This window comes from Burkholderia multivorans ATCC BAA-247, assembly GCF_000959525.1.
GTDB lineage: Bacteria > Pseudomonadota > Gammaproteobacteria > Burkholderiales > Burkholderiaceae > Burkholderia > Burkholderia multivorans.
Genome location: NZ_CP009832.1, coordinates 3,299,731 through 3,411,255 on the forward strand (window position 1 = coordinate 3,299,731; position 111,525 = coordinate 3,411,255).

Below are 111,525 nucleotides of genomic sequence, written 5' to 3' on the forward strand. Positions count from 1 at the left end.
GATCCGCTCGCGGAACACGATCGCGCCGAGCGCGACCAGCATGAACGGCTGCGTGTTGTAGACGGCCGTCGCCATCGAGATCGACGCACGCGAGTACGCGGCGAACAGCAGCAGCCAGTTGGCGACGATCGCGATGCTGCCGAGCGCCGTGAGGATGAGCATGCGCGGCGAAAACAGCGCGCGGCGCAACAGGCCGAGCGCCGCGCACACGATCGCGAGCGTCGCGGCGCCGAACACGCAGCGAAAGAACACGACGTTGGCGAGCGGCTGCTGCGACGACATCACGAGCCAGCCGATCGAGCCGGACATCACCATCGCGACGACCATCTCGGCGGCGCCGCGGCGGATTTCATTCGAGACCATCGTGATACTCCGTTAAGCGGAATCGGATGACTTCGATTCTAGGAACTTGCAATCGCGCCGGCCACGACTAAACTGAAGCGAATCCAACGATTCACCTTAGAAAGCAAAGCGATCATGCCGAAACGCCTTTCCCCTCCGGCCGTCGCGTCGCTCGACGCGATCGACCGCGCGATCGTTGCGGCGCTCGCCGACGACGCGCGCATCGCGACGAGCGAGCTCGCGCGCCAGATCGGGCTATCGGCCCCGGCCACGGCCGATCGCGTGCGGCGCCTCGAGGCACAGGGCGTGATCGCCGGCTTCACCGTCGAGCTCGATCCGCGCGCGCTCGGCTACACGCTGCAGGCGATCGTCCGCGTGAAGCCGCTGCCGGGCCAGCTGCATCTCGTCGAGGAACTGCTGCGGCGCATTCCCGAATTCGTCGAATGCGACAAGGTGACCGGCGACGACTGCTTCATCTGCCGCCTCTATCTGCGCACGATCGAGCACCTCGACGGCATTCTGTCGAAGGTCACCGAGCGTGCGGAGACGAGCACGGCGATCGTGAAGTCGACGCCCGTGCCGCGCCGTCTGCCGCCGCTCGTCGAAGAAGAGGAGTCGCACCGCTGACGTGCGGCGCGCGCCGCGCGGAAGCGAGCAGAACCGGCGCCTTAGACGGCCGGTTCGCGCGCCTCGAAGAACGCGAGCATCTCGTCGATCAGCGCGACGGGCGCTTCTTCCGGGATGTAGTGCCCGCAGTCGAGCGCGCGGCCGCTGACGTCGCGCGCGACGCGCCGCCATTCGTCGAGCGGCTCGAAGCAGCGCGCGACGACACCATTCGCGCCCCACAGCACACGCAGCGGGCACGCGATCTTGTTGCCGCGTTCGAGATCGGCACGGTCGTGCTCGAGATCGATCGTCGCCGAGGCGCGATAGTCCTCGCACATCGCGTGCACGGCGCCCGGCTGCGCGAGCGCCGTGCGGTACGCGTCGAGCGCATGCGGCGCGAACGGCGCGAGCCCGGCCGACCGGTTGCCCATCACACGCTCGATGTAGGCGTCGGTATGGCCTTCGATCAGCGTTTCGGGCAGCGGCTCGGGCTGGATCAGGAAAAACCAGTGGAAATACGCGGTCGCGAACGCGCGGTCGGTCTGCTCGTACATCGCGAGCGTCGGCGCGATGTCGAGCAGCATCATCCGCTCGACGGCGGACGGATGATCGAGCGCGAGCCGATGCGCGACACGCGCGCCGCGGTCGTGCGCGCAGACATGAAATTGCGTGAAGCCGAAATGGCGCATCACGGCGACCTGATCGGCGGCCATCGCGCGTTTCGAATACGGCGCATGCCGGGCGTCGCTCGGCGGCTTGCCGGACGCGCCGTAACCGCGCAGATCGGTGGCGATCACCGTAAAGTGATTCGCGAGCGTCGCGGCGACGCGATGCCAGATCACGTGAGTCTGCGGGTGACCGTGCAGCAGCAGAAGCGGCGGCCCCGCGCCTCCTTTGACACCGAAGATCTCGGTGTCCTGCACCGTCACGCGAAACGGTGCGAACGCGTCGAACGACATGGTCTGTTTCTCGTAGGTTCGTTATGGCGGCTATTGTAGGAGCGCCGGCCACCGCGAAGAGCGGCGCAGCAGCCAAAACACATAGAGACAGAGCACTCGTTCGAGCGCAGGCGCGTCGCACGTTTCGCCAAGCTGGCGTAAAATCGCACGACCGTTCGTATTACTCGCTGCGTACGGTGCCGTTCGCGATTACACTCGGAGCGCCGGCCACCATGCCTCACGCGCACGCCGACGCGCCGCCGGGTCGATATTGGAGACTTCCTATGGCATTGCCTGCCGTCCTGCAGAACCTGACGCTGCCCGTCATCGCGTCGCCGATGTTCATCGTCAGCTATCCCGAACTCGTGCTCGCGCAATGCAAGGCGGGCATCGTCGGTTCGTTTCCCGCACTGAACGCGCGCCCCGCCGAACTGCTCGACGAGTGGCTCACGCAGATCCAGTCGGAGCTCGCCGCGTACAAGTCGAGCCATCCCGACGCCGTCATCGGGCCGATCGCGGTCAACCAGATCGTGCATCAGTCGAACGTGCGGCTCGAGCACGACGTGCGCGTGTGCGTCGACCACAAGGTGCCGATCTTCATCACGAGCCTGCGCGCGCCGGCGCGCGAGATCGTCGACGCGGTGCACAGCTACGGCGGTATCGTGCTGCACGACGTGATCAATCTCCGCCATGCGCAAAAGGCGCTGGAAGCGGGCGTCGACGGGCTGATCCTCGTCGCGGCAGGTGCGGGCGGCCATGCGGGCACGACCTCGCCGTTCGCGCTGGTCGGCGAAGTGCGCAGGATCTTCGACGGCCCGATCGTGCTGTCGGGCGCGATCGCGAACGGCGGCTCGATTCTCGCCGCGCAGGCGATGGGCGCCGATCTCGCCTACATGGGCACGCGCTTCATCGCGACGCAGGAAGCGCATGCGGTCGAAGACTACAAGCGCGCGATCCTGAACGCGAAATCGTCGGACATCATCTACACGAACCTGTTTACCGGCGTGCACGGCAACTACATTCGCGAAAGCATCGAGAAGGCCGGACTCGATCCGGAGGCGCTGCCCGAATCCGACAAATCGAAGATGAATTTCGGCGGCGACAAAGCGAAGGCGTGGAAGGACATCTGGGGCGCCGGTCAGGGCGTCGGGCTGATGGACGACCTGCCGAGCGTCGGCGCGCTCGTCGAGCGGCTCAAGACCGAATACGACGCCGCGAAGGCGCGGCTCGGCGTGACGCGCTGACGTCGCTATCGCTGCTGAAGCGGCATGTGACGTTGCCGATCCGCGAATCGGTCGGACAAAAAAATCGCGGACCGTCTGCTGCACAGTCCGCGATTTTTTTATGTCGATGCGCAGCGGCGCGTTCAGCCCGTGCGCTTCATCCGCGACATCGGCAGCACGTGCGAGCGCGATTCGATCGACGGACACAGCGACTGCCCTTCGAAGCGCGCAGCAAGAAAATCGACGAACGAGCGCACCTTCGCCGATACGTGGCGACGGCTCGCATACACCGCATAGATCGGCAGCTCGCGCGGCGGTACCGCATCGACAAGCACGGGCATGAGCCGCCCCGCCTCGATGTCGTCGCCGACCACTTCGGTGCCGAGCAGCGCAATGCCGGCGCCGGCCAGCACGGCCGCGCGCAGGCCTTCGAGATGGTTGACGATCAGATTGCCGTTCAGCGCCACGCGCGACGCGGCGGCCGCGTCGTTCAGCATCGCGTCGAGCGTCGACGCGTTCGAGTCGCGCCGCAGGTAGTTGTGCCGCGCGAGATCCGCGAGCGTCTCGGGCGTCCCGTGCTTTTTCAGATACTCGGGCGACGCGACGAGCAGAATGTGCGCGGTCGCGATCTGGCGCGCCACGAGCGACGACGACTTCAGTCCGCTCGGCGCCGCGCGCACGGCGACGTCGTAGCCCTCGTCGATCAGTTCGACGACTCGATCGGACAACGTAATCTCGACCGTCACGTCCGGAAAGCGCTCCGCATAATCGGTGACGGCCTGCATCACGTGACGCAGGCCGAATGCGGACAGCGACGTCACGCGCAGCCGCCCTTGCGGCACCACGCTCGCGGCGCCGACGGCCTGTCCCGCTTCGTCGAGTTCGGACAGCGCCTGCACGAGGCGCTCGTAATATTCGCGTCCCGCCTCGGTGGGCGCGACGCGTCGCGTCGTACGATGCAGCAGCCGTGCGCCGAGCTGCTGCTCCAGGTGCATCACGTGCTTGCTCGCCATCGCCGCCGACATTTGCATGCGCTCCGCCGCGCCGACGAAGCTGCCCACTTCGACGACGTAGCGAAACACATTCATGCTGACGAGGGTATCCATCTAACTAGCTCGCAATTCCAGGTGATGATGCTATTGCGAGATAGGGTAACAAAGGCACGCGAAGCGAAAGGTCAAGAATGGCAAAACGGCGCCGCGATATCGCGGCGCCGTTTCGTGTCGGGCGCAAAGCGTGCGCGGCACGAGCGCCGCGCGCGACAGAGGGTCAGAACTTCGCGCGGATGCCGGCGCCGAACGTGTTGCCCGTCGACAGTCCGCTGATGTGATCGTTCATGTAGGCCGCGTAAATGTCCGTGCGCTTCGACAGCGGATAGTCGTAGCCGACCGCCCAGGTCTGACGCGTCTGGTCGAGCCCGCCGCCGTCGCGCGAATAAGCGTAGGACGCCATCGCGTTGCCGACGCCGATCGGCACCGACACGCCGCCTTGCGCGGTGTTCACGTGCCAGCTGCCCGCGACCTGGTCATTCTTCGTATACATGTACTGGCCGAACAGCTTGACGTACTTCAGATCGTAGGTCGCGCCGACGAGCGCGATGCCCTGGCTCTTCATGCCGGCGACGAGCGCGCTCAGGTCGCGCGGGCCGTTGTTGAAGTTCACGTACTGATAGACGGCCGTCGCCGCGAACGGGCCGTTCGCATAGTTGAACTGCGCGCTCCACTTCTTCGAGCCGTTGTCGCCGGCCTGATTGCCGAGCGCGTACATCGCGCCGAAATTCAGTCCACCGAACGACGGCGACGTGTACGACACCGCGTTGTTCCAGCCCGAATCGCCGACCGCGCCCTGATCGCTCGGATAGGTCGGGAACGTGCCGAGGCCGAGGAACACGTGGTACACCATCGGCGAGAACGTGTACGAGTCGTAGAACGGGTTGAACAGGATCGTCGAGAGGAACAGGTGCGTGGTCAGGCGACCGGCCGTCACCGTGCCGTACGGCGAACTGATGCCGACGTACGCGTTGCGCGCGAAGAACGTGTCGCCGGTGAAGCGGCCGTACTGGCCGTTCTGCGCGCGGAAGAAGCTTTCGAGCGTGAAGATCGCCTTGTAGCCGCCGCCGAGATCCTCGGCGCCGTGCATCCCCCAGTACGACGTCGACATCCCGCCGCCGCTCACGTTCCATGCGCGGTCGCCGCCGGGGAACTTCGTCGCACCGATCCATTCGTCGACCTGACCGTAGAGCGACACGCTCGATTGCGCATGGGCGGGCGCGGCAGCGGCCACACAGGCGGCCGCTGCAATCAGCTTGACGGACGTGCGCGACGCACGGCGGGCGAATGCTTTCATGGGATCTCCAGGTTTTGTCGATGTATCGATAAGTGGCGCGAGCGTTGTTATCGGAGCCGATGCTTGCGTCGTGTGGGGCGCAGCCATCTTTACGGATCATTTGTCCGGTCAAAATTGCGCGCACTTATTGCGGGTATAGCGGCGTGATTAACTTCGCGAAGGCGATACGTGGCCGGCGCTCGCGGCGCGGCCCCGCGCGGGGCGCGCGCACGACGGGACGGCGGCGCTTCGCGCGCGTGCCGGGCGCGAAAGATAGCGCAATGCGACGGGAAAATCAGCGGAAATGTGCGCGCGACTGTGGCGAATTCGCATCAGCCGGCTTCGGAGGGCCGAACGCGGGCGCGTTCAGTTGCGGTAGAACGGCGAGAAAAACGGCGAGTGTGCGGGTTCTTCCTGCGACCGCGGCGGCGGCATCGGGCGGCCGCCGCGCTCCTCGTTGTAGCGCGCGACGTCGGCGCGGATCGAGCCCGCGCGCAGCGGCATGTTGCCGGCGCCGGACGGACGCGTCATCTGGCGCACCTCGGCGCTGATCGGCCGATACGGGCTTTGCGCCGCGTAATGGCCGTACGACGGCGTCGGACGCAAGCCCCAACGCGAACCGCCCGCGCGGACGCCGGGGCCCGGCGCACGCGCGAGCGGCGTCGCACGACGCCACACCGGCGCGCCGCCGGCCGGCTGGCCGTACGCGTGCATGTCGCCGCCGCCGAAGCCGTGGCTGCCGTGCGGCGGCTGCGCGAGCGCGAGCGGCATCAGCAGCGCGCCCAGCGCGCCGGCCACCCATCGTGCGATGTTGCGTTTCAACCGTTCCGTCATCGTTCAGTGCCTGTTCACGCTCGCCGCCGTTGGTTGCGCGGCCGACGCGAGCCTTTCAGCAGTAATTTATGAGCCGGCGAAAAACGTGTCGAGCCAAAAAGTGTTAGGCCCCGGGCATCGGTGTAACACCATGTTACTGCTAGGTTTTTTCGCGCCGGAGCACATCGCCGACGATGCTTTTGGACGACGTTTCGCCGCGCCGCCGAGCGTGCTCTGTCAATGCCTACGATTCATCAATCGATTCACACAATGAATTTGTGTATTGAATCGACTATCGCGAAAATATCGCCAGTCGCGCGCAGCGCGCGGCCGCCCTGCGCTGCCCGTTCGCCGCGCATCCGCCGTTTCAGATCGAGATTCCGATGGCCCGTCACCGTTTTCTTCCCGACAACTTCACGCTCGCGCTCATCGGCACCGTCGTGCTCGCGAGCCTGCTGCCGTGCCGCGGCCCGGCCGCCCATGCGTTCAACTGGGCGACCAATATCGCGGTCGGCCTGCTGTTCTTCCTGCACGGCGCGAAACTGTCGCGCGAAGCGGTGATCGCCGGTGCGACGCACTGGCGGCTGCACGCGGTCGTGCTGCTCAGCACGTTCGCGCTGTTTCCGCTGCTCGGCCTCGCGCTGAAGCCCGTGCTGCAGCCGCTCGTCACGCCGACGCTGTATGCGGGCGTGCTGTTTCTCTGCACGCTGCCGTCGACGGTGCAATCGTCGATCGCGTTCACGTCGATCGCGAAGGGCAACGTGCCGGCGGCGGTGTGCGCGGCGTCCGCGTCGAGCCTGCTCGGCATTTTCGTGACGCCCGCGCTGGTCGGGCTGATGATCACGTCGCAATCGGCGGCGGCGGCTTCGCCGTGGAGTACGGTCGGCAGCATCGTGATGCAGCTGCTCGTGCCCTTCATCGCCGGCCAGCTGCTACGGCCCGTGATCGGCGGCTGGATCGATCGCAACCGCGGCGTGCTGCGCTTCGTCGACCAGGGCTCGATCCTGCTCGTCGTCTACGTCGCGTTCAGCGAGGCCGTGAATCAGGGGCTCTGGCACCAGATTCCGGCGCACGCGCTCGCCGGCCTCGTCGCGGTGAACCTCGTGTTGCTCGCGATCGCGCTGCTGCTGACGGCGTTCGTCAGCAAGCGGCTCGGGTTCAATCGCGCCGATCAGATCACGATCATCTTCTGCGGATCGAAGAAGAGCCTCGCGGCCGGCGTGCCGATGGCGAAGGTGATCTTCTCGGCGCAGGCGGTCGGCGCGATCGTGCTGCCGCTGATGCTGTTCCACCAGATTCAGCTGATGGCGTGTGCGGCGCTCGCGCAGCGCTGGGGCGCGCGCGACATGAGCGGCGAGCGCGACGAGGGCGACGCGAGCGCTGCGCCCCGCACGCTGAGCGCGGGCAAGCGCTGACGCGACTGGTGCCGCTCATGAGGTGCGCGACCTGAGGCCCACGGCCGGCGCGCGGCACGATGCACCAACATCGCGCATCGCGTCACACAATCTTCATTCAATTCTGCGCGCGCGCTGCCGTTAAGTCGTGGGTCCCGTCGCTTCGGCCGCCACGCTCATGCCCGCGCCCCCTCCCGCTCCCGCTGCCGCCGGCAGCACCTCGCGCCTGATCGCGGATCGCGCGCTCGCCGCCGTGTTCCAGCCGATCGTCGACCTCGGGTCCGGAACCGTCATCGGCTACGAGGGGCTGATCCGCGGGCCGCACGGCACCGAGCTCGAGCCGCCTGCCGCGTTGTTCGCGCAGGCCGCGCGCGAGGGCGAGACGCTCGCGCTCGAACAGGCGGCCGCGCTCACCTGCCTCGACGCGTTCGCGGCGCTCGGCTGCGACGGCAAGCTGTTCCTCAATTTCAGCGCCGGCACGATCCTGCAACTCGCGCGCGAACGCGAGCGTGCCCGCATGCTGCTCGGGCGCGCGCGGGTCGGCGCCGAGCGCATCGTGATCGAGTTGACCGAGCAGAACGCGACGACCGACGTCGCGCATATCGTGCCGGCGATCGCGTCGCTGCGCGATGCGGGCATCCAGCTCGCACTCGACGACTACGGCACCGCGAACGCGAGCATGAACCTCTGGCTGCGCCTGCACCCGGACGTCGTGAAGATCGACCGCTTCTTCATCCACGACATCGCGCGCGACCCGCTCAAGTTCGAAGCCGTGAAGGCGATGCAGCATTTCGCGCATGCGAGCGGCGCGAAACTGATCGCGGAAGGCATCGAGAACGAATGCGACCTGATCGTCGTGCGCGACATGGGCATCTGCTGCGTGCAGGGCTTCCTGCTCGGCCGCCCGAATGCGCGGCCTTCGCGCGTCGTCGCGCCCGCCGCGCGCGACGCGATCCGCACGCCGCACATCGCCGTGTTCCCCGGTGCGACACGCATCGCGCGGCCGGCCGGCACGATCGCCTCGAAGATGCTCGTGCCGGCGCCGGCGCTGCCGCGCGACGCGACCAGCAACGACGTGCTGGACTTGTTCAACCGGATGCCCGACCTGCACGCGGTCGCGCTCGTCGAGCGCGGGCGGCCCGTCGCGCTGGTCAACCGCCGCGGCTTCATCGACCGCTTCGCGCTGCCGTACCACCGCGAGGTGTTCGGCAAGAAGCCGTGCCTGCAGTTCGCGAACGACGCGCCGCTGATGATCGAGAACTCGACGACCTTCGAGCAGCTCGCGATGCTGCTCGCGAGCCATGACCAGCGCTATCTGGCGGACGGCTTCGTGATCACCGAGCACGGCCGCTACGTCGGGCTCGGCACCGGCGAAAGCCTCGTGCGCGCGGTGACCGAGATGCGCATCGAGGCCGCACGCTATGCGAACCCGCTGACGTTCCTGCCCGGCAACATCCCGATCAGCGCGCACATCGATCGCCTGCTCGCACGCGACGCCGGCTTTCACGCGTGCTACGTCGACCTGAACCAGTTCAAGCCCTTCAACGACCAGTACGGCTACTGGCAAGGCGACGAGGTGCTGAAGTTCGCCGCGACGGTGCTGGCCGGCGTCTGCGATCCGCAGCGCGACTTTCTCGGGCACGTCGGCGGCGACGATTTCCTCGTGCTGTTTCAGCGCGACGACTGGCGGTCGCGCGCGCTCGCCGCGATCGAGCGCTTCAATCAGGGCGCGCAGCTGTTCTATACGCAGGCCGACCGGCAGGCAGGCGGCCTGCGCGGCGAGGATCGCCACGGCAACCCTGCGTTCTTCGGTTTCGTGACGATGGCGATCGGCGCGGTCAGCGTACCGGCCGGCGCACACGGCGCGAAGCGCTATGGCAGCGACGAAATCGCGTCGGTCGCCGCGCTCGCGAAGCGGCGCGCGAAACAACAGCCGGGCGGACTGGCGGTGGTCGACCTCGATGTGGGCCGCGCGGCGCTGCGGGAGCGCGGCGAGCCGCCCGGCGCGAGCGCGGGCTGAACCGCGCGGGGCGAGGGCTCGGGTACGTGTCGGCCTGGCGCCTGCGGCGTTGCCGGCTTGTCTGGCGGCGCCCCGGATTGCGCGACGCAGGCGACCTTCGGGCCATCGCGCCTTCGCGCGCCGCCAGCCCGCGTCGGCGTGCTCGGGCCCGTTCCAGCCCGCTCTGGGCCATGCTCGCGCCTGCCCCGGCATGCTTCTACCTGCTCAAGGCAGCTCTCGCCTGCTCCGGTCTGCTCCGGTCTGCTCCGGTCTGCTCCGACCTGCTCCGGTCTGCTCCGACCTGCTCTGCCCAGCTGCGGCCCAGTTCAGCCCGCCCCGCTCCCAGCACGCTTCCGGCGCACCACGCCCGCCCGCGGCCCCATCCAGCGTGCCGTCACTCGTTCACCTTGCCTTTTTCGCGCTTTGTTTAGTATTTTTAGTAACGTCGTTTTCACTGATTAGCACGCTAAAAGCTGTTATCTGCGGGTATTCCCCGGTTATCCGACCCGCTTTCACAAACGGGTTTTACTATACAATCGCCGTCAACCTAAACATTCCGGAACCCGAACGATGGGCACCACCATTCGCGACGTGGCGCGGGCGGCAGAGGTTTCGATCGGCACCGTGTCGCGCGCGCTGAAGAACCAGCCGGGCCTGTCCGAAACGACGCGCGCGCGGATCGTCGAGATCGCGCAGCGGCTCGGCTACGACCACGCGCAACTGCGGCCGCGCATCCGCCGGCTCACGTTCCTGCTGCATCGGCAGCACAACCGCTTTCCGGCGAGCCCGTTCTTCTCGCACGTGCTGCACGGCGTCGAGGACGCCTGCCGCGAGCGCGGCATCGTGCCGACGCTGCTGACGGTCGGCCCGAACGACGACGTGCTGCGCCAGATGCGTCCGCACGCGCCCGACGCGATCGCGGTCGCGGGCTTCATCGAACCGGAAACGATCGAGGCGCTCGCCGCGACGGGCCGCCCGCTCGTGCTGATCGACCTGTGGGCGCCGGGCCTGCGTTCGGTGAACATCGACAACGCGACGGGCGCCGCGCTCGCGATGCGCCATCTGCTCGCAACGGGCCGTTCGCGGATCGCCTTCATCGGCGGCTCGCCCGCGCACTACAGCATCGCGCAGCGCGCGATCGGCTATCGCCGCGCATTCTTCGAGGCCGGCCGACTGTTCGATCCCGCGTACGAAGTGACGATCGACGCAGGGCTCGATCCCGACACCGGCGCCACGCGCGCGATGCAGCAACTGCTCGATGCGCCGGGCCCGCGGCCCGACGCGGTGTTCGCGTACAACGACGCGGCCGCGCTGGCCGCCCAGCGCGTGTGCCTCGCCCGCGGCCTGCGGATTCCCGACGACATCGCGATCGTCGGCTTCGACGACATTCCCGCCGCCGCGCACGCGAACCCGCCGCTGACGACGCTCGCGGTCGACAAGGAAGCGCTCGGCCGCCGCGGCGTCGAACTGCTGCTCGCCGAGTCGCCCGAACACACCGAGATCTCGCTGCCCGTCGAGCTGATCGTGCGGGCCAGCAGCCAGTCCGCCGGCTCGCCGGCCCTCGATACCGCCACGGTCACCGAATCATGAACATGCCTCCGGTCCAGTCCTGCCCCACCACGCCGGCCGCCCATGCGCAGCCGGCGCCGTTCGTCGCCAACTTCCGCGATCCGTCGTTCCTGCTGTCGCACGTCGAGGACACGCTGCGCTTCTACGCGCCGAACGTACTCGATCCGACCGGCGGCTTCTACCATTACTTCCGCGACGACGGCAGCGTCTATAACCGCACGTCGCGCCACCTCGTGAGCAGCTGCCGGTTCGTGTTCAACTACGCGATGGCGTACCGGCATTTCGGCGATCCGCGCCATCTCGACTACGCGCGCCACGGGCTGCGCTTCCTGCGCGACGCACACTGGGACGAACAGCTGCAGGGCTACGACTGGGAGCTCGAGTGGCGCGACGGCGCGAAGCGCGCGACGCTCGACGGCACGCGCCACTGCTACGGGCTCGCGTTCGTGCTGCTCGCGGCCGCGCATGCGACGATGGCCGGCATCGAGGAAGCACGCCCGCTGATCGCCGCGACCTACGAGCTCGCCGAGCACCGCTTCTGGGATCCCGCCGCGGGCCTCTATGCCGACGATGCGACGCCGAACTGGATCGTGTCGACGTATCGCGGCCAGAACGCGAACATGCACATGACCGAAGCGCTGCTCGCTGCGTACGAAGCGACCGGCCACCTGACGTATCTCGATCGCGCGGAAAAGGTCGCGACGAACATCACGCAACGCCAGGCCGCGCTCGCCGGCGGGCTCGTCTGGGAGCACTACCACGCGGACTGGTCGGTCGACTGGGACTACAACAAGGAAGACAGCTCGAACATCTTCCGTCCGTGGGGCTTCCAGCCGGGCCACCAGACCGAATGGGCGAAGCTGCTGCTGATCCTCGAACGGCACCGTCCGCTCGACTGGCTCGTGCCGCGCGCGGCCGAACTGTTCGACGCCGCGCTCACGCACGCCTGGGACACCGACCACGGCGGCCTCTGCTACGGCTTCGGCCCCGACTTCACGATCTGCGACCACAACAAGTATTTCTGGGTGCAGGCCGAAACCTTCGCGGCCGCCGCGATGCTCGGCGCGCGCACCGGCGCCGAGCGCTTCTGGGACTGGTACGACGAGATCTGGCGCTACAGCTGGGCGCATTTCGTCGATCACCGCTACGGCGCGTGGTACCGGATCCTCACCTGCGACAACCGCAAGTACAGCGACGAGAAAAGCCCGGCCGGGAAAACCGACTATCACACGATGGGCGCGTGCTACGACGTGCTCGCGACCCTCGCGCGCACGGCGCGCAGCGAGCAAGCGCAATGAGCGGCGGCACGTTTCCGGCTTTCGTGTCGGCAGGCGACATCCTGACCGACATGGTGCGCGCAGGCGACGCGCAATGGACCTCGGTGCCGGGCGGCGCCGGCTGGAACGTCGCGCGCGCGGTCGCGCGGCTCGGCGTGCCGAGTGCGCTCGCGGGCGCGATCGGCGAAGACTGCTTTTCTGACGTGCTGTGGCACACGAGCGAAGCGGCCGGCCTCGATCTGCGCTTCCTGCAGCGCGTCGCGCGGCCGCCGCTGCTCGCGATCGTCCACGAGACGCGGCCGCCCGCGTACTTCTTCATCGGCGAAGCGAGCGCGGATCTCGCGTTCGACCCGGCGCGTCTGCCGGCCGGCTGGGCCGAGCACGTGCAATGGGCGCATTTCGGCTGCATCAGCCTCGTGCGCGAACCGCTCGCGGGCACGCTCGTCGCACTCGCGGCCGATCTCCATGCGCGCGGCGTGAAGATCAGCTTCGATCCGAACGTGCGCAACCTGATGACGGCCGCGTACCGGCCGACGCTCGAGAAAATGGCCGGCCTCGCCGATCTGATCAAGGTGTCCGACGAGGATCTGCGGCATCTGTTCGGCAGCGATGGCGACAACGCGATCGAGGCAGTGCGCGCGCTGAATCCGCGCGCGGCCGTGCTGGTCACGCGCGGCGCGCAGCCCGCGACGCTCTATGCGGACGGCGAACGCTACGACGCGCGGCCGCCGCGCGTCGAGGTCGCGGACACCGTCGGCGCGGGCGACGCGTCGATCGGCGGGATGCTGTTCAGCCTGATGGCGGCGCCGCAGCGGTCGTGGCGCGAACATCTGACCTTCGCGCTCGCTGCCGGTGCGGCCGCGTGCCGGCACACGGGCGCGCATGCGCCGACGCTCGACGAAGTCGTCGCCCTGCTCGAACGCTGAACGCGCGTCGATCGATCGGCCGCCGATACACCGCGCTGGACATGCTGCGCCGCAGTGCTACGATGAAGCGTCCTTTTGCGGGAGAGGCATCATGGACACGAACACGTTCACGAAGGGCATCTACACGGCGAAGGCGCACACGCGCAAGGCGGACGGCGGCCAGTTCGAGGGCTACGTGATCCTCACGCGCGACGAAGGCGATACGCCGGACAACACGGTCTACGAGGTCGGCGCGACGAGCTCGAGCGAGGAAGAGGCGTTCGAGGAAGCGAAGGCGCTCGCTCACCGGATACTCGGCGAGATCGAGCTGTAAGGGCAAGGGCCGCCCGTCGCGGCCCGTCCGACGCGGCGTGCGGCAGCACGCGCGTCCGCTATCGCGTCAAAGCAGACGCGCGAGCGTCGACACGAGCATCGTCACGACCAGCGTCGACATGAACGGGAACGGATAGCGCCGGCCGCCGAGCGTCAGCGTGACGTCGCCGGGCAGGCGGCCGATGCCGAGCTTGCCGAGCCACGGCCAGCAGCGCGTCAGGATCATCACCGCGACGAACGACGCCATCAGCCAGCGCAGCATGCGGCCTCCGTCACAGCGCGTGCGAGCGGTCGCCGCGCACGAATGCGTCGAGCGTGCCGTCGATGCCGCGCGAGAACGCGATCACCTTGAACAGCTCGCCCATCTCCGCCTCCGAAATCAGCTTCTGCACCGCGTTCGCGGCCGGCAAAAACTGCGTGACGTCGGACGGATCGATCGCGGCGAGCGCGTCGGTGATGCCGGCATTCAGCAGAAAGCGCGCCTGGGACGTGTAGCCGAGCAGGTCCGCGCCGGCGGCGATGCCGGCCTCGTAGATGCCGGTGAATTCGACGTGCGCGGTGATGTCCTGCAGCCCCGGATACAGGAACGGATCGTCGTGTGCGTGGTGCCGGTAGTGGCACATCAGCGTGCCGCGGTCGCGCTGCGGATGGTAGTACTCGTGCGCCGGGAACCCGTAGTCGATCAGCAGCACCGCGCCGCGCGCGAGCATCGTGCAGACCGTGCGCGTGAACGCGAGCGCGGCCTCGTGCGTCTCGGTCACGTAGCCGTCGTCGACGTCGAGGCCCGCGAGCGCCGGCGGCACGTCGGCCGGCGCGACCGCGCGATCGTCGAACACGAACGCGTGCTGCGCGTCGAGCGCGACGCCGCGCTCGCGCCAGGCGCCGCCGGCCTTCGCGAACAGCCGCACCGGCATCGCGTCGAGCACTTCGTTGCCGATCACGACGCCCTCGAACCGCTCGGGCAACGCATCGAGCCAGCGGACCTTCGCGGCCAGCGCCGGCGCGGCCGCCGCGATCGTGTCGCGCTGGCGCGCGCGCAGCTCGCCGGACAGGTCGACGATCAGGTACTCGTCCAGTGTCGCGCCGAGCGCATCGAGCGCCGCGAGCAGGCCGGCCGCGAGCTTGCCGGTGCCGGCGCCGAATTCCATCACGCGCGGCGTGCCGCTCGCCGCGAGCGCGTCGGCGACCGGCTGCGCGAGCGTCTGCGCGAACAGCGGCGACAGTTCGGGCGCGGTGACGAAGTCGCTGCCGTCGTCCGCGCGGCGGCCGAACTTGCGCGCGCCGCCGCTGTAATAGCCGAGGCCCGGCGCGTACAGCGCGCGCTCCATGAAGCGGGAGAACGGCAGCCAGCCGCCGGCCGCCGCGATCTCGGCGCGCAGTTGCGCGGCGAGCGTTTCGGACTGCGCGAGCGCATCGGGGCCGGGAGCAGGTAAACTAGCGGGTTCGTGAGCTTTCGGGTTCATCCCGGCATTGTAAATGACCGTTTCAGCCGATACGCCGGCCGCGCGCGTAGCGCTCGTCGCCGGCGCGTTCGACCGCCGCGCCGATCCCGTGCCGCTCGGGCGCGCGCTCGCTGCGGCGTTCGCGCGGCGCGGCTGGGACGTCGCGCTGCAGTGCGGCCCCGGCGCCGCGCGCGCAGACGCCGACGCGGCCGCCGCCGACGCCGCGGCGCTCGGCCGTCGCGCCGCCGTGCTCGACGCCGATCTGGCCCTGGAGGGCGATGCCGCGACGCTGATCGCCGCATGCGGCGCTACGCTCGGCCGGCCCGCATGCGCGGTATTCGTCACCGCGTGCGCCGGTGCGGACGATGCGCAGACGATCGACGGCGCGACGCTCGCCGCCGCGCTCGCGCGCAACGTGACGGCGCCGCTCGCGCTGGCACGCGCGCTCGCCGACGCGACGCCCGACGCCGCGCGCGACGACGAAGCGCTGCGCGCATGCGCGATCCACGTGCTGGATCAGGCACTGTTTCACCCGGCGCCCGCGCAGCTGTCGCATGCGCTGATGCAGGCCGCGCTGAGCCGCGCGACGTCGGCACTCGCGCTCGCGCTCGCGCCGAAGGTGCGCGTCGCGGCGCTGGTGCGCGGCCGCGCGCCGCATGCGGACGACATCGCGGCGGCCGCCTGCTATCTCGCGAACGCGCCCGGCGTGACGGGCGCGACGCTGACCGTCGACGGCGGCGAGCACCTCGTGCCGCCGGCGGACGGCCCGAATGAATGAACCGCGCGGGCGTGCGGCATCGCGCCGCCGCCCGCGCCGCTTTGCGTGTGCGCACGCCAATTTGACTGGGACGACCATGTTTTCCGCTCTCCTGCACCCCCGCCTCGCGGATTGCCGCAGGCTCTACCTGCGCGACTACGAGGTGCACATCAACATCGGGGCCTTCGAACACGAGAAGCGCGGCGAGCAGCGCGTCGTCATCAACGTCGACCTGTTCGTGCCGCTCGCGCGTTCGACGCCGGTGGACGACCGGCTGCACGAAGTCGTCGACTACGACCTGATGAAGCAGAGCGTCGCGCAGTGCGTGGCGCGCGGCCACATCCATCTGCAGGAAACGCTGTGTGACGCGATCGCCGCGCACCTGCTGGCGCACGACGCCGTGCGCGCGGTACGCGTCTGTACCGAGAAACCGGACGCCTATCCGGACTGCGACGCCGTCGGCGTCGAAGTCTTTCGCATCAAGGACGAGGAGCGAGCATGAACGCCCCCCAAACGAACGACACGGCGGCCGACGTCGCCACCATCGAAGCAAGCGCCGCCGAAGTCGGCCGCCGCGCACTGACGCGCCGCGAGCAGAAGGAAGCGTACGAGAACAACAAGCTGTTCAAGCGGATCGTGCGCCAGGTCGGCCAGGCGATCGGCGACTACAACATGATCGAGGACGGCGACAAGGTGATGGTGTGCCTGTCGGGCGGCAAGGACAGCTATGCGATGCTCGACATCCTGCTGCGCCTGCGCGAGCGTGCGCCGATCGACTTCGACATCGTCGCGGTGAACCTCGACCAGAAGCAGCCGGGCTTTCCCGAGCACGTGCTGCCCGAGTACCTGACGCAGATCGGCGTGCCGTTCCATATCGAGAACCAGGATACCTACAGCATCGTCAAGCGGCTCGTGCCGGAAGGCAAGACGACCTGCTCGCTGTGCTCGCGGCTGCGCCGCGGGATCCTGTACCGCGTCGCCGGCGAGCTCGGCGCGACCAAGATCGCGCTCGGCCATCACCGCGACGACATCGTGCAGACGCTGCTGCTCAACATGTTCTACGGCGGCAAGCTGAAGGGGATGCCGCCGAAGCTGCAGTCCGACGACGGCAAGAACGTCGTGATCCGGCCGCTCGCCTACGTGAAGGAAACCGACCTCGAGAAATACGCGGAGCTGCGCGAATTCCCGATCATTCCGTGCAATCTGTGCGGCAGCCAGCCGAACCTGAAGCGCGCGGAAATGAAGGCGCTGATCCGCGAATGGGACAAGCGCTTCCCCGGCCGCGTCGACAACATGTTCAACGCGCTCGCGAACGTCGTGCCGTCGCATCTGATGGATACGACGCTGTTCCCGTTCGCGTCGCTGCGCGCGACCGGCCAGGCCGACCCGCAGGGCGACATCGCGTTCGACGAGGAACCGTGCGCGAGCGGCGACGAGACAGCCGCGCCGGGCGGCGCGAAACCGATCTCGATCGTCCAGTTCGACGACCTCTAAGACAGGGCCGGAACGCCCGCCGGATCAGGGTTCCGCCGCCCCGTTCCGGCCCCGTTCGAACGTGGCGCAACGCCCGGAGCGACGGGGGCCGCATGCTAAAATGGTCGGCTTCAAACTCCTCTGACAAGCTGGCGCCATGAATATCGTGATTTTGGCGGCAGGCACCGGCAAGCGCATGCGTTCCGCGCTGCCGAAGGTGCTCCATCCCGTGGCCGGCAGGCCGCTCCTCTCCCACGTCATCGCGACCGCGCGCACGTTGCAGCCGTCCCGGCTCGTCGTCGTCGTCGGTCACGGCGCCGAGCAGGTCCGTGCCGCCGTCGCGGCGCCCGATATCCAGTTCGCGGTGCAGGCCGAGCAGCTCGGCACCGGTCATGCGGTGCGCCAGGCGCTGCCGCTGCTCGATCCCGCGCAGCCGACGCTCGTGCTCTACGGCGACGTGCCGCTCACGCGCGCATCGACGCTGCAGCGGCTCGTCGACGCCGCACGCGACGGACGCTACGGGATTCTGACCGTCACGCTCGACGATCCGACCGGTTACGGCCGCATCGTGCGCGACGCATCGGGCTTCGTCACGCGCATCGTCGAGCAGAAGGACGCGTCGCCCGACGAACTGAAGATCGCCGAGATCAACACCGGCATCATCGTCACGCCCACCGCGCAGCTCGCGATGTGGCTCGGCGCGCTGAAGAACGAGAACGCGCAGGGCGAGTACTACCTGACCGACGTCGTCGAACTCGCCATCGAGGCCGGCTTCGAGGTCGTCACCGCGCAGCCCGACGAGGAATGGGAAACGCTCGGCGTGAACAGCAAGGCGCAGCTCGCCGAGCTCGAGCGCATCCATCAGCGCAACGTCGCCGATGCGCTGCTCGCCGACGGCGTCACGCTCGCCGATCCCGCACGCATCGACGTGCGCGGCACGCTGCGCTGCGGGCGCGACGTATCGATCGACGTGAACTGCGTGTTCGAAGGCGACGTGACGCTCGCCGACAACGTGACGATCGGCGCGAACTGCGTGATCCGCAATGCGTCGGTCGGCGCCGGCACACGCATCGACGCGTTCACGCATATCGACGGCGCCAAGCTCGGCGCGCACACGGTCATCGGCCCGTACGCGCGGCTGCGCCCCGGCGCGCAACTCGCGGACGAAGCGCACGTCGGCAACTTCGTCGAGGTGAAGAACGCAGTGATCGGCCACGGCTCGAAGGCGAATCACCTCACGTATATCGGCGACGCCGACATCGGCGCGCGCGTCAACATCGGCGCGGGCACGATCACCTGCAACTACGACGGCGCGAACAAGTTCCGCACCGTGATCGAGGACGACGTGTTCGTCGGCTCCGACACGCAGCTCGTCGCGCCGGTGCGCGTCGGCCGCGGCGTGACGATCGCGGCCGGCACGACGGTGTGGAAGGACGTCGCCGACGGCGTGCTCGCGCTGAACGAGAAGACGCAGACCGCGAAGAGCGGCTACGTGCGCCCCGTCAAGAAGAAGAGCTGAACCTTTTGCGGGCGCCGCGCGGCGCCCGCGTCGACTTACAGGATTGACCATTCATGTGCGGCATTGTCGGCGCAGTTGCGCAGCGTAATATCGTTCCGGTGCTGATCGAAGGATTGCGGCGCCTCGAATACCGTGGCTACGATTCGTGCGGCGTCGCCGTGCTCGAAGCGGATGCGCCCAAGCGCGCGCGCAGCGTCGCGCGCGTCGCCGATCTCGACGCGCAGGTTCGCGACTCGCACCTCGAAGGCACGACCGGCATCGCGCATACGCGCTGGGCGACGCACGGCGCGCCCGTCACGCACAACGCGCATCCGATCTTCTCGTCCGGCGCGCTCGCGCTCGTGCACAACGGCATCATCGAAAACTTCGAGCCGCTGCGCGACGCACTGCGCGCGAAGGGCTACGAGTTCGTGTCGCAAACGGACACCGAAGTGATCGCGCACCTCGTGCACAGCCTCTATCGCGGCAATCTGTTCGACGCCGTGCGCGAAGCGGTGCAGCAGCTGCACGGCGCGTATGCGATCGCGGTGATCCACAAGGACCAGCCGCATACGGTCGTCGGCGCGCGTCAGGGCTCGCCGCTCGTGGTCGGCCACGGCGACGGCGAGAACTTCGTCGCGTCCGACGCGCTTGCGCTCGCCGGCAGCACCGACCGCTTCACGTTTCTCGAGGAAGGCGACGTCTGCGAGCTGTCGCTCGACGGCGTGAAGATCGTCGATCGCCACGGCGCGCTCGCGCAGCGCGAGATCCGCGTGGTCAGCGCCTACGGCGGCGCGGTCGAACTCGGCCCGTATCGCCACTTCATGCAGAAGGAAATCTTCGAACAGCCGCGCGCGATCGGCGACACGGTACCGCAGACGGACGCGTTCGACGCGACGCTGTTCGGCGACGCCGCGCCCGCCGCGTTCGCGCAGATCGACAGCCTGCTGATCCTCGCGTGCGGCACGAGCTACTACTCGGGGCTGACCGCGAAGTACTGGCTCGAGTCGATCGCGAAGATCCCGACGCAGGTCGAGATCGCGAGCGAATACCGCTATCGCGACTCGGTGCCGAACCCGCGCCAGCTCGTGCTGGTGATCTCGCAGTCCGGCGAAACGGCCGACACGCTCGCCGCGCTCAAGCACGCGCAGGCGCTCGGCCACACGCACACGCTCGCGATCTGCAACGTCGCAACGAGCGCGATGGTGCGCCTGACCGGCATGCAGTTCCTCACGCACGCGGGCACCGAGATCGGCGTCGCGTCGACGAAGGCATTCACGACGCAGCTCGTCGCGCTGTTCGTGCTCGCCGCGACGCTCGGCAAGCTGCGCGGGCACGTCGACGCCGCGCAGGAAACGGAATATCTGAAGCAGCTTCGCCATCTGCCGGCCGCGCTGAACAGCGTGCTCGCGCTCGAGCCGCAGATCATCGCGTGGGCCGACGAATTCGCGCGCAAGGAAAACGCGCTGTTCCTCGGCCGCGGGCTGCACTACCCGATCGCGCTCGAAGGCGCGCTGAAGCTGAAGGAAATCTCGTACATCCACGCGGAGGCGTACCCGGCCGGCGAGTTGAAGCACGGTCCGCTCGCGCTCGTCACCGAAGCGATGCCGGTGATTACCGTTGCGCCGAACGACACGCTGCTCGAGAAGCTGAAATCGAACATGCAGGAAGTGCGTGCGCGCGGCGGCGAGTTGTACGTGTTCGCCGATGCGGACACGCAGATCGTCAACGGCGACGGCCTGCACGTGATCCGGATGCCCGAGCACTACGGGCAACTGTCGCCGATCCTGCACGTGGTGCCGCTGCAGCTGCTCGCGTATCACACCGCATGCGCGCGCGGCACCGACGTCGACAAGCCGCGGAACCTCGCGAAGTCGGTGACGGTGGAATAAGGCAGTACCGCGCTCGGGAACGCCCCACGGGGCCATCCCGGTCGCGCGCCGGTGCCGGGCCGGCTGCTGTCGGCCGTTCGGCCAGCGCGAGATTTATACCACTAAGTGGTATATAATCCTGTGCTAGCTCGATCGGCCCGTCATGCCTGCTTCCGTACGACGCGTTTTCAAGACCAAGTGGTTTCACAAGGCCGCCCGAAAAGCGGGAATCGTCGGCGCCGAGCTATGCCGCGCAGTGCGCGAGCTGGCGCGCGGTCAGGGCGTCGATCTCGGCGGCAACGTCTGGAAGAAGCGCCTCGACGGCAACCGTCGGCGCGCAATCGTGCTGGGCAGGATCGAGCAGGCGTGGGTGTTCGTGTTCCTGTTCGCGAAATGCGACCGGGACGACATCGACGAACGCGAACTGCGCGTCTTCAGACAGCTTGCGGTCGATTTCGGGCATCGCACCGACGGCGACCTCGCAACGCTGATCGCACTGGATGAGCTTGTGGAGATTTGCAATGGCTAAGAGTCGGTTCAAGAGCGACGCAACGGAGGCGATCCACAGCGCCGCGTCCGGTCTTTATCGCGCCAACCTGATCGACAAGAAGACGATGCGCGAATACGACGCGCTCTGCATCGAGGCCGCGCCGCAGTTCGCGCCGGAGGCGATTGCGCGCATCCGCAAATCGGTCAACGTCAGCCAGAGCGTGTTCGCGCTCTATCTGAACACGACGACGTCGACGATCCGCCAATGGGAACAGGGCGACAAGCGGCCGAGCGGCATCGCAGCGCGCATGCTGCAGATCGTCGAGAAGCACGGGCTCGAGGTGTTCTCCTGAGCACGCCTTTACGCCTCGCAGGCCGCCCTCGCGCGCCGAAAAGAATTTGACGGAGAGACCATGGTAAGACTGTTTGGATGCGGATTGCTGGCACTGACGTTCGCGTCGACGGGCTGGGCAGCCGAGCACTACGTCGAGGTCTGGAACCCGCCCGAGGCGCGCTTGCCCGCGGCTCGTACGCCTTCGCGCACGCCGGGTGCACGCACGGGCGCCGACGCGCATGCGGCCAAAGGCGCGGAGAAGCACGCAAGCGCGCAATCGAAAGCCATCGCGAAGCCGCCGCACAAGCGCCGTGTCGCGCAAGCGCTGAAAGCCGAGCCGCATCGCGCGCCCGCCGCGGTCGACACGCCGGCCGCGCCGCGTCCCGTCGAGCAGCCCGCGCCGGGCCGCCTCACCGTGATGCAGCCGGCCGCGCCCGATGCGCCGCACGCGCTCGACTTCTCCGACATTCCGCGACAGTACACGCCGGACGGCAACGTGCTGCGCGTCGGCACGCGCCACGGCGCGGCCGAGGTGACGCGATGATGGAAGCGGAAAACTATTGCGGCTACCAGATCTGGGGCCACGCGATCCTGCAGCAGGACGAGATCCTGCAGCCGGAGCGCTTCGCGGCGAGCGGCACGATCACGCAGAACAACAAGCTCGTCGAAGCGTCGGGCGTGCTCGGCGTGTTCGATACCGAGGACGAAGCGCGCGAAGCAGGGCTCGAATGGGCGCGCGCGTGGATCGACAATCACCGCTGACCGATTCGCCGGATCGCGCCGGTCGCCGCAGCGGTACGCGTGCGGTTGTCGCCGTGCCAAACGAAAGAAGGGGCGTCCACGACGCCCCTTCTTTCATCTGCGATCCGCAAACGCGCGCTACGCCGCCGAACGCGGCGGCTGCACCGTGCGCTGCTGACGCCCGACGACGCGCGACAGCACGACGATCGCCGCGAGCGTCGCGACGTACGCGGCGATCTGGATGCCGGCCGGCCGCGCGGTATAGCCGATCAGCGTATGCAGCGCCTTGCCGACGAGGCTCGATTCCTTCAGCAGCCAGGACGTATCCCAGATCGTGTCGCCCCACGACGGCACGAGGCCGGCCGCGAGCAGGAAGCCGACGCACTGGCTCGCCATGCCGGCCGCGAGCAGCACGATCAGCCAGTTCGTGACCGAGAACAGACGCTTCAGCGGAATCTGCAGCAGCCCCGCATACATCGCATAGCCGAGCCCCGCACCGCCGAGCACGCCGAGCAGGCCGCCGGCGATCATCTGCGGCGTCTGGCCGGGGTCGCCCGCGGCGATCCCGTACAGGAACAGCACGGCCTCCGAGCCTTCGCGCAGCACCGCGACGCCGACGACGATCGCGAGCCCCGTCAGCGGCTTGCTGCCCGCGGCGACCGCGCGGCCCACCGCGTTCATCTGCATCGCCATTTCGCGGCCGTGGCGGCTCATCCAGATGCTGTGCCACGCGAGCATCAGCGTCGCGACGAACATCACGCCGGCGTTGAAGACTTCCTGCCCCATCCCCGACGCCCACTGCGAGATCACGTCGGCGAACGCCGCGATCAGCCCCGCGCCGATCACGCCGCCGACCAGCCCGCCGCCGACCCACCAGCCGCGCCGCGGCACGCCGCGCGTGGCGGCCATCACGATCGAGACCACGAGCGCGGCCTCGAGCACTTCCCGGAAGACGATCAGCGCAGTGGACAGCATGGCGGCTTACTTGACGGTCAGATGCGTCTTCGACTGCGCTTCGTGGTACTCGTCGTGAAACTCGTACGTGCCGGCCTTCAGCGGCCCGACGAGAATCTCGACCGACTTGCCGGCCGGAACGACCTTCTCGGCCTTGAAGTCGTCGCTTTCGAATTCGGCCGGCGTCGCGTCGAGGTTTTTCACGAGGAACTTCACCTTCTTGCCGGCCGGGATCGTCACGCCGTCCGGCGAGAACTTGTGATCCTTCAGCGTCAGGTTGACGACGTCGTCCGCCGCGAACGCGGGCGTGACGCTGGCGCCGATCAGCGCCAGCGCGAAACCGAAAGCGATACGATTCATGATCGAAGACCGAACAGAGCTTGAGGGGCCTCGATACTAAGAGCGATTCGCATTTTCAATCCGAATGCCCTTGTGAACGCAATGGGGATGCCGCTCCATAGCGCGGGCAGCGCGTGCGGCCCGACAAGGCTCATACGCAAATGCGCCGCCGCGCGTGCGCGGTCAATTCGGCCAAACACCGAGCGGCGCGCGTGCCGCGTCGCGCGCATTCGTCGGACGACCGCCTTACGCGCGGCCGACGCCACGCGATACCGAGCGCATCGATGACGACGCTTGACCTTCCTACCGTGGCAAGCTTCATCATCCGATCGTTCATCGACCGTCAATCAGCCAAGGAGAGAGCACGATGGAATTCGAAGTTCAGGACATGACCTGCGGCGGCTGCGCCAGCGCGATCACGCGCGCGGTGACGGCCGCCGATCCGGCCGCGAAGCTCGATATCGACGTCGCGGCGAAGATCGTCAAGGTCGAATCCGCGCAAGGCGCCGAGCGCGTGCAGGCCGTCATCGAGGCAGCCGGGTTTCATCCGGCGCTGCGCAGCGCGTAACGCGTCGCGCGCATCGTCGCTCGACGATGCGCGCGCATGCACGTCAGCGCAGCCGCACGAGCGTCGACTTCAGCTCCGTGTACTTCTCGAGCGCGTGCAGCGACTTGTCGCGGCCATTGCCCGACTGCTTGTAGCCGCCGAACGGGAAGTTCATGTCGCCGCCCTCGTCGTAGCAGTTCACCCACACGGTGCCCGCGCGCAGCCGGCGCGACACGTCGTGCGCGGTCGTCAGGTTCGACGTCCACACGGCGGCCGCAAGCCCGTATTCGGTGTCGTTCGCGATCCGCACGGCCTCGTCGACATCGTCGAACACGATCAGCGACAGCACCGGCCCGAAAATTTCCTCGCGCGCGATCTTCGCGTCGGGCTTCACCTCGAACACGGTCGGCTCGACGTAGAAGCCGCCCGTCTCTTCCTTCACACGCGCGCCGCCCGTGACGAGCGTGCCCTCCTTGCGGCCCGCGTCGATATAGCCGAGCACGCGCTCGAGCTGGACGCGATCGACGATCGCCCCCATCGACACCGACGGATCGAGCGGATTGCCGGGCACGTACGCGCGCGCGGCCGCGACGAGCTTTTCGACGAACGCGTCCTTGATGTCGCGATGCACGAGCAGGCGCGAGCCGGCCGTGCACATCTCGCCCATGTTGTAGAAGATCGCCCCGGCCGCCGCCTGTGCCGCACGGTCGAGATCCGGGCAATCGGGCAGCACGATGTTCGGCGACTTGCCGCCGAGTTCGAGCCACACGCGCTTCAGGTTCGACTGCGCCGCGTACTGCATGATCAGCTTGCCGACCGCCGTCGAGCCCGTGAACGCGATGCAGTCGACGTCCGGATGCAGCGCGAGCAGCTTGCCCGGTTCGCCCGCGCCCGGCACGACGTTGAACACGCCCGGCGGGATGCCGGCCTCGAACGCGAGCTGCGCGACGCGGATCGCGGTGAGCGGCGACTTCTCCGACGGTTTCAGCACGACGCTGTTGCCGGCCGCGAGCGCGGGGCCGAACTTCCATGCGGCCATCAGGATCGGGAAATTCCACGGCACGACCGCCGCGACGACGCCGACCGGCTCGCGCGTGACGAGCCCGACCAGATGATGATCGGCCGGCGCCACTTCGCCGCCGACCTTGTCGATCGCTTCCGCGAACCACTCGACGCAGTACGCGGCGCCCGGCACGTCGACCGTCGTCGTGTCGCCGATCGGCTTGCCGGCATCGAGCGTTTCGAGCAGCGCGAGCTCGTCGAGATGCGCGCGCATCAGCGCGGCCCAGCGCAGCAGCACGGCCTTGCGCGCACGCGGATTCAGGCCGGCCCAGACGCCCGCGTCGAAGGCGCGCCGCGCGGCCGCGACGGCCGCGTTCACGTCGGCTTCGCCGCCATCGGCGACCTTCGTCAGCACGCGGCCGTCGATCGGGCTCACGCAGTCGAACGTGCGGCCGCCATGCGCATCGCGCAGCGTGCCGTCGATGAATGCGCGCCCTTCGATCGCGAGCGACGCCGCCTTGTCCTGCCAGTCAGCCAAAGTCAACTTGTTCATCAGGATGCCTCAATGTGATGGCATTCGCGGCTCGACGTCCGGTGCGCGCGATGCGCGGCCGCCGCGAATGTGGTGACGCGCGGTCAGAAGGTCGCCGGCGAATTGGCCGACACGACCTCGCAAATCTGGTCCGCGCTGGGATTGCGAAAACGGTGCGGCAAACGGCTCTCGAAGTAGTAGCCGTCTCCGGGGTCGAGCAGCCACGTCGCGCCGTCGACGGTCAGCTCGAGCCGGCCCGACACGACGACGCCGCCCTCGTGCCCCGCATGCGCGAGCATCTCGGGGCCCGTATCGGCGTGCGGCTGATAGATCTCGCGCATGATGCACATGTTGCGATCCTTCACGCCTGCGCCGACGAGATGAAACGCGAGCGACTCGTTGCCGAGGTTCGGCATCTCGTCGCGGCGCGACACGACCGAACGCGACTCGACGAGCTCGAACGTGAAGAACTCCGCGAGGCTCATCGGAATGCATTCGAGCAGCTTCTTCAGCGACCCGACGGAAGGACTGACGCGCCCCTGCTCGATCAGCGAGATCGTGCCGTTGGTGACGCCCGCGCGCTTCGCGAGTTCGCGCTGCGACAGGCCATGCTTGTTGCGCACGAAACGCAGGCGCTCGGCGACTTCGGTGGACATCGATTCGGTTTCGGACACGATAGGCGCGGTGAAAAAGTGAAAACGACGCTGGAGCAGCCGTTGAATATTCTAATCACTTTATGCCGCGCATCAGCGGGGAAAACCCTGAAAGCCGATCGAAATAATGAACACGTCCAAGTTTATTCCTTTGTCGAATATTTTGTTCGGACTGCATCGGGAAAGCCCTGATACGACACCGTCAAAAAACATTTGACGCCGTTTTTGGCTCGTATATGCTGGCTCTCAGGTTAGCGTCATTGGCTTGCATCAACGCCAAAACGGGTTATCGCAGTGCAAAAATCGATACCCGTCGATGTAAATGACGCAAAACCGGCGCCTCGATTATTTTAAACGCCCCGCGCGTTGAAACGATCAGGTGTTCAATACTTTCAACGAACCAGTCGAGTGTAATCGTGAGAGTCCGTGGCCCTCTGGTGAGGTGGGATCGAGGCGATGTGCGAAGTCTGCGCAGCGCCGCTCCCGCTTCCGACGGCAGTTGCGGCTGGCATAGTCCTCGCCTGCTGCATCTGTCCATCTACACCATCCTGTCTCGTCGTTCCGTTCGGCGTCACAACGCCGTGTCCGCACGCGCATTCGTCGCCGTCGATACCGACGAAGTGGCATCGCTGCTGCCGTAGCGCCTCTCCTTTCTGCACGTCGTTCGTTTCGTTAGCCGATTCGTCAGCCGCCGCTCGCGCGCGGCGACGGAATGCATTCGCACGCTCATTGCCGCGGCGCATGCCGCAATGAAACGAACGACGGCCTGACCGTCATGCGCAGCGCCGATCGCGCTGTCGTCCCGCTGCGCGCCCTTGGCAGCGGCCTCGCGTGTTTCGCGAGGCTGCGGGGCCGTTGCACGCCTGCGTTTTTCCCGACGCGGCGATGCGCGTGCAACGATCCTATGGAGCACTGATCGACGTCATGGAAAGGAAACCTCTCGTCGGCATCACCGCCGACTACACGCAGATCGGCGCACACGCGTCGCATACGGTCGGCGACAAGTACGTCGCCGCCATCGTCGACGGCGCGCAGGCGCTCGCGATGCTGCTGCCCGCGCTCGGCGAACGCCAATCGGTCGACGACGTGCTCGACGTCGTCGACGGCCTGCTGTTTACCGGCAGCTATTCGAACATCGAGCCGCACCGATACGGCGGCGAACCGAGCGCACCGGGCACGAAGCACGACCCGGCCCGCGATGCGACGACGCTGCCGCTGATGCGCGCCGCGATCGCGGCCGGCGTGCCCGTGCTTGCGGTATGCCGCGGCTTTCAGGAGCTGAACGTCGTCTGCGGCGGCACGCTGCATCAGCGCGTGCACGAAGTGCCGGGCCTCGCCGATCACCGCGAGGACGACGACGCGCCGCTGAACGTGCAGTACGGCCCCGCGCACACGGTGCGGGTGACGCCGGGCGGCATCCTGCACAAGCTCGCCGGCGGCCGCGACGAAGTGCACGTGAATTCGCTGCACAAGCAAGGCATCGCGCAGCTCGGTTCGAGCCTCGCGATCGAAGCCGTCGCGCCGGACGGGCTGATCGAGGCCGTCAGCGTCGTCGATGCGCGCGCCTTCGCGCTCGCCGTGCAATGGCATCCGGAATGGCGGCACGCGTACGACCCGCTGTCGAGCGCGATCTTCCGCGCGTTCGGCGATGCGTGCCGCGCGCGCCGCGACGCGCGTTCGCATGCCCGGCCCGCCGCTGCGCTCGCCTGAGCGCGCCGACCCACTTACGAGAACGAACATGCAAGACATCGAAGACTTTCTGAAGCAGCACCGGATTACCGAGATCGAAGCGATCATTCCCGACATGGCCGGCATCGCGCGCGGCAAGATCACGCCGCGCAACAAGTTCACGTCCGGCGAATCGATGCGGCTGCCGCAGGCCGTGATGGTGCAGACCGTCACCGGCGACTATCCGGACGACGGGTCGCTCTCCGGCGTCACCGATCCCGACATGGTGTGCGTACCCGACACGTCGACGATCCGGCTGATTCCGTGGGCCGTCGATCCGACCGCGCAGGTGATCCACGACTGCGTGCACTTCGACGGCTCGCCCGTCGAGATCTCGCCGCGCTACGTGCTGCGCCGCGTGCTCGACCTGTACAAGAAGAAGGGCTGGAAGCCGGTCGTCGCGCCCGAACTCGAGTTCTATCTGGTCGACATGAACAAGGACCCCGACCTGCCGCTGCGTCCGCCCGTCGGCCGCACGGGCCGGCCGGAAACGGGCCGCCAGTCGTATTCGATCGAGGCCGTCAACGAGTTCGATCCGCTGTTCGAAGACATCTACGAATACTGCGAGACGCAGGACCTCGACATCGACACGCTGATCCATGAAGTCGGTGCCGCGCAGATGGAAATCAACTTCATGCACGGCGATGCGCTGTCGCTCGCCGATCAGGTGTTCCTGTTCAAGCGCACGGTGCGCGAAGCGGCGTTGCGTCACAACATGTACGCGACCTTCATGGCGAAGCCGATGGAAGGCGAACCGGGCTCGGCAATGCACGTGCATCAGAGCATCGTCGACGAGGAAAGCGGCCAGAACCTGTTCACGTCGCCGGAAACGGGCGGCGCGACGTCGATGTTCTACAACTTCCTCGCCGGCTTGCAGAAGTACACGCCCGCGCTGATGCCGATCTTCGCGCCGTACATCAACTCGTATCGCCGGCTGTCGCGGTTCATGGCCGCGCCGATCAACGTGCAGTGGGGCTACGACAACCGCACGGTCGGCTTTCGCATTCCGCATTCGAGCCCGGCCGCGCGGCGCATCGAGAACCGGATTCCGGGCGTCGACTGCAATCCGTATCTGGCGCTCGCCGCGACGCTGGCGGCCGGCTATCTCGGCATCACGCAGCGGCTCGAGCCGACCGAGCCGCTCGTCAGCGACGGCTACTCGCTGCCGTATCAGCTGCCGCGCAATCTCGAGGACGGGCTCACGCTGATGTCGGCATGCGAGCCGCTCGGCGAGATCCTCGGCCACAAGTTCCTGAAAGCGTATTTCGCGCTGAAGGAGACCGAATACGAAGCGTTCTTCCGCGTGATCAGCTCGTGGGAACGCCGTCATCTGCTGCTGCACGTGTAAGCGCGCACAACCGCAATCCGGAGGAAACATGACCTATCGCAACGAATCCGCGTGGATCCAGCCCGCCGCACCGGCGGCCCGCGCGACGCAGGCGCGCTCGACCGCCGAATACCGCGCGCTCGACGCCGCGCACCACATCCATCCGTTCTCCGACATGGGCGCGCTGAACCGCGCGGGCAGCCGCGTGATCGTGAAGGCCGACGGCGTCTATTTGTGGGACTCCGACGGCAACCAGATCATCGACGGCATGGCCGGGCTCTGGTGCGTGAACGTCGGCTACGGCCGCAAGGAGCTGGCCGACGCCGCTTATCGGCAACTGCAGGAGCTGCCGTTCTACAACACGTTCTTCAAGACCACGCACCCGCCGGTGATCGAACTCTCGGCGATGCTCGCCGAAGTCACGCCGCCCGGCTTCAATCACTTCTTCTATTGCAACAGCGGCTCGGAAGGCAACGACACCGTGCTGCGCGTCGTGCATCAGTACTGGCGCGTGCAGGGCAAGCCGCAGAAGAAGTACGTGATTTCGCGCAAGAACGGCTATCACGGCTCGACGATCGCGGGCGGCACGCTCGGCGGCATGGGCTACATGCACGAGCAGATGCCGTCGAAGGTCGAGCACATCGTCCATATCGACCAGCCGTATTTCTTCGGCGAAGCGCAGCCGGGCGAGACGCCCGAAGCGTTCGGCCTCGCGCGTGCGCAGCAGCTCGAAGCGAAGATTCTCGAGCTCGGCGCGGAGAACGTCGCGGCATTCATCGGCGAGCCGTTCCAGGGTGCCGGCGGCGTGATCTTTCCGCCGTCGACGTACTGGCCGGAAATCCAGCGAATCTGCCGCAAGTACGACATTCTGCTCGTCGCCGACGAAGTGATCGGCGGCTTCGGCCGTACCGGCGAATGGTTCGCGCATCAGCACTTCGGCTTCGAACCCGATCTGATCACGATGGCCAAGGGGCTCACGTCGGGCTACGTGCCGATGGGCGCGGTCGGCATTCACGAGCGCGTCGCGCGGCCGATCATCGACAACGGCGAATTCAATCACGGACTCACGTATTCGGGGCATCCGGTGGCCGCGGCGGTGGCGGTCGCGAACCTCAAGCTGCTGCGCGACGAGGGCATCGTCGAGCGCGTGAAGCGCGACACGGGCCCGTACTTCCAGGCACTGATGCGCGAGACGTTCGCACGTCATCCGATCGTCGGCGAAGTGCACGGCCACGGGCTCGTCGCGAGCCTGCAGCTCGCAGAGGCGCCGGCCGAACGCCGCCGCTTCGCGAACGGCGGCGACGTCGGCACGATCTGCCGCGACTTCTGCTTCAACGGCAACCTCATCATGCGCGCGACCGGCGACCGGATGCTGCTGTCGCCGCCGCTCGTGATCTCGCGGCAGGAAATCGATGAACTCGTGTCGAAGGCGAAGCGGGCCGTCGATGCGACCGCCCAGCAGCTGGGCCTTTCGTAACGGCTTTGCCTACAGGTGTGCGGCGGGCGCCGCACGCCGCCACAACCAGGGGAACTCCACCATGCGTGCTCGCTTTCTTCGTCATGCCTGCTCCGCCGCTGCCCTTGCCGCAGCGGCCGCGTTCACGTCCGTCGCCAGCCGATCGGCACATGCCGACGAGCTGAACGTCTACAACTGGTCCGACTACATCGCGCCGGACACGATTCCGAACTTCCAGAAGCAGACCGGCATCCACGTGAAGTACGACAACTACGACAGCGACGACACGCTGCAGGCCAAGCTGCTCGCCGGCAGCTCGGGCTACGACATCGTCGTGCCGACGTCGAACTACATGGCCAAGCAGATTCAGGCCGGCGTGTACCAGAAGCTCGACAAATCGAAGCTGCCGAATCTCGCGAACCTCGATCCCGTGCTGATGAAGATGATCTCCGACGCCGATCCGGGCAACCAGTACGGCGTGCCCTGGGCATACGGCACCGACGGGATCGGCTACAACGTGCAGGCGGTGAAGAAGGCGCTCGGCGACAAGGCGCCCGTCGACAGCTGGGCGCTCGTGTTCGATCCGACCAACATGGAGAAGCTGAAGAGCTGCGGCGTGTCGATCCTCGATCAGGCCGTCGACGTGTTCGCGGCCACGCTGCAATACATGGGCAAGAACCCGAACAGCACGAATCCGGCCGACTATCAGGCCGCCTTCGACGTGCTGAAGAAAGTCCGCCCGTACATCACGCAGTTCAACTCGTCGGGCTACATCAACGACCTCGCGAACAACGACGTCTGCGTCGCGCTCGGCTGGTCGGGCGACGTCGGCATCGCGCATCGCCGCGCGGCCGAAGCGAAGCGCTCGTACGACATCCGCTTCGCCAATCCGAAGGAAGGCGGACTGCTGTGGTTCGACGTGATGGTGATCCCGAAGGACGCGCCGCATCCCGAGAACGCGCTGAAGTGGATCAACTACGTGTCCGATCCGAAGGTCAACGCGGCCATCACGAACACGGTGTTCTATCCGACCGCGAACAAGGCCGCGCGCCAGTTCGTGACGCCGGCCGTCGCCCAGGACCCGACCGTGTATCCCTCCGAAGAGGTGCTGAAGAAGATGGTGCTGATGAAGCCGATGCCGGCCGAGATCCTGCGGCTGGAAAACCGTCTGTGGGCGCAGCTGAAGACCGGCCACTGACCGCGATGCCGCACGGCGTCGCGCAGGCCGCCCGCCTGCCGCGCGCCTGACATTCGCGGACAGCGTCCGCCCGCGCGCGCCGCGCGCACCTGTTCCATCCGGCCCGAGCCGTTTTCCGCGAGTCGCGTTGCGCGCCTCGTGCGGGAGCGCTCGCGCCTGCAATCCGTGAAGAACGAATGGTGACTCCCATGCAATCGATTCCCTCTTCCGCCGCTGCGCGCCACGTGCAGCCGGCCGCGGCCGTCCGTCCCGCCAACGACGCGTTCGTGCGCATCGAAAACGTCGTGAAGAAGTTCGGCGACAGCACCGCCGTCGACAACGTGAACCTGACGATCGCGAAGAACGAGCTGTTCGCGCTGCTCGGCAGTTCGGGCTGCGGCAAGTCGACGCTGCTGCGCATGCTCGCGGGCCTCGAAACCGCGACGTCCGGCAGGATCTACGTCGACGGCGAAGATCTCGCGTCGCTGCCGCCGTACCGCCGTCCGGTGAACATGATGTTCCAGTCGTACGCGCTGTTTCCGCACATGAGCGTCGAATCGAACGTCGCGTTCGGGCTGAAGCAGGAAGGCACGCCGAAGCACGAGATTCGCGAACGCGTCGCCGATGCGCTCGCGCTCGTGCAGATGAGCAAGTACGCGAAGCGCAAGCCGCACCAGCTGTCGGGCGGCCAGCAGCAGCGCGTCGCGCTCGCGCGCTCGCTCGTCAAGCGTCCGAAGCTGCTGCTGCTCGACGAGCCGATGTCCGCGCTCGACAAGAAGATCCGGCAGAAGACGCAGCTCGAACTCGTCAACATCATCGACAAGGTCGACGTGACCTGCGTGATGGTCACGCACGATCAGGAAGAAGCGATGACGATGGCGAGCCGCCTCGCGGTGATGAGCGAAGGCCGCATCGTGCAGATCGGCACGCCGGGCGAAGTCTACGAGTATCCGAACAGCCGCTTCTCGGCCGAATTCATCGGCTCGACGAACCTGTTCGAGGGCCGCGTCGTCGAGGACGAGCCCGACCACATCTTCGTCGAGAGCGACGATCTCGAAACACGCATGTACGTGAGCCACGGCGTGACGGGGCCGCTCGGGATGCCGGTCGGCATCTCGGTGCGCCCCGAGCGCGTGCACGTGTCGCGCGAGAAGCCGAAGGCACCGCACAACTGGGCGCGCGGCGTCGTCACCGACATCGCCTACATGGGCAGCTACTCGCTGTATCACGTGCGGCTGCCGAGCGGCAAGACGGTCGTGTCGAACCTGTCGAGCTCGCATCTGATGCACGACGGCGCGCCGTCGTGGAACGACGACGTGTTCGTCTCGTGGTCGCCGGCGAGCGGCGTCGTGCTGACGCAGTGAGGAGCCGACGATGAGAACCTCCGCTTCCCCTTCGTCCGCGCCGGTGTCGCCCGGCGCCGTGCCGGCTGCCGCGGCGCCGCGCCGCCGCGCGCGTTTCCCCACGCTGTCTCGCCTGCTGCCGTCCGGGCGCAGCGTCGCGATCGGCGTGCCGTTCCTGTGGCTCGCGGTCTTCTTCGCGCTGCCGTTCGTGCTGGTGCTGAAGATCAGCTTCGCCGATCAGGTGATGGGCATTCCGCCGTACACGTCGCTCGTGCAGGTCAAGGACGGCGTCGTGCACTTCGCGCTGCAGCTGTCGCACTACGCGTTTCTGCTGCAGGACGACCTGTACGTCGCGACCTATCTCAGCTCGCTGAAGATGGCGGCCGTATCGACGGTGTTCTGCCTGCTGATCGGCTATCCGATGGCGTACTACATCGCGCGCTCGGAGCCCGGCACGCGCAACGTGCTGATGATGGCCGTGATGCTGCCGTTCTGGACGTCGTTCCTGATTCGCGTGTACGCGTGGATCGGCATCCTGAAGGACGACGGCCTGCTGAACCACGCGCTGATCGCGCTCGGCATCATCCACACGCCGCTGCGGCTCTATCACAGCGACGCGGGCGTCTACATCGGGATGGTCTATTCGTACCTGCCGTTCATGGTGATGCCGCTGTACGCGCACCTCGTGAAGATGGACCTCACGCTGCTCGAAGCCGCATACGACCTCGGCGCGAAGCCGTGGGTCGCATTCACGCGCATCACGCTGCCGCTGTCGAAAAACGGAATCATCGCGGGCAGCCTGCTCGTGTTCATTCCGGCGGTCGGCGAATACGTGATTCCGGAGCTGCTCGGCGGCGCCGACACGCTGATGATCGGGCGCGTCATGTGGGATGAGTTCTTCAACAACATGGACTGGCCGATGGCGTCCGCGGTCACCGTCGCGATGGTGCTGCTGCTGCTCGTGCCGATGGCGTTGTTCCAGTACTACCAGGTCAAGGAACTGGAGGAAGCGAAATGATCAAGCCGAGCAAACCGCTGTCGACGGGCGTTCTCGCCTTCGGCTTCCTGTTTCTGTACATCCCGATCATCAGCCTCGTCGTGTACTCGTTCAACGAGTCGAAGCTGGTCACCGTGTGGTCCGGCTTCTCGCTGAGGTGGTATGCGGCGCTCTGGCAGGACGACGAGCTGCTGACGGCCGCCTGGCTGTCGCTGAAGATCGGCCTGCTGACCGCGACCGCGTCGGTCGTGATCGGCACCTGGGCCGGCTTCGTGCTCGCGCGCTTCGGGCGCTTCCGCGGCTTCACGCTCTACACGGGGATGATCAACGCGCCGCTCGTGATTCCCGAAGTAATTCAAGGGATCTCGCTGCTGCTGCTGTTCGTCGCGCTCGAGCAGATGTTCGGCTGGCCGAAGGGCCGCGGGATGGTGACGATCTGGATCGGCCACGTGATGCTCTGCGTGTCGTACGTCGCGATCATCGTGCAGTCGCGCGTGAAAGAGATGAACAAGTCGCTCGAGGAGGCGGCGCTCGATCTCGGCGCGACGCCGTTGAAGGTGTTCTTCGTCGTCACGCTGCCGCTGATCTCGCAGGCGCTGCTGTCGGGCTGGCTGCTGTCGTTCACGCTGTCGATCGACGATCTGGTGCTGTCGGCGTTCCTGTCGGGCCCCGGCTCGACGACGCTGCCGCTCGTCGTGTTCTCGCGCGTGCGGCTCGGACTCAATCCGGAGATGAATGCACTCGCGACGCTGTTCATCACCGCCGTGACGATCGGCGTGATCGTCGTGAACCAGATGATGATCGCGCGCGAACGCCGACGCGTGGCCGATTTGAAGCACGCGTTCGCGGCCGCGTAAGCCCGCCCTGCCATCCGTACCGAAAACAACCCGGCGCGTCGCGCTAGGCGGCGCGCCGTTCGACCACGCATTGACGACGCGCACGACAAGGAGAATCCGCAATGAAGAAGAAACTGATCTGTCTGCTGGTGGCCGGCGCACTGCCGGGCATCGCGCTGGCCGACTCGACATCCGCGCAGATCAAGGCGCTGCAGGCGCAGGTGGCGGCGCTGCAGCAGCAGATGAAGGCGATGCAGGCGCAGCTCGCCGCGCGGCCGGGCGCCGCCGCGAATACGTCGGGCGGCACGAAGGCCCCCGTCGCACCGGTCGCGGTGGCCGCCGATCCGGGCTCGCCCGATTACGGCAAGGCGCCGGCCATGCTGACCAACGACGACGTGACCGAGATGAAGCAGCAGATCGCGAGCCAGCAGCTGAAGGTCGACACGCTGACCGACGCGGCGAACACCGGGCCGCTCGCGGGGCTGTCGGTGACCGGCTACATCGACCCGACCTACATCTACAACCGCGCGGCCGGCACGTCGTCGTTCCTGTTCGCGAACCACGAGAACGCGTACAACTACTTCAACAGCACGTTCGGCGACCTCTATCTCGACATCAAGAAGACGTTCGGCGTCGGCCCGATGGCGCCGTCGGCCGAGATCACGCTGATGCCGAACCGCGGCAACGGCATCACGCTGCTGCAGAACTCGCGCGGCTCGATTACCGACAACCTGCTGAACACGGCGGTCGTGAACGTGCCGATCACCGCGACGACGACGCTCGTCGCCGGCCTGATTCCGAGCTTCGGCGGCTACGAGGTCCAGCAGTCGAACCAGATGCTCACGCTCACACACAACCTGCTGTACGACTTCTCCGATCCGGGCAGCTACGTCGGCGCGGGCATGAACTACACGAAGGGCGCCTGGGCGTGGAAGTTCTTCCTCGGCAACGAGCAGTACCGCACCTACGGCTCGGTCACGCAGACCGGCACCAACGCGCTCGGTGATCCGATCACGACCAGCAACAAGGTGCCGACCTTCACCGCACGCGCGGACTACACGTGGTCGAGCGCGCTCGACATCGGCGGGTCGTTCAATATCGGCCGCCAGACCTTGCCGAGCGCGATCGACCCGGCGACCGGCAACGTGTCGTACGGCGTCGGCGGCGCCGCGCCGAGCGCCTACGGCACGTTCTTCTTCGCAGAAGCGGACGCGACCTACACGCTCGCCGACGTGCAATACAACGCCGAACTCGACTACGGCCAGCAGCAGCATGCGGCGTACAACGGCGGGCTCGCGCAGTGGTACGGGCTGTCGCTGCTCGCGCACCGCAAGTTCAACGCGCCGGTGGTCGGCCGCATGGGCGTGACGCTGCGCTACGATGCGCTCGTGAACCGCAAGAACGGCGGCGGCGGCGGCGGCATCGCGCTGAACGGCAACGGGATGGATCCGTACAACGGCTTCGGCGTCGACGCGGACTGCCTCGCGACGTCGAAGGCGAACGGCGGGCTCGGCTTCGACTGCAAGGGCGCGATCCGTCAGGACGTCGCGCTCGACCTGCTGTTCTATCCGACGCAGCAGATCACCGTGAAGGTCGAATACCGGCACGACTGGGCGAACAACAAGGTGTTCCTGCGCAACGACGGCTCGTACGGCAAGTCGAACGATCTGCTCGCGACGCAGTTCATCTATTCGTTCTGATCGCGTTCGCGCGGGCGTGCGGTGCCGCGCGGTGCCGCGCGCCCCGCGCCGTTTCGGCCGGCCGGCGCGCGGCGCCCCACGACCGCCGCCGGTCGCCACTCAGGAGTCCGTTCATGAAGCAGTCTTTTGCCCGCCGCGCCGATGCGCTCGCGCGCGACTCGTACTACGAAGCGTCGGTCGTACGCGCGGCCGACGACCCGCCGCTCGACGGCGCGCTCGATGTCGACGTCTGCGTGATCGGCGCCGGTTTCGCCGGGCTCTCGACGGCGCTCGACTGCCGCGCGCGCGGGCTATCGGTCGCGGTGATCGACGCGCACCGTCCCGGCTGGGGCGCATCCGGCCGCAACGGCGGCCAGGCGATCGCGGGCTTCGCGAAGGACGACGAAATCGAGCGGCAGCTCGGCGCCAACGGCGCGCGCGCCGCGTGGTCGCTGTCGTTCGACGGCCTCGCGCTGATCGCCGAGCGGATCGCGCGCTACGGCATCGACTGCGACTTCACGCGCGGCTATCTGACGGTCGCGACGAAGCCGCGCGGCGTCGACGCCTTGCGCGCGTGGATGGACGCGGCGACGTCGCGCTGGGGCCATCCGTCGCTCGCGTGGCTCGATGCCGATGCGATCCGCACGCGCATCGCCTCGACGCGCTATCTCGCCGGCGTCCACGATCCGCTGTCCGGCCATCTGCATCCGCTGAAGTACTGCCTCGGTCTCGCCGATGCCGCGCGCCGCGAAGGCGTCGCCCTGCACGCGCATACGCCGGCGCTCGACGTCGTGCGCGGGGCACGGCCCGTCGTGCGTACGCCCGGCGGCGAAGTGCGCTGCCGCTTCGTCGTGTCGTGCTGCAACGCGGGGCCGGGCGGCATCCTGCCGGCCGCGACGGCCGCGCGCATCGCGCCGATCGCGTCGTACATCATCGCGACCGAACCGCTCGCGCAGGATCGCGCCGATGCACTGATCGCCCGGCGCGAAGCCGTGTGCGACAACAACTTCTTTCTCGACTATTTCCGGCTGTCGGCCGACAACCGGATGCTGTTCGGCGGCCGCGCGAATTCGGCCGGCGCGTCGCCCGACACGCTTGCCGACGCGATCCGGCAGCGCATGGTGCGCGTCTTCCCGCAGCTCGCGGACGTACGCGTCGCGCACGCGTGGGGCGGCTTCGTCGACGTCACGCGCAACCGCGCACCGGACTTCGGCGCGCTCGATCCGAACTTCTTCTACGTGCAGGGCTTCAGCGGGCACGGCGTCGCGCTGACCGGCATCGCGGGCCGCGCGATCGCCGACGCGATCGCCGGCGACACGCGCACCTTCGACCTGTTCGCGCGCGTGCGCCATCGCCGCTTTCCGGGCGGCGACGCCTGGCGGCAACCGGCGCTCGAACTCGGCATGCTCTATCACCGCGTGCGCGAGCTGTTCTGACTTCCTTCTTCTTCGTCTTTCGACCATGCAGACATTCGCGAACCAGCCGCACACCGCGTCGTACTACGCCGCGACCGCCAACGACGTCACGCGCCACGCGCCGCTCGACGGCGCCACGGACGCCGACGTCTGCGTGATCGGCGCCGGGCTGACGGGGCTGTCGGCGGCGCTGAATCTCGCGGAGCGCGGCCATTCGGTGACCGTGCTCGAGGCGTCGCGCGTCGGCTGGGCGGCGAGCGGCCGCAACGGCGGGCAGTTGATCGGCGGCTTCGCCTGCGACATCGACACGTTCGGCCGCTTCATGCCCGAAGAGGACGTGAAGCGGATCTGGGACATGGGCATCGAAACGCTGTCGCTCGTGAAGTCGCGCATCGCGCAGCACCGCATCGACTGCGCGTTCGTGCCGGGCTACCTGACCGCCGCGAATACCGCACGCGACGTCGATGCGCTGAAGCGCTGGCGCGACGAAGCGGCGACGCGCTTCGGCTACGACCGTTTCCGCTTCGTCGACGGTGCCGATCTGGGCGACTACGTGCAGTCGACACGCTATCGCGGCGGCCTGTACGACCCGGACAGCGGCCACCTGCATCCGCTCAACTACACGCTCGGGCTCGCGCGCGCGGCGACCGAGGCCGGCGTGCGCATTCACGAGGACAGCTGCGCGACGCGCGTGCGCGACATCGCGGGCGGGCACCTGGTCGAGACGGAACGCGGCCACGTGCGCGCGCGCTACGTCGTGCTCGCCTGCAATACCTACGTCGGCACGCTCGCGCCCGCACTATCGAGAAAGATCATGCCGGTCGGCACCTACGTGATCGCGACCGAACCGCTCGGCGACGCGCGCGCGGCCGCGCTGATGCCGGCACGCGCGGCGATCTGCGACAGCCGCTTCGTGCTCGACTATTTCCGGCCGGCGCCCGACACGCGCATCGTGTGGGGCGGCAAGGTCAGCTATTCGACGCTGCCGCCGAGCAATCTCGCGGACGCGATGCGCCGCGACATGCTGAAGACGTTCCCGCAGCTCGCCGACGTGAAGATCGACTACGCATGGGGTGGCTTCGTCGACATCACGATGAACCGCGCGCCGCACTTCGGCCGCATCGCGCCGACGCTGTATTTCGCGCAGGGCTTTTCGGGGCACGGCGTGAACACGACCGCGCTGGCGGGCAAGCTGATCGCGGAAGCGATCGACGGGCAGGCGAGCCGCTTCGACCTGTTCGGCCGGATCCGCCATCGCGACTTTCCGGGCGGCGCCGCGCTGCGCACGCCGGCGCTGGTGCTCGCGATGAGCTGGTACCGGCTGCTCGACGCGTTCGGCGTGCATTGAGCGCGCGGGGCGCGAGCGCACCCACGCACGTTCGCACCCACCCCGCTAGTCGGCCACCTTCTGCCGCATCGTCACGAACTCCTCGGCCGCCGTCGGATGAATGCCGATCGTTTCGTCGAACTGCGCCTTCGTCGCGCCCGCGCGGATCGCGATCGCGATGCCCTGGATGATCTCGCCCGCCTCGCGGCCCACCATGTGCGCGCCGACCACGCGCTGGCTGTCGCGCGCGACGACGAGCTTCATCAGCGTGCGCTCGTCGCGCCCCGACAGCGTATGGCGCAGCGCCTTGAACGACGTGCGATAGATGTCGACCGCACCGTACTGCTCGCGGGCGCGCGCCTCGGTGAGACCGACCGTCGCGACTTCCGGCTGGCTGAACACGGCCGACGGCACCCATTCGTGATCGGTCGCGACACGGCGGCCGCCGAACAGCGTCATCGCGAGCAGCGCGCCGTCGCGCGTCGCGACCGGCGTGAGCTGCGGCCGCGACGTCACGTCGCCGATCGCGTGGATCGAATCGACCGACGTCGCCGAATACGCGTCGACCGCGATCGCACCGCGCGCATCGAGCACGACGCCCGCCGCCTCGAGGCCGAGCCCTTCGACGTTCGGCACGCGGCCCGTCGCGTACAGCACCGCATCGTACGGGCCATGCTTTGCGTCGCCGACACGCAGGCTCAGCGTGCCGTCGTCGGCGCGCTCGATCGCCTCGATCGTCGCGCCCGTATGAATCGCGACGCCCTGCTTCGTCATCTCGTCGGACAGGAACTGTCGCACGTCGTCGTCGAAGCCGCGCAGGATCGTTTCGCCGCGATAGAAAAGGTCGACGCGGCTGCCGAAGCCGTTGAAGATGCCCGCGAACTCCACCGCGATATACCCGCCGCCGACCACCGCGATGCGCGCGGGCAGCGCGTCGAGCGACAGCGCTTCGCGCGACGTGATCGCGTGCTCGATGCCCGGACGCGGCGGCAGCGACGGACGCGAGCCGGTCGCGATCGCGATGTGGCGCGCGCGAATCCGCCGCTCGCCGACGGCGACCGTATGCGCATCGACGATCGTCGCGCGCCCGGCGATCATGTCGACGCCCGATTGCCGCAGCAGGCTCACGTAGATGTCGCTGAGCCGGTTGATCTCGCGATCCTTCGCGGCGATCAGCGCATGCCAGTCGAGCGTGCCGGCGCCGAAGGTCCAGCCGAAGCCCTTCGCGTCCTCGACCTCGTGCGGGTAATGCGAGGCATAGACGAGCAGCTTCTTCGGGATGCAGCCGCGCAGCACGCACGTGCCGCCGATCTGTTCTTGCTCCGCAATGCCGACGCGCGCGCCGTACGACGCGGACATCCGCGCGAGCCTCACGCCGCCCGAGCCGGCGCCGATCACGAACAGGTCGTAGTCGAAGTCCATCGCATGCCCTCATCTCGATCAGGATGACGGCACGATAGCAAGATTCGGGAATTCGTGCGGAACGCCCCGCGGCGGGCGCGCATAAAAAACGGCGAGAGACGTCGCCTCTCGCCGGTCAATCCGACTGCCGGGTCGTCATGCGTCACCGATCGACCGCATGTCCGGCGCGCCGGTCGCGCGGCACCGGTCCGCCGCATTCGCGCACGCTGCGCGAACGGGCCGGACCGGCCGCCATGCTCATGCCTGCGACGTGTCGCTGCCGTCCGTCGCCTGCGTGTCGTCCGCTGCCTGTTCGGTCGCGTCTTCCTTCTTCTCGAGCAGCCCTTCGAGCGCTTCGGCGCCCTTGAAGCCCGCGACGGCCGCGGCCGCCTTCGTCAGCAGCCCCGCATCCGGGTCGAGCTTCTCGGCCGCTTCGACAGCCGCCACGGCACCGGCGATTTCACCTACGGTGTTCAGGATACCCATCGTCAACCCCTTTTCGAGCAATCGTGACGTGCATCGTCACACGAAAAAATCCGGCGCAATGTGTCTGTGATCGCCGGATACACAAGTTACGCACCGGCAAGTACCGGAGCCATGCAGGCAGCGTAGCGGAAAGCGCTCGCGCGCACTGTCAAAGTATGTTCGGCAATACCGACGAACGGCTTACGCCGCGGGCCTCGCGCAATGGAGCATTCGCCGAATAGTCGCGTGCGCATATGAAGGTTGCGCGCGCAAAAAAAGAGGCTCCCGCGGGAGCCTCTTCGAGCTGCGCCGGACTGGCGTCCGGCGTCGGCGATCCGACGTTCGTCAGAAGATATTGCGCAGACCGATCGCAATGCCGGTCTGGTTGCTGCGGCCCGGCAGTTCGACGTTGGCCGCGCCGTTCGTCTTGTTGAAGTCGATCGTGCCGTAGATTTCGGTGCGCTTGCTCAGCGCATATTCGGCGATACCGACGATCGCATAGCGGTTGCCGCTCGCGAGCGTGCCGTTCGCGGTCATCGCGTTGCGCATGTGGTCGTAGTAGAACGCGCCCGTCAGCGTCAGCGGCGTGCTGACCTGCCAGCTCACGCCCGCAAACGGACCGTCGTCGATACGGCCGGTGCCCTTGGCGGTCGGAATCGTCTGCTGCGCGAGCAGGCTGTCGACGAAGCCCGTGTCGTCCTTCGAGCGCAGGTAGCCCGCGTAGATCTTCGCCTTGCTGAACGCGTAGACGACGTTCGCGTGGTAGATCGTCTGCTTGCGTGCCGAGTTGTCGCTGTTCTGCTGCGCGCCGGCCGCGATGCTGAGCGGACCCATCACGTACGACAGCGACACGCCCCACGCATTGCCCTTGCCGAGCGAGCCCGGAATCTGGCCCGAGAAGCCGCCGGCGCCGGTCGATTCGTAGTTCGTGCCCGTCGAGTACATCGCCTTCGCGGTCAGGCCCGCGAACTTGCCCGTGTACTTGATCTGGTTGTCCGCATACAGGCCGCCGCCGAGTGCGACCGGCAGCCACGCGTTTTCGAGGTAGTTGCCGACGGTCAGCGGATCGTAGGTGTCCGACAGCAGGTCGAACAGCGGCGTCTTCTGACGGCCCAGCGTGACCGTGCCGTACGGGCTCTGCAGGCCGACGTACGCAGCGCGGTTGAACAGGCGGCCGCTGTCGGCGAATGCGCCGTTCTGCAGGTTCACGCCGCTTTCGAGATTGAACAGCGCCTTCAGGCCGCCGCCGAGATCTTCCGTACCGTAGATGCCGAAGCGGCTGTTCGTGATCGCGCCGTTGGTCATCTGCAGCAGGCCGTCGTTGTTCGCGTTCGCGTTGGTGAGGTAGCGAACGCTGACGTCCGCGACGCCCCACAGCGTGACCGAGCTTTGTGCCGCCGCGTACTGGCTGGCGAAAGCCAGCGCCGCGCCCCCTGCAAGTGCTGCGAGTCTGGTGGTCTGCTTCATGAGCTTGCCCTTTTGTAGGTGTCTCCGTTCATTGCCGGCCGCGTGCGCAACCGGGTGGCGATCGCGCCACGCTCATGGCGCGCGCGATGTGGGCTGAATCATAAGACCAGGCCGACCGCTGAAAGAAATTGAATCCGCGGCGGCGGCCGGTTTTGTCGCCCTGGCACAACGCTTGGCGCGCCCGGCCTTGCCTGCCGCGCATCCCGCGCCATCGGTTTCGCGCGCGGCCGCGCCCGTGCGACTGTAAGCATCGGCCGCCGCGACGGGCGCAACCGGCGCGCTCAGGCCGCTCGCGCGTCGCCGCCGCCGGTGTCGCCGCGCCCCGCGCGGCGCCGCGCGCGTCGCACGATCTCCGCGAACGCGCCGACCAGCAGCAGCACCGCGCCCCACAGCGCGACGGCCGGCGCGATGCGCGTCGCGAATCCGCCGAGCACCGCGCCGGCCATGAAGCAGAAGCTGATCGTCGCGAGCAGCGCGGAATCGTGCAGCGCGCCGGCGTCGTAGCGCGGAATCAGCCCGACGAACAGCTTCTGCGTCGCGCGTCGCAGGTTGCCGGTCGTCATCACCGACGTGTACGACAGTTCCTCGAGATGCGTGAACGACAGCGTCTGCAGCGTCGCGACGAAGGAAATGCCGGGAATCAGCCACGCGCTCGACGCGCCGACGATGCCGCTCGCGGCGATGCCGAGAAACGCGATCTCGACGATCAGGCTCGCGAACGCGGTGTGCCGTACCCAGCCGCGCTGGGCGGCGAGCCCGAGCAGGTGCGCGACCAGCACCGCGATCACGAAGCCGACGAGCGGCGGCACGTGGTGCAGCGCAGCGCCCCATTCGCCGGCGGACAGGTTGATGCCGAGCAGCGCGACGTTGCCGGTCATCGTGTTCGCGAACACGTGTCCGTGCCCGACGTAGGTGTACGCATCGAGATAGCCGCCCGACAAGGTCAGCAGTGCCGCGACGGTGAGATTGCGACTGGCGCCGTCGAGATCCATCGATCCTCCGTGTAGCGCACCGCGTGCGGTGCGAGGTCGGGCCCGGCCGGCCGTCGCGACGCGCGCGGCGCATCGGCCGGGCCCATATAATGAACGCCTTCGGACGCGCGTCGCGCGTCGTGCGGCGCGGGCCTGCCGCGTCGCTGCAACGGGCGGCGCGCCGAGTATACCGGCCGTGCCGCCGCACGCCGGCGCGCCGCCGCTTCATCGATGCTCCGCATGACACCCGCGAAATTCTTCCTGCGCTACACCGTGATCCCGTTCGTCGCGATCGTGCTGGTGGCCGTCTGGGCCTTCAACCGCGAATCGGGCGAGATCGATGCGCGCCAGTATGCGGCGCTCGCCGCCGCGTATCCGAACTTCACGCCGAAGCTGAAGCGCGAGGTCGCCGATGCGCTGCGCGGCGGCCGGCTCGCGAAGAACGACTACGCGGCGATCATGCGCGATGCGCTCGACGCCGGTTACGTGATCGATTGGCCCGCCGCGGCGAGCGACGTCGGCAGCGAGCGCGGCCGGCTGCTCGGCGCGGTGAACGGCGACGCGCCCGCGTCGCCGTAACCGCGGCGCGCGGTTACTGACCGAAGCCGGTCAGTCCGATCAGCGCGCCGCCCGCGAGCAGCCACAGCGGATGAATCCGCGTGCGGTACGCGAGCACCGCGCAGACCGCGGTGATGCCCCACTGGATCGCCGTGCGGTTCGACGCCTGCGCGATCAGCACCGCGCTCGCCGCGACGAGTCCGGCCGTGACCGGCATCAGCCCCTGCTGCACGTAGCGGCGCCACGGCCGGTCGCGAAAGCGCTCCCACGCGTGCAGCGCGAGCACGGTGACGATCGACGACGGCCCGAACTTCGCCAGCGACGCGACGAGCAGCCCCGGCCAGCCGGCGACGTGCCAGCCCACGAGCGACACGATCATCATGTTCGGGCCGGGCGCCGCCTGCGCGAGCGCGAACAGCGCGGTGAACTCGTGCGCGCTCATCCAGCGATGCACGTCGACGACCTGCCGCTGCATCTCCGGCAGGATCGTGTTGCCGCCGCCGAACGCAAGCAGCGACAGCTGGCTGAAGATCGTCGCGATCGCGATCAGCGTGTCGTTCATCGGCGGCCTCCGTCGCGCGGGTCGGGCGCGGGCGCGCGGGCGGCGGCGCCCGCCGCGGTGTCGCGGCGCCGCGCCGCGAGCCAGATGCTGACGGGCGTCAGCACGAGCATCGTCGTCAGCAGCGGAATGCGCAGCACGGCGATCGCGACGAACGCGAGCGCCGCGATGCCGGCCGCCGCGCGTGCGTGCCGCAGCGGCTTCGCGACCTTCACGGCCATCGCGGCGAGCAGCCCGGCCGCCGCGGCCGCGAGCCCGGCAAACAGATGCTGCACGCGCGGATCGTTCTGCGTCTTCGCGTACAGCACGCCGAGCGCGACGACGACGAGCGTCGGCCCCGCGATCAGCCCGAGAATGCCGGCGAACGCGCCCGGTATCCCGCGAAAGCGCATGCCGACCGCGACCGACAGGTTGATCACGTTGCCGCCGGGCAGGAACTGGCAGAGGCCGAGCAGATCGGTGAATTCGTCGGCGGACAGCCAGCGGCGCTCCTCGACGATCGTGCGCCGCGCGAACGGCAGCGCACCGCCGAACGACATGAGGCCAAGCGACAGAAAACCGGTGAACAGTTCGGCGAGGCCGACCCGTCGCGGCGGCGTGACGGGCGGCGGAGAAGCGGATGGCATGGGGTTCCTCATCGAAAGTAGGCCGAGGTTACCGCCGATCCGCGCGGCGGCAAAACGATTTTATCGACGCGCCTTTGTGATCTAGAATCACAAGCATGCGTCGCGACCTGCCACCCTTCTCCGCGCTTCGGGCCTTTGAAGCCGCGGCCCGCCATGAAAGCTTCAGCGCTGCCGGCGACGAGCTGCATGTGACCCACGGTGCCATCAGCCGGCAAATCGCCGGCTTCGAGGCATGGCTCGGCAAGCCCGTGTTTCACCGCTACGGCAAGCGCGTGAAGCTCACCGACGAAGGCCGCCGCTATCTCGACACCGTGCGCGCCGCGTTCGACAGCATCGCGCTCGCGACCGAGCAGCTGCGCCACACCGGCACCGCGCGCGTGCTGCGCATCAATGCACTGCCGACCTTCGCGATGAAATGGCTGCTGCCGCGGCTGTCGCGGTTCCAGCGCGACGTGCCGAACGTCGAGCTGAAGCTGTCGACGTCGAATGCGCCGCTCGACACGCTCGACGGCTTCGACGTCGCGATCCGGCGCGGCCCCGGCCACTGGCCGGCATGCACGAGCGGCCACTTCCTCGACGAAAGCGTGATTCCGGTCTGCAGCCCGGCGCTGCTCAAGCGCGCGCCGATCGCGCGCGCGGACGATCTCGCGCGGCACGTGCTGCTGCATTCGGATACGCGGCCGGAAGGCTGGCGCGACTGGTTCGCGGCGGCCGGCGTGACGATGAAGGCGCGCAAGCGGCAGTCGTTCGACCACTTCTATCTCGCGCTGCAGGCGGCCGTCGACGGGCTCGGCGTCGCGCTCGGCCCGCTGCCGCTGATCGACGACGAACTCGCGAGCGGCCGCCTCGTGATGCCGCTCGCCGGCCCGCGCATCGCGACGCGCAGCTACTGGTGGATCGCGCCGCGCGCGCCGGCGGACGATCCGCTCGTCGCGCAGTTCTGCGGGTGGCTGGAAGCGCAGTCGAACGTCGGCGCGTAGTACCGCCCGGTTCGACCGGGCAGGCGGCGCGGGCGGCCTTGCACCGCCCGCTGCCGCGCGCATCGCTCAGACCACTGGGCCCGGCTCCTTTTCCTTGCGCAGCAGCGCGTACAGGATGATCGCGCCGAACGTCGCGGTACCGATGCCGCCGAGCCCGAAGCCGCCGATCTTCAGCGAGAAGTCGCCGGCGCCGAGCACGAGCGTGACGGCCGCGACGATCAGGTTGCGGTTGTCCGAGAAATCGACCTTGTTGACGACCCAGATCCGCGCGCCCGTCACGGCGATCAGCCCGAACACGACGATCGACACGCCGCCGAGCACCGCGCCCGGAATGGTCTGGATCACCGCGCCGAACTTCGGCGAGAAGCCGAGCACGATCGCGATCACCGCGGCGACTGCGAACACGAGCGTCGAGTAGATGCGCGTGACGGCCATCACGCCGATGTTCTCCGAATAGGTCGTCACGCCGGTGCCCCCGACGCTGCCCGACACGATCGTCGCGAGCCCGTCGCCGATGAACGCGCGGCCGACGTAGCGGTCGAGGTTCTGCCCCGTCATCGCGCTGACGGCCTTGATGTGGCCGAGGTTCTCGGCGACGAGGATCACCGCGACGGGCGCGAGCATCAGCATCGCGTGCGGATCGAACACCGGCGCGGTGAAGGCCGGCATCCCGAACCACGCGGCGTGCGACACGATCGAGAAGTCGATCGGCTTGCCGAGCCCCATGCCGTTCGTCGCGACCGCATAGATCGCGTACGCGATCACGAGACCGACCAGGATCAGCAGCCGCTGCATCATGCCGCGCGCGAACACCGCGACGCCGCCGACGCAGAGCACGGTGACGAGCGCCATCGTCGAATCGAAGTTCGACGCCGACACGCCCTTGACCGCGATCGGCGCAAGGTTCAGCCCGATCACCGCGACCACCGCGCCGGTCACCACGGGCGGCATCAGCGTCTCGATCCAGCGCGTGCCGATCGCCGACACGAGCGCGCCGAGCGCGACGTACACGACGCCGCACGCGACGATCCCGCCGAGCGCGACGGGGATGTTCGGGTTCGGGCCGCTGCCGCCGTAGCCCGTCACCGCGATCACGAGGCCGATGAACGCGAAGCTCGAGCCGAGATAGCTCGGCACGCGGCCGCCGACCAGCACGAAGAACAGCAGCGTGCCGATGCCCGACATGAAGATGCACAGGTTCGGATCGAAGCCCATCAGCAGCGGCGCGAGCACGGTCGAGCCGAACATCGCGACGACGTGCTGCACGCCCATCGCGACCATCTGCGGCCACGGCAGGCGCTCGTCGGGGCCGACCACGCGCGCGGACGCGCCGGTCGACTGCACCCGCCAGCGCGGGAAGTAGGAATCGGACATGGGAAAAAGGGCTCCTGTCGGTCGCCGGCTGCGACGGTGCGCCGGTCTGGAAACTCGCGCGAGTTTACGGAGCGGAAATGGGGCTGGCAAGCGCGGCCCGCGCGCTTGACGGCGGGCGGCAGTACGAACCGACGGCCGCGCAATTTCGAACCTGTCCGCTTCCCAGCGCGCGGCGCGCTGCCCTACAGTACGCGGACCGCTGCGATACCAGGGCGCAGCGGGTTGTGAGTGGCTCCCTCTCGCCGCCCGCGCGTTGCGCCGGGCGGCTTTTTTATGCGCACGCCGATCGCGCCCGCGGCCCGCTGCCGCGTCGCGCGACGTAAGCGGGCGCTCACATCGCGCAACGCGCGCGGTCCGTCACGGGTTGATGTACTGGAACAGCGACAGGTTCTGCAGCTGCGCGTACGCCTTCTGCGCGCCCGTCAGCGCGTTCTGCATCTGCAGGAACTGGCTGATCGTCGACACCATGTTGGTGCTCGTCAGATCGGCGAGGTTGCTGGTCACCTGCAGCGTATTCGTCTGGTTCACGGCCTGCATCGCCTGGATTTCCTGCTCGCGGCCGCCGACCGACGCCTGCACGGTGAGGATGTTCGTCATCGTGTTGTCGAGCTTCGTCGTGCCGGTCGTCATCGCGTTCGCGAGCTTCGCGGCCGCGACCGTGTCGCTGCCGATCGGCACCTTCAGCGCCGCGATCATCGTGTCGAGCGTCGCGAACACGTCGGTGCCGGCCTGCGGCGCGGGCGTGACCGAGAACGTGTCGTTCGGCGACGGCGTGCCCGACACCGGCACCGACAGGCCGTTGCCGAGCGCGATCGCCGTGCCGTCGGCATACGGTTGCGGCGCCGTGGTCGTCGGCGGCGCGGCCGTCTCGTCGGTCACCGTGTAGGTCGGTGCGGCCGACGTGCCGCCGAACGTGATCGTGAACGTGTGCGTGTTCGTCGCGGCCGACGGATCGGTGATCGTCACCGCGCCGATCGTCGCCGTGCCCTGATTCGCCGCGCCGGCGGCCGGCACCGGCTGGCTGCCGAGCATCGGCACCGACAGGAACACGCTCGCGCCGTCGTCGCCTTGCGCGATCGTGCGCGTGTCGGCGATCTGCACCTGCCGCGCGCCGCGGTCGCCGCTGTAGACCACGCCGCCGCCCGTGCCGTTCGCGAACGGCGCCGTCGTCGACTGGTAGCCCGCGAACAGGTAGTTGCCGGCGCCGTCGGTCGAGTTCGCGAGCGTCAGCAGCTGGTCGCGATAGCCCTGCAGCTGCGTCGCGAGCGCCGACCGGTCGCTGTCCGACAGCGCGCCGTCGCCGGCCCGGATCACGATCGAATGGATGCTGTTGAGCAGGCTGTTCACGCTCGTAAGCGCCTGATCCTCCTTCTGCAGCGACGACAGCGCGACGTTCTGGTTCGTCGCGTACTGCGACAGCGTCGCCGAGGTCATCGACAGCTGCACGGCCTGCGCCGCGCCGAGCGGGTTGTCGGCGGCCGTCGACAGGCTCACGCCGCTCGAAATCTGCTGATACAGCTGCGCGAGCTGCGCCTGCTGGTCGCTCATCTGCGCGACGTTCAGCTGGTAGAACTGGGCTGTGGAAATCCGCATCGCTTCGATCCCCGGAATCAGTTGAACAGGCCGAGCACGGTCTGGAACAGCGTCGCCGCCGTCTGGATCACCTTCGCGTTCGCCTGGTAGAGCTGCTGGTACTGCATCAGGTTCGCCGCTTCCTCGTTCTGGTTCACGCCCGACACCGACTGCTGCGCGGACGTGATCTGGCCGACGAGCGCCGTCTGCGCGGCGCTCGACGACTTGAGCTGGCTCGCCGCGTTGCCGATGTCGTTCACGTAGCTCGCGTACGCACCGGTCAGCGTGACCGTGCCGTTGCCGAACGACTTCGCGGTGACGAGCTTCGAGAGCGCGAGCGCGTTGGTGCCGTCGTTCGTGCCGCCCGCGTACGGACCGATCGTGAACGTATCACCGTCGGCCGGCGCGCCGGACAGCGACACCGTCACGCCGTTCAGCGCGCCCGGTGCGGTGCCCGACATCGTCAGCGTCGCGCCGGCGGCCGGGTCGTACGGCACGGGCGTCGTCGAGCTCGCGATCGTCACCGTCTGCGGCGGCGTGCCGGCGATCGTCACCGTCGTGCCGGCCGGGAAGCCCGACAGCGACTTCGTCGCCGCGTCGTAGGTCAGCGTCGTGGCCGGCACCTGATAGCCGGCGCCCACCGGCCCCTGCGTGATGGTCGCGGTGCCCGCGTTGGTCGACGCGGCCCACGTGACGACCGGCGACGCGGCAGCGATCGCGGAGCCGTTCGAGGTCGCGAGCTTGAAGCCGTCGAGTGCGCCGCGCGTCGGCAGCACGGTGAACTGGTCGCCGGCCTGCATCGTGCCGGACGACACCGAGAAGTCGAGCCCGCCGATCGAGCCGGGCATCGTGTTCGACGTGCCGACCACCGAGCCGGTCGCGCGGTCGGTCAGCGTATATTGCGTGCCGTCGAACGACAGCGTGTAGTCGCCGGTGGTCGGCTGCGACGCGTTCGAAAACGACACCGACAGCGTCGCGTCGCCCTGGTTGCGCGTGTCGGCATAGACGGTCGGCGCGCCGACCGCGAACAAGTTGCTGCCGACGTTGCCCGACAGATCGATGCCGAGCGCGTTCTGCGCGTTGACCTGCGCGGCGAAGCTGGCCGCGATCGCGCCGAGCTTCGCCTGCGCCGGATCGAGCGTCTGGCTGCGGAACGCGAGCAGGCCGCCGAGCGTGCCGCCGGACAGCGACGTGTCGGGCAGGTACTGGTTCGGGCCCGGCGGATTCGCGCCGGCGATGCCCTGCGACACGACGGTCAGCTCGCTCGGGTCGGACGGCGACGTGACGGTCGCGAGCTGATAGCTCTTGTCCGCGACGACGAGCGGCTGGCCGCCCGCGAGGAAGACGCTGTAGCCGTCGCTGTTGCGCACGACCTGCACGCCCGCGAGGCTCGACAGGTTCGACACCGCGAGGTCGCGCTGGTCCATCAGCTGGTTCGGCGGCTGCCCCTGGCTGCTCGCGGCGGCGATCTGCTGGTTCAGCTGCGCGATCTGCGCGGTGTAGGTGTTGATCTGCGACACGGCGCTCGTGAGCTGCGTGTTCACGCTCTGGCGCAGTGCGTCGTACTGCTGGCCGGCGGCCGTGATCTGGTCGGCGAGCGTCTGCGCGTTGCTCATCGCCGTCTGCCGCACCGTCGGGTCGGCCGCGTTGTTCGCGACGTTCTGCAGCCCCGTGAAGTAGTTCGTGATCGCGGTCGAAATGCCGGCGGTCGGGCTGCCGATGTAGTTGTTCAGCTGCGCGACGAGCGAATACCAGGTCGACAGCGCGCCGCTTTGCGTCTGCGCGGTGTTCAGCTGGTCGCTCAGGTACTGGCTGTACTGTCGCTGCACGGTAACGGTGTTCACGCCCTGCGGCAGATAACCGCTGCTCGTGTACTGGCCGCTCGCTTCCGCGTAGACGGGCCGCTCCACCGAATAGCCGGGCGTCGCGGCGTTGCTGATGTTCTGACCGGTCGTCGTGAGGCCCCAGAGCGCGGCGTTGAGGCCGCTGACGCCGAGGTTCATGAGTGTGTTGGACATGCGCGATCCTGATGAGCCGGCCGCGCTGCGGCCGCCGGGTTGCGTGACTCCCGGTATAACGGCCGCGGATCGAAAAAATTGAGAGAAAAATGGCCGCCCGACGCGCATGTCGCGCATCGGCCGCCGGCGCTGCCCGACGCGACACCGGCGAGCCTGCCGCGCGCCGTCGCGCGGCTCCCCGCGTCACGCGCGCGCGAGCGAGCGGCGCTTCATCTCGAGCTGCGTGATCAGCCGCTGCAGCGTGTTTTCGGCGCTGCCCGGCAGCGACAGGAAGCGAAAGCCGAGCTGATAGCGGCGCGCGCCGTTCGGCAGTTGCGTCGCGCGCTGCGACACGAGCTGCAGGTCGAGCGACAGCTTGCCGTGCCCGGTGAGCTCGAGCTCGACGTCCGGCAGCACCGTGCCGAGCGCGAGCGCCTCGACGCGTTCGTCGGCCGTGCGCAGCCCGACGCCGCCGAGCGACAGGTTGTGCACCTCGAACTGGAAGCGCTCGCCGTCCGGCAGCGCGCCGCGGCACAGGAACGGATCGACGACCGGCGCGTCCACACGGAAATACTCGCGGCGCTGGATGCACACGAGCACGTCGGGGAAATCGGCGACGAACGCCGGCAGCCCCTCGTAGCGCGTCTCGCGCGGCGTGCCGGTCGTGAATTCGACGCGCACGCCTTCGGGCGCGGCCGAGAACGCGCAATGCGCCGCGCCGAGAATGCTCGCGTTCTGTTCGGACAGCGCGCCCCAGTCGAACGTGAACGTGCGTGCGCCGACATCGACTTCCAGCAGGCGCGTGACGAGCTGGCCGCCCGGATACTCGACGGTCAGGAAATCGCCGCGGTTCACGAGATTGCGCAACTGGACGCCGATTTCCAGCGGATTGCGGCGGGCGTAGTCGGGGCCGGAGTGGCCCGAGTCCAGGCTCGGGTCCGTCGACGTTTCGATATTCATGGCTAGCCGGTCTTTCTTGTCATGGGCGCACGCGTAACCGGTGCGCGATAAAACCGGGCCAGAATACGGGGCCCGGACGCAGGTCTCTCACACTTAGCGGCAGTGCTGACCGAAAGTTTAGATCGATTTGCCGAATTTTTTTGCGCAAACGTTGAAACCGCGCGCGGCGGGGTGCCGGGCGCGGTTCGTCGGAGGCCAAAGCGTCAGCGATTCGTCAGCCGATCTGCTGCATGATCGAAATCAGCTTTTTCGCGTAGTTCGGGTCCGTCGCATAGCCGGCCTTCTGCATCCCCTGCGCAAAGCCCTCGACGCTGCGGCTCGCGCTCAGCACGCCCGCATAACGCGGATTGTTCTTCAGCAGGTTCGCGTAGTCGGTCATCGCGTGCTCGTACGAGTCGTACGCGCGGAACTTCGCGACGACGCGCCGCGGCGTGCCGTTCACGTATTCGGTCGTCAGCGCCGATACCGTGCGGCCGGTCCAGCCGCGCGTCGCCTTGATGCCGAACACGTTGTAGCTGGTCGAGCCGTCGGCCGCGCGGATCTCGCGCTTGCCCCAGCCCGATTCGAGCGCCGCCTGGCCGACGATGAAGCGCGCCGGAATGCCGGTCGCCGCGCTCGCCGCCTCTGCGGGGCCGGCGAGGCGGTCGACGAACGCGTCCGCGTCCGGCGCACCGGTCGCGCCCTTCAGCGGCGGCGTCAGCGCGCTGCCGGCCGAATAGCCGCGCGCGCGCGACAGGCCGCCGTTGTTCGCCGCCGCGTTCGCATAGGCGTTCGCCATCGCGCTCATCGCGGCGAGGCTGCCTTCGTTGCCGACCGCGCCGAGGCCGGCGCCGAGATCGCCCGCCGCGCCGGCGCCCGCGCCCTGCCCGGCGTTGCGCATCAGCTGCTTCATCAGCGCGTCGGCGACGCCGATCCCGCGCGACGACATCTGCTGCGCGAGCTGCTGGTCGAGCATCGACGTGTACATCTTCGACGTATGCGAGTCGAACAGCCCGCCTTCGGGCGTCGCATCGCGCATGCTCTTCAGCATCATCTGCGTGAACATCGCGTCGAACTGGCCTGCGACCGCCTTCGCGCCGCCCTGCGGCGACTGCTTCGCCTGCGCGCGCAGCGCGTCGAAGCCCTGCACGTCGAGCGCGAAGCGCTGCGTGAGGTCGGTGGTACCGGGGAAATTCGCCATTTAGATGATCTCCAGGTCCGCGCGCAGCGCACCGGCCGCCTTCATCGCCTGCAGGATCGACATCAGGTCGGCCGGCGTCGCGCCGAGCGTGTTCAGCGCCTTCACGACGTCCGCGAGATTCGCGCCGGCCGTCACCATCTTCAGCGCGCCGTTGTCCTGCTTGAGCTGGATCTGCGACTGCTGCGCGACGACCGTCTGCCCGTTCGAGAACGGCCCCGGCTGCGACACGACCGGCTGCGTGTTGACGACCACCGACAGGTTGCCGTGCGCGACCGCGCAGCTTTGCAGCGTGACCATCTGGTTCATCACGATCGAGCCCGTGCGCGCGTTCAGGATCACCTTCGCGGCCGCCTTGTCGGGGCTCACGTCGAGGTTCTGCAGCCGCGCCATGAACGCGACCTGCTGCGCGGGATCGGCCGGCGCGGCGAGCTGGATCGTCCGCCCGTCGAGCGCGGTCGCGACGCCCGGACCGAAGCTCGAATTGACGGCCGCGACGATGCGCTGCGCGGTGCCGTAGTCCATGTCGTTGAGCTGCAGCTGCAGCATCCCGTTCATCTGCGCGAGCGCGTTCGGCACCGAGCGCTCGACGATCGCACCGCCGACGATGCGTCCGGCCGCGAGCTGGTTCACCTGCACACGGCTGCCGTTCGCGCTCGCGCCGGCGCCGCCGACCGCCATGTTGCCCTGCGCGAGCGCGTACACCTGCCCGTCCGCGCCCTTCAGCGGCGTGAGCAGCAGCGTGCCGCCGCGCAGGCTCTTCGCGTTGCCGAGCGACGACACGGTCACGTCGAGCGCCTCGCCCGGCCGCGCGAACGGCGGCAGCGTCGCGGTCACCATCACGGCCGCGACGTTCTTCAGTTGCATGTTGTTCAGCGACGACGTGCCGCCGTTCGCGGAGCCGTTGTTGATCGAGATGCCGAGGTTCGCGAGCATGTTCGCGAGCGTCTGCGTCGTGAACGGCGTCTGCATCGTCTGGTCGCCGGTGCCGTCGAGGCCGACGACGAGCCCGTAGCCGATCAGCGGGTTGTCGCGCACGCCCTGGATCTGCGCAAGGTCCTTCAGCCGCTCCGCATGCGCCGCGGGCGCGCCGAGCGCGCCTGCGACGGCGATCAGCAGGCCGGCGGCCGCGGCCGGCACGCGCGACGAGAGGCGGCGCAATACGGTGTCGTGCATCGTCTTCACCACGGCGCGATGTTCAGGAAGAAGCGCTGCAGCCAGCCCATCGTCTCGGCCTCGTTGATGTAGCCCTTCGCCGAGTATTCGATCCGCGCGTCGGCGACCTGCGTCGAGTACACCGAGTTCGACCCGGAGATCGTGTTCGGATTGACGACGCCCGAGAAGCGCACGAATTCGTTGCCCTGGTTGATCAGCATCTGCTTTTCGCCGCTGACGACGAGGTTGCCGTTCGGCAGCACGTTCGTGACGGTCACCGTGATCGTGCCGTTGAACGTGTTCGCCGCGCTCGCGCCGCCGGTCGCCGCGAACTTGTTGGTGCCGGCCGCCGACAGGTTCGCCTTGCTGAACAGCCCGCCGAGGAAGCCGGCGGTCGGCACGTTGAAGTCGGTGTTGCCTTGCCGGTTCGTGTTCGCGCCCGACGATTTCGTCGCGTTGATGTTCTCCGCGATCACGATCGTCAGGATGTCGCCGATGTTGCGCGGCCGCTGATCCTCGAACAGCGGCCGGCCCGCGTAGCCGGGATTGAAGATCGAACCCGGCGCCTGCATCGATACCGGGAGCGGCGGCTGCGCGGTCATCGGCTGCTGGACGATCGGCTCGCGCGGAATCTGCGCGCAACCGGCGAGCGCCGCCGCCGCGAGCGCGCAGGCGGCGCGGACGGCGGCGGGCGGGAGAAGGCGAACCTGCTTCATGGCAACGACTCGGTCCGGTTAGCTCTTCATCTGCGTGACGGTCTGCAGCATCTGGTCGGACGTCGTCACCGCCTTGCTGTTGATCTCGTACGCACGCTGCGTCTGGATCATGTTCACCAGTTCCTGCACGACGTTCACGTTCGACGCCTCGACGTAGCCCTGATTGAGCGTGCCCGCGCCGTTCAGCCCCGGCTGCGACACGTTCGGCGCGCCCGACGACGTCGTCTCCGCGAACAGGTTCTCGCCCTTCGCCTCGAGGCCGGCCGGGTTGATGAAGGTCGCGATCTGCAGCGAGCCGATCTGCACCGCGTTGCTCGAGCCCGGCTGCGTGACCGACACGACGCCGTCCTTGCCGATCGTCAGCGACGTCGCGTTCTGCGGCACCGTGATCGCCGGCAGGATCTGATAGCCGCTCGACGTGACGAGCTGGCCCTGCGCGTTGGTCTGGAACGAGCCGTCGCGCGTGTACGCGTTCGTGCCGTCCGGCATCAGCACCTGGAAGAAGCCCGCGCCGTTGATCGCGACGTCCTTCGAGTTGCCGGTCTGCGTGAGGCTGCCCTGCGTGTAGAGCCGCTCGGTCGCGACCTGCTGCACGCCGGTGCCGAGCTGCAGCCCGGACGGCAGTTCGGTCTGCTGCGTCGAGTTCGCGCCCGGCTGGCGGATCGTCTGGTACAGCAGATCCTCGAACACCGCGCGCGAGCCCTTGAAGCCGTTGGTGCTGACGTTCGCGAGGTTGTTCGAGATCACGTCCATCTGCGCCTGCTGCGCGTTCATGCCGGTAGCGGCGATATAAAGCGAACGATTCACTTGTCAGGTTCTCCTGCGGGGGGCTGGCGCGGCTCGCTCAGCTGAAGTTGAGCAACTGGTTCGCCGACTGCTCGTTCTGGTCGGCCGTCTGGATCAGCTTCGACTGAAGCTGGAATGCGCGCGCGTTGTCGATCATCGCGACCATCGCGGTGACCGGATTCACGTTGCTGCCTTCGAGCGAATTCGGCACGACCGCGACGTTCGGATCGGCGTCGGCCGGATTGCCGTCGGCGGTGCGGAACAGGCCGTCGTTGCCGCGCACGAGCGCGGCCGGATCGGGATTGACGAGCTTCATCTGATCGACGATCGCGACGGCCGTCGGTGGATCGCCCGGCATCAGCGCGGACACCGTGCCGTCCTTGCCGATCGTCACTTCCGCATTCGGCGGCACCGAGATCGGGCCGCCGTTGCCGACCACCGGCAGGTTGCTCGCGTTCACGAGCTGGCCGTTCTGGTCGACGTGCAGGTTGCCCGCGCGCGTGTACGCCTCGCTGCCGTCCGGCAGCTGCACCGACAGCCAGCCGGGGCCCTGCACCGCGACGTCGAGCGGGTTGCCGGTGCGCGTGATCGGGCCCGGCGCGAAGTCGGCGCCCGGCGTCGACGCGAGCACGTAGGTGCGCGTCGTGTTCGGATCGATCGCGCTGCCGTCGCCGAAATTCATCGGCACCGCGCGGTAGGTCGCGAGCTGTGCGCGAAAGCCCGTCGTCGACGCGTTCGCGAGGTTGTTCGCGACGATCGCCTGCTGGTCGAGCGACTGCGACGCGCCGGTCATCGCCGTATAGATCAGTCGGTCCATGGCTGCCCGTTATCCGCGCGTTACAGATTGATCAGCGTCTGGTCGACGGTCTGCTGCGTCTTGATCGTCTGCGCGTTCGCCTGGTAGTTGCGCTGCGCGGTGATCAGGTTCACGAGCTGCGACGTGAGGTCGACGTTCGAGTTCTCGAGCGCGCTGCCCTGCAGCGTGCCGTGGTTCGTGCTGCCCGGCACCGAGATCTGCGGGACGCCCGACGCGGCCGTCTCGGCGTACTGGTTGCCGCCGATGTTGACGAGCCCGTTCGGGTTGTTGAAGTTCGCGAGCGCGATCTGGCCGAGCACGGCGGTCTGCCCGTTCGAGTAGTTGCCGGTGAGCTTGCCGTCGGTGCCGATCGTAAAGGTCGTCAGCGTGCCGCTCGCGTAGCCGTCCTGCGCGAGATTGTTCACGCCGTCCTTGCCGCCGTACTGCGTGGTGCCGGTCAGGTCGAGCGTCAGCGTCTGCGGCGTCGCGGAGCCGTCGGTGTTCGGCACCGTGAACTGGAACTGGCCGAGCGCCGCGGTCGGCGTGGCGGGCGAGCCCGTCGTCGTGCCCGAGATCGCGCCCGACGAATCGAACTGGATCGTACCGAGATCGTTCGTCGTGCCGCCCTGCACGCCCGCATACGCTTCCCAGGTGCCGGCTGCGGACTTCACGAAGTAGATGTTGACGGCCTGCGAGCCGCCGAGCGAGTCGTACACCTGGATCGACGTCGAATAGTTGTAGGTCGTCGTGTCGGTCGCGTCGAACGGCGTCTTGGTCGGCACCGTGTCCTGCGAGTTCAGGTTGAACTGGCCGGTGATCTTGGTCGTCGCGGTGGGCGCGATGTTGGTCGTCGGCGCCTGCAGCGGCACGGTCTGCGCGGTGTTGATCACGCCGTTCTTGTCGGCCGCGTAACCCATCAGGTTCAGGCCTTGCGAGTTGACGATGTAGCCGTTCTTGTCGCGCTGGAACGTGCCGTCGCGCGTGTACGTGATCGTGCCGTTGTTCGACATCTGGAAGAAGCCGTTGCCGTTGATCGCGACGTCGAGCGACGAGTTCGTCGTGTTGATCGTCCCCTGCCCGAACTGCTGCTGCACCGACGCGAGCGCCGTGCCGATCCCGATCTGCGTGTTGACCGACGTCGCGATCGAGTTCGCGTACATGTCGGAGAACTGCGCGGTGCTCGACTTGAAGCCGACCGTATTCGCGTTCGCGATATTGTTGCCGATCACGTCCAGCGCGTTCGATGCGCCGGCGAGGCCGCTCAGACCCTGTTGATAACCCATTTCGGTCTCCGTTTCGAGGAAGCTGGATCAGTTGGTGGACGCGCTGCCGGACGACGACGAGCCCGTGTTCGGGAAGATCGACGCGACCTGCGTGAGGCCCACCGTCGAACCGTTCGACAGCACGAGCCCCGGCGTGCCGTCCGACTGCTTGATGACGCTCTGCACCTGCGCGGCGGTCAGCACGGTCGGCGCATAGCTCTTGCCGTCGGTGCCCGTGTACTGCGCGCTGATCGTGTACTGGCCGTCCGGCAGCGCGTTGCCGGCCGCGTCGGTCGGCGTCCAGTTGAACGGCACGGTGCCGGCCGACTGGCTGCCCGCGTTGATCGTGTTCACGACCGCGCCCGCCGAGTTCTTCACGGTGATCGTCAGGTTCGACACGTCGGACGTCAGCGACACGCCGAACGGCGACGCGGCGCCGCTCTTCACCGCGACCGTATCGCCCGGCGCGAGCACGTTCGAGCCGATCAGCAGCGCGGCCTGCGTCTGCTGGCCGGCCGCGAGCTGCGTCGACAGCGACGTCAGCGATGTGTTCAGCTGAGCGATGCCGCTCACCGTGTTGATCTGCGCGAGCTGCGACGTCATCTGCGAGCTGTCGACCGGGCTCGTCGGATCCTGGTTCTGCAGCTGCGTGACGAGCAGCTTCAGGAACGTCGCCTGCAGGTCGCTCGCCGACGTGCCGGTCGTCGACACGTTGTTGGTGTTCATCGTGTCGGTCGGCAGCGTCGATACGTTCGCGCCGTTGCTGCCGATCGTCGTGGAGGAGGAGGTCATGCTCGGTGGCCTTGTGTCGAAACTGTCGGGTCGGTCGAATCGGGCGCCGCGCGGCTCACGAGCCGATCGTCAGCGTCTTCAGCATCAGTTGCTTCGCGGTGTTCAGCGTCTCGACGTTGGCCTGATACGAGCGCGACGCCGAGATCATGTTCACCATTTCCTGCACCGGGTCGACGTTCGGCATCTGCACGTAGCCGTTCGCGTCGGCGGCCGGGTTGGCGGGGTCGTAGGTCGACTTCATCGGCGACGGATCGTCGATGACCTTCGTCACGCGCACGCCGCCGACGCCCTGGCCCGAGGCGGTGCGCGCGCCGCCGATCGGATCGGTCGCGAACACGACCTGCTTCGCCTTGTACGGCTTGCCGTCGGGGCCGGTCGCGCTGTCGGCGTTCGCGAGGTTCGATGCGGTGACGTTCAGGCGCTGCGACTGCGCGGACAGCGCCGAGCCGGCGACGCCGAAGATGTTCATCAACGAGGGCATGAAGGCTCCTTGTGCTCGGGTTCGGAAACGGCGCGCGCGCTCACGAGTTCGTCGTGATCGCGGCGATCATCGCCTTGATCTGCTGCGTCATCACGGTCATCCCGGTCTCGTAGTGCAGCGCGTTGTTCGCGAACTGCACGCGCTCGACGTCGAGATCGACCGTGTTGCCGTCGAGCGACGGCTGCAGCGGCATCCGGTACTGCGCGCGCCCGTAGTCGTCGGACGGGCCGCCGGTCGGAATCAGCTTCACGGTGCCCGCCATGTGGCCGGGCGCGGTCGAGGCCATCGTCATCCCGCTCGTCACGCCGGCCGGCTGCGCGAGCGGCAGCTGCGCGGCGTTGCTCGGCGCGAGTCCGCCGTTCGCCTGCTTCAGCGAGCGTGCGAGCGTCGACGCGAAATCGACGTCGCGTGCCCGATAGCCCGGCGTATCCGCGTTCGCGATGTTCGACGACAGCAGTTCCTGCCGATAGGCGCGGACGTCGAGCGCCTGTCGCCCGAACGCGAATTCGGCATCGAGTTTGTCCAGCATCTGTGCGTCCTCCGGATGAAGCGCTGCACGCCTGCCGCGCCGCGCGGGCCCGGAAGGCTTTTTTCCATGACAGCGATGGTAGGCGGCGCGCGCAACCGGCAATCGTGCGAATAACGCGGCAAAGCCCCCCTCTATTCATCGTTTGCGCGCCGGGCGCGCTCCCTAGAATGCGAAGCGGATCAACGGATCGAGGACACGGCGATGACGGGCGGCGCACTTCGCGGAACGGACGAACGGCGGACGCAGCGCCGGCGTGCGCGCGCGCTCGGGCTCGCCGCCGCGCTGTCGGTCGTCGCGGCGGTCGCGCACGCGGACGACGGGATGATCGTGATTCCCGGACGCGGCGACACGGCCGAGCACGCACTCGCGAGCGCGAATGCCGCGAGCGGCGGACGGCTCGGCGCGAACGACGCCGCGCCGATGCGCGACGCAGCGAATGCGGCGGCCGCCGGCACCACGAGCTTCGTGGCGAACGGGCCGGCCGATGCGGCGCCGGGCACGCGCGGCAATGCCGCCGTCGTCACATCGGTAGCCGCCGCGCCGCGTGCGGCCGACCCGAGCGGTATCGTGACGGTCGTTGCAGGCGCGTCGGACGCGGTGCCGAACCTCGTGAAAACGCCGCCGCGCGCGGCGCTCGCGACGCGTGCCGTACCCGCCGTATCGGCAACACGCCCTGCCGCCGTCACCGCGGCCGCGACAGCCGCACCCGCTTCGCCGCCGCCGACGCAATCGGCCGGCGCCCCCGCCCAGCAGGACCCCGACACGATCCGGCGCGCGGCGCTCGCGTTCCTGCAGCAGCAGATCGCGGGGCTGCCCGGCAAGACGAGCGCGACCGTCGCGCCGGCGTTCCCGCGCGGGCTCGCCGCCTGCACGACGCTCGAGCCGTTCCTGCCGACCGGCGCACGGCTCTGGGGCCGCACGACGGTCGGCGTGCGCTGCGCGGGCGAGCGGCCGTGGACCGTCTATCTGCAGGCGAAGGTCACCGTGCACGCGACCTACTACGTCGCCGCGCGGCAGATCGCGCCCGGCGAGCCGCTGAGCGCGGCCGATCTCGTCGCACGCGACGGCGATCTGACGGTGCTGCCGCTCGCGGTGATCACCGACCCCGCGCAGGCGATCGGCGCGACCGCGCTCGCGCGGATCGCAGCCGGGCTGCCGCTGCGCCAGGACATGCTGAAGAGCGCGGCGTCGGTGTCGGCCGGGCAGACGGTGCGCGTCGTCGCGGCCGGGCCCGGCTTCACGATCTCGGCCGAAGGCAGCGCGCTCGCGAATGCGGCGCCCGGCCAGTCGGTCAGGGTCAGGATGGCGGCGGGCCAGATCGTCACCGCGATCGTGAAGGACGCGGGGACGGTGGAGATCCCGCTGTAAGAATGCAAAGGATTGTTTATTCGGAGAATTTCGAGCGCGCGATGCTAAAGTTCGGGCCGCACCTGCCGTTATCTGGGTCAAACCGTACAGGAACGCCATCGTGAAAATCGATACCACTCCGAACCCGAGCCCCGTCGCGCCGGCCAGCACCGGCAACGGCGCCGCTCGCCCGCAATCCGGCGCGGCCGCGTCGACCGCGCCGCAGGCGTCCGACGCCGGGTCCGCCGGCGGCGACGCGACCGTGAACCTGTCCGGTCTGTCGGGCCAGTTGCGCGCGCAGTCGGCCTCCGGCGGCGCGGACATCGACATGGGCCTCGTCCAGTCGATCAAGGACGCATTGAAGGACGGCACGCTGACGATCGACGCGAACAAGATCGCCGACGGCGTGCTGAACACCGCGCGCGAACTGCTGCAGCAGCAGCGGCCGCGCGGCAACTGAGCCGGCCTCCGGTTTGCCGGCGCCCGGCGCGACGAGCATCACGCGATGAGAGAAGAACTGCTGGCCACGGTCAACGACGAGCACGCGACGGTCGAAGCGTTCGCGTCGCTGCTCGCGTATGAGGAAAAGGCGCTGACGACGGCCGAGCCGCTCGCGATGCTGCCCGACATCGTCGAGAAGAAGACCGCGCTGCTCGACCGGCTCGCGCAGCTCGAGCGCACGCGCGACACGCAGCTCGCGGCGCTCGGCTTTCCGGCCGGCAAGAAGGGCATGGATCTCGCGGCCGAGCGCGACACGCGCCTCGCGGGCTGCTGGACGCTGCTCCAGCAGGCCGCCGAACGCGCGCGCCGCGCGAACGCGAACAACGGGATGCTGATCCGGATCCGGATGGACTACAACGAGCGCGCGCTCGCCGTGCTGCGCTCGGCGCCCGCGCCGGCCGGCGTGTACGGCCCGGACGGACGCGTGTCGGCGCTGATGCGCTGACGCGCCGAGACGGCCGGCGAGCGCCGCGTCGCCTGCGCGGCCGCCGCGCCGCCCACCGACGGCGAAGTTACAGCAGCGGGCACGCCGTCACCTGCGTGCCGCGCTCCACACACATCCGCTCGTAGTCGCGCAGATACGCACGCTCGTCGTCGTCGAGCAGCGCCAGATCGATCAGATCCCAGTCGTAGCCGACCGCAACGAGATTCTCGAAGCGCACCTTGTCCGGCTCGCGCTCGCTCGGGCGGATGACGACGATGTTCTCGATCCGCACGCCACCCTTGCCCGGCACGTAGATGCCGGGCTCCACCGAAATCACCGCGTTCGGCACGAGCCCGTAGGGCGCGCCCGGCGCGAAACGCACGCCGCCTTCGTGCACGTGGATGCCGACGCCGTGTCCGGTGCCGTGCCCGTAGTCGTAGCCGTGATCGCGGCAGACCTGGCGCACGAGCGCGTCGACGTCGCCGCCCGTCGCGTCTTTCGGGTAATGCGTGACGAGCCCCTTGATGCACGCCTTCAGCGCGACCGTGTAGATCTCGCGCTGCCACGGCTGCGCGACCGTGTCCGCACGCGTGCGCCGCAGGACGACGCGCGTGCAGTCGGTCGCGAACCCCGCTTCGTAGTACGCGCCGCTGTCGAGCAGCACGAGTTCGCCTTCGGTCAGCTCGACGTCGGCGCTCGCGGCCGTGTAATGCGCGTGCGCGCTGTTCGCGCCGTTCGCCGCGATCGACGGAAACGTCAGCGCGACGGCCGAGCGCGCGCCGTACGCGTCGTTGATCGCGCGCGCGAGATCGTATTCGGTGTGCCGCCGGCCGGGCTCGCCGGCCTTCGCCCAGCGCATCGTCTCGGCGATCGCCGCCGAACTGCGCGCGAACGCGTCGCGAAACCGGTCGAGCACGGCCGGCGTCTTCGCGGCCCGCATCGCTTCGACCGGATTGAAGTCGGCGTGCGTCGCATGCGGCCAGACGCGACGCACGCTGTCGGCGAGCGCGCAGTTCACCGCGTCGAAGCCGTAGCAGACGTGCTCGACCGCGAACTGCGCAACGAAGCGCTCGAGTGCGCCGAAGTCGCGCCGGATCACGTGCAGCGCCGGATACGACACGAGCTCGACCGGACAGCGATCGCAGCCTTCCGGCAGGAACAGCACGATCTGCTCGCCGATCACGAACAGGAAGCCCAGATGCGACGACGCGTTCGGCAGATGGTAGCCGCGGCTGTTCAGCAGATAGGCGAGATCGTCGGACGCGCAGGTGACGAACGCGGTCTTGCCGTCGGCCGCGCCGGTCCGCGCGGCGAGCCGCCGGTTCAGCGCCGCGACGTGCTCGGCGACGCGTGCACCCGTCATCGACTCCGGCAGCTCGAAGATCGGCCGCTCGACATGCCAGCCGGGCAGCGCAATCGCGCGGTCGACGGCGCGATCCGCGACGCTCGACCACGTCAGCGCCGCGTCGCGCGTCGCGGCGAACAGGCGCTCGCGCTGGCCGACGCTGACGCGCCAGCCGTCGTAGCCGATGCGCGGCACGTGCGCCGCGTGCGCGACCAGCCAGTCGGCGATCGCGGCCCAGATGGTCCGATCGAGGCCGAGCTTCTCGACGCGCACGCGCGCCGGGTCGCACTGCTGCTCGGCCTGCAGGTGATAGCGACCGTCGACGAACAGCACGAACGGCGGCATGCCGAGCGCACGCGCGGCCGCTTCGCCGAGAAACACGCCGCAGCCGGCCGAGCCGTCGAAACCGGACAGCGCGTAGCGCGGATTGTTGTGGCGCGGCAAATACTCGGTCACGTATTCGTCCTGCGACGTGACGACGAACGCGTCGAGCTGCAGCGTGTCGAGTGCGCGCGACAGCGCGGCCTGCGTGTCGGCAACGGAAGCTTGATACGGCGAGAGGCTGGAAAAGCTGTATGTCAGTCGATCGATCATCGAAGGGTCGTCCTGTCGTTGTTATCGGCACGCGTGCTGCGGCGTGCGCGTTGTGCTCGCATGCGGCGGGACCGGCTGGCGGGTGGGCGTCCGGGCGTTGCGCATGCCGCAAAGGCGTCGGCCGCGCGGCCTGGCTCGCGCCCGTGCGGTGTGCCGCAGCGCCGGCCGCCGACGCGCGGATGCGCCACGATCCGGTCTTGCCGGCCGCGCGAGAATTTTCGTCACACTAAAATTTCGGCGCACGCGCGACAGAATCTAGAGCAGCGCGGAATTGAGGTCAAGCTTAAATTTTGGTGTCACTAAAATTCCGCGATGCACGCGCGGCGCCCGCCGCGCCGACGCGGCCGAACGACGTCGCGCGGTACAATGCGCCGGCATCGCCGCCCGAAACGGCCGTGCCGCGTGCGATTCGCGGAAAACCGCATCCGGGCCGCCGGCGCCGTCCGTCCCCGCCTTCCGGCTCGCTGCCACGAAAGAGATTCATGGATTCAGACATCATGCGTATCGGCCAGCGCATTCGCCGCCTGCGCCGGGAAGCGAAGAAGACGCTGCTGGAAGTCGCGACCGAAGCGAAGCTGTCGGTCGGATTCCTGTCCCAGGTCGAACGCCATCTGACGGGCATCTCCATTTCGTCGCTCGTGAACGTCGCGAAGGCGCTGAACGTGCCGCTCGGCGCGCTGATCGACCAGCCGCGCCAGGCGCAGCCCGATTCGCACGCGGGCCGGCGCGAGTCGTATGCGGTCGACCGCACGTCGCAGTGGTACGAACGGCTGTCGACGACGTTCGACGGCAGCCAGCTCAATGCGCTGAAGGTCCGGATGATGGAAGGCTACCGCTCCGAATGGGTCGCGCACGGCGGCGACGAGTTCGTGTACGTGCTGAGCGGCCGCATCTGCTACACGATCGGCAAGAAGGACTACCCGCTGTCGCCCGGCGATTCGCTGCACTTCGATGCGCGCAAGCGGCACCGTGTCGCGAACGTCGGCGACGGGCCGGCGGAAGTGATCGCGGTCGGCACGCTGCCGCTGTTCGACGACAGCCGCGCGACATTCGTCTCGGCGACGATGGATGTCGCGCAGCGCACGGGCGACGCGCAGGCCGACGCACGGCATGCGGAGACGCGCACACGCGATGCAGCGCCGCGCCGCCGTGCGCCGGTCGCGACGAAGCGCGCCGCCAAGCCCGCCGCGCAATCGGCATCCAAGCCCGCCGATGGCGGCGCGGCGGCATCCGATAGCGAATCGCCCGCGCGCGTCGGTCGCCGCACGGCAAGCGCACCCGCTCCGCGCCCCAAACGCGCGGCGCGCGCGAAGCCCTAAAGCGTTGCCCCGGCAGCGGCGCAACCTGCCCGCCGCCTACGCCTACCGCCGAACCTGCCTGCGTTCGGGCGCACACCGTCCCCGCACCCCATACGCCGTCCCGTCGTCCGCCGTCGCCCGCCGCCTACGCCGACCGCCGAGCCTGCCTGCGCGCGGGCGCACACCGTGGCCCGCACCGCATACGACGTCCCGCCGTCCCCCGCCGTTACTCGCCGATCTCGAGCGCGTGTGCGACCGCCTCGATCCGTGCGCGATGCACGGCGTCCTTGATCTTCGCCGAATCGCTGCCGGTCGCGCGCGCAATCGCGCCCGCGTCGACGCTGCGCGCGGCCGCGAGCGCGACGCGCAGCCGCTCGGCCTGCGGATACGGCTGCGCTTCGAGCCCGAGCCGCCCGCGCGCGTCCGCCTCGCATGCCTGCAGCATCTCGGCGAAACGCGCCGGCTTGCGCAGCGCGTCGGTGCGCTCGAAGAACCGCACGAGCGCCGCCGCGCCCATCTCCATCACGCGATGCAGGTTGCCGTGCTCGCGCGCGACGACGAGCGCGAGGTCGCGGCATTCGTTCGGTACGCGCAGCCGCTCGCACAGCGGCTTCAGCAGATCGACGCTGCGGCCTTCGTGGCCGGTGTGGCGCGGCAGGACGTCGTCGGGCGTCGTGGCCTTGCCGAGATCGTGCGTAAGCGCCGCGAAGCGCACCGGCAGCGAATAGCGCTGCTTCGCCGCGTAGTCGACGACCATCATGACGTGCACGCCCGTGTCGACTTCCGGGTGATAGTCGGCGCGCTGCGGCACGCCCCACAGCCCGTCGACCTCCGGCAGGATCCGCGCGAGCGCGCCGCAGTCGCGCAGCACCGCGAACATCCGCGACGGCTTCGCTTCCATCAGCCCGCGCGCGAGCTCCTGCCATACGCGCTCGGGCACGAGCGCATCGACTTCGCCCGCGTCGACCATCCGCCGCATCAGCGCGAGCGTATCGTCGGCCACCGTGAAGTCGGCAAAACGCGCGGCAAAGCGCGCGAGCCGCAGAATCCGCACCGGGTCCTCGACGAACGCGTCGCTCACGTGCCGGAACACGCGCGCACGCAAATCGCGCTGGCCGTCGAACGGATCGATGACCGGGCCGATCAGCGTGCCGTCCGGGCTCACCTCGCGCGCCATCGCGTTGATCGTCAGGTCGCGGCGCGCGAGATCCTCGTCGAGCGTCACGTCGGGCGCGTAGTGGAACTGGAAGCCGTGATAGCCGGCCGCCGTCTTGCGCTCGGTGCGCGCAAGCGCATATTCCTCGTGCGTGTCCGGATGCAGGAACACCGGGAAATCCTTGCCGACCGGCCGGAAGCCCTGCGCGATCATCTGCTCGGGCGTCGCGCCGACGACCACGTAGTCGCGGTCCTGCACCGGCACGCCGAGCAGTTCGTCGCGGATCGCACCGCCCACAGCGTAGATGTTCATCGCGCCGGCTCGTATTCGGCAATCACGTTCGTCTCGCGCCGCGCCGCGTCGATCCACTGCCGGACCGCCGGCAGCGCGGTGATGCGCGCCGCATAGCCGGCCGCCTCGGGCGAAAGCGTCGGCGCGTACGTGTTGAAGCGCATCACGACCGGCGCGTACATCGCGTCGGCGATGCCGAATTCGCCGAACAGGAACGGGCCGCCCGAGGCCGCGATGCACTCGCTCCACAGCGCGTCGATCCGCGCGACGTCGGCGAGCGCTTCGGGCGTCGCGCCGCGGCCCGGCATCGACGCACGCACGTTCATCCCCATCTGCGTGCGCAGCGCGGCGAAGCCCGCGTGCATCTCGGCCGAGATGCTGCGCGCATGCGCGCGCCGCGCGGGATCGGCCGGCCACATCGGGTACTGCGGAAAGCGCTCGGCGAGCGTCTCGGCGATCGCGAGCGATTCCCAGATCGCGACGCCGTGATCGTCGATCAGACACGGCAGCTTGCCGGACGGCGAATATTCGCGGATGCGCGCGGCCGTATCGTCGCGCCGCAGCTCGATCGCGATCTCGTCGAACGGAATGCCGAAATGCGTGAGCAGCAGCCACGGCCGCATCGACCACGACGAGTAGTTCTTGTCACCAATGACGAGTTTCATGATGGTCTTCCGAAAAGCGCGAAAGTGAAAACGGGGATGGGCGCGCCGCCGACGCCGCGCTAGCGGCGCGAGCGGAACGCTTCGAATCGCGAGCGCTGCGCGGCGTCGCCGAGATAGGCCGGTGCGATGCTCTCGAGACTCGCGGGCACGATGCCGAGTTCCGGCGCGAGCGGCCCCGACAGCACGTTCGGCACCGACATCGACGCGAGATTGTCGCGCGTGATCACGGGCTCGCCGGGCAGACACTCGAACACGCGCGCCTGCAGCTGCGCGAGCGCGTCGGGCAGCCGCACGATGCGTGCCTGCCGGCCCACCAGCGTGCCGCAGTAACGCACCAGCTGCTCGAGCGTGTAGACGGTCGGCCCGCCCAGTTCGTACGTGCGCCCGTGCGCGGCGCTCAGCTCGAGCGTGTTGACGAACGCGCGCACGACGTCGCCAACGAATACCGGCTGAAAGCGCGCGTCGGGCATCGCGAGCGGCAGCACCGGCGCGACGCGCTGCAGCCGCGCGAAGGTATTGAGAAACGCGTCGCCGGGCCCGAACACGACCGACGGACGAAAGATCGTCACCGCGAGCGGCTCGGTCGCGGCGATCGCGTGCAGCGCGGCCTCGCCGTCGCCTTTCGAACGCTGATACATGCTCGGCCCGTGCGAGTCGGCGCCGAGCGCGCTCATGTGCAGCACACGCCGCACACCGGCTTCGGCGCACGCGCGCGCGAGCGCGGCAGGCAGCGCGACGTGCGCGCGCTCGAAGCCGGCACCGTACGGCGTGCCGCGGCCGCCGTGCAGCACGCCGACCAGATTGACGGCCGCCTGCGCGCCGGCGACGAAGCGCGCGAGCGAACGCGTGTCGAACGTCTCGAGCTCCACGATGTCGACCGGCAGCATCGACAGATGGCGCGCGTGCTCGCGACGGCGCGTGCCGATCCGGACGTGCTTGCCGGCATCGATCAGCGCTGCGACGAGCCGGCTGCCGATAAAGCCGGTGCCGCCCAGCAGCGCGACGGTCTGGCCATCCATGGTCGGAACCTCAAAAAGGACACTGCCGCGTCGTGCGCGGCAGTGTGAAGGTTGCGAATCAGGGCGAGATCATGCCCAGCCGTTTCTTCAACGACTGCGGTTTGCCTTCGAACAACGCCGCGTAATACACGGTGTTCGACAACACGTTCTTCACGTAGTCGCGCGTCTCGTTGAACGGGATCGTTTCCGCGAAGATCGCGCCTTCGACGGGCTGCGTCAATACCTGCCGCCACTGGCGCGGGCGGCCGGGGCCCGCGTTGTAGCCGGCCGTCGCGAGCACCGGCGAGCTGTCGAAGTTGTTGTAGATGTCCGCCAGATACCAGGTGCCGAGCTGGATATTGGTATCGATGTCGTGCATCTGCGCGCGCGTGATCGTGCCCATGCCGAGCTTCTTCGCGACGAGCTGCGCCGTGGCCGGCATCAGCTGCATCAGGCCGCCGGCGCCCGCCGACGAACGCGCGCTCGTGATGAAGCGCGATTCCTGGCGGATCAGCCCGTACGCCCATTCGATGTCGAGGCCGGTCGATTGCGCGTAGCGCTCGACGATGTCGCGATACGGCGACGGATAGCGCAGCGTGAAATCGTGCTCGGCCTTCGTGCGATCGGCCGTGTTGACCGTGCGGTCGAGCAGCCCGATGCGCTTGCCGTATTCCGCGGCTGCGAGCAACTGGCGGTCGGTCATGCCGCGCAGCGGCCAGTTCCATTCGCGGTTGCCTTCGAGCCGCAGGTTCAGCGAATAGAAGCGCTGCGCGAGCGCGAAGCCCGGCACCTTGCTCATCGCGTCGATCTCCGCGTCGCTGACGCGCGTGCGCGGCGGAATCGTCGTGCGCTGACCGAGCTCCTCGCCGGCGAGCTGCCCGTAGAAGTTGAACTGGCCCGCGACCTGCTCGAATTCCTGGTTTGCCTGCAGCGTGTCGCCGCTTTGCTTCAGCGCGCGCGCATGCCAGTAGATCCACGCCGGATCTTCGCGCAGCGACGGCGGCATCTGCTCGATCGACCAGCGCACCATCGGCCAGTTGCCGGCGAGCAGTGCCGCGCGCGTGCGCCATTCGTAGCCGGAATTCGACAGCGGCGCGTTCGCGGACTTCGCATACCAGACCGACGCGAGCGGCGAGCGCTTCAGCGCGCCCTGATAGCCGATCGCGCCCCACGCGATCGCCTGCTCCTGCTTCGTCAGCGACGGCGCGATCGACGTCAGCATCGCGGCCGCCGAGTCCGGATCGTTGCGCGCCATCCGGCCGAGCGCGATCAGCGCGAGCTGATGCGAGGCCGCGTCGGCGCCGACGCCGCGCGCGAGGTACAGCGGCGGTGCGCTCGTCGCCTGATCGAAGCCGACCGGGCGCGCGCCGAGTGCGTCGACGATCTTGCCGCCGAGCGACGTGTAGTTCTGCTCGTACGCGAAGCGCGCCTGCTGCCACACGTCGTCGCTCGTGAACTGCTGATTGACCGCGAGTGCGGTGATGAGGTCGACGCACGCGTCGCCGTAATACTTCGGCTCGACGAGCAGCGCGCGCGCCGCATCGGCGACGTTCTCGCCGCGCGCCGCGCGCGACTCGAGCGCGTAGCACTTGACCTGCGTGTCGTCGTCGAGCACGAAACGCTTGTACTGCTCGTCGAAATTGCGCCAGTCGTGGCGCGCGCCGAGCACGAGCAGATAATCGTTGCGCATGCGATCGGCGATCGCCTGCCCGTCGTAGCGCTGCAGGAACGACACCACGGGCGCGTCCGGCGCATCCACGCGCGCGCGGCCCGTCGAGTCGAACAGCTGCGGCTTGATCTGGAAATACTCGACGTACGACGGCACCGGATAGTTCGGAATCATCGCGGCGAGCTGCGCAGCCTTCGCTGCGTCGTTGCGGCGCGCCGCTTCGCGAAGCTGCACGAAGATCTGGTCGTCCCCGGCCAGCGTGTCGTCGTTCGGGGCGGCACAGGCGGCCGTGCCCGCGACGAGCGCGGCGGCCGACAGCGCGAGCGCGACCGCACGATATACTCGGAAAAGGCTGTTCGACATCGTTTTGAATGGAGCACGAATTGAGCGAAAGCATAGCACGCAACCCTGTGCCGAACCCGAAGGTTGCGCTTCGCAAAACGCTGTCCGGCGCGCGCCGCGACGCCGCGTCGCGCCCCGCCGCGAACGCTTCGCTCGAGGCGCGATTGCGTGCGTTGCTCGAGCGGCTCGCGCCCGTGACCGTCGGCTTCTACTGGCCGCTTCCCGGCGAATTCGATGCGCGCGATGCGGTGCTCGCGTGGTGCGCGGCCGGCAGCGGGCGCCGCGCCGCGTTGCCCGTGATCGGCGAGCGCCACACGCCGCTCGCGTTTCACGCGTGGGATGCGCACACGCCGATGCGCGAAGGCCATCACCGCATTCCGGAGCCTGCATCCGGTGTCGTCGTCATGCCCGACCTGCTGTTGATTCCGTGCGTCGGCTTCGATCTGCAGCGCTACCGGCTCGGCTACGGCGGCGGCTATTACGATCGCACGCTCGCCGCATGGCCGGGCGCGTCGCTCCCGGTCACGGTCGGCATCGCGTACGACGCATGCCGCGTCGACGCGCTACCGGCCGAAGCGCACGATCTCGCGATGGACTGGATCGTGACGGACGCGCAACTCTATCCGTCCGCCGAATGAGGACGCACGGCGGCGTGCCGCACGCATGCCGCCGTCGCGCCGAGGCGCGCAATCGTTTACAGCGATGCCGCCGCGCGCGCGGCCGTGTCGTACAGGCCCGATGCGTGGCGCAGCAGCTGCGCCGCGTCGCCGATCTGCTCGTTCGTGAGGCCGCTGTCCTTCAGCGTCTCGATCAGACAGTGCTCGCGCACCTCGCGATACTTCAGACACAAGTCGCGCCCCGCGTCGGTCGCGGAGAAGAACACTTCCTTGCCGCTTTTCTCGCTTTGCACGTAGCCGCGCGCGATCAGTTTTTTCAGCGCATAGGTCGCGACGTGCGTATCCTCGATATTGAGCACGAAGCAGATGTCGGCGAGCTTCTTCTTGCGTTCGCGATGGCTGACGTGATGCAGCAGCGATACTTCGACCGCCGTCATGTCCTTCGCGCCCGCCGCCGACATGCAACGCACCATCCATCGGTTGAATGCGTTGCCGGCCATGATCAGCCCATATTCGAGTTCCGACAGTTCGGCGCTCGAGTCGGAGACGAGATGTTCGGACGAGACGATCTTGGTCGGATGACGCTTCATGGAGAGGCGGCGCAAGCGGGTTGTCAGGGTGTGCCGAGTGTACGCCAGAAGGTCTGGCGCACACGCTAGGCAAAAACGCTTATTGGTAACTTATCGATATTTTATCGAGAATGTACGTTAACATTGCCGTCCGAACCGTGCCAGTCCGATGACGCAACCTCGCATCTATCCGCTTGGCGACACCGCACTCGTCTGCGAAGTGCCGCCGCCCGCCACGCTCGACTGCCAGCGCCGTGTCTGGGCCGTTGCCGCGCACGCGCGCACGTGGCCCGACGTCGTCGATGTCGTGCCCGGCATGAACAACCTGACGATCGTGTTCGACGCGCTCGCCGCGAGCGCCGAATCGCTGACGCCGCTGCTGCGCGACGCCTGGCAGACGGCCGACGTCGAGCACGCGGACGGGCGCGAGGTCGAGATTCCGGTCGAGTACGGCGGTGCGGCCGGTCCCGACCTGGCGGCCGTCGCCGCGCACACCGGGCTATCGGCCGACGAGGTCGTCGAACGCCATGCGGCCGGGAAATACGTGGTGTTCTTCATCGGCTTCCAGCCGGGCTTCGCGTATCTCGGCGGTCTCGAGCCGGCGCTGCATGTGCCGCGCCGCACCGTGCCGCGCCTCGAGGTGCCGGCCGGCTCGGTCGGCATCGGCGGCGCGCAGACGGGCATCTACCCGGCCACGTCGCCCGGCGGCTGGCAGCTGATCGGCCGCACGTCGCTCGCGCTGTTCGATCCGTCGCGGCAGCCGCCGACGCTCTTGCTGCCCGGCGACCGCGTGCGATTCGTCATTGCCGGAGTCGACGCACGATGAGCCAGAACCACGCACCGGGCAACATCGAAGTGATGCGCGCCGGCCCGCTGTCGAGCGTGCAGGATCTCGGCCGGCGCGGCGCGCGCCATCTCGGCGTCGCGCTCGGCGGCGCACTCGACGGGCTCGCGCTCGAAGTCGGCAACCGGCTCGTCGGCAACCGGCCGGACGCGGCCGCCGTCGAAATCACGTTCGGCCCCGCCTCGTTCCGCTTCACGCGCGCGGCGCGCATCGCGATCACCGGCACCGAGTTCGGCGCGACGCTCGACGGCAAGCCCGTGTATTCGTGGTGGAGCCTGCCCGTCGAAGCCGGACAGACGCTCGTGCTGCCGGCCGCCAAGCGCGGGATGCGCGGCTATCTGTGCATCGCCGGCGGCATCGACGTGCTGCCCGTGCTCGGCTCGCGCAGCACCGATCTCGCCTCGCATTTCGGCGGCCTCGGCGGTCGCGCGCTGCGCGACGGCGATCGTCTGCCGGTGGGCGTGCCGCCGGCCGGCATCGGCTGCCTCGCGCCCGACGCCCCGGAGTTCGGCGTGAAGGCGCCGGCCTGGTGTGCGTTCGTGCGCGTCGACGAGCCGCCGCGCCGCCATCGGCCCGCGCATGCGCCGTGGGCGATGCCCGTGCGCGTGCTGCCGGGCCCCGACTTCGCGTCGTTCGCGGCCGATTCGCAGCAGGCGTTCTGGGACGAGGAATGGCTCGTCACCGCGAACAGCAACCGGATGGGTTATCGCCTCGCGGGTGTCGAACTCGTGCGCGAGCGGCCGGCCGAACTGTTGTCGCACGCGGTGCTGCCCGGCACGATCCAGGTGCCGCCGAACGGTCAGCCGATCGTGCTGATGCACGACGCGCAGACCACCGGCGGCTATCCGAAGATCGGCACGGTGATCCGCGCCGATCTGTGGAAGCTCGCGCAGGCGCGGCTGAACCTGCCGATCCGCTTCGTGCGCACGACGCCCGAGGCCGCGCGCGCCGCGCTGATCGCGGAACGCGCCTATCTGCGTCAGATCGACGTCGCGATCGAGATGCGCGAGGAGGCGCGCCGCCGCGCGCAGTCGCAAGCGGCGTGACAATGGACGGTGCAGCACTTGCGCCGCATCCAGGCGGCGCACCACGCAATCAGTGGATGAGGAACACCATGGAAATCGATCTGAACGCCGATCTCGGCGAAGGATGCGGATCGGACGAGGCGCTGCTCGACCTCGTCACGTCGGCGAACATCGCATGCGGATGGCATGCCGGCGGCGCCAACGCAATGCGCGACTGCGTGCGCTGGGCCGTGCAGAAAGGCGTGTCGATCGGCGCGCACCCGAGCTTCCACGATCCGGAGAATTTCGGCCGCAAGGAAATGCAGCTGCCGGCCGGCGACATCTACGCGGGCGTGCTGTACCAGCTCGGCGCGCTGTCCGCGATTGCGCAGGCCGAGGGCGGGCGCATCGCCCACGTGAAGCCGCACGGCGCGCTGTACAACCAGGCCGCGCGCGACCCGATGATCGCCGACGCGGTCGTGTCCGCGATCCACGATTTCGATCCGTCGCTCGCGGTGTTCGGGCTCGCGAACAGCGTGTTCGTCGCGGCCGCGCGCAATGCGGGGCTCGCCGCGGTGGAGGAAGTGTTCGCCGATCGCGGCTATCGCGCCGACGGCTCGCTGGTGCCGCGCAGCCAGCCCGGCGCGCTGATCGACGACGAGAACGCGGTGCTCGCGCGCACGCTCGACATGGTGCGCGACCGGCAGGTGCGCGCGGTGAGCGGCGAATGGGTGCCGCTCAATGCGCAGACGGTTTGCCTGCACGGCGACGGGCCGCATGCGCTCGCGTTCGCGAGAAGGATTCGGGAGGCGCTGGAAAAGGCGGGGGTGGAGGTGGCGGCGCCGGGGGCGTTGCAGGCGGGAGAAGGGGTTTAGCGGGGTCGTTCCACAAGTGCGGCACAGCGCGGCGAGCGCTGACGATCTCCGGCCGTGCGATCAAACAAGTGTCGTTGTCCCTGTCGTCCCGCGACGGGACCTGCATATCCAAACAACCGATAACGCGTCGGGCTTTCAAGGACCGGCGTTACTCGCCCTCCGCCGATAAGTCGTATATTTCTCGCCGATTTCACAAGAACCGTGAGAAATTCCATATTCCCGCGAAATTAAACCGCTGATAGCCTTCACTCTCGGGGCTGGCAATCGAGCCGACCCGTCACCCGTAATCAATCGAGAGGAAAATCAAGTCATGCGCGTCCTGACCAAAGAAGAAATCTCGCACGCAAGCGGTGCGATTACCTGCACACTCAATCCGAATCCGATCAATTACGCCGAACTGGGCGGCGCCATTGCTCTCGGCGCGCTCGGCGGAAACTGGCCGGGAGCGATTCTTGGCGGGGGGCATCAACTATCTGTCGCAAAGCTGGAATTGCGTCTGGCGATAAATACGGATCCGGCGCTCACGCTCACTGAGCGTCGGACTCAGCCACCCACTCGCTAGAATCAGCCCTTCTTTTTTGGTTAATCGATGAAAATGAAAGACATTGCTGAGGCGGCACGGCAGTTTTCTCGTTATGGCATCTTCCTGGGGCCGCTTGCCAGCCGAGCAAAAAACCGATGCGTTGGCGTCCTGGTGGGCGGCACTGCCAGAGGGCTCGTATTCGCAGCGGGATACGCGCTCTTGCTATATGCGCTTGACACGTGGTCGCCGTTCAAATGGTTGGCAGGCACTGTCGCTTTCCTGCTGTATGCGTTCGTGCTCGAGATATATGGAAGCCGACGGAAGCAGCAGTAGAAAGCTCGCTCCACACGGTCTCCGCCCATGGCCACGACGGAAACCGTACTTAAAACCTTACTTCACGACCTCACCGCTCGCTTGAACATAAAAATCGCGAGCAAGCTCTTATTTTTGAACGGAAATAGAAATCGCAAAAGCCATCGACAAAATCCATTTACCCAAACCCGACCAGGAAATCGAAGTACTTTAATTCGCACAAAAGGCGAAAACACACGGACTGGGGCTCATTAACCCTACCGACATCGCCCTTCACATGTCATCTTCTTTGCTATTTTATTTTCACGCGAGATCGCCCGGTCCGGCAGTATGCCCGGCGCAGTTCACGGAGAACAGGCGACGCGCGCTCATTGAGATCGAGTCGCGCACAACGATCGGCATTTCGCCTGTGATTTACCGCGCGCTTCGATTTTCCGGTCGTTGCATTGACGCTTTCGACCGAAGCTGACACACGCAAAATCAGCATGATGCCTGGATCACGCTCCCCTCTTTTTCGCAAGGAAGCGCAGGACGCACAACGCACACCGGTCTTCGGTTCGATCGTCCTCGCAGGCCCCGTCTCGTTCGCGACGGCAACTGCCGTTGCGATCTGCATCGCGCTCGGCGTCATCCTGCTGTTCGTGTTTGGCAGCTACACACGGCGGACAACGGTGGCCGGCGTCGTCGTACCGAATACCGGGTTGGTCAAGATTTACGCCCCCCAGCCGGGCATCGTCCTGGTCCGACACGTCACCGAAGGGCAACATGTCGAGAAAGGGCACTCTATGTTCGTCGTCTCGCGCGAGTTGCACAGCGCGGCCAACGGTCAAACCCACGCGGCGCTCATCGCGAGCGCACACCAACGCAAAATCGCCCTGCAGCATGAGATAGACAAGGTGCGCATCCTGCACCGAAGCGAACTGGACAGGCTGCACGCGCGGATCGCCAATCTACGCGCCGAACTCGGACGCATCGACGTGCAGCTTGCGAGCCAGGAGCGTCGCACCCACCTTGCGGTCGATGCGACGCTACGCTACGACCGACTGCTTGCAAATGATTTCATCTCGAAGGACGAGGCGCAGCAACGTCACGCCGACCTGTTCGATCAGCAATCGAGGTTGCAGGGTCTGAAGCGTGAACGCGCCGCATCCGCCCTGGCGCTCAACGATGCAATCAATGAACTGTCCGGACTGGGACCGAAGCACCAGAACCAGGTGTCGCAAATGAGACGCAGTGTCATCGACGTCGATCAGACAGTGATCGAGAGCGAGGCGCAGCGCGAATTCATCGTGACCGCTCCAGAATCGGGAACCGTGGCGGCTGTCCTGACGGAGCCCGGACAGACAGCCGATGGCTCGCGTCCACTCGCCAGTATCGTGCCAGACGGCGCCCATTGGCAGGCCCATCTTTTCGTACCGAGCGAAGCAATTGGATTCATCCGGACCGACGATTCCGTCTTGATTCGCTATCAAGCGTATCCATACCAGAAATTCGGGCAATACGCGGCAAAGGTCGTGTCGATTGCGCGCTCCGCGCTGTCTGCAGCCGAACTCTCGAACAGCGGCGCACCGCCCGAGATCATGGGCAGCTTTTACCGCGTCACCGTTGCGTTGAAAGAGCAGGATGTCACCGCGTACGGCGCATCGCAAAAGCTTCAAGCCGGCATGTCGCTTCACGCGGATGTCTTTCGGGAACGGCGCCGGCTGTACGAATGGGTGCTCGAACCGCTCTACAGCATGACCGGCAAACTCTGACATCTCATCGTCCATGTCGCTTATCGACCGCCTCTCCCTCCCTCTCCGTCGGAAGCTTCCGATCGTCCTGCAAACTGAAGCAACAGAATGCGGGCTGGCCTGTCTTGCGATGGTAGCCGGACATCACGGCCATCATGTCGACCTCGCGGCGCTGCGTCGCCAATTCGGCATCTCACTGAAAGGAGTCGGTCTCGCGCGGCTCATGGAGATCGCCGATCACCTCGCGTTCGGCACCCGCGCACTCAAGCTCGAACTGGAGCAACTTGCCCAACTGCGAGTGCCTTGCATCCTGCACTGGAACTTCAACCACTTCGTCGTATTGCAGTCCGTCGGAGCCAAGTTCGCCACGATTCATGATCCCGCTCACGGCCGTCGCACACTGTCGCTCGACGAGGTATCGCGAGCCTTTACCGGCGTCGCGCTCGAACTGTGGCCGACAAATCGATTCAAGCGTGTCGATCCTGCTCCGCCAATCAGGTTGCGTGCGCTGATCGGTCCGATTTCAGGGCTCGGCCGCTCTCTGGGCCAAGTCCTGCTGCTGGCACTGGCCCTCGAGATCTTCGCGCTGACATCGCCTCTTTTCCTGCAGTGGGTCATAGACGAAGTCATCGTCAGCACGGACCGCGACCTGCTCACCGTGCTCGTGCTCGGCTTCGGACTACTCTTGCTCATGCAGCAAGGCACGCATGCGGTGCGGGTCTGGATACTGATGTACTTCAGCACGACATTGAACGTGCAGTGGCGCGCGAACCTGTTTGCTCATTTGCTCAGCCTCCCGGTCCGCTACTTCGAGCGACGCCATCTGGGAGACATCGTTTCTCGATTCGGAACCATCGACACGATCCAGAAAACGCTCACCACATCGTTCCTGAGCGCAATCATCGACGGTCTGATGACGATCGCGACATTGCTCATGATGTTTCTGTACAGCCGTGCACTGGCGCTCGTCGCACTCGGCACGATGCTGATATACCTCCTGCTGCGCTGGCTCTGGTATCACCCGCTTCGACAAGCGACCGAAGACGAAATCGTGCATGGCGCCAAGCAACACAGCCATTTTCTGGAGACAGTCAGAGGCGTGAAGACCATCAAGTTGTTCAACCGGCAAAGCGAGCGCCGCGCCACCTGGTTGACGCTGCTGGTCAATCAGGTGAATTCGGGTTTGCGCGGGCAAAAACTCCAGTTGCTGTACCAGCAGCTCAACGCGCTGCTCTTCGGTATCCAGGGCCTGCTGATTATCTGGCTCGGCGCGACGATGGTGATGGACGGTCAGTTCACGGTCGGCGTGCTGATGGCGTTCAATGCGTACAAAGGCCAGTTCGATAGCCGGGTCGGCAGTCTGATCGACAAGTTCTTCGAAGTGAAAATGTTGCAACTTCAGGGCGAGCGGCTTTCCGATATCGTGCTCGAAGCTGCCGAGCCCAACATGACGCAGCGTCTCGTGCCTGGAGAAACGGAACAGCTTGCCGCGAGCATCGAGGTCGACAATCTGACGTTCTCTTACGCAGACGGAGAACCGGCCGTGCTCGACGGCCTCTCGTTGAAAATCCACGCCGGTGAATCGGTTGCGCTCGTCGGCCCGTCCGGATGCGGCAAGACGACCCTCGTCAACATACTGCTCGGCATTCTCGAACCGGTCCGCGGCACGGTGCGGATCGGCGGTATTGATCTAGACCGTATCGGACTTGATCAACTGCGGACGCTTGTCGGAACTGTAATGCAGGACGACGTCCTGTTCGCGGGGTCCATCGCAGACAACATCAGCTTCTTCGATACCAGCCCGGATGCAGACTGGATCGCCGAATGCGCATCAATCGCTGCGGTGCACGACGATATCGTGACGATGCCGATGGGATACAACACGCTTGTCGGCGACATGGGAACCGTGCTGTCGGGTGGGCAGAAGCAACGGATCCTGCTCGCGCGCGCACTCTACAAACGCCCGAAGATCCTCGTACTCGACGAGGCCACAAGCCATCTCGACCTGCAACGCGAACACCAGGTCAACGCAGCCGTCAGCACATTACAGATGTGCGATTCACGGACATCGTTTCACTTCTTAGAGCGCCGCTTTCGTTGCGTGGTGGAGCTTGCGGCTCCGGTAGGAGACGCGAGCTCCACCACGCGCCGGTGATGTTCGGCGAGGACCTTGTCGACGCGCCATTCGCGGTGCCGGATTCGCTCTTTCGCTTCGTCGTAGTCGCTGTCCACTTCCTCTGCCAAAGGTGTGCTTTCGGTAAGCTCCGCGATACGATCGACGGGTGTCTTGCCACCAAGCGAGCCATGCGGGCGCCGCCAGTTGTAGTCAAACTGCCACTCCTCAAGTCGTTGAGTGATCGCATCCTCGGTCGGCGAATGATGCGACCAGAATTCGTTGAGGTCGGTGAGTTGTGAGCGCTCGACTTTGCCGTTGAGGTGTGGTGAGCGTGGCGGAATAGGTCGGAATTTGACGCACTCGCTCATCAAACGCCGTTGCACCGACTCAGCAAAGAACTCGCCACCTCGGTCGGTCTGGATGCGCTGGATCGGGAACGGCATTTCTTCGATAACGCGATCAAGAAAGAGCAGCGTATTTCGGGCATTTCTACGTGGGTAGATCGCCAGTACCCGGAACCGGGAACAGTCGTCAATTGCCGTGTACTGGTATGCGCCTCGAGCGATTTTCATCGTGTCCATCTGGACGCGGTCTCCAGGCACCGGCCTGCTATAGCGTTTCGGCTGCGCCGGCCGCCTGGACCGAATCAACGGCTTTACGCCCGCCTCGCTCAAGATCTTGTGAATGGTCGCGAGGGATAGTTCTCGTTGTTCGTGCAGTCGCAGTTCATTCTGGATTCGCCGTGCGCCTTTGCGCTCGGTACGCAATCGGAGAATCGTCGCCCGATCGGCCTCGGAAACTTTCCGATTCGGGCTGCGGAGTGGGCGACGACTTTGAGACTCGAGACCTGCTTCGCCAGCATCCTGATAGCGACGTAACCATTTACGAAGTGTCGGTCGAGATATACCGCAACGTGCGCACACGAGGCCGGCATTGCCAGTCTCGTGATACATGCGCACCCAACGCAATCGCGCGGCGATCTCTCTGTCCATCGCTTCATTCTAGTTGAAACGATGTCTATGAATCACACATTACAGATAACCCGCGTCATCGTTGCGCATCGCCCGGAAACGATCGCGTCCGCGTCACGCGTGATCGTTCTGAATGGCGGCAAGGTCGCGTTCAATCGGCCGACTTCGCCGTTTGCTAACCCGGTATCGGCGTCCAAGGAACGCTCCGCCCGATGAAACGTTGCGCGTCCGCCCTGCTCATTGCCATTTCCGCATTTCCTCTGACCGCCCTGGCCGCCCCAATCGACATGCTCGCAGGTCGCATCGGCACCCCGGCGTTTTCGATTATCGAAGCTGCCGCATGCCCGACTGCCGAGATCGACGCGCCGTTCGAACTGGAAGATGTGATTCTTCGAGCCATCTGCATGCGTCCTCGCGCGCGCCAGACGTGGGCGGCCATACAAGCACGTATTTCTGCAGTCGGATCGGCCAGGAGTGCGTATCTACCGTCGCTCAGCGCGAGAGCCGGAATTCAGCGCGATACGGTTTCGACACGACATGACTACAGTGCATATGGTCTCGGCTCAGTTGACCGTTCTCAGACGATGTCGGCAAGCGATGGCTCACTGGAGCTGACCTGGCTGCTTTTCGATTTCGGTCGGCGCGGCGCGAACGTACGACAAACACGCGCGCTGCTCGCTGCCGCCCATGCAAACCACGACGAGACGCTTCAGACGATCTTTTTCGATGCCGCTCGCGCTTTTTACGCGGTGCGTGATTCACAGGCTGCCGTTCGTGCTGCGCAGTTGACCGAAGACGTGGCGGTGGAAAGCGTAGCGATCGCACGCGCAAAACATGAAGCGGGCGCCGGAACCTTAAGCGACCAATTGCAAGCGATCACGAGCTATCGTCGGGCCGTGCTGGACCGCGTCACAGCCGAAGGCGATGCGCGCACGGCTGCAGGCCTGCTGTCGGTTGCGATGGGCCTTGGCCCCAACGTACCGATCAGGATTTCGACTGCAGACACGATACCGGACGAACGCGCCGTGACCGCAGGCATCGACTCGTTGATCGACGAGGCAAAAACCCGTCATCCCGCACTGGTAGCTGCACGCGCAATACTCGATGCAGCCCAGGCGGACGTCGACGCCGCTCATGCTGAAGGCCGCCCTACGCTTTCGTTCGCTGGCAAACGAACGCGCAACAAGTCCTTCGGACAACGCTCGGGAGAAGCGCCTGTTTACCCCAACGGCAGCAGTACGATCGGCATTCAGTTGACGATTCCGCTGATCGATGGCTTCGGCTCCCGCTATCGCATTGCACATGCTCAGGCCCGAGCGGACGAACGGGAGGCAGAGTTGCGTAACACCGAGTTGCTGATATCGGCGGAAGTCTGGAAGAGCTATCACGGCCTGCAAGCCGACGCGGCCAACCTGACAAACTCAAGAGACCTGCTCGAGGACGCCGATCGGTCGCTCGATATTGCGCGCGGACGCTACAAAGAAGGTGTAGGCACATTTACCGAATTGCTCAATGCTCAGGCGGCCCGGGCCGATGCAGAACGGCAACGTGTGCAGGCCGTATCGAAATGGAGAATGTCGCGACTGAGGCTCGCGACCAGCCTCGGCAATCTGCGATTATCGAGGCCCGATTGGATCGGCCGATACGATTGACTTCCTCGCGTTGGCAATCCGCTGTCACCGATTTGCGGAAACATCCGCTCCGACGACCACGATCAAATACGCTTTGGCTCCCTTACGGCCACCCGCGCCACTCCAGGCTCCTGAGGAACGTTCGGCAGATAACCCAGCGCCACGGCCTTGTAGATGGCATGCGCCCGGTTATGGGCGTTCAAGACGCGCAATACGTTGCCGATATGATTGTCGACGGTTCCCTCCGCAAGCCTCAGCGTCGACGCGATGACCTTCGTCGGATAGCCGACGCACAGCAGCGACAACACGTCGCGCTGGCGATTCGTCAGACGCTGCAGCGGGTCGCACTCTGATCCCGGATCGGGAAAGCATCGGCGGCCGTCGAGCACGGAGCGCAACGCTGCGGTGAACTCGTCGACCGACGCCATCTTGTCGATGCAGCCCGCCATCCCCATCCGCTTGGCCTCCCTGATCCAGAATGGGCGATGAACCGACGTGACCGCCACGCATCGATTCGCCGCTCCCCTCTCGCAACACTGATGGACAAGCGACAGGCCGTGACCGCCACGAACATCGAGATCGACAAAGATGCGAAACCATCTGCACGTATCCCGAACCGAATTCATGGCGCTTTCCGCACAATGACAAACGGTCAATTTCACCCGCTCGTCGATCATCGCGAACGCGAGCTCCATTGCATGCGCGACGATCGGCTGCGATTCGATCAGCAGAATAGGTCGCGTCCGATACCGGTCGTTCATCGATTCCTTATCCATGGTTCTGGCGTTTTCCTGGATGGCGGGCACATCGTCCCAACCCTGCCACGACAACCATCTCAAAACAACGACCGGCCAGCGCACGGTCGCCACGACCGAATCGAAGAAAAGATTCGACTATCGGGCTACGCATCGTCTGGAGGCTTGACGGGGAAAGTCCGCGGCCGGCATGTCGCAGGACACGACGGAAAGAGACGCAACAGGAATCGCCGCAAACCCAGACGGGCATCGGTCGACCCGCGACGATGGCTAGCGCCAAAAACTATTACAAACCGCAAACTGACCTGCGGCTCGCAACGTCGTGTTGCGCGGCGCGGCTCGAGCGGCATTTTGTCGGTGAAAGGAGAGGTCCCGGTGACGCAGGACAAACGCGACGGCGCTGTCGATCGGGCGCCGCACAAAAGAAAAAAGCGCCCTCGTAGCGCTTTTCTGTCGACGCATTCGCCGCGGCTTCGCCGTCTGTCGATACGTCCACCAAACCGTCTGTCGGCAGCGACCGGAAAGCTGCTCCGGATGAAAAAACGTCCGCCGCCGCCCGATACTGCATTCCCCGGTCGGACGACGGAACGCTGCTTTTCGCAAGTCGGTCCGCATGCATTTGTTATCCGACGATGATGGCCCCGCCGTGCATGCAGCCACGCCGTGGCCGGCACGCTGACGACGTGCCGGCTGCGCTCACCCCGCGCTTTTTTTGCTACCCCGTAGAACTTACCTGTACTTATCTGTTCTTTTCATTTTTTCAACTTGTGATGCGAAGAATAGAGATTGGCCGAACCGGATGTCAATCGTTTTAAACGCTATTTTCCGACGAATCGAGGGTTTTCCTGATCGGTGCGCCGCGCGCCGCACACGTCGCGTGCCGTCGATGCGCAGGCAATCAAACGGGGATGGATCGAAGCGGCGCGTCGGGCGCCTTCAGTTCGCGTCGACGCTGTAACCTTGTCGACGCAACAATTCGAGCACGCCGCGCGGGCCGCCCAAGTGCAGCGCGCCAATCGCGACGAACAGCGGGCGGTTCGGCGCCGCGATTGCCGTCATCCGTGCAACGAAGCGCCGATTGCGTTCGTACAGGATCTTGTTGTCGATCGACGCCGACAACGCCTTCGATCGCGCCAGCCGTTCGCTCTTCGCGACCGCCCAGGCGGCGATCGCATCGGCGTCGCCAATTCGCCACAGTCGGTGCAGCGTCTTCACGTCGTCGGCGTTCTGCGCGGGCGTCTGCACCATGTCCTGCGCGAGCATTTCGCGCTGCTCGGCGAGCGTCAGGCCGGTGAACGCGCGCATCTGCTCGGCCAGCGTCTCGAGCCCGATCACGCGGCCGCCCTTCTTCTTCAGGAATACGTTCTGTAATTGCGCCTCGGTGCCGTACTCGGTCTGCAGGCCGGCCGACAGCGAATCGTAGGTCTCGACGACGAGCGACGCGAGCCACGGCCGCATCTTGCGGATTTCCGCGAGCGCAGCCGGATTGCCGTGCAGACGCGCCGCGAGCCGCTGCCACAGCGGCTCGGGCAGCAGCCGGGGCAGGCAGGCGTAACGGCAGACGCCGTACTTCGCGACGTCGTCCTGCGATTCGAGCAGATCGTCGGGCGACAGCTCGAGCGCGAGCGTCGGCGACGCGGCGAGCGCGGCGAGGATGCGCGGCCGGAACGGCTGCGCGCTCGGATAGTCGGACGGGTCGCCCGTATGCAGCGTGCCGAGCACGTAGAGCGTGACGCGGCCCTTGGTCGCGACGTAGAACGGCATGCGCGCGGGCTGCACGCGCACCGCGCCGCGCGCGACGGTGCCGTTCGACTCGGACGGCGGCACGTGAAAGCCCGGCAGGCTCACGCCGGGCGGCGGCACCTGTGACGGATGGATCGGCGACGTGGCGGGCGCTCGCCCTTCGGCGCGCGCCACGTCGACCGGCACGCCGATGCCGGCCGCAAGGCATGCACCGGCCAGCGCCGCGCCCGTCACGGTGCGCACGCTCCAGCGCCGCGCGCTGCGGCAGGCGCGCAGCATGCGCGCGCTGCCCGCTCCCGAACGGCGCGCGCTCGACGCGCGCGCCGCCAACCGTTCAGGCATTCGCCTCCCCCACCTCCTCGGCGCGATGGCAGGCCACGCGGCGTCCGTCGACGTCGCGCAGCTGCGGTTCCTCGACACGGCACCGCTCGATCGCATACGGGCAGCGCTGGTGAAACGCGCAGCCCGACGGCGGATTGAGCGGCGACGGCAGCTCGCCCTGCAGCTTGATCTGCACGCGGCGGTCTTCCTCGAAGATCGCCGGCGTCGCCGACATCAGCGCGCGCGTATACGGATGGCGCGGCCGTGCGTAGATCGTCGCCTTGTCGCCGAGCTCGGCGACGCTGCCGAAGTACATCACCATCACGTCGTCGGCGACGTGCTCGACCACCGCGAGGTTGTGCGAGATGAACACGTAGCTCGTCTTGAACTGCTCCTGCAGATCCATGAACAGGTTCAGGATCTGCGCCTGGATCGACACGTCGAGCGCGGACACCGGCTCGTCGGCGACGACGATCCGCGGCTCGAGGATCATCGCGCGCGCGATCGCGACACGCTGGCGCTGCCCGCCGGAGAACATGTGCGGATAGCGCTTCGCGTGCTCGGGCCGCAGCCCGACCGTGCGCATGATCTGCGCGATGCGCTGCGCGCGTTCGACCGCGGTCAGCTTCGTGTTGATCTCGAGCGGCTCGGCGAGCGTCTGCTCGACGGTCTTGCGCGGATTCAGCGACGCGAACGGATTCTGGAACACCATCTGCACGCGGCGGCGCAGCTCGGCGATCGTGTCGCGGCTCGCGCCGGCCACGTTCTGGCCGTCGATCGAGAGACGGCCGGACGTCGGCGTTTCGATCATCGTGAGCTGGCGCGCGAGCGTCGATTTCCCGCAGCCCGACTCGCCGACCACCGCGAGCGTGCGGCCGCGCTTCAGCGCGAACGACACGCCGTTCAGCGCCTTCACCGTGCCCTGCCCGAACATCCCGCGCCGCACCGTGTAGTGCTTCGCGAGCTGGTCGGCCACCAGCACGTCGTCCTCGTCGTGCTCGACGCGGCGCGTTTCGTTGACAGCATTCATCGTGCGCCTCCGTTCAGGTCGACATGGGACAGGTTCAGCGGCTTGATGCAGCGCGCGCGCATTGCATCGTTGCCGGGCACCAGCGTATCGAGCGCCGGGCGCGCCTTGCGGCAATCGTCGACGACGTACTTGCAGCGCGGCGCGAACAGGCACCCGGACGGGCGATCATCGCGGCCCGGCACCATGCCCGGCAATGCGGCAAGGCGACGCGCCCCCTTATTGTGCTCGGGAATCGCCGCGAGCAGCGCTTCGGTGTACGGATGATGCGGCGCGCGGAAGATGTCGGGCACGCGGTTGGTCTCGATGATCTCGCCCGCGTACATCACGGCGACGCGCTGCGCGACCTCCGACACCACGGCCAGGTCGTGCGAGATCAGCACGAGCGCCATCCCGCGCTCCTTCTGCAGCTTGACGAGGAGATCCATGATCTGCGCCTGGATCGTCACGTCGAGCGCGGTCGTCGGCTCGTCGGCGATCAGGAGCTTCGGGTTGCATGCGACGGCCATCGCGATCATCACGCGCTGGTTCATCCCGCCCGACATCTGGTGCGGAAACGCGCCGATCCGGTTCTTCGCGTCGGGAATGCCGACCTGGTCGAGCAACTCGAGCGCGCGCCGGTGCAGCGCGTCGCCGCGCAGCCCTTCGTGCAGCTTCAGCACCTCCTTGATCTGGTAGCCGACCGTATAGCTCGGGTTCAGGCTCGTCAGCGCGTCCTGGAACACCATCGCGACGTCCTTGCCGACGATCCTGCGCCGCACCTTCGGCGACGCCTTCAGCAGATCCACGCCGTCGAACGTGATCTCGTCGGCCGTGACCTTGCCCGGCGCATCGATCAGCCCCATCAGCGCCATCATCGTCACGCTCTTGCCGGAGCCCGATTCGCCGACGACGCCCACCACCTCGCCCGGCGCGATCGACAGGTTGATCCGGTCGACCGCGGGCAGGCCGTTGAAGTTCACCGCGAGATTGCGGATGGTCAGTAGATTCGAAGTCATGTCACGCCATCCGTTTCAGTTTGGGATCGAGCGCGTCGCGCAGCCCGTCGCCGAGCAGGTTGATCGCGAGCACCGAAATCAGGATCGACAGGCCCGGCATCGTGACGATCCACCATGCGTTGTCGATGTAGTCGCGCGCCGAGGCGAGCATCGCGCCCCACTCGGCGGTCGGCGGCTGCACGCCGAGGCCGAGGAAGCCGAGCGCGGCCGCATCGAGAATCGCCGACGAGAAGCCGAGCGTCGCCTGCACGATCAGCGGCGCCGTGCAGTTCGGCAGCACCTGCGAGAACATCAGGCGCAGCGTGCCGGCGCCGGCCACGCGCGAGGCGGTCACGTATTCCTTCTGCAGCTCGCCGAGCGCGGACGCGCGCGTGAGACGCACGTAGGCGGGCAGCGCGACGATCGCGATCGCGAACATCGTGTTCGTGAGCCCCGGCCCGATGATCGCGACGACCGCGACCGCGAGCAGCAGCGACGGCAGCGCGAGCAGCACGTCCATGATGCGCATCACGGCCGTGTCGGCCCACTTCTGGAAAAACGCGGCGACGAGGCCGAGCACGATGCCGGGGATCAGCGCGAGCACGACCGACACGAAGCCGATCCAGAACGACATGCGTGCGCCGAACATCAGGCGCGAAAGAATGTCGCGGCCCGCTTCGTCGGTGCCGAGGATGAATTGCCAGTTGCCGCCGTCGAGCCACGCGGGCGGAATCTTCACGTAGTCGCGGTATTGCTCGACCGGGCTGTGCGGCGCGATCAGCGGCGCGAAGATCGCGACCGCGATCAGCACCAGCACGACGATGCCGGCGCCGACGGCGCCGCGGTTGCGCGAGAAGTTGGCCCAGAACTCGCGCAGCGCGAGCGCACGGCCGCCGGCCGGCGCGGATTCGCTCGGCAGGGTGTTTTGCAGATTGCTCATGGATTACCTCGTGTGGCGGATGCGCGGATTCAGCACGCCGTACAGCAGGTCGACGATCAGGTTCACGACGATCACGAGCGTCGCGATCAGCAGAATGCCGCCCTGGACGACCGGATAGTCGCGACGGCCGATCGCATCGATCAGCCACTTGCCGACGCCGGGCCACGAAAACAGCGTCTCGGTCAGCACCGCGCCCGCAAGCAGCGTGCCGATCTGCAGGCCGATCACGGTCACGACCGGAATCAGCGCATTGCGCAGCGCATGCACGACGACCACGCGCGCGGGCGACAGCCCCTTCGCGCGCGCGGTGCGGATGTAGTCCTCGCGCAGCACTTCGAGCATCGACGAGCGCGTCATCCGCGCGATCACGGCGAGCGGAATCGTGCCGAGCACGATCGCGGGCAGGATCAGGTGGCTGACCGCCGACTTGAACGCCCCCTCGTCCGGCGCGAGCAGTGCGTCGATCAGCATGAAGCCGGTCGGATGCGGGAAGTCGTATTCGACCGCGATGCGGCCCGACACGGGCGTCCAGCCGAGATACGACGAAAACACCATGATGAGGATCAACCCCCACCAGAAGATCGGCATCGAATAGCCGGTCAGCGCGGTGCCCATCACGCCGTGATCGACGACCGAGCCGCGCCGCAGCGCGGCGATCACGCCGGCCGGCAGCCCGACGACGAGCGCGAACACGAGCGCGCACAGCGACAGTTCGACCGTCGCCGGAAAGCGCGCGAAGAACTCGCCGGCGACGCTCGTGTTCGTGACGATCGACGTGCCGAGGTCGCCGTGCAGCGCCCGGCCGATGTAGTGGAAATATTGCACGGGCAGCGGCTGGTCGAGCCCGAGGCGTTTCATCGCCTCCGCGTGCATCGCGGGGTCGACGCCGCGCTCGCCCATCATCACTTCGATGGGGTCGCCCGGTATCAGGTGAATCAGCGCGAACGCGAGGATGGTGATGCCGATGAAGGTCGGAATCACCATGCCCACGCGGCGCAACACGAATCGGAGCATGATGCGTCTCGTCTTTTCTTGTGGGAAATGTGCGACCGGCGACGGGGAGCTCGTGGCCCCCCGCCGCCGGATGGGTAGGTCTCGGTCTTCGTGACAGCTTACGCCTGCCGCGTTACTTCACGCTCACACCATCGAAGCGTGCGTAGCCGAGCGGCTCGATGCGCATGTCGACCACGTTCTTGCGCACCGGCTGGTACACCGTCGAGTTCGCGATCGGCGAGAACGGCAGCTGCTGCGCGAAGATCTGCTGCGCCTGCGTGTAGAGCTTCGTGCGCGCGTCCTGGCCCGTCGTCGTGCGGCCCTTCTGGATCAGGTCGTCGAACGGCTTGTAGCACCAGTGCGAGAAGTTGTTGCCCTTGATCGCCTCGCAGCCGAGCAGCGTGCCGAGCCAGTTGTCGGGATCGCCGTTGTCGCCGGTCCAGCCGATCAGCATCGTGTCCTGCTCGCCGCCGTGCGCGCGCTTGATGTACTCGCCCCACTCGTACGTGACGATCTTCGCCTTCACGCCGATCTTCGCCCAGTCGGCCTGGATCATCTCGGCCATCAGACGTGCGTTCGGGTTGTACGCGCGCTGCACCGGCATCGCCCACAGCGTGATCTCGAAACCGTTCGGATAACCGGCCTTCGCGAGCAGCGCCTTCGCCTTGGCGGTGTCGTAGGCGGGCATCTTCAGGTTCTTGTCGTAGGACCACTGCGTCGGCGGCATCGGCGCATTCGCGGCCTGGCCCGCACCCTGATAGACCGATTCGAGAATCGCCTTCTTGTTGATCGCCATGTCGAGCGCCTGACGCACCTCGAGCTTGTCGACCGGCTTGTGCTCGACGTTGTACGCGAGGTAGCCGAGGTTGAAGCCCGGCTGCGACGGCATGTCGATGTTCGAGTCGGCCTTCAGCGTCGCGATGTCGGCCGGACGCGGATAGCTCATCACCTGGCATTCGTTGCGCTTGATCTTCTGCACGCGCACGCCCGGATCGGGCGTGATCGAGAAGATCAGCTTTGACAGCTTCACTTCGCCCTTCTTCCAGTAATCCGGATTGCCGTCGAAGCGGATCGTCGCGTCCTTCGTGTAGCTGCGGAAGATGAACGGGCCCGTGCCGACCGGCTTCTGGTTGATGTCGGCGGCCTTGCCGGCCTTCATCAGCTGATCCGCGTATTCGGCCGACAGGATCGACGCGAATTCCATCGCCATGTTCTGGATGAACGGCGCGTTCGGTTCGGCAAGCGTGAACTTCACCGTGTACGGATCGACCTTCTCGACCTTCGTGATCAGCTTGTCGAGGCCCATGTCGGTGAAGTACGGGAACGACACCGGATACGCCTTGCGGAACGCGTTGTTCGGATCGAGCATGCGCTCGAACGTGAACACGACGTCGTCCGCGTTGAATTCGCGCGTCGGCTTGAAGAAGTCGGTCGTGTGGAACTTCACGCCGTGGCGCAGGTGGAACGTATAGACCTTGCCGTCGGACGACACGTCCCACTTCTCGGCGAGGCCGGGCTCGACCTTCGTGCCGCCGCGCACGAATTCGACGAGGCGGTTGTAGACGGTGAACGTGGCGGCCGTGAAATCGACGCCGGTCGTGTATTGCGCGGAATCGAAGCCCGCCGGGCTGCCTTCTGAGCAGTAGACGAGCGTTTTGTTCGGGATCTGTGCGAATGCAGAGCCCGCGACGCCGAGCGATGCCGCTGCCACGCCTGCAATGGCGGTAACACGCAGGGTGTGCAACAGACGGTTGTGTTCCATGTTTCCTCCAGGTCTCCAGATCGGAACCGGTCCCTCCCGGGGCCGGCGTACGCGGATATTACTTGAGCAAGCGATTTTGCAACAAGCCGGAGAAAAAACCTCTCTACACGCATTTGCGCGGGTTTTTGCCGATGTTTTGCGCAATCGAAAGCTGTCAACGCGTGCGCGAGCGACGGTTCCGCGCATCGCACGCGTGTTTCCGTCGGCAACTAAACAGGAGGGACGCCGAAGCAGACGTGCAGCGCATGGCCACACGGTGCGCCTTTACCGCGCTTTTGCAGCGTTTTCGCGTATTTCGCGCGCTGCGTTGCACGCGCCGCAACGGCCGGCGCGCGTGCGCTTCATGCGGGCGCGTCGAGGTCCGCGCTGCGTGCGGGGACGAACGCGACCGCGACGATCGACAGCGCGAGCCCCGCCATCACGTAGTACGTCGGCGCGAGCGGCGTGCCCGTCACCTTGATCAGCCACGTGACGATGAACTGGCCGAAGCCGCCGAACAGCATCACCGCGACGTTGTAGGCGATCGATAGTCCGGTCGAGCGCACGTTGGCCGGAAACAGTTCGGCGATCATCGCGCCGAACGGCCCGTAGTAGCCGGCAAGCGTGATCGACAGCACGACCTGCACCGCGATCAGCCGGCCGATGCTCGGCGCGGCGTCGAGCCATGCGAACAGCGGATAGATCAGCGCGAGCGTCAGCACCAGCGACCAGAGCGACAGCCCCTTGCGGCCGATGCGGTCCGACCATGCGCCGGCGAGCGGCGACAGCACGGTCAGCAGCAGATTGCCTGCGATCACCGCATAGAACGATTCCGCGTACGGCAGCTTCAGCTGCTTGACCGCGAAGGTCGGCAGATAGCTGATCAGCACGTAGATCGTCACGGTCAGCGCGATCACCGAGCCGAGCCCGCAGAGCACTTCGCGCGAGTGGCGCGCGAACACTTCGCCGAGCGTCGCGCGGCGCGCGCTCTGCTGCGCGTGCAGAAATGCTTCCGAATCGGCGAGATGGCGGCGGATGTAGAAACCGATCGGGCCGATCATCAGCCCGATGATGAACGGCACGCGCCAGCCCCACGCGCGCAGCGCTTCGGGCGACAGGCCGCGCGTGACGGCGGCGCCGACGACCGCGCCGATCAGCAGCGCGGCGGCCTGGCTCGACATCTGCCAGCTGCCGTAGAAGCCGCGCTTCGAAAACGGCGCGGCCTCGATCAGCAGCGCGGTCGCGCTGCCGAATTCGCCGCCCGCGGAGAAGCCCTGCAGCAGCCGGCCGAACACGATCAGCAACGGGCCGCCGATGCCGATCGCCGCATACGGCGGCGCGACCGCGAGCAGGAAGATGCCGGCCGTCATCAGCAGGATCACGAGCGACAGCGCGGCCTTGCGGCCCGCGCGGTCCGCATACAGGCCGAGCACGATCCCGCCGATCGGACGCATGAAGAACGCGACGCCGAACGTCGCGGTGGTCAGCAGCAGCGACCCGTATTCGCTCGAGGTCGGAAAGAACAGCTCGGCGATCACGACGGCCATGAAGCTGAACACCGTGAAGTCGTACCACTCGAGCGCGTTGCCGATCACCGCAGCGGCCACCGCACGCCGGTTCAGCGCACGCTCGGGGCGGACCGGTTTCGTTGAATTCGCAATCGTCGCCATGCGTGCCTCGTCGTGGAGAGTTCGCCGTCGCGGACGGCGCGGCGTGCGCGTTGCCCCGCGCATCGATGTGCAGCGAGTGTAGAAAGCACCGGAACCGTTTTCAAGCAATAAAAACGCCCGCGTTCGCAGGATCGCGGGCGTTGTGCGGTTTTCACCACATATCGCGGCATCGCACGATGCCGCCGGGCCTCAGCCCATCTTCGAGAACGCGCTGCACCAGCCCTTCGCCGCGACCTGCTTGCCGCCGAACGCCGCGCATGGACCCGACGTCGAGCCCTTCTTGCCCTGGTACAGCATGCAGGCCGCGCAATCCTGGCCCGCTGCATATTTCGGATACTTCGCCTTGTCGACCTTCGTCGCGTCGGCCTTGTAGCCGAGCGCCTGCGCAGTCGGGTCGCTTTCCGACAGCATCGGCGCATCGGCCAGCGCTTCGCGCGACAGCGCCAGCGCGGACACGACGCCGACGCTCGAAATCAGGAAACTCCGACGGGATGTTTTCATGGGGACTCGCTCCAACGTTATCGGTTTGAAAGCTGTTCTGGCGACAGCCGCTACAGCATAACCGCCAAGCGCCGAAACGTGCGTCCCGAAATGCCGGAAATAATGAATTTCACACGGCGCGCCTGCGATGCGCGCCGGCCGCCGTTCGCGCCGCGTCGCGCGAGCGCGCTCTAGCCGTATGCGGCCATCTCGCCCACGCGCTGCGCGAGCGCGAGCGACGCGGTAAGCCCCGGCGATTCGATGCCGAACAGATTCACGAGCCCGCGCACGCCGTGCTGCGCGGCGCCCTGCACGATGAAGTCGGCGGGCGGCTCGCCGGGCCCCGCGACCTTCGGCCGGATGCCCGCGTAGGCGGGCTGCAGCGCGCCGTCGGGCAGCTCGGGCCAGTACGCGCGGATCGATGCGTAGAACGCGTCCGCACGCGCCGGATCGACTTCGTAGCGCAGCGCGTCGATCCATTCGACGTCCGGACCGAAGCGCGCCTGCCCGGCAAGATCGAACGTCAGGTGAATGCCGAGCCCCGCGCGGTCCGGCATCGGATAGACGAGATGCGAGAACGGCGCGCGACCGGACAAGCTGAAGTAGTTGCCGCGCGCGAGATAGAGCGGCGGCACCCAGCGCGGATCGAGGCCGCGCGTGCGGCGCGCGAGCGCCTGCGCGCCGAGGCCCGCGCTATTGATCACGCACGCGGCTTCGATCTCGGTCGGCGCGTCGCCGCCGGTACGCACGACGAAACGCCCGCGGCGCAGCACGTCGATCGATTCGACCGGCGACTTCAGCGCGCATACGGCGCCGTCGCGCTGCGCGTCGCCAAGCAGCGCGAGCATCAGCTGATGGCTGTCGACGATGCCGGTGGACGGCGAGAACAGCGCCTCCACGCATTCGAGCGCGGGCTCGAGCGCCTGCGCTTCGGCGCGCGTGAGCGGCAGCAGATCGAGCACGCCGTTCTCTTCCGCACGTGCGGCGATCGCCTTCAGCTGCTTCACCTGCGAGGCGGTCGTCGCGACGAGCAGCTTGCCGACGCGCCGGTGCGGCACGTGATGCGTGTCGCAGAATTCGTACAGCAGGTCGCGCCCGCGCACGCACGACAGCGCCTTCAGCGATCCGCGCGGATAGTAGAGCCCCGCATGGATCACCTCGCTGTTGCGCGAGCTCGTGCCGGTGCCGATCGCGTCGGCCGCCTCGAGCACGAGCGTCTCTCGTCCGCGCGCGGCCAGCTCCCGCGCGATCGCCAGACCCACGACGCCCGCGCCGATCACTACACAATCCATCTGCTCCATGACTTGTCGCGTCGCTCGCGCGTAGAGGGGAGACAGCGGAATTGTACGTCCCGGTTCGCCCGCCTGCCGATCGCGATGTACGTCTCGTCACGACTGTTACGCATCGCACACGCGGCGCGGCGCGCGCCCGTCGCGCGCCGCTCAGAACCCGATCGGCCTGCGCCGAGCCGAGCCTTCGTCCGCGCGGATGTCGCGCGGCTCGATCGCGTCGCGCCCGTCGAGCCGCGCGGCGCCGAACGCGTGCAGCAGTGCGCGGCGCATCGTGCGCGGCGGCGTCGCGGCCAGCACGTCGAGCGCGGCATCGCCGAGCGTTTCCGGGAAGCGCCGGCCCCACGCGTGCGACATGCGGATCTCGTCGTAGATCGTCTGCGCAATGCGGCGCGCGCCGGCCGCGTCGGGCGGCGCGATCTCGTAGACGTTCATGCGGTTCAGCAGCGGCTCCGGAATCGCGTGCGCGTCGTTCGCGGTCGCGATCCAGATCACGTTGCCCGCATCGATCGGCACTTCGGCGAATTCGTCGACGAAGGCGCGCGCCGTGTCGTGTTCGAGCAGCGCGTAGAGTGCGCCGAGCGGATCGTATTGCGCATCGGCGCCCGCCTTGTCGATTTCGTCGACGGCGATCACGGGGTTCGCATAGCTGCCGTTCACGAGCGCGTCGAACACCTTGCCGGGCTTCGCGTTCTTCCATTGCGACGATGCGCCCGACAGGATCCAGCCGGCCGTCAGCGAACTCATCGGCACGTAGTGATACGCGGTGCCGAGCATCTGCGCGAGCGCCTTCGCGAAATGCGTCTTGCCGATCCCCGGCGGGCCGAGCAGCAGGATCGGCATCAGTTCGAGCCGATCGTCGGTTTCGAGGCAGAGCGCGACCTGCTTGCGCACGTCGTCGAGCGGTTCGGCGAAATTAGGCAGCGCTTCGCCGAGCGCGTCGAACGACGGCATCCGGTTCGGCTTCACGCAGAAACGCAGATTGCCGGTCTTCAGCATCCGCTCGTAGGTTGCGCGCAACGCATCGCTCGCGCTTTCGTTCAAATCGTTCAGTGCCGTCTCGACCTGCTCGAGGTCGTACACCGTGCTGAAAGACGCCACCGCCAGTTCCTGTTTCACCATCGCCGTCGTCATACCAACCTCACCGCTGCTTGCTGTCACACGATCATCAGACCCTTACGATTTTCAGTGTAGCGGCGCGCGTCGCGCGTGCAAGCAAGCAGCCGCGCGAGGCTGCTGCTAACACCGGCCGCGCGCTGCAGGCCCGCGCCGCGCGGCGTATCATCGTCAGTTCACCGGTCGCCGCGCATGGCCGGCGGTGCACCGCGTACCGCGTCCGCTTTCGTCCCCAGGGTATGCCGATGTCCGTCCCCGCCGCTCCTCCGAACGTCGATCCCGACGCGATCCGCGCCGTCGACGCCGCACTGACGTCGCGCCGCTCGGTGCGCGCATTCCTCCCGACGCCGGTGCCGCGCGCGACGCTCGAGGCGATCCTCGAAGCCGCGAGCCGCGCGCCGTCCGGCACGAACATCCAGCCGTGGCACGTGTACGTCGCGACGGGCGCGACGCGCGATGCGCTCGCGGCCGCGCTCACCGCCGCATACGACGATCCCGCGCGCGACGAAAAATACGTCGCCGAATACGACTACTACCCGCGCGAATGGGTCTCGCCGTATATCGACCGGCGCCGCAAGGTCGGCTGGGATCTGTACGGCCTGTTGAACATCGGTCGCGACGAGAAAGCGCGCATGCATGCGCAGCACGCGCGCAATTTCCGCTTCTTCGATGCACCGGTCGCGCTGTTCTTCACGCTCGACCGGATCATGACGCACGGCGCATGGCTCGACTGCGGGATGTTTCTGCAAGGCGTGATGACGGCCGCGCGTGCGCGCGGGCTCGATACGTGCCCGCAGGCCGCGTTCGTGCCGTTTCACCGGATCGTCGCCGAACACCTCGACATCCCGGACAACGAACAGCTCGTCTGCGGGATGTCGCTCGGCTACGCCGATCCGCATGCGGTCGAGAACCGCCTCGTCACCGAGCGCGCGAGCGTCGCCGAGTTCGCGCGTTTTTTCGCTTGAAAACGCGTGACGCGTACCTACTTTTCACAGCATCCGTCCGTCGCCGGCACGCCGATGTGTCGCGCCGGCGCACGGCCGGCAGCGGAACCGCAGCGCGACCGTACCCGAGCCAAAGCGGGACCGCAGTGAGACCGTAGCGGGACCGCATCGTGCTTCGCACCGCTCGCCGCCGCGTGCGGCGACAACGCTGCCGAAATCGATCGGGCGTAAGATGAGCGTCCGTTCCCCACTACCCCGCGTTTCCGGAGAAGCTTCATGCTGAAACACGGCCTGGCCGTCCTGCTCGCGAGCGTCGCGCTCGCCGCCCATGCGCAGAGCCCCGCACCGGCCGTCGTTGCGTGGGAGATCCAGGTCGTGCGCGACGGTCAGACGATCGACACGTTCCAGCAGCAGACCACCGTGGGTCAAACGCGCACCGACACCCATCGCTATCCGTCCGCCGTGCCGGTCGGCTGCGGCAATGCCGCGCGCGTCGTGCCGACCGAGCGTTCGCGCGCCGTCACGGTCGCGCCGCTCGCCGCCGATACGGCGGCCGGCACGGTCTCGCTCGCGCTCGACGTGCAGGAAACGCTCGACGACGAAAGCGCACGGCAGAGCGATCCCTGCATGCCGGCGTCGCCGCGCCAGATCGTCGCGAGCCATCCGGGCCTGTCGGTCGGCGCCGACGCCTGGACCGACTGGACGCTCGTCGAGCAGCATCCGCATCTCGTCTACCGCGTGCGCGCGCACGTCGCGAAGGACTGATCGCCATGGCTGCCGACGCGCTATCCGTCCCGTTCGCCGAACCGCACGCGGCCCCCGACGAAATCACCGCGGTCAGCTGGAACCTGCACAAGGGCCGCTCGCCGCTCGGCTTCACTGCATGGAACGCGATGCGCGACTGGATGCAGTCGACGCACGCGGACGTGTATTTCCTGCAGGAAGCGATGGCGCGGCGCATGCCGCGGCCGGTGCTCGCGCAGGGCTTCGGCGCGCCGATGGACGATGTCGACGACGACGTCTGGCACTGCCAGGCGACCGAGATCGCCCGCGCGCTCGACTGGCAGATCGCGCTCGGGCCGAACGTGTTCAAGCCGTCGTGGCGGCACGGCAACGCCATCCTGTCGCCGCATCCGCTCGACCTCGGCGGCCGCTGGGACATTTCCGCGCACCGCTTCGAGCGGCGCGGGCTGCTCGTCGCGCGCGCGACGCTCGCCGGCGCGCGCCCCGTCACGCTGCTGTGTGCGCACCTCGCGCTCACGCGCGCGGCGCGGCTGCGCCAGATGCACTGGATCGCGCACTGGATCGTGCGCAACGCGGGCGACGATCCGCTCGTGCTCGCCGGCGACTTCAACGACTGGCGCAACGATTCGGTCGCCGTATTCGGCGAGATCGGGCTGTCCGAAGTGGCGACGCTGCTCGGCGAGTCCGGGCGCACGTTCCCGGCGTTCTCGCCGGCGCTCGCGCTCGACAAGATGTTCGTGCGCGGCCTCACGCCGCTCGAGTGGCGCGCGCCGTCGAGCGAAACCGCGTGGCTGTCGGACCACCTGCCGTACATCGCCCGGCTGCGTCTCGATCCGCGATAAGCGCCGCCCGGCGCGCACGCGCGACCGAAAGCGCATCGTAAGCGCGCGTTGCGCCAAATCCGCGCGGCCACGGGGGGCAAGCCCGCGATTCGCGCAGGCAGGGTAAAATAGCCAGTTCCTCAAACGTCTGTCATCGAGAAGGCGCGTGTCCGACGCGCCGGCCGGCCGATCCGCGATCGGGCCGACGCACTCGGTTTTTGCCCGTTTTTGGGCCCGTTACACGCGTCCGCTACGCGCGTCCGTTTTGAAAGCCATGAGCAAATACGACACCGCCATCGTCCAATCCGTCCATCACTGGACCGACACGCTTTTCAGCTTCACCTGCACCCGTGAGCCGAGCCTGCGCTTCAACAACGGCGAGTTCACGATGGTCGGCCTCGAGGTCGACGGCAAGCCGCTCGCGCGCGCCTACTCGATCGTGAGCCCGAACTACGAGGAGCACCTCGAATTCTTCAGCATCAAGGTCCAGGACGGCCCGCTGACGTCGCGCCTGCAGCACCTGAAGGTGGGCGACACGGTGCTGATCGGCAAGAAGCCGACCGGCACGCTCGTCGTCGACAACCTGCTGCCGGGCAAGACGCTGTGGCTGCTGTCGACGGGCACGGGCCTCGCGCCGTTCATGTCGATCATCCGCGATCCGGACATCTACGACCGCTTCGAGAAGGTCGTGCTGACGCACACCTGCCGCCTGAAGGGCGAGCTCGCGTACATGGACTACATCAAGCACGACCTGCCGGGCCACGAGTACCTCGGCGACATCATCAAGGAAAAGCTCGTCTACTACCCGACGGTCACGCGCGAAGCGTTCGACAACGAGGGCCGGATCACCGACCTGATCGCGTCGGGCAAGCTGTTCACCGATCTCGGCGTCGCGCCGTTCTCGCCGGAAAACGATCGCGTGATGCTGTGCGGCAGCACCGCGATGCTGAAGGACACGACCGCGCTGCTCAAGCAAGCCGGCCTCGTCGAAGGCAAGAACAACGCACCGGGCCACTACGTGATCGAGCGCGCTTTCGTCGACTGATCCATCCCCAAATTTGTGAAGCATCAAGAAACCGGAGCGAAGGCTCCGGTTTTTTTTCGTCCGCGCTTGGCGAATTCGTAACAATGACGGACCATTTCATCTCAAATAGTTACATTTGACGCGCCGCATCGACGACCTTCGATGTCGGTTTTTTTCCTACGCCGCGTTCAATCCGATTATTCACATTTACCCTTAAATGTCCGCCCGACATGACCTTTTCGCCATTTTTGAGATATTATGCGCGGCGCGTGACGCTGACTTGGCCGCACGCAAGGGGTCGGACTCAGGTGTTACTGAATGTAACTTTTGTTACCTTGGCATGCCGCCGTTTTCCGGCCGCATGCGGGAGCCGGACGGCCGCCGACCCGCGCCGCCGACCGGTGTCTGAACCGCTTTCTGACAGCAGGGAGAGTCATGGATACGTCGCTTAATGCGCCCCACGGCGCTCACGCCCCGTTCCCGTCGCGGCTGCCCGCGCATGGCTGCGCCGCCGCAACGTCGGCCGATCCCATCCCGAAATCCGATCCGTGCGCGCAGCGCATCGCGGTGCTGTCCGCGCAGCTGCTCGCCGCCGATGAAGCCGCGCGCCGCCATCTGGCCGGCGAGCTGCACGACGGCCTCGGCGCAGAACTCACCGCCGCGCGTTTCGCGCTCGCCAACGCCCAGGCGTGGCTGCCGGCCGACGCGCCGGAAGGCTGCCTGCGCGCGCTCGAACTCGCGCAGCGCGCGCTCGACGCGGCGACCGACGCGAACCGCCGGCTGATCGACGCACGCGCCGTGCCGGCGCTCGACAGCGGCGTCGTGCCCGCGCTGTCCGCGTGGATCGACGGCTTCGCGGCCCGTACCGGCCTGCGCACGAGCTTCGTCTGCGCGGCCGATGCGCGCGTGCCGCACCTCGCCGGCGACGCCGCGCTCGCGATCTTCCGCGTCGCGCAGGAAGCGCTGTCGAACGTCGCGAAGCACGCGCGCGCCGCCTCGGCCGACGTGCGGATCGACGCCGACGACACGTTCCTGTCGCTGATCGTCACCGACGATGGGACCGGTTTCGCGCGCAAGCGTCGCGCCGGCTACGGGCTCACCGGCATGCAGGCGCGCTGCGCCGCGTTCGGCGGCGGGCTCGACACGACGTCGGGCGCGGCCGGGCGCGGCACGCGCGTGACCGCGTACTTCGCATGGGACGCGCTGCTCGGCGCGCCCGCCGCGGCTCGTTTCGCGTCGCTGTCGTGAGGTCGCGATGGGCCTGAACATCCTGCTCGTGGACGACCACGCGATCGTCCGGCAAGGGATCTGCCAGCTGCTCGTCGACCGGGGCGTCGCGCGCGAGGTCACCGAAGCGGAAAACGGCGCCGACGCGCTCGCCGCCGTCGACCGGCAGACGTTCGACGTGATCCTGCTCGACATCTCGCTGCCCGACACGAACGGCATCGAGGTGCTCAAGCGCCTGAAGCGCAAGCTGCCGCGCACGCCGGTGCTGATGTTCTCGATGTACCGCGAGGATCAGTACGCCGTGCGCGCGCTGAAGGCCGGCGCCGCCGGCTATCTGTCGAAGACGGTCAACGCCGCGCAGATGATCGGCGCGATCCAGCAGGTCGCCGCGGGCCGCAAGTACGTGAGCCCCGCGATGGCCGAAGCGCTCGCCGAATACGTGTCGTTCGAGAACGAGCCGCTGCCGCACGAAAAGCTGTCCGACCGCGAATATCAGACGCTCTGCATGCTGGCCTCGGGCAAGCGGCTGACCGACATCGCGAACACGCTGTCGCTGTCGGTGAAGACGGTCAGCGTGTACCGGTCGCGGCTGCTCGAGAAGATGCGGCTGTCGAACAACGCGGAACTGACGTTCTACGTGATGAGCAACCGGCTCGTCGACATGTCGCCCGCGTCGGGCACCTGACGCACCGCGCCCCCCCCTCTCGCTGTCCCACGCGCAAGGTTCCGGCGCGGCCGCTCGGCCGCCGCTCGGCCGTTGCGCACGCAAGCGCTTGTTTTATCGGACGATTCGGCGACGCAACGCTGCGCGAGCGCGAGCCTTTTGCGTCAAATCGGCTAAAATTGCGGGTTTTCACTCAGTCAGCACCGCCGCTCCCGCGCGCCCCGCTGACGATCCACCCGCAATGTCTCTCTTTCGCAAGAAAAACGTCGATCGCATGATCGCCGGCGCGCACGCCGCCGGACTCAAGAAGGCGCTCGGCGCGATCGACCTGACCTTCCTCGGCATCGGCGCGATCATCGGCACCGGCATCTTCGTGCTGACCGGCACGGGCGCCGTGCAGGCCGGGCCCGCCCTGATGCTGTCGTTCGTGATCGCCGCGATCGCCTGCGGCCTCGCCGCGCTGTCGTACGCGGAGTTCGCGTCGACGATCCCGGTCGCCGGCTCGATCTACACGTATTCGTATGCGACGCTCGGCGAACTCGTCGCGTGGATCATCGGCTGGGACCTGATGCTCGAATACGGGCTCGCGGCATCGGCCGTATCGGTCGGCTGGTCGGGCTATCTGCAGTCGCTGCTGCAGGGCTTCGGGCTCACGCTGCCGACCGTGCTGACCGCCGCGCCGGGCGCGGTGCCCGGCGTCGTCACGTGGTTCAACCTGCCCGCGTTCCTCGTGATGATCGTGATCACGACGCTGCTGTCGATCGGGATCCGCGAATCGACGCGCATCAACAACGTGATGGTGTTCATCAAGGTGTCGGTCGTGCTGCTCGTAATCGCGGTCGGCCTGTTCCACGTGACGCCCGCGAACTGGAAGCCGTTCATGCCGCACGGCTGGAACGGCGTGTTCGGCGCGGCCGCCGTGATGTTCTTCGCGTTCATCGGCTTCGACGCGGTGTCGTCGGCGGCCGAGGAAGTGAAGAATCCGAAGCGCGACCTGCCGATCGGCATCATCGCGTCGCTCGCCGTTTGCGCGGTGCTCTACGTGACGGTCGCGGCAGTCGCGACCGGCATCGTGCCGTCCGCGCAGTACGCGAGCATCTCGCACCCGATCTCGTACGCGCTGCAGGTCGCCGGCGAGAAATGGGTCGCGGGCTTCATCGATCTCGGCGCAGTGCTCGGCATGCTGACCGTGATTCTCGTGATGAGCTACGGGCAGACGCGGATCATCTTCGCGATGTCGCGCGACGGGCTGCTCCCGGGCACGCTGTCGCGCGTGCATCCGCGCTACGCGACGCCGTTCCTGACAACCTGGCTCGTCGGCCTGTTCTTCGGACTGATCGCCGCGCTCGTGCCGCTGAACGTGCTCGCGGAGCTGATCAACATCGGCACGCTGGCCGCATTCTCGATGGTCTCGATCGCGGTGCTCGTGCTGCGCCGCACGCACCCGCACCTGCCGCGCGCGTTCCGCTGCCCGGGCGTGCCGGTGGTGCCGCTGCTCGCGGTGGCGGCGTGCGTGTTCCTGATGGTGAATCTGCAGCCGGTCACCTGGATCGCGTTCGGCGTGTGGCTCGTGATCGGTCTCGCCGTCTATTTCCTCTATTCGCGACACCATTCGAAGCTCGCCCGCGGCCACGCGGAGTGATCCCGCGCGCGGCGCAGCGACGCGCCGCCCGCACTGACGGCGCGCCGCCTTGCGAGCGCGCCGTTTTGCTTTGCAGCCGCCGTCGCACGCGCGGTGCACGCCGAGCACGTCCGCGGCAGGCGGTTCATAATGCGCGCAATCAACGAGGGAACGACGATGGAAAGTGTGGATCTCGACGTGCTGAAATCGAGCGCGCGCTGGCTCGACGAAGGTCGCCGCGTGCTGCTCGTGACGGTCGTGAAGACCTGGGGCTCGTCGCCGCGCCCGGAAGGCGCGATGCTCGCGGTGCGCGAAGACGGGCTCGTGGTCGGCTCGGTGTCGGGCGGCTGCATCGAGGACGATCTCATCGCGCGCGTGCATGCGAACGGCATCGCGCGCGACGCGCGGCCGGAAGCGGTCAAGTACGGCGTGACGGCCGAAGAAGCGCACCGCTTCGGGCTGCCGTGCGGCGGCACGATCCAGCTCGTGCTCGAGCCGCTGACGCGCGACAGCGGAATCGCGGCGCTCTGCGCGGAGGTCGAGGCGGGCCGCCTCGTCACGCGCACGATGACGCTCGCGACGGGCCGCGCGTCGCTGTCGCCCGCGCAGGCGACCGACGGGCTCGCGTTCGACGGCGAGCGGCTCGTGACGATCCACGGCCCGCGCTACCGGATGCTCGTGATCGGCGCCGGGCAGCTGTCGCGCTATCTGTGCCAGATCGCGGTCGGGCTCGACTATCAGGTGACCGTCTGCGACCCGCGCGAAGAATACACGGACGGCTGGGACGTGCCCGGCACGCGCATCGTGCGCACGATGCCCGACGATACGGTGCTCCACATGAAGCTCGACGCGCGCTCGGCCGTGATCGCGCTCACGCACGATCCGAAGCTCGACGATCTCGCGCTGATGGAGGCGCTGAAGACGCCCGCGTTCTACGTCGGCGCGCTCGGCTCGCGGCGCAACAACGCGGCGCGCCGCGAGCGGCTGCGCGAATTCGATCTGAGCGAAGCGGAACTGAGCCGGCTGCACGGGCCGGCCGGCATCTACATCGGCAGCCGCACGCCGCCGGAAATCGCGATCTCGATTCTCGCCGAGGTCACGGCCGCGAAGAACAACGTGTCGCTGCCGACGATCCTGCAGGTCGAAGGCGCGAAAGCCGCGCGCGAGATCGCCGCGAACGGCGGCGCGACCTGCGGGCTCTGAAGCCGGCGCGGCCGCACTCGCGGTCGCACCGCGACGCCGCGCGCAATGCGCGGCGCTGCCCGTGCCGTCACGCGAGGCCGGCGGCGAGCGCCGCGGCCACCGAGCCGGCGACCAGCACGACGCCGACGGTGCGCCGCTTGTTCAGCTCGGTCCAGAGCAGCACGCCGGTCAGCGACAGCAGAATCAGCGACCCGGCGATCGTATCCATCAGCAGCACCCAGCCGATGCTCATTCCGACGCCGCGATGCAGGTTGTTCAGCGTTGTCAGCAACGTGTTGCCCGTGCGCTTCACCGACACGTAGCCGTTGCCCACCCAGTATTCGGCCTGCAGGTTCTGCCGCGGCCCGAACAGGCCCATCTGCCAGTGCTCCGGCTGCATCACGTGCCGGTCGCCCCACGCGACCGGCTGCGCGGGCTCCTTGCGCACGCGCCCCGGCCGGCCTTCGAAATGCAGTTCGCGCTGCAGCCACTTCGTCATCGCGGCCGGCGTCTTCGGCGCCGGGTCCGGCAGCGCGAGCTGCAACTGCTCGACCTGCGGCTCGCCCGTCGCGATCTTCAGCGGCGGCGCGCGATGATTGAGCAGCACGCCCGTCACGCCGAACAGCAGCCCGAGCACCGCCCCCCACAACCCGACCCAACCGTGCACCTTGCGCAGCCACTTGATGAAGGTGGCGCGGCGCGACCGCGAACGGCGTGCCGCCAGCTCGGCATCGGTCAGCGGACGTGCGGCCGGGTGCAGCACGGCAACGCCCTCGCGGGGCAAGTCCGCGTGGAGCGGATCGATCGTTTCGGGCGCGTTCACGCGAAAGCTTCCATTCTTCAAAACGACGGGCGGCGCGCCGGTTCGCGCGCCGCCCGCTCAACATGAAATGAGAATGGCTATCATTACACAAATCGAGATGCGCCTCAACGGCGGCGAGCCCGCGGCGACGCCGTGCGATCGGGAAAAAGCGATAAGAAGACGTGCGATCGAAGGGAGATGGCAGACCGTTGCGCCCGAATAACGACAGAAAGCCGTTTGTATTATTCGCGCAGCGCGCGACCGCCGGATCGCGCTCAGCGCAGCGGCGGCAACGGAAAACGCGGCGCGGCGGCGTCGGCCGGCGCATCCGTGCGATCGAGCGCATAGAGCCACGCGAGCAGGTCCGCGACGGCTTGATAGAGCTGCGGCGGGATCCGGTCGTCGAGATCGACCTGCATCAGCAGCGACACCATCTCGGGCGCCGTATGCACGTAGAGCCCGGCCTCCTTCGCGCGCGCGACGATCATCTCCGCGAGCGCGCCATAGCCCTTCGCGAGGACGCGCGGTGCCGTATCGCCGCCCTTCGGATCGTAGACGAGCGCCGCGGCGCGCTTGCGGTGCGGCGTCGTCATCGCAAGGCTCCGTCGTCGGGCGGCACCGGCGGTACCGGCACCGCAGCGCTTCCGGCCGCCGCCTGCGCATAGGCGCTCGCGGCCGCCTGCGCGGCAAACGCGTCGAACGGCTCGGGCTGCTCGTCGACCGCGCGAATCGACAGCCCGCCGAGCTGCAGCCCCGATCCCTCGAACCGCCGCCGCAGCGCAGGTTCGTGCTGCGCGAGCCGCGCGGCGCCCGCCTGGTTCGCGCGCAGTCGCGCGACGAGCTGCGCGCCGTTCAGCTGCAGTTCGGCGTCGACCGTGCCGAGCGTCGGCAGCGTCAGCGTGAGCCGCGTGCGCCACGCGATGCCGTCGCCCGCGTCGTCGCCGCTGCGCGGCGCGCGCCCGCCCGGCTCGTCGGGCTCGATCGTCCAGTCGACGCGCACGCCCGGCCACGCTTCGCCGGTCCAGCGAAACTGGTCGGTCGCGAGCGTGTCGAGCTGCTGCCGGACGACCGGCACGGCCGCCGGATGCACGGGCGTCGGCGGCGCCGCGTCGGACGGCGCTGCGGCGTCGGCCGGGCGCGCGACCGACGCGCGCCAGTCGGCGAGTTCGTGCAGCGGATCGGTTGCGTCCGCCGCCGCGCGCGCGAGCGGCGGATGCGGCTGAGCGCCCGGCATCGGTTCCGGGGCGGAGCCGTCCGGCCGCGCGCCGCCGGACGCAGCGGCGCCCGACGCAGCGGCGCCCGGCTGAACCGCCGCGCGCGCGGACGGCAGCGACAGGCGTGGCGTGAGCAAGACATCGAGCGCATCGTCGTCCGGCGCGGCGTCCGGATCGGCCGACGTCTGCGCGCTCGCGATGCGCGCCTGCGGCTCGCGCAGCAGCGTCGCGAGCGGTCGCTGGCCGGCGAACCACTGCGCGAGATGGGATTCGTAGAAGAGACCGCTTTCGCCGACCGCCTGCGCGAGCGCCGCCCGCAAGGCGCCGGCAAGCGACGGCGGCGCGGCGTCGGCGGCAGTGGCGGCGGCAGTGGCGGCGGCAGTGGCGGCGGCAGCGCCCGGCGCGGGGCCCGAAGCGGCCGCTGCGGTCGCATGCCCGGACTGCCCGGCGGCGTCATCCGCCGCCGCGGCGAACAGCGCGGCCGGATCGGGTACGAGCGGCATGCGCCCGACGACGGCAGGCGTGGCATCGCCGCCCGTGCGCGCGATCGCATCGAGCACGCGCGCGACATCGGACAGCGCGGTCTGCGTGGAGGCCGCGGGCGGCTGCGGCAGCGCGCCGCTCGCCTCGGACGACGGCGCGACGCCGGCGCCCGGCGTGCCGACCTGCGCCGCGGCGCCGCCGGCGGCCGCCGACGCTACGCCGCCGGTCAGCAGGCTGTCGAGACGGCTCGCGAGCAGCGCGGCCGCAACGGAGTCGATACCGGTCATGATCGGAGCCTGCTCACCTCGGCCACATCGTTGCGCACTCCGGGAACGAGGCCGCCGCGCTGCCCCGGAATACGGGCTCTAGCCGCGCGTGCGGTAGAGCTCGGTCAATACCTTGGTCGAACGCCGCGTCTCGAACAACGCGGACAGCCGCGCGACTTCGGGGCTCGCGAGATCGCGGATCGCCGCGTCGTCCGCGAGGATCCGGCGGATCAGCGCGAGCTTGCGGCCCAGTTCCGATTCGTCGAGCGCGATGTCCCGCTCGGCCTCCTTCAGCGCATCGACGAGCCGCAGATACTCGTCCTGCAGCCCCGACAGCGCATGCCAGTCGGCGCCGCGCGCCGCGCGCAGCATCCGGCCCGACACGGCCGCGAGCGCCTCGTAGCGTGCGAAGTAGTCGGCCTTGCGATTCATCTCGGCATATCGCCCGTCTGCTGCGCGGCCATCCGCGCGACTTCGGGGCCGATGCCGGTCCATGCTTCCTCGAGCGTCGCGAGTAGTCCGTCGACCTCGACCAGCATCGCGTCGCTCGCCTGCGCATTCGCTTCGAGCAGCCGCCGGCCGATATACGCGTACAGCGCGTCGAGGCGCGCGGCGATCTCGCCGCCCGCCTCGCGGTTCAGCGCGGCCTGCAGGCCGCTTTCGACGATGCGGATCGCCTTGCCGATCGCGTCGCCGCGCGCCGGCACGTTGCCCTGCTGCAGATGCATGCGCGCGAGCGCGACGGCCTGGCGCGCGCCCTGATAGAGCATCGCGATCAGCCGGTGCGGGGAGGCGCCCATCACCCCGGTCTCGACGCCGACACGCGCGTAGGCATTGGCTCCAGCGTGTCCTGGGGAAAACATGCGCTTCTCCTTGTTGATGCTTGGCTATGACGGGGGCCGCTGCCGTGCGTCGCACGGCGCGGTTTTCTCCCTGAGTTATCGGAAAGGAACGGGAAAGCTTTAGGCGCGCGGCGCGCGATGCGCGGCGAGCGGTGCGCGGCGAGCGGTGCGCGGCGAGCGGTGCGCGGCGAGCGCCGCAGCGGGCCGGCGCGCCGGCCGGCGACGAAGGCGGGGCAGCGGCCCGCGCGTCACACCGACATCTGCATGATGTCGTTGTAAGCGCTCACGAGCTTGTTGCGGACCTGCAGCCCGAACTGGAAACCGATATTGGCCTTCTGCATGTCGACCATCACGTCGTTCAGCGACACGTTCGCCGCGCCGACCTCGAATGCCTGCGCTTCGCCGAGCGCGCGCTGCTGGTCGCCGCTGATCTTGTCGAGCGAGGCCTTCATCGCGCTCGCAAACGTGCCGGCCGTCGCCGCGCCCGAGCCGGCGAGCGCGGCCGCCGGGCTCGCGACGCCGCCCGACGCCTGCGCGGCCATCGCCTGCATCTGTTGCAACACCGAACCGATTCCGCTGACGTTCGCAGTCATGCTGTCCCCAGACATAGAAAGAAATGACCCGGCCGCACCGGGCGATCCGCGCGTGCGCAATGGCCGCACCATCCCGGATCGCGAAAAAGAATAGCAGCGCACCGTGCGGCAAAGCCGCGAAAGTACGGGGGAAACCCGGCTCTTTTCGGTCGATCGAGACCGGGCGCGGATGCCGATAATCGCATCGTGTCATTGTCCGCCCGCTCGTCCGAGCGGCTCAGTCGTCCCGCTCCGGAGAACCTCGACGCATGGATTCGCAGGCCAATTCGCTGATCAATCCCGATGCCCGCGCGGGCCTCGCCAGCCCGGTGCCCGGCGCCGCCGCGGCCGCCGCGCTGCCGGGCGCGGGCGGCGCGGGCGCGGATTTCGGGCTCGGCGGCTTCGCGGAACGCATTCCGGGCATCGCGCGGATGAAGGGCAATCCGAAGCTGCCGTTCCTGATCGCCGTCGCGTTCGCGGTCGCGGTCGTCACGGCGCTCGTGCTGTGGAGCCGGGCGCCCGACTATCGCGTGCTGTACAGCAACCTGTCCGACCGCGACGGCGGCGCGATCATCGCCGCGCTGCAGCAGGCCAACGTGCCCTACAAGTTCGCCGACGCCGGCGGCGCGATCCTCGTGCCGGCGGCCCAGGTGCACGAAACGCGGCTCAAGCTCGCGGCGCTGGGGCTGCCGAAGGGCGGCGCGGTCGGCTTCGAGCTGATGGACAACCAGAAGTTCGGGATCAGCCAGTTCGCCGAACAGGTCAATTACCAGCGCGCGCTCGAAGGCGAGCTGCAGCGCACGATCGAGTCGATCAACGCCGTGCGCGGCGCGCGCGTGCATCTCGCGATTCCGAAGCCGTCCGTCTTCGTCCGCGATCGCGAGGCGCCGAGCGCGTCGGTGTTCGTCGATCTGTACCCGGGCCGCGTGCTCGACGAAGGCCAGGTGCAGGCGATCACCCGGATGGTGTCGTCCGGCGTGCCCGACATGCCGGCGAAGAACGTCACGATCGTCGACCAGGACGGCAATCTGCTCACGCAGCCGGCGTCGGCAACCGGCCTCGACGCGAGCCAGCTGAAATACGTGCAGCAAGTCGAGCGCAACACGCAGAAGCGCATCGACGCGATCCTCGCCCCGATCTTCGGCGCCGGCAACGCGCGCTCGCAGGTCAGCGCCGACATCGACTTCTCGAAGCTCGAACAGACGTCCGAAAGCTATGGGCCGAACGGTTCGCCGCAGCAGGCGGCGATCCGCAGCCAGCAGACCAGCACCTCGACCGAGCTCGCGCAAAGCGGCGCGTCGGGCGTGCCGGGCGCGCTGTCGAACACGCCGCCGCAGCCGGCTTCCGCGCCGATCGTCGCCGGCAACGGCGCGAACGCACCGCAGACGACGCCGGTCAGCGACCGCAAGGACCAGACGACCAACTACGAGCTCGACAAGACGATCCGCCACGTCGAGCAGCCGATGGGCACCGTGAAGCGGCTGTCGGTCGCCGTCGTCGTCAACTATCAGCCGGTCGCCGACGCGAAGGGCCACGTGACGATGCAGCCGCTGCCGCCCGCGAAGCTCGCGCAGATCGAGCAGCTCGTGAAGGACGCGATGGGCTACGACGCGAAGCGCGGCGACTCGGTGAACGTGATGAACAGCGCGTTCTCGACCGCGACCGATCCGAACGCCGACCTGCCGTGGTGGCGCCAGCCCGACATGATCGCGCTCGCGAAGGAAGCGGCGAAGTGGCTCGGCATTGCGGCAGCCGCGGCGGCGCTCTACTTCATGTTCGTGCGGCCGGCGATGCGCCGCGCGTTCCCGCCGCCCGAGCCGCCGGCGCCGGCGCTCGCGCTGCCGGGCGAGCCGGTCGTGCTCGACGGGCTGCCGGCGCCCGAGCCGGAAAGCGAGTCCGATACGGCGCTGCTCGCCTTCGAAAACGAGAAGAACCGCTACGAACGCAACCTCGACTACGCGCGCACGATCGCCCGCCAGGATCCGAAGATCGTTGCGACCGTCGTGAAGAACTGGGTGTCCGATGAACGCTGAAGGCTTGACCAAAAGCGCGCTGCTGCTGATGTCGATCGGCGAGGAAGAAGCCGCGCAGGTATTCCGCTTCCTCGCGCCGCGCGAGGTGCAGAAGATCGGCGCCGCGATGGCCGCGCTGAAGAACGTCACGCGCGAGCAGGTCGAGGACGTGCTGCAGGAGTTCGTGAAGGAAGCCGAGCAGCACACCGCGCTGTCGCTCGATTCGAGCGAGTACATCCGCTCGGTGCTGACGAAGGCGCTCGGCGAGGACAAGGCCGGCGTGCTGATCGACCGCATCCTGCAGGGCAGCGACACGAGCGGCATCGAAGGGCTCAAGTGGATGGACTCGGGCGCCGTGGCCGAGCTGATCAAGAACGAGCATCCGCAGATCATCGCGACGATCCTCGTCCATCTCGATCGCGATCAGGCCTCCGAGATCGCGTCGTGCTTCACCGAGCGGCTGCGCAACGACGTGATCCTGCGCATCGCCACGCTCGACGGCATTCAGCCGGCCGCGCTGCGCGAGCTCGACGACGTGCTGACGAGCCTGCTGTCCGGCAGCGACAACCTGAAGCGCAGCCCGATGGGCGGCATCCGCACCGCGGCCGAGATCCTCAACTTCATGACGAGCGTGCACGAGGAAGGTGTGCTCGAAAGCGTGCGCCAGTACGACCCGGACCTCGCGCAGAAGATCGTCGACCAGATGTTCGTGTTCGAGAACCTGCTCGACCTCGAGGATCGCGCGATCCAGATGGTGCTGAAGGAAGTCGAGTCGGAGACGCTGATCGTCGCGCTCAAGGGCGCGCCGCCGCCGCTGCGCCAGAAGTTCCTCGCGAACATGTCGCAGCGCGCGGCCGAACTGCTCGCCGAGGATCTCGACGCGCGCGGGCCGGTGCGCGTGTCCGAAGTCGAGACGCAGCAGCGCCGCATCCTGCAGATCGTGCGCAACCTCGCCGAGAGCGGCCAGATCGTGATCGGCGGCAAGGCGGAAGACGCGTATGTCTGATCCGGCCAGCGTCCGCACGCTCACCGCGTACCAGCGGTGGGAGATGGCGTCGTTCGATCCGCCGCCGCCCCCGCCGCCGCCCGACGACGCGGCCGCGGCCGCCGCCGCGCTCGCCGAGGAACTGCAGCGCGTGCGCGACACCGCGCACGCCGAAGGGCATGCGGCCGGCCACGTCGAAGGCCAGGCGCGCGGCTATCAGGCCGGCTTCGAGCAGGGCCGGCAGCAGGGATTCGAGGCCGGCCAGGCCGAAGCGCGCGAACAGGCCGCGCAGCTCGCGGCGCTGGCCGCATCGTTTCGCGAAGCGCTCGCGAGCGCCGAGCGCGATCTCGCGGCCGACGTCGCGCAGCTCGCGCTCGACATCGCGCAGCAGGTCGTGCGTCAGCACGTGAAGCACGATCCGGCCGCGCTCGTCGCGGCGGTGCGCGACGTGCTGGCCGCCGAGCCCGCACTGTCCGGCGCGCCGCATCTGACCGTCAACCCGGCCGATCTGCCGGTCGTCGAAGCCTATCTGCAGGACGATCTCGATGCGCTCGGCTGGAGCGTGCGCACCGACGCGTCGATCGAACGCGGCGGCTGCCGCGCACACGCGGCGACCGGCGAAGTCGACGCGACGCTGCCGACGCGCTGGCAGCGCGTCGCGGCCGCGATCGGCAAGGTGAGCACGTGGTGACGCCGCCTACGCCCGAGTCGCTCGCGCATGGCGCGATGACGCCGCTCGAGCGTGAACTCGCGCGCGCGTCGCGCGGGTCCGACGTCGTGGACGATGCGCGCGAGACGCACGAGACGCACGACGCGGACGATGCCCACGCCGCACCGTCCGCCGAGCGGGCGACGCAGCGTACGTCGTCCGCGCCCGACGCGCGGCGCGCCCCGCACAATCCGCATCTCGCGCACTGGCGCGAACATCTGCACGCGCTCTCGGCACGGAGCCAGCGCGCACTGCCGCTGCGCCCGTGCGG

The 111,525-nt window shown here is 67.7% G+C and carries 109 protein-coding genes (2 of these 109 cut by a window edge); 55 read left to right on the plus strand and 54 right to left on the minus strand.

Annotated features, from left to right (window positions below; translation table 11 throughout):
- Positions 1–363, minus strand: the start of a protein-coding gene (locus NP80_RS27775; protein WP_006407143.1) for a DMT family transporter. The gene continues 543 nt to the left of window position 1, outside the view; only the first 363 of its 906 coding nucleotides appear in the window; it begins with the start codon at positions 361–363; its stop codon lies off the left edge, out of view.
- Positions 364–477: 114 nt separating this feature from the next.
- Between NP80_RS27775 and NP80_RS27780 the strand changes: the two genes are divergently transcribed.
- On the plus strand, positions 478–969 hold the full coding sequence (locus NP80_RS27780; RefSeq protein WP_006407144.1) for an Lrp/AsnC family transcriptional regulator: 492 nt from the start codon (positions 478–480) through the stop codon (positions 967–969).
- Positions 970–1,010: 41 nt separating this feature from the next.
- On the opposite strand, the gene NP80_RS27785 is transcribed toward NP80_RS27780, so the two are convergent.
- Positions 1,011–1,907 carry an alpha/beta fold hydrolase gene (locus tag NP80_RS27785; RefSeq protein ID WP_006407145.1) on the minus strand — a complete coding sequence of 299 codons (897 nt, stop codon included), beginning with the start codon at positions 1,905–1,907 and terminating at the stop codon, positions 1,011–1,013.
- A 263-nt stretch (positions 1,908–2,170) separates the two neighbouring features.
- Between NP80_RS27785 and NP80_RS27790 the strand changes: the two genes are divergently transcribed.
- Positions 2,171–3,130 (plus strand): NAD(P)H-dependent flavin oxidoreductase, encoded by a 960-nt coding sequence (locus NP80_RS27790; RefSeq protein ID WP_006410436.1) that lies wholly within the window; start codon positions 2,171–2,173, stop codon positions 3,128–3,130.
- A 122-nt stretch (positions 3,131–3,252) separates the two neighbouring features.
- On the opposite strand, the gene NP80_RS27795 is transcribed toward NP80_RS27790, so the two are convergent.
- The 3 genes from NP80_RS27795 to NP80_RS27805 form a co-directional block, all read right to left on the minus strand.
- Positions 3,253–4,215 (minus strand): LysR family transcriptional regulator, encoded by a 963-nt coding sequence (locus tag NP80_RS27795; protein WP_006410047.1) that lies wholly within the window; start codon positions 4,213–4,215, stop codon positions 3,253–3,255.
- 163 nt (positions 4,216–4,378) lie between these two features.
- Positions 4,379–5,455 (minus strand): porin, encoded by a 1,077-nt coding sequence (locus tag NP80_RS27800; RefSeq protein ID WP_006407148.1) that lies wholly within the window; start codon positions 5,453–5,455, stop codon positions 4,379–4,381.
- Positions 5,456–5,800: 345 nt separating this feature from the next.
- Positions 5,801–6,268, minus strand: a complete 468-nt coding sequence (locus NP80_RS27805; protein ID WP_035488809.1) for a hypothetical protein — start codon at positions 6,266–6,268, stop codon at positions 5,801–5,803.
- Positions 6,269–6,630: 362 nt separating this feature from the next.
- Between NP80_RS27805 and NP80_RS27810 the strand changes: the two genes are divergently transcribed.
- The 6 genes from NP80_RS27810 to NP80_RS27835 all read left to right on the plus strand — a co-directional run bounded on the left by NP80_RS27810 (position 6,631) and on the right by NP80_RS27835 (position 13,725).
- Positions 6,631–7,662 carry a bile acid:sodium symporter family protein gene (locus NP80_RS27810; RefSeq protein ID WP_006407152.1) on the plus strand — a complete coding sequence of 344 codons (1,032 nt, stop codon included), beginning with the start codon at positions 6,631–6,633 and terminating at the stop codon, positions 7,660–7,662.
- A 157-nt stretch (positions 7,663–7,819) separates the two neighbouring features.
- Positions 7,820–9,661: an EAL domain-containing protein gene (locus tag NP80_RS27815; RefSeq protein ID WP_045594370.1), complete on the plus strand. Its 1,842-nt coding sequence runs from the start codon at positions 7,820–7,822 to the stop codon at positions 9,659–9,661.
- A 549-nt stretch (positions 9,662–10,210) separates the two neighbouring features.
- Complete coding sequence (locus NP80_RS27820) at positions 10,211–11,230, plus strand: LacI family DNA-binding transcriptional regulator (RefSeq protein ID WP_006398052.1); 1,020 nt, start codon at positions 10,211–10,213, stop codon at positions 11,228–11,230.
- Positions 11,227–12,507 carry an AGE family epimerase/isomerase gene (locus NP80_RS27825; protein WP_006409151.1) on the plus strand — a complete coding sequence of 427 codons (1,281 nt, stop codon included), beginning with the start codon at positions 11,227–11,229 and terminating at the stop codon, positions 12,505–12,507. The genes NP80_RS27820 and NP80_RS27825 overlap by 4 nt, the downstream gene beginning before the upstream one ends.
- Complete coding sequence (locus NP80_RS27830) at positions 12,504–13,412, plus strand: carbohydrate kinase family protein (RefSeq protein WP_006409152.1); 909 nt, start codon at positions 12,504–12,506, stop codon at positions 13,410–13,412. The genes NP80_RS27825 and NP80_RS27830 overlap by 4 nt, the downstream gene beginning before the upstream one ends.
- Positions 13,413–13,503: 91 nt before the next feature.
- Entirely contained in the window at positions 13,504–13,725 is a 222-nt protein-coding gene (locus NP80_RS27835) for a hypothetical protein (protein ID WP_006398049.1), read from the plus strand.
- 66 nt (positions 13,726–13,791) lie between these two features.
- Here NP80_RS27835 and NP80_RS27840 read toward each other — a convergent pair whose 3' ends face one another.
- Both NP80_RS27840 and NP80_RS27845 read right to left on the minus strand, forming a co-directional pair.
- Complete coding sequence (locus NP80_RS27840; protein WP_006398048.1) at positions 13,792–13,986, minus strand: DUF2905 domain-containing protein; 195 nt, start codon at positions 13,984–13,986, stop codon at positions 13,792–13,794.
- A 10-nt stretch (positions 13,987–13,996) separates the two neighbouring features.
- Positions 13,997–15,187, minus strand: coding sequence for a class I SAM-dependent methyltransferase (locus NP80_RS27845; protein ID WP_035945967.1), 1,191 nt, complete (start codon positions 15,185–15,187; stop codon positions 13,997–13,999).
- 13 nt (positions 15,188–15,200) lie between these two features.
- Between NP80_RS27845 and NP80_RS27850 the strand changes: the two genes are divergently transcribed.
- From NP80_RS27850 to NP80_RS27890, 9 genes are all read left to right on the plus strand, one after another.
- Positions 15,201–15,944, plus strand: coding sequence for a Rossmann fold domain-containing protein (locus NP80_RS27850; protein WP_045594294.1), 744 nt, complete (start codon positions 15,201–15,203; stop codon positions 15,942–15,944).
- 76 nt (positions 15,945–16,020) lie between these two features.
- A complete protein-coding gene (locus tag NP80_RS27855; protein WP_006407992.1) occupies positions 16,021–16,425 on the plus strand; it encodes a dihydroneopterin aldolase in 405 nt (134 codons plus the stop codon).
- Complete coding sequence (ttcA, locus tag NP80_RS27860; protein WP_006407993.1) at positions 16,422–17,417, plus strand: tRNA 2-thiocytidine(32) synthetase TtcA; 996 nt, start codon at positions 16,422–16,424, stop codon at positions 17,415–17,417. The genes NP80_RS27855 and ttcA overlap by 4 nt, the downstream gene beginning before the upstream one ends.
- A gap of 136 nt (positions 17,418–17,553) precedes the next feature.
- Positions 17,554–18,915 carry a bifunctional UDP-N-acetylglucosamine diphosphorylase/glucosamine-1-phosphate N-acetyltransferase GlmU gene (gene glmU / locus NP80_RS27865; protein WP_006409035.1) on the plus strand — a complete coding sequence of 454 codons (1,362 nt, stop codon included), beginning with the start codon at positions 17,554–17,556 and terminating at the stop codon, positions 18,913–18,915.
- Between the two features lie 53 nt (positions 18,916–18,968).
- Entirely contained in the window at positions 18,969–20,786 is a 1,818-nt protein-coding gene (gene glmS, locus NP80_RS27870; protein ID WP_006407995.1) for a glutamine--fructose-6-phosphate transaminase (isomerizing), read from the plus strand.
- A gap of 142 nt (positions 20,787–20,928) precedes the next feature.
- Positions 20,929–21,294 (plus strand): type II toxin-antitoxin system RelE/ParE family toxin, encoded by a 366-nt coding sequence (locus NP80_RS27875; protein WP_006409663.1) that lies wholly within the window; start codon positions 20,929–20,931, stop codon positions 21,292–21,294.
- Positions 21,287–21,607 (plus strand): helix-turn-helix domain-containing protein, encoded by a 321-nt coding sequence (locus NP80_RS27880; protein WP_006402798.1) that lies wholly within the window; start codon positions 21,287–21,289, stop codon positions 21,605–21,607. Before NP80_RS27875 ends, NP80_RS27880 begins: the two co-directional genes overlap by 8 nt.
- A gap of 60 nt (positions 21,608–21,667) precedes the next feature.
- Positions 21,668–22,132 (plus strand): hypothetical protein, encoded by a 465-nt coding sequence (locus NP80_RS27885; RefSeq protein ID WP_006407997.1) that lies wholly within the window; start codon positions 21,668–21,670, stop codon positions 22,130–22,132.
- Positions 22,132–22,350, plus strand: a complete 219-nt coding sequence (locus tag NP80_RS27890) for a hypothetical protein (RefSeq protein WP_012467437.1) — start codon at positions 22,132–22,134, stop codon at positions 22,348–22,350. Before NP80_RS27885 ends, NP80_RS27890 begins: the two co-directional genes overlap by 1 nt.
- A 117-nt stretch (positions 22,351–22,467) precedes the next feature.
- Here the strand turns inward: NP80_RS27890 and NP80_RS27895 are convergent, their stop codons facing one another.
- Together NP80_RS27895 and NP80_RS27900 are read right to left on the minus strand one after the other, a co-directional pair.
- Positions 22,468–23,304 (minus strand): FTR1 family iron permease, encoded by an 837-nt coding sequence (locus NP80_RS27895; RefSeq protein ID WP_006402795.1) that lies wholly within the window; start codon positions 23,302–23,304, stop codon positions 22,468–22,470.
- 6 nt (positions 23,305–23,310) lie between these two features.
- Positions 23,311–23,643: a cupredoxin domain-containing protein gene (locus NP80_RS27900; protein WP_006409660.1), complete on the minus strand. Its 333-nt coding sequence runs from the start codon at positions 23,641–23,643 to the stop codon at positions 23,311–23,313.
- 346 nt (positions 23,644–23,989) lie between these two features.
- Here NP80_RS27900 and NP80_RS27905 point away from each other — a divergent pair, with 346 nt between their 5' ends.
- Entirely contained in the window at positions 23,990–24,190 is a 201-nt protein-coding gene (locus NP80_RS27905) for a heavy-metal-associated domain-containing protein (RefSeq protein ID WP_006407999.1), read from the plus strand.
- Between the two features lie 43 nt (positions 24,191–24,233).
- On the opposite strand, the gene NP80_RS27910 is transcribed toward NP80_RS27905, so the two are convergent.
- Together NP80_RS27910 and NP80_RS27915 are read right to left on the minus strand one after the other, a co-directional pair.
- Complete coding sequence (locus NP80_RS27910; protein ID WP_006409659.1) at positions 24,234–25,724, minus strand: aldehyde dehydrogenase; 1,491 nt, start codon at positions 25,722–25,724, stop codon at positions 24,234–24,236.
- 83 nt (positions 25,725–25,807) lie between these two features.
- Complete coding sequence (locus tag NP80_RS27915; RefSeq protein WP_035488928.1) at positions 25,808–26,359, minus strand: cupin domain-containing protein; 552 nt, start codon at positions 26,357–26,359, stop codon at positions 25,808–25,810.
- 455 nt (positions 26,360–26,814) lie between these two features.
- On the opposite strand from NP80_RS27915, the gene NP80_RS31830 reads away from it, so the two are divergent.
- The 11 genes from NP80_RS31830 to NP80_RS27965 all read left to right on the plus strand — a co-directional run bounded on the left by NP80_RS31830 (position 26,815) and on the right by NP80_RS27965 (position 39,662).
- Positions 26,815–26,997, plus strand: a complete 183-nt coding sequence (locus NP80_RS31830; protein ID WP_006402789.1) for a hypothetical protein — start codon at positions 26,815–26,817, stop codon at positions 26,995–26,997.
- A 283-nt stretch (positions 26,998–27,280) separates the two neighbouring features.
- Positions 27,281–28,066 (plus strand): gamma-glutamyl-gamma-aminobutyrate hydrolase family protein, encoded by a 786-nt coding sequence (locus tag NP80_RS27920; protein WP_035946398.1) that lies wholly within the window; start codon positions 27,281–27,283, stop codon positions 28,064–28,066.
- A gap of 28 nt (positions 28,067–28,094) precedes the next feature.
- Positions 28,095–29,432 (plus strand): glutamine synthetase family protein, encoded by a 1,338-nt coding sequence (locus NP80_RS27925; protein WP_006408004.1) that lies wholly within the window; start codon positions 28,095–28,097, stop codon positions 29,430–29,432.
- A gap of 28 nt (positions 29,433–29,460) precedes the next feature.
- Positions 29,461–30,888: an aspartate aminotransferase family protein gene (locus NP80_RS27930; protein ID WP_006408005.1), complete on the plus strand. Its 1,428-nt coding sequence runs from the start codon at positions 29,461–29,463 to the stop codon at positions 30,886–30,888.
- A 61-nt stretch (positions 30,889–30,949) separates the two neighbouring features.
- Positions 30,950–32,065 carry a polyamine ABC transporter substrate-binding protein gene (locus NP80_RS27935; protein ID WP_006411182.1) on the plus strand — a complete coding sequence of 372 codons (1,116 nt, stop codon included), beginning with the start codon at positions 30,950–30,952 and terminating at the stop codon, positions 32,063–32,065.
- Between the two features lie 188 nt (positions 32,066–32,253).
- Complete coding sequence (locus tag NP80_RS27940; protein WP_006411183.1) at positions 32,254–33,408, plus strand: ABC transporter ATP-binding protein; 1,155 nt, start codon at positions 32,254–32,256, stop codon at positions 33,406–33,408.
- A gap of 10 nt (positions 33,409–33,418) precedes the next feature.
- Complete coding sequence (locus NP80_RS27945) at positions 33,419–34,405, plus strand: ABC transporter permease subunit (protein ID WP_006408008.1); 987 nt, start codon at positions 33,419–33,421, stop codon at positions 34,403–34,405.
- On the plus strand, positions 34,402–35,241 hold the full coding sequence (locus NP80_RS27950) for an ABC transporter permease subunit (protein ID WP_006408009.1): 840 nt from the start codon (positions 34,402–34,404) through the stop codon (positions 35,239–35,241). The genes NP80_RS27945 and NP80_RS27950 overlap by 4 nt, the downstream gene beginning before the upstream one ends.
- 101 nt (positions 35,242–35,342) lie before the next feature.
- On the plus strand, positions 35,343–36,920 hold the full coding sequence (locus tag NP80_RS27955; protein WP_006411185.1) for a DUF3138 family protein: 1,578 nt from the start codon (positions 35,343–35,345) through the stop codon (positions 36,918–36,920).
- 113 nt (positions 36,921–37,033) lie between these two features.
- Complete coding sequence (locus NP80_RS27960) at positions 37,034–38,335, plus strand: NAD(P)/FAD-dependent oxidoreductase (protein ID WP_045594297.1); 1,302 nt, start codon at positions 37,034–37,036, stop codon at positions 38,333–38,335.
- A gap of 25 nt (positions 38,336–38,360) precedes the next feature.
- Entirely contained in the window at positions 38,361–39,662 is a 1,302-nt protein-coding gene (locus NP80_RS27965) for an NAD(P)/FAD-dependent oxidoreductase (protein ID WP_006410457.1), read from the plus strand.
- Positions 39,663–39,707: 45 nt separating this feature from the next.
- Here NP80_RS27965 and gor read toward each other — a convergent pair whose 3' ends face one another.
- The 4 genes from gor to NP80_RS27985 all read right to left on the minus strand — a co-directional run bounded on the left by gor (position 39,708) and on the right by NP80_RS27985 (position 43,966).
- Entirely contained in the window at positions 39,708–41,063 is a 1,356-nt protein-coding gene (gene gor, locus NP80_RS27970) for a glutathione-disulfide reductase (RefSeq protein WP_006410459.1), read from the minus strand.
- Between the two features lie 237 nt (positions 41,064–41,300).
- Complete coding sequence (locus tag NP80_RS27975; RefSeq protein WP_035488925.1) at positions 41,301–41,528, minus strand: hypothetical protein; 228 nt, start codon at positions 41,526–41,528, stop codon at positions 41,301–41,303.
- 324 nt (positions 41,529–41,852) lie between these two features.
- Positions 41,853–42,974, minus strand: coding sequence for a porin (locus tag NP80_RS27980; protein WP_006408014.1), 1,122 nt, complete (start codon positions 42,972–42,974; stop codon positions 41,853–41,855).
- Between the two features lie 281 nt (positions 42,975–43,255).
- A complete protein-coding gene (locus NP80_RS27985) occupies positions 43,256–43,966 on the minus strand; it encodes a YoaK family protein (protein WP_006408015.1) in 711 nt (236 codons plus the stop codon).
- A 219-nt stretch (positions 43,967–44,185) separates the two neighbouring features.
- On the opposite strand from NP80_RS27985, the gene NP80_RS27990 reads away from it, so the two are divergent.
- The gene (locus NP80_RS27990; protein ID WP_006408017.1) at positions 44,186–44,524 is read left to right on the plus strand and encodes a hypothetical protein; all 339 of its coding nucleotides are present in this window, start codon (positions 44,186–44,188) and stop codon (positions 44,522–44,524) included.
- Between the two features lie 13 nt (positions 44,525–44,537).
- Here NP80_RS27990 and NP80_RS27995 read toward each other — a convergent pair whose 3' ends face one another.
- Both NP80_RS27995 and NP80_RS28000 read right to left on the minus strand, forming a co-directional pair.
- Positions 44,538–45,065: a chromate transporter gene (locus NP80_RS27995; protein WP_006408018.1), complete on the minus strand. Its 528-nt coding sequence runs from the start codon at positions 45,063–45,065 to the stop codon at positions 44,538–44,540.
- Positions 45,062–45,688 carry a chromate transporter gene (locus tag NP80_RS28000; RefSeq protein ID WP_006408019.1) on the minus strand — a complete coding sequence of 209 codons (627 nt, stop codon included), beginning with the start codon at positions 45,686–45,688 and terminating at the stop codon, positions 45,062–45,064. The genes NP80_RS27995 and NP80_RS28000 overlap by 4 nt, the downstream gene beginning before the upstream one ends.
- 95 nt (positions 45,689–45,783) lie before the next feature.
- Between NP80_RS28000 and NP80_RS28005 the strand changes: the two genes are divergently transcribed.
- Positions 45,784–46,668: a transcriptional regulator GcvA gene (locus tag NP80_RS28005; protein ID WP_006408020.1), complete on the plus strand. Its 885-nt coding sequence runs from the start codon at positions 45,784–45,786 to the stop codon at positions 46,666–46,668.
- Between the two features lie 66 nt (positions 46,669–46,734).
- Here the strand turns inward: NP80_RS28005 and NP80_RS28010 are convergent, their stop codons facing one another.
- From NP80_RS28010 to flgB, 13 genes are all read right to left on the minus strand, one after another.
- Positions 46,735–48,042: a solute carrier family 23 protein gene (locus NP80_RS28010; RefSeq protein ID WP_006408021.1), complete on the minus strand. Its 1,308-nt coding sequence runs from the start codon at positions 48,040–48,042 to the stop codon at positions 46,735–46,737.
- Positions 48,043–48,399: 357 nt separating this feature from the next.
- The gene (gene flgL / locus NP80_RS28015) at positions 48,400–49,635 is read right to left on the minus strand and encodes a flagellar hook-associated protein FlgL (protein ID WP_006408023.1); all 1,236 of its coding nucleotides are present in this window, start codon (positions 49,633–49,635) and stop codon (positions 48,400–48,402) included.
- 17 nt (positions 49,636–49,652) lie between these two features.
- Positions 49,653–51,632, minus strand: a complete 1,980-nt coding sequence (flgK, locus tag NP80_RS28020; RefSeq protein ID WP_006409433.1) for a flagellar hook-associated protein FlgK — start codon at positions 51,630–51,632, stop codon at positions 49,653–49,655.
- Between the two features lie 183 nt (positions 51,633–51,815).
- Complete coding sequence (locus tag NP80_RS28025) at positions 51,816–52,571, minus strand: flagellar brake protein (RefSeq protein WP_006408025.1); 756 nt, start codon at positions 52,569–52,571, stop codon at positions 51,816–51,818.
- Between the two features lie 214 nt (positions 52,572–52,785).
- Positions 52,786–53,751 carry a flagellar assembly peptidoglycan hydrolase FlgJ gene (flgJ, locus tag NP80_RS28030; RefSeq protein ID WP_006408026.1) on the minus strand — a complete coding sequence of 322 codons (966 nt, stop codon included), beginning with the start codon at positions 53,749–53,751 and terminating at the stop codon, positions 52,786–52,788.
- Positions 53,752–54,924, minus strand: coding sequence for a flagellar basal body P-ring protein FlgI (locus NP80_RS28035; RefSeq protein ID WP_035946349.1), 1,173 nt, complete (start codon positions 54,922–54,924; stop codon positions 53,752–53,754).
- A gap of 5 nt (positions 54,925–54,929) precedes the next feature.
- On the minus strand, positions 54,930–55,619 hold the full coding sequence (flgH, locus tag NP80_RS28040; RefSeq protein ID WP_006402762.1) for a flagellar basal body L-ring protein FlgH: 690 nt from the start codon (positions 55,617–55,619) through the stop codon (positions 54,930–54,932).
- A gap of 18 nt (positions 55,620–55,637) precedes the next feature.
- Positions 55,638–56,426 carry a flagellar basal-body rod protein FlgG gene (gene flgG / locus NP80_RS28045; protein WP_006402761.1) on the minus strand — a complete coding sequence of 263 codons (789 nt, stop codon included), beginning with the start codon at positions 56,424–56,426 and terminating at the stop codon, positions 55,638–55,640.
- A 37-nt stretch (positions 56,427–56,463) separates the two neighbouring features.
- Positions 56,464–57,222, minus strand: coding sequence for a flagellar basal-body rod protein FlgF (gene flgF, locus NP80_RS28050; RefSeq protein WP_006409606.1), 759 nt, complete (start codon positions 57,220–57,222; stop codon positions 56,464–56,466).
- Between the two features lie 20 nt (positions 57,223–57,242).
- A complete protein-coding gene (gene flgE / locus NP80_RS28055; protein ID WP_006409603.1) occupies positions 57,243–58,484 on the minus strand; it encodes a flagellar hook protein FlgE in 1,242 nt (413 codons plus the stop codon).
- A gap of 27 nt (positions 58,485–58,511) precedes the next feature.
- Complete coding sequence (gene flgD, locus NP80_RS28060) at positions 58,512–59,255, minus strand: flagellar hook assembly protein FlgD (protein ID WP_006402758.1); 744 nt, start codon at positions 59,253–59,255, stop codon at positions 58,512–58,514.
- A gap of 55 nt (positions 59,256–59,310) precedes the next feature.
- Complete coding sequence (flgC, locus tag NP80_RS28065; protein ID WP_006402757.1) at positions 59,311–59,736, minus strand: flagellar basal body rod protein FlgC; 426 nt, start codon at positions 59,734–59,736, stop codon at positions 59,311–59,313.
- Between the two features lie 40 nt (positions 59,737–59,776).
- A complete protein-coding gene (gene flgB / locus NP80_RS28070; protein ID WP_006402756.1) occupies positions 59,777–60,265 on the minus strand; it encodes a flagellar basal body rod protein FlgB in 489 nt (162 codons plus the stop codon).
- Positions 60,266–60,466: 201 nt separating this feature from the next.
- On the opposite strand from flgB, the gene flgA reads away from it, so the two are divergent.
- The 3 genes from flgA (at position 60,467) to NP80_RS28085 (ending at position 62,558) form a co-directional block, all read left to right on the plus strand.
- Positions 60,467–61,633, plus strand: a complete 1,167-nt coding sequence (gene flgA, locus NP80_RS28075) for a flagellar basal body P-ring formation chaperone FlgA (protein WP_006409601.1) — start codon at positions 60,467–60,469, stop codon at positions 61,631–61,633.
- A gap of 100 nt (positions 61,634–61,733) precedes the next feature.
- The gene (gene flgM / locus NP80_RS28080; RefSeq protein ID WP_006402754.1) at positions 61,734–62,072 is read left to right on the plus strand and encodes a flagellar biosynthesis anti-sigma factor FlgM; all 339 of its coding nucleotides are present in this window, start codon (positions 61,734–61,736) and stop codon (positions 62,070–62,072) included.
- Positions 62,073–62,117: 45 nt separating this feature from the next.
- Positions 62,118–62,558: a flagella synthesis protein FlgN gene (locus NP80_RS28085; protein WP_006402753.1), complete on the plus strand. Its 441-nt coding sequence runs from the start codon at positions 62,118–62,120 to the stop codon at positions 62,556–62,558.
- A 67-nt stretch (positions 62,559–62,625) separates the two neighbouring features.
- Here NP80_RS28085 and NP80_RS28090 read toward each other — a convergent pair whose 3' ends face one another.
- A complete protein-coding gene (locus NP80_RS28090) occupies positions 62,626–64,476 on the minus strand; it encodes a M24 family metallopeptidase (protein ID WP_006409598.1) in 1,851 nt (616 codons plus the stop codon).
- Positions 64,477–64,958: 482 nt separating this feature from the next.
- Here NP80_RS28090 and NP80_RS28100 point away from each other — a divergent pair, with 482 nt between their 5' ends.
- A complete protein-coding gene (locus tag NP80_RS28100) occupies positions 64,959–65,795 on the plus strand; it encodes a helix-turn-helix domain-containing protein (RefSeq protein WP_035488796.1) in 837 nt (278 codons plus the stop codon).
- 205 nt (positions 65,796–66,000) lie between these two features.
- On the opposite strand, the gene NP80_RS28105 is transcribed toward NP80_RS28100, so the two are convergent.
- Genes NP80_RS28105 through NP80_RS28120 form a run of 4 tightly spaced genes read right to left on the minus strand, consistent with a single transcriptional unit; the run spans position 66,001 to position 70,916 of the window.
- A complete protein-coding gene (locus tag NP80_RS28105) occupies positions 66,001–67,242 on the minus strand; it encodes a multifunctional CCA addition/repair protein (RefSeq protein WP_006402749.1) in 1,242 nt (413 codons plus the stop codon).
- A complete protein-coding gene (locus tag NP80_RS28110) occupies positions 67,239–67,886 on the minus strand; it encodes a glutathione S-transferase family protein (RefSeq protein ID WP_006408037.1) in 648 nt (215 codons plus the stop codon). Before NP80_RS28110 ends, NP80_RS28105 begins: the two co-directional genes overlap by 4 nt.
- A 59-nt stretch (positions 67,887–67,945) precedes the next feature.
- On the minus strand, positions 67,946–68,905 hold the full coding sequence (locus NP80_RS28115) for a complex I NDUFA9 subunit family protein (protein ID WP_006408038.1): 960 nt from the start codon (positions 68,903–68,905) through the stop codon (positions 67,946–67,948).
- Between the two features lie 58 nt (positions 68,906–68,963).
- Complete coding sequence (locus tag NP80_RS28120) at positions 68,964–70,916, minus strand: lytic transglycosylase domain-containing protein (protein WP_006409600.1); 1,953 nt, start codon at positions 70,914–70,916, stop codon at positions 68,964–68,966.
- Positions 70,917–70,924: 8 nt separating this feature from the next.
- Here NP80_RS28120 and NP80_RS28125 point away from each other — a divergent pair, with 8 nt between their 5' ends.
- Positions 70,925–71,533, plus strand: coding sequence for a 5-formyltetrahydrofolate cyclo-ligase (locus tag NP80_RS28125; protein ID WP_045594300.1), 609 nt, complete (start codon positions 70,925–70,927; stop codon positions 71,531–71,533).
- 56 nt (positions 71,534–71,589) lie between these two features.
- On the opposite strand, the gene NP80_RS28130 is transcribed toward NP80_RS28125, so the two are convergent.
- The gene (locus NP80_RS28130; RefSeq protein WP_006408041.1) at positions 71,590–72,102 is read right to left on the minus strand and encodes a winged helix DNA-binding protein; all 513 of its coding nucleotides are present in this window, start codon (positions 72,100–72,102) and stop codon (positions 71,590–71,592) included.
- A 148-nt stretch (positions 72,103–72,250) separates the two neighbouring features.
- Between NP80_RS28130 and pxpB the strand changes: the two genes are divergently transcribed.
- The 6 genes from pxpB (at position 72,251) to NP80_RS28165 (ending at position 79,527) form a co-directional block, all read left to right on the plus strand.
- Positions 72,251–72,907, plus strand: a complete 657-nt coding sequence (gene pxpB, locus NP80_RS28135) for a 5-oxoprolinase subunit PxpB (RefSeq protein WP_006409605.1) — start codon at positions 72,251–72,253, stop codon at positions 72,905–72,907.
- On the plus strand, positions 72,904–73,971 hold the full coding sequence (locus tag NP80_RS28140) for a 5-oxoprolinase subunit C family protein (protein WP_006409602.1): 1,068 nt from the start codon (positions 72,904–72,906) through the stop codon (positions 73,969–73,971). Before pxpB ends, NP80_RS28140 begins: the two co-directional genes overlap by 4 nt.
- 68 nt (positions 73,972–74,039) lie before the next feature.
- Entirely contained in the window at positions 74,040–74,804 is a 765-nt protein-coding gene (gene pxpA, locus NP80_RS28145; protein WP_006408044.1) for a 5-oxoprolinase subunit PxpA, read from the plus strand.
- A 310-nt stretch (positions 74,805–75,114) separates the two neighbouring features.
- Entirely contained in the window at positions 75,115–75,366 is a 252-nt protein-coding gene (locus tag NP80_RS30520; protein ID WP_226823098.1) for a hypothetical protein, read from the plus strand.
- Positions 75,367–76,124: 758 nt separating this feature from the next.
- On the plus strand, positions 76,125–77,393 hold the full coding sequence (locus NP80_RS28160) for an HlyD family secretion protein (RefSeq protein WP_006408046.1): 1,269 nt from the start codon (positions 76,125–76,127) through the stop codon (positions 77,391–77,393).
- Between the two features lie 13 nt (positions 77,394–77,406).
- Positions 77,407–79,527, plus strand: a complete 2,121-nt coding sequence (locus tag NP80_RS28165) for a peptidase domain-containing ABC transporter (protein ID WP_006408047.1) — start codon at positions 77,407–77,409, stop codon at positions 79,525–79,527.
- Here the strand turns inward: NP80_RS28165 and NP80_RS30525 are convergent.
- Positions 79,446–80,480 carry an IS481 family transposase gene (locus NP80_RS30525; protein ID WP_080559084.1) on the minus strand — a complete coding sequence of 345 codons (1,035 nt, stop codon included), beginning with the start codon at positions 80,478–80,480 and terminating at the stop codon, positions 79,446–79,448. The two genes, NP80_RS28165 and NP80_RS30525, sit on opposite strands and share 82 nt — an antisense overlap.
- 191 nt (positions 80,481–80,671) lie before the next feature.
- Between NP80_RS30525 and NP80_RS28175 the strand changes: the two genes are divergently transcribed.
- Positions 80,672–82,111, plus strand: a complete 1,440-nt coding sequence (locus NP80_RS28175; protein ID WP_006408049.1) for a TolC family protein — start codon at positions 80,672–80,674, stop codon at positions 82,109–82,111.
- Between the two features lie 62 nt (positions 82,112–82,173).
- Here the strand turns inward: NP80_RS28175 and NP80_RS28180 are convergent, their stop codons facing one another.
- The 11 genes from NP80_RS28180 to NP80_RS28230 all read right to left on the minus strand — a co-directional run bounded on the left by NP80_RS28180 (position 82,174) and on the right by NP80_RS28230 (position 95,160).
- Positions 82,174–82,959, minus strand: a complete 786-nt coding sequence (locus NP80_RS28180; RefSeq protein WP_226823100.1) for a response regulator transcription factor — start codon at positions 82,957–82,959, stop codon at positions 82,174–82,176.
- A gap of 822 nt (positions 82,960–83,781) precedes the next feature.
- Complete coding sequence (locus tag NP80_RS28185) at positions 83,782–84,930, minus strand: TraB/GumN family protein (RefSeq protein WP_035488790.1); 1,149 nt, start codon at positions 84,928–84,930, stop codon at positions 83,782–83,784.
- Complete coding sequence (locus tag NP80_RS28190) at positions 84,923–85,939, minus strand: peptide ABC transporter ATP-binding protein (RefSeq protein ID WP_006408052.1); 1,017 nt, start codon at positions 85,937–85,939, stop codon at positions 84,923–84,925. The genes NP80_RS28185 and NP80_RS28190 overlap by 8 nt, the downstream gene beginning before the upstream one ends.
- Entirely contained in the window at positions 85,936–86,934 is a 999-nt protein-coding gene (locus tag NP80_RS28195; RefSeq protein ID WP_006402733.1) for an ABC transporter ATP-binding protein, read from the minus strand. Before NP80_RS28195 ends, NP80_RS28190 begins: the two co-directional genes overlap by 4 nt.
- Position 86,935: 1 nt before the next feature.
- Positions 86,936–87,853 (minus strand): ABC transporter permease subunit, encoded by a 918-nt coding sequence (locus tag NP80_RS28200; RefSeq protein WP_006408053.1) that lies wholly within the window; start codon positions 87,851–87,853, stop codon positions 86,936–86,938.
- A gap of 3 nt (positions 87,854–87,856) precedes the next feature.
- The gene (locus NP80_RS28205) at positions 87,857–88,867 is read right to left on the minus strand and encodes an ABC transporter permease subunit (RefSeq protein ID WP_006408784.1); all 1,011 of its coding nucleotides are present in this window, start codon (positions 88,865–88,867) and stop codon (positions 87,857–87,859) included.
- 112 nt (positions 88,868–88,979) lie between these two features.
- Positions 88,980–90,608 carry an ABC transporter substrate-binding protein gene (locus NP80_RS28210; protein WP_006408785.1) on the minus strand — a complete coding sequence of 543 codons (1,629 nt, stop codon included), beginning with the start codon at positions 90,606–90,608 and terminating at the stop codon, positions 88,980–88,982.
- A 341-nt stretch (positions 90,609–90,949) separates the two neighbouring features.
- Positions 90,950–92,257, minus strand: a complete 1,308-nt coding sequence (locus NP80_RS28215; RefSeq protein ID WP_006408783.1) for an MFS transporter — start codon at positions 92,255–92,257, stop codon at positions 90,950–90,952.
- A 189-nt stretch (positions 92,258–92,446) separates the two neighbouring features.
- Positions 92,447–92,758: a high-potential iron-sulfur protein gene (locus tag NP80_RS28220; RefSeq protein WP_006402728.1), complete on the minus strand. Its 312-nt coding sequence runs from the start codon at positions 92,756–92,758 to the stop codon at positions 92,447–92,449.
- A 170-nt stretch (positions 92,759–92,928) separates the two neighbouring features.
- Positions 92,929–94,038, minus strand: coding sequence for an NAD(P)/FAD-dependent oxidoreductase (locus NP80_RS28225; protein WP_006408781.1), 1,110 nt, complete (start codon positions 94,036–94,038; stop codon positions 92,929–92,931).
- Positions 94,039–94,179: 141 nt separating this feature from the next.
- Positions 94,180–95,160 (minus strand): AAA family ATPase, encoded by a 981-nt coding sequence (locus NP80_RS28230; protein WP_006402726.1) that lies wholly within the window; start codon positions 95,158–95,160, stop codon positions 94,180–94,182.
- Positions 95,161–95,387: 227 nt separating this feature from the next.
- Between NP80_RS28230 and NP80_RS28235 the strand changes: the two genes are divergently transcribed.
- From NP80_RS28235 to NP80_RS28270, 8 genes are all read left to right on the plus strand, one after another.
- Entirely contained in the window at positions 95,388–96,107 is a 720-nt protein-coding gene (locus tag NP80_RS28235) for a nitroreductase (protein ID WP_012214325.1), read from the plus strand.
- A 255-nt stretch (positions 96,108–96,362) separates the two neighbouring features.
- Positions 96,363–96,851: a hypothetical protein gene (locus tag NP80_RS28240; RefSeq protein WP_006402724.1), complete on the plus strand. Its 489-nt coding sequence runs from the start codon at positions 96,363–96,365 to the stop codon at positions 96,849–96,851.
- Between the two features lie 5 nt (positions 96,852–96,856).
- Complete coding sequence (locus tag NP80_RS28245) at positions 96,857–97,672, plus strand: endonuclease/exonuclease/phosphatase family protein (protein ID WP_006402723.1); 816 nt, start codon at positions 96,857–96,859, stop codon at positions 97,670–97,672.
- Between the two features lie 253 nt (positions 97,673–97,925).
- A complete protein-coding gene (locus tag NP80_RS28250) occupies positions 97,926–98,696 on the plus strand; it encodes a ferredoxin--NADP reductase (RefSeq protein ID WP_012214327.1) in 771 nt (256 codons plus the stop codon).
- A 414-nt stretch (positions 98,697–99,110) separates the two neighbouring features.
- Positions 99,111–99,923 (plus strand): quorum system sensor histidine kinase RqpS, encoded by an 813-nt coding sequence (gene rqpS / locus NP80_RS28255; RefSeq protein WP_006408059.1) that lies wholly within the window; start codon positions 99,111–99,113, stop codon positions 99,921–99,923.
- A gap of 7 nt (positions 99,924–99,930) precedes the next feature.
- Positions 99,931–100,587 (plus strand): response regulator transcription factor RqpR, encoded by a 657-nt coding sequence (gene rqpR / locus NP80_RS28260; protein ID WP_006402720.1) that lies wholly within the window; start codon positions 99,931–99,933, stop codon positions 100,585–100,587.
- A gap of 220 nt (positions 100,588–100,807) precedes the next feature.
- Positions 100,808–102,208 (plus strand): branched-chain amino acid transporter BcaP, encoded by a 1,401-nt coding sequence (bcaP, locus tag NP80_RS28265; RefSeq protein ID WP_006408060.1) that lies wholly within the window; start codon positions 100,808–100,810, stop codon positions 102,206–102,208.
- A gap of 156 nt (positions 102,209–102,364) precedes the next feature.
- Positions 102,365–103,390, plus strand: coding sequence for an XdhC family protein (locus NP80_RS28270; RefSeq protein WP_006409350.1), 1,026 nt, complete (start codon positions 102,365–102,367; stop codon positions 103,388–103,390).
- Positions 103,391–103,457: 67 nt separating this feature from the next.
- On the opposite strand, the gene NP80_RS28275 is transcribed toward NP80_RS28270, so the two are convergent.
- From NP80_RS28275 to fliE, 6 genes are all read right to left on the minus strand, one after another.
- Positions 103,458–104,192, minus strand: coding sequence for a PepSY-associated TM helix domain-containing protein (locus NP80_RS28275; RefSeq protein WP_006408062.1), 735 nt, complete (start codon positions 104,190–104,192; stop codon positions 103,458–103,460).
- 254 nt (positions 104,193–104,446) lie between these two features.
- Positions 104,447–104,764 (minus strand): EscU/YscU/HrcU family type III secretion system export apparatus switch protein, encoded by a 318-nt coding sequence (locus NP80_RS28280; protein ID WP_006410296.1) that lies wholly within the window; start codon positions 104,762–104,764, stop codon positions 104,447–104,449.
- Complete coding sequence (gene fliK, locus NP80_RS28285) at positions 104,761–106,155, minus strand: flagellar hook-length control protein FliK (RefSeq protein ID WP_045594305.1); 1,395 nt, start codon at positions 106,153–106,155, stop codon at positions 104,761–104,763. The genes NP80_RS28280 and fliK overlap by 4 nt, the downstream gene beginning before the upstream one ends.
- Positions 106,156–106,233: 78 nt before the next feature.
- Positions 106,234–106,566 (minus strand): flagellar protein FliT, encoded by a 333-nt coding sequence (locus tag NP80_RS28290; protein WP_006407159.1) that lies wholly within the window; start codon positions 106,564–106,566, stop codon positions 106,234–106,236.
- Positions 106,563–106,997: a flagellar export chaperone FliS gene (gene fliS, locus NP80_RS28295; RefSeq protein WP_006402960.1), complete on the minus strand. Its 435-nt coding sequence runs from the start codon at positions 106,995–106,997 to the stop codon at positions 106,563–106,565. Before fliS ends, NP80_RS28290 begins: the two co-directional genes overlap by 4 nt.
- Positions 106,998–107,224: 227 nt before the next feature.
- Positions 107,225–107,569, minus strand: coding sequence for a flagellar hook-basal body complex protein FliE (gene fliE, locus NP80_RS28300; RefSeq protein WP_012214333.1), 345 nt, complete (start codon positions 107,567–107,569; stop codon positions 107,225–107,227).
- Positions 107,570–107,817: 248 nt separating this feature from the next.
- Between fliE and fliF the strand changes: the two genes are divergently transcribed.
- The 4 genes in view from fliF to fliI are tightly spaced (at most 35 nt apart) and all read left to right on the plus strand, a layout consistent with a single transcriptional unit that may run on beyond the window.
- A complete protein-coding gene (fliF, locus tag NP80_RS28305; protein ID WP_045594307.1) occupies positions 107,818–109,581 on the plus strand; it encodes a flagellar basal-body MS-ring/collar protein FliF in 1,764 nt (587 codons plus the stop codon).
- Positions 109,571–110,566 carry a flagellar motor switch protein FliG gene (gene fliG, locus NP80_RS28310; protein ID WP_006402963.1) on the plus strand — a complete coding sequence of 332 codons (996 nt, stop codon included), beginning with the start codon at positions 109,571–109,573 and terminating at the stop codon, positions 110,564–110,566. The genes fliF and fliG overlap by 11 nt, the downstream gene beginning before the upstream one ends.
- Positions 110,559–111,236 carry a flagellar assembly protein FliH gene (gene fliH, locus NP80_RS28315; RefSeq protein ID WP_045594309.1) on the plus strand — a complete coding sequence of 226 codons (678 nt, stop codon included), beginning with the start codon at positions 110,559–110,561 and terminating at the stop codon, positions 111,234–111,236. The genes fliG and fliH overlap by 8 nt, the downstream gene beginning before the upstream one ends.
- Positions 111,237–111,271: 35 nt before the next feature.
- Positions 111,272–111,525: the beginning of a flagellar protein export ATPase FliI gene (gene fliI / locus NP80_RS28320; protein WP_254208268.1), read on the plus strand. It continues 1,288 nt past the right edge of the window; only the first 254 of its 1,542 coding nucleotides appear in the window; its start codon is at positions 111,272–111,274; its stop codon lies off the right edge, out of view.

What these genes read in the sequence shown, in the direction of transcription:
- NP80_RS27780 (WP_006407144.1), top strand. Translation starts at nt 478, where the DNA reads ATGCCGAAACGCCTTTCCCCTCCGGCCGTCGCGTCGCTCGACGCGATC.
- NP80_RS27785 (WP_006407145.1), bottom strand. Translation starts at nt 1,907, where the DNA reads ATGTCGTTCGACGCGTTCGCACCGTTTCGCGTGACGGTGCAGGACACC.
- NP80_RS27790 (WP_006410436.1), top strand. Translation starts at nt 2,171, where the DNA reads ATGGCATTGCCTGCCGTCCTGCAGAACCTGACGCTGCCCGTCATCGCG.
- NP80_RS27795 (WP_006410047.1), bottom strand. Translation starts at nt 4,215, where the DNA reads ATGGATACCCTCGTCAGCATGAATGTGTTTCGCTACGTCGTCGAAGTG.
- NP80_RS27800 (WP_006407148.1), bottom strand. Translation starts at nt 5,455, where the DNA reads ATGAAAGCATTCGCCCGCCGTGCGTCGCGCACGTCCGTCAAGCTGATT.
- NP80_RS27805 (WP_035488809.1), bottom strand. Translation starts at nt 6,268, where the DNA reads ATGACGGAACGGTTGAAACGCAACATCGCACGATGGGTGGCCGGCGCG.
- NP80_RS27810 (WP_006407152.1), top strand. Translation starts at nt 6,631, where the DNA reads ATGGCCCGTCACCGTTTTCTTCCCGACAACTTCACGCTCGCGCTCATC.
- NP80_RS27815 (WP_045594370.1), top strand. Translation starts at nt 7,820, where the DNA reads ATGCCCGCGCCCCCTCCCGCTCCCGCTGCCGCCGGCAGCACCTCGCGC.
- NP80_RS27820 (WP_006398052.1), top strand. Translation starts at nt 10,211, where the DNA reads ATGGGCACCACCATTCGCGACGTGGCGCGGGCGGCAGAGGTTTCGATC.
- NP80_RS27825 (WP_006409151.1), top strand. Translation starts at nt 11,227, where the DNA reads ATGAACATGCCTCCGGTCCAGTCCTGCCCCACCACGCCGGCCGCCCAT.
- NP80_RS27830 (WP_006409152.1), top strand. Translation starts at nt 12,504, where the DNA reads ATGAGCGGCGGCACGTTTCCGGCTTTCGTGTCGGCAGGCGACATCCTG.
- NP80_RS27835 (WP_006398049.1), top strand. Translation starts at nt 13,504, where the DNA reads ATGGACACGAACACGTTCACGAAGGGCATCTACACGGCGAAGGCGCAC.
- NP80_RS27840 (WP_006398048.1), bottom strand. Translation starts at nt 13,986, where the DNA reads ATGCTGCGCTGGCTGATGGCGTCGTTCGTCGCGGTGATGATCCTGACG.
- NP80_RS27845 (WP_035945967.1), bottom strand. Translation starts at nt 15,187, where the DNA reads ATGAACCCGAAAGCTCACGAACCCGCTAGTTTACCTGCTCCCGGCCCC.
- NP80_RS27850 (WP_045594294.1), top strand. Translation starts at nt 15,201, where the DNA reads ATGACCGTTTCAGCCGATACGCCGGCCGCGCGCGTAGCGCTCGTCGCC.
- NP80_RS27855 (WP_006407992.1), top strand. Translation starts at nt 16,021, where the DNA reads ATGTTTTCCGCTCTCCTGCACCCCCGCCTCGCGGATTGCCGCAGGCTC.
- ttcA (WP_006407993.1), top strand. Translation starts at nt 16,422, where the DNA reads ATGAACGCCCCCCAAACGAACGACACGGCGGCCGACGTCGCCACCATC.
- glmU (WP_006409035.1), top strand. Translation starts at nt 17,554, where the DNA reads ATGAATATCGTGATTTTGGCGGCAGGCACCGGCAAGCGCATGCGTTCC.
- glmS (WP_006407995.1), top strand. Translation starts at nt 18,969, where the DNA reads ATGTGCGGCATTGTCGGCGCAGTTGCGCAGCGTAATATCGTTCCGGTG.
- NP80_RS27875 (WP_006409663.1), top strand. Translation starts at nt 20,929, where the DNA reads ATGCCTGCTTCCGTACGACGCGTTTTCAAGACCAAGTGGTTTCACAAG.
- NP80_RS27880 (WP_006402798.1), top strand. Translation starts at nt 21,287, where the DNA reads ATGGCTAAGAGTCGGTTCAAGAGCGACGCAACGGAGGCGATCCACAGC.
- NP80_RS27885 (WP_006407997.1), top strand. Translation starts at nt 21,668, where the DNA reads ATGGTAAGACTGTTTGGATGCGGATTGCTGGCACTGACGTTCGCGTCG.
- NP80_RS27890 (WP_012467437.1), top strand. Translation starts at nt 22,132, where the DNA reads ATGGAAGCGGAAAACTATTGCGGCTACCAGATCTGGGGCCACGCGATC.
- NP80_RS27895 (WP_006402795.1), bottom strand. Translation starts at nt 23,304, where the DNA reads ATGCTGTCCACTGCGCTGATCGTCTTCCGGGAAGTGCTCGAGGCCGCG.
- NP80_RS27900 (WP_006409660.1), bottom strand. Translation starts at nt 23,643, where the DNA reads ATGAATCGTATCGCTTTCGGTTTCGCGCTGGCGCTGATCGGCGCCAGC.
- NP80_RS27905 (WP_006407999.1), top strand. Translation starts at nt 23,990, where the DNA reads ATGGAATTCGAAGTTCAGGACATGACCTGCGGCGGCTGCGCCAGCGCG.
- NP80_RS27910 (WP_006409659.1), bottom strand. Translation starts at nt 25,724, where the DNA reads ATGAACAAGTTGACTTTGGCTGACTGGCAGGACAAGGCGGCGTCGCTC.
- NP80_RS27915 (WP_035488928.1), bottom strand. Translation starts at nt 26,359, where the DNA reads ATGTCCACCGAAGTCGCCGAGCGCCTGCGTTTCGTGCGCAACAAGCAT.
- NP80_RS27920 (WP_035946398.1), top strand. Translation starts at nt 27,281, where the DNA reads ATGGAAAGGAAACCTCTCGTCGGCATCACCGCCGACTACACGCAGATC.
- NP80_RS27925 (WP_006408004.1), top strand. Translation starts at nt 28,095, where the DNA reads ATGCAAGACATCGAAGACTTTCTGAAGCAGCACCGGATTACCGAGATC.
- NP80_RS27930 (WP_006408005.1), top strand. Translation starts at nt 29,461, where the DNA reads ATGACCTATCGCAACGAATCCGCGTGGATCCAGCCCGCCGCACCGGCG.
- NP80_RS27935 (WP_006411182.1), top strand. Translation starts at nt 30,950, where the DNA reads ATGCGTGCTCGCTTTCTTCGTCATGCCTGCTCCGCCGCTGCCCTTGCC.
- NP80_RS27940 (WP_006411183.1), top strand. Translation starts at nt 32,254, where the DNA reads ATGCAATCGATTCCCTCTTCCGCCGCTGCGCGCCACGTGCAGCCGGCC.
- NP80_RS27945 (WP_006408008.1), top strand. Translation starts at nt 33,419, where the DNA reads ATGAGAACCTCCGCTTCCCCTTCGTCCGCGCCGGTGTCGCCCGGCGCC.
- NP80_RS27950 (WP_006408009.1), top strand. Translation starts at nt 34,402, where the DNA reads ATGATCAAGCCGAGCAAACCGCTGTCGACGGGCGTTCTCGCCTTCGGC.
- NP80_RS27955 (WP_006411185.1), top strand. Translation starts at nt 35,343, where the DNA reads ATGAAGAAGAAACTGATCTGTCTGCTGGTGGCCGGCGCACTGCCGGGC.
- NP80_RS27960 (WP_045594297.1), top strand. Translation starts at nt 37,034, where the DNA reads ATGAAGCAGTCTTTTGCCCGCCGCGCCGATGCGCTCGCGCGCGACTCG.
- NP80_RS27965 (WP_006410457.1), top strand. Translation starts at nt 38,361, where the DNA reads ATGCAGACATTCGCGAACCAGCCGCACACCGCGTCGTACTACGCCGCG.
- gor (WP_006410459.1), bottom strand. Translation starts at nt 41,063, where the DNA reads ATGGACTTCGACTACGACCTGTTCGTGATCGGCGCCGGCTCGGGCGGC.
- NP80_RS27975 (WP_035488925.1), bottom strand. Translation starts at nt 41,528, where the DNA reads ATGGGTATCCTGAACACCGTAGGTGAAATCGCCGGTGCCGTGGCGGCT.
- NP80_RS27980 (WP_006408014.1), bottom strand. Translation starts at nt 42,974, where the DNA reads ATGAAGCAGACCACCAGACTCGCAGCACTTGCAGGGGGCGCGGCGCTG.
- NP80_RS27985 (WP_006408015.1), bottom strand. Translation starts at nt 43,966, where the DNA reads ATGGATCTCGACGGCGCCAGTCGCAATCTCACCGTCGCGGCACTGCTG.
- NP80_RS27990 (WP_006408017.1), top strand. Translation starts at nt 44,186, where the DNA reads ATGACACCCGCGAAATTCTTCCTGCGCTACACCGTGATCCCGTTCGTC.
- NP80_RS27995 (WP_006408018.1), bottom strand. Translation starts at nt 45,065, where the DNA reads ATGAACGACACGCTGATCGCGATCGCGACGATCTTCAGCCAGCTGTCG.
- NP80_RS28000 (WP_006408019.1), bottom strand. Translation starts at nt 45,688, where the DNA reads ATGCCATCCGCTTCTCCGCCGCCCGTCACGCCGCCGCGACGGGTCGGC.
- NP80_RS28005 (WP_006408020.1), top strand. Translation starts at nt 45,784, where the DNA reads ATGCGTCGCGACCTGCCACCCTTCTCCGCGCTTCGGGCCTTTGAAGCC.
- NP80_RS28010 (WP_006408021.1), bottom strand. Translation starts at nt 48,042, where the DNA reads ATGTCCGATTCCTACTTCCCGCGCTGGCGGGTGCAGTCGACCGGCGCG.
- flgL (WP_006408023.1), bottom strand. Translation starts at nt 49,635, where the DNA reads ATGCGGATTTCCACAGCCCAGTTCTACCAGCTGAACGTCGCGCAGATG.
- flgK (WP_006409433.1), bottom strand. Translation starts at nt 51,632, where the DNA reads ATGTCCAACACACTCATGAACCTCGGCGTCAGCGGCCTCAACGCCGCG.
- NP80_RS28025 (WP_006408025.1), bottom strand. Translation starts at nt 52,571, where the DNA reads ATGAATATCGAAACGTCGACGGACCCGAGCCTGGACTCGGGCCACTCC.
- flgJ (WP_006408026.1), bottom strand. Translation starts at nt 53,751, where the DNA reads ATGGCGAATTTCCCCGGTACCACCGACCTCACGCAGCGCTTCGCGCTC.
- NP80_RS28035 (WP_035946349.1), bottom strand. Translation starts at nt 54,924, where the DNA reads ATGCACGACACCGTATTGCGCCGCCTCTCGTCGCGCGTGCCGGCCGCG.
- flgH (WP_006402762.1), bottom strand. Translation starts at nt 55,619, where the DNA reads ATGAAGCAGGTTCGCCTTCTCCCGCCCGCCGCCGTCCGCGCCGCCTGC.
- flgF (WP_006409606.1), bottom strand. Translation starts at nt 57,222, where the DNA reads ATGGACCGACTGATCTATACGGCGATGACCGGCGCGTCGCAGTCGCTC.
- flgE (WP_006409603.1), bottom strand. Translation starts at nt 58,484, where the DNA reads ATGGGTTATCAACAGGGTCTGAGCGGCCTCGCCGGCGCATCGAACGCG.
- flgD (WP_006402758.1), bottom strand. Translation starts at nt 59,255, where the DNA reads ATGACCTCCTCCTCCACGACGATCGGCAGCAACGGCGCGAACGTATCG.
- flgC (WP_006402757.1), bottom strand. Translation starts at nt 59,736, where the DNA reads ATGCCCTCGTTGATGAACATCTTCGGCGTCGCCGGCTCGGCGCTGTCC.
- flgB (WP_006402756.1), bottom strand. Translation starts at nt 60,265, where the DNA reads ATGCTGGACAAACTCGATGCCGAATTCGCGTTCGGGCGACAGGCGCTC.
- flgA (WP_006409601.1), top strand. Translation starts at nt 60,467, where the DNA reads ATGACGGGCGGCGCACTTCGCGGAACGGACGAACGGCGGACGCAGCGC.
- NP80_RS28085 (WP_006402753.1), top strand. Translation starts at nt 62,118, where the DNA reads ATGAGAGAAGAACTGCTGGCCACGGTCAACGACGAGCACGCGACGGTC.
- NP80_RS28090 (WP_006409598.1), bottom strand. Translation starts at nt 64,476, where the DNA reads ATGATCGATCGACTGACATACAGCTTTTCCAGCCTCTCGCCGTATCAA.
- NP80_RS28100 (WP_035488796.1), top strand. Translation starts at nt 64,959, where the DNA reads ATGGATTCAGACATCATGCGTATCGGCCAGCGCATTCGCCGCCTGCGC.
- NP80_RS28105 (WP_006402749.1), bottom strand. Translation starts at nt 67,242, where the DNA reads ATGAACATCTACGCTGTGGGCGGTGCGATCCGCGACGAACTGCTCGGC.
- NP80_RS28110 (WP_006408037.1), bottom strand. Translation starts at nt 67,886, where the DNA reads ATGAAACTCGTCATTGGTGACAAGAACTACTCGTCGTGGTCGATGCGG.
- NP80_RS28115 (WP_006408038.1), bottom strand. Translation starts at nt 68,905, where the DNA reads ATGGATGGCCAGACCGTCGCGCTGCTGGGCGGCACCGGCTTTATCGGC.
- NP80_RS28120 (WP_006409600.1), bottom strand. Translation starts at nt 70,916, where the DNA reads ATGTCGAACAGCCTTTTCCGAGTATATCGTGCGGTCGCGCTCGCGCTG.
- NP80_RS28125 (WP_045594300.1), top strand. Translation starts at nt 70,925, where the DNA reads ATGGAGCACGAATTGAGCGAAAGCATAGCACGCAACCCTGTGCCGAAC.
- NP80_RS28130 (WP_006408041.1), bottom strand. Translation starts at nt 72,102, where the DNA reads ATGAAGCGTCATCCGACCAAGATCGTCTCGTCCGAACATCTCGTCTCC.
- pxpB (WP_006409605.1), top strand. Translation starts at nt 72,251, where the DNA reads ATGACGCAACCTCGCATCTATCCGCTTGGCGACACCGCACTCGTCTGC.
- NP80_RS28140 (WP_006409602.1), top strand. Translation starts at nt 72,904, where the DNA reads ATGAGCCAGAACCACGCACCGGGCAACATCGAAGTGATGCGCGCCGGC.
- pxpA (WP_006408044.1), top strand. Translation starts at nt 74,040, where the DNA reads ATGGAAATCGATCTGAACGCCGATCTCGGCGAAGGATGCGGATCGGAC.
- NP80_RS30520 (WP_226823098.1), top strand. Translation starts at nt 75,115, where the DNA reads ATGCGCGTCCTGACCAAAGAAGAAATCTCGCACGCAAGCGGTGCGATT.
- NP80_RS28160 (WP_006408046.1), top strand. Translation starts at nt 76,125, where the DNA reads ATGATGCCTGGATCACGCTCCCCTCTTTTTCGCAAGGAAGCGCAGGAC.
- NP80_RS28165 (WP_006408047.1), top strand. Translation starts at nt 77,407, where the DNA reads ATGTCGCTTATCGACCGCCTCTCCCTCCCTCTCCGTCGGAAGCTTCCG.
- NP80_RS30525 (WP_080559084.1), bottom strand. Translation starts at nt 80,480, where the DNA reads ATGGACAGAGAGATCGCCGCGCGATTGCGTTGGGTGCGCATGTATCAC.
- NP80_RS28175 (WP_006408049.1), top strand. Translation starts at nt 80,672, where the DNA reads ATGAAACGTTGCGCGTCCGCCCTGCTCATTGCCATTTCCGCATTTCCT.
- NP80_RS28185 (WP_035488790.1), bottom strand. Translation starts at nt 84,930, where the DNA reads ATGCCTGAACGGTTGGCGGCGCGCGCGTCGAGCGCGCGCCGTTCGGGA.
- NP80_RS28190 (WP_006408052.1), bottom strand. Translation starts at nt 85,939, where the DNA reads ATGAATGCTGTCAACGAAACGCGCCGCGTCGAGCACGACGAGGACGAC.
- NP80_RS28195 (WP_006402733.1), bottom strand. Translation starts at nt 86,934, where the DNA reads ATGACTTCGAATCTACTGACCATCCGCAATCTCGCGGTGAACTTCAAC.
- NP80_RS28200 (WP_006408053.1), bottom strand. Translation starts at nt 87,853, where the DNA reads ATGAGCAATCTGCAAAACACCCTGCCGAGCGAATCCGCGCCGGCCGGC.
- NP80_RS28205 (WP_006408784.1), bottom strand. Translation starts at nt 88,867, where the DNA reads ATGCTCCGATTCGTGTTGCGCCGCGTGGGCATGGTGATTCCGACCTTC.
- NP80_RS28210 (WP_006408785.1), bottom strand. Translation starts at nt 90,608, where the DNA reads ATGGAACACAACCGTCTGTTGCACACCCTGCGTGTTACCGCCATTGCA.
- NP80_RS28215 (WP_006408783.1), bottom strand. Translation starts at nt 92,257, where the DNA reads ATGGCGACGATTGCGAATTCAACGAAACCGGTCCGCCCCGAGCGTGCG.
- NP80_RS28220 (WP_006402728.1), bottom strand. Translation starts at nt 92,758, where the DNA reads ATGAAAACATCCCGTCGGAGTTTCCTGATTTCGAGCGTCGGCGTCGTG.
- NP80_RS28225 (WP_006408781.1), bottom strand. Translation starts at nt 94,038, where the DNA reads ATGGAGCAGATGGATTGTGTAGTGATCGGCGCGGGCGTCGTGGGTCTG.
- NP80_RS28230 (WP_006402726.1), bottom strand. Translation starts at nt 95,160, where the DNA reads ATGACGACGGCGATGGTGAAACAGGAACTGGCGGTGGCGTCTTTCAGC.
- NP80_RS28235 (WP_012214325.1), top strand. Translation starts at nt 95,388, where the DNA reads ATGTCCGTCCCCGCCGCTCCTCCGAACGTCGATCCCGACGCGATCCGC.
- NP80_RS28240 (WP_006402724.1), top strand. Translation starts at nt 96,363, where the DNA reads ATGCTGAAACACGGCCTGGCCGTCCTGCTCGCGAGCGTCGCGCTCGCC.
- NP80_RS28245 (WP_006402723.1), top strand. Translation starts at nt 96,857, where the DNA reads ATGGCTGCCGACGCGCTATCCGTCCCGTTCGCCGAACCGCACGCGGCC.
- NP80_RS28250 (WP_012214327.1), top strand. Translation starts at nt 97,926, where the DNA reads ATGAGCAAATACGACACCGCCATCGTCCAATCCGTCCATCACTGGACC.
- rqpS (WP_006408059.1), top strand. Translation starts at nt 99,111, where the DNA reads ATGGATACGTCGCTTAATGCGCCCCACGGCGCTCACGCCCCGTTCCCG.
- rqpR (WP_006402720.1), top strand. Translation starts at nt 99,931, where the DNA reads ATGGGCCTGAACATCCTGCTCGTGGACGACCACGCGATCGTCCGGCAA.
- bcaP (WP_006408060.1), top strand. Translation starts at nt 100,808, where the DNA reads ATGTCTCTCTTTCGCAAGAAAAACGTCGATCGCATGATCGCCGGCGCG.
- NP80_RS28270 (WP_006409350.1), top strand. Translation starts at nt 102,365, where the DNA reads ATGGAAAGTGTGGATCTCGACGTGCTGAAATCGAGCGCGCGCTGGCTC.
- NP80_RS28280 (WP_006410296.1), bottom strand. Translation starts at nt 104,764, where the DNA reads ATGACGACGCCGCACCGCAAGCGCGCCGCGGCGCTCGTCTACGATCCG.
- fliK (WP_045594305.1), bottom strand. Translation starts at nt 106,155, where the DNA reads ATGACCGGTATCGACTCCGTTGCGGCCGCGCTGCTCGCGAGCCGTCTC.
- NP80_RS28290 (WP_006407159.1), bottom strand. Translation starts at nt 106,566, where the DNA reads ATGAATCGCAAGGCCGACTACTTCGCACGCTACGAGGCGCTCGCGGCC.
- fliS (WP_006402960.1), bottom strand. Translation starts at nt 106,997, where the DNA reads ATGTTTTCCCCAGGACACGCTGGAGCCAATGCCTACGCGCGTGTCGGC.
- fliE (WP_012214333.1), bottom strand. Translation starts at nt 107,569, where the DNA reads ATGACTGCGAACGTCAGCGGAATCGGTTCGGTGTTGCAACAGATGCAG.
- fliF (WP_045594307.1), top strand. Translation starts at nt 107,818, where the DNA reads ATGGATTCGCAGGCCAATTCGCTGATCAATCCCGATGCCCGCGCGGGC.
- fliG (WP_006402963.1), top strand. Translation starts at nt 109,571, where the DNA reads ATGAACGCTGAAGGCTTGACCAAAAGCGCGCTGCTGCTGATGTCGATC.
- fliH (WP_045594309.1), top strand. Translation starts at nt 110,559, where the DNA reads ATGTCTGATCCGGCCAGCGTCCGCACGCTCACCGCGTACCAGCGGTGG.